The organism is Sphingobium salicis subsp. salicis (assembly GCF_049472635.1).
GTDB lineage: Bacteria > Pseudomonadota > Alphaproteobacteria > Sphingomonadales > Sphingomonadaceae > Sphingobium > Sphingobium yanoikuyae_A.
Genome location: NZ_JAYRCS010000001.1, coordinates 3,124,479 through 3,239,821 on the forward strand (window position 1 = coordinate 3,124,479; position 115,343 = coordinate 3,239,821).

General features: G+C 64.5%; 101 protein-coding genes and 2 tRNA genes (2 of these 103 cut by a window edge). 46 read left to right on the forward strand and 57 right to left on the reverse strand.

Translation table 11 applies throughout. The annotated features are described in order from the left end of the window. The 9 genes from VHN57_RS15270 to VHN57_RS15310 form a co-directional block, all read right to left on the reverse strand. Nucleotides 1-210 carry the 5' end (the start) of a hypothetical protein gene (locus VHN57_RS15270; protein ID WP_169859995.1) on the reverse strand. 1,176 nt of this gene lie to the left of the window's left edge, so the window shows 210 of its 1,386 coding nt (coding positions 1-210); the start codon lies at nt 208-210; its stop codon lies off the left edge, out of view. 466 nt (nt 211-676) lie between these two features. Then, nucleotides 677-2,200 carry a DUF6538 domain-containing protein gene (locus tag VHN57_RS15275; RefSeq protein ID WP_423284382.1) on the reverse strand — a complete coding sequence of 508 codons (1,524 nt, stop codon included), beginning with the start codon at nt 2,198-2,200 and terminating at the stop codon, nt 677-679. A gap of 74 nt (nt 2,201-2,274) precedes the next feature. Then, a tRNA-Gly gene (locus VHN57_RS15280) sits at nt 2,275-2,348 on the reverse strand. A 192-nt stretch (nt 2,349-2,540) separates the two neighbouring features. Further along, complete coding sequence (locus tag VHN57_RS15285) at nt 2,541-3,782, reverse strand: TolC family protein (protein WP_423284384.1); 1,242 nt, start codon at nt 3,780-3,782, stop codon at nt 2,541-2,543. Continuing rightward, nucleotides 3,779-4,078, reverse strand: a complete 300-nt coding sequence (locus VHN57_RS15290) for a DUF3240 family protein (RefSeq protein ID WP_278988545.1) — start codon at nt 4,076-4,078, stop codon at nt 3,779-3,781. The genes VHN57_RS15285 and VHN57_RS15290 overlap by 4 nt, the downstream gene beginning before the upstream one ends. Next, nucleotides 4,075-7,146, reverse strand: a complete 3,072-nt coding sequence (locus tag VHN57_RS15295; RefSeq protein ID WP_423284386.1) for an efflux RND transporter permease subunit — start codon at nt 7,144-7,146, stop codon at nt 4,075-4,077. Before VHN57_RS15295 ends, VHN57_RS15290 begins: the two co-directional genes overlap by 4 nt. Nucleotides 7,147-7,152: 6 nt before the next feature. Beyond that, on the reverse strand, nt 7,153-8,253 hold the full coding sequence (locus tag VHN57_RS15300; protein WP_278988002.1) for an efflux RND transporter periplasmic adaptor subunit: 1,101 nt from the start codon (nt 8,251-8,253) through the stop codon (nt 7,153-7,155). A 55-nt stretch (nt 8,254-8,308) separates the two neighbouring features. Further along, nucleotides 8,309-9,328 carry a sensor histidine kinase gene (locus VHN57_RS15305; protein WP_097384297.1) on the reverse strand — a complete coding sequence of 340 codons (1,020 nt, stop codon included), beginning with the start codon at nt 9,326-9,328 and terminating at the stop codon, nt 8,309-8,311. Further along, nucleotides 9,325-10,002: a winged helix-turn-helix domain-containing protein gene (locus VHN57_RS15310; protein ID WP_278988001.1), complete on the reverse strand. Its 678-nt coding sequence runs from the start codon at nt 10,000-10,002 to the stop codon at nt 9,325-9,327. The genes VHN57_RS15305 and VHN57_RS15310 overlap by 4 nt, the downstream gene beginning before the upstream one ends. 127 nt (nt 10,003-10,129) lie before the next feature. On the opposite strand from VHN57_RS15310, the gene VHN57_RS15315 reads away from it, so the two are divergent. The 4 genes from VHN57_RS15315 to VHN57_RS15330 all read left to right on the forward strand — a co-directional run bounded on the left by VHN57_RS15315 (nt 10,130) and on the right by VHN57_RS15330 (nt 15,791). Continuing rightward, nucleotides 10,130-11,119 carry a LysR substrate-binding domain-containing protein gene (locus VHN57_RS15315; RefSeq protein ID WP_423284389.1) on the forward strand — a complete coding sequence of 330 codons (990 nt, stop codon included), beginning with the start codon at nt 10,130-10,132 and terminating at the stop codon, nt 11,117-11,119. 200 nt (nt 11,120-11,319) lie between these two features. Further along, nucleotides 11,320-13,491 carry a TonB-dependent receptor gene (locus VHN57_RS15320; RefSeq protein ID WP_278986635.1) on the forward strand — a complete coding sequence of 724 codons (2,172 nt, stop codon included), beginning with the start codon at nt 11,320-11,322 and terminating at the stop codon, nt 13,489-13,491. 164 nt (nt 13,492-13,655) lie between these two features. Next, a complete protein-coding gene (locus tag VHN57_RS15325; protein WP_004208255.1) occupies nt 13,656-14,774 on the forward strand; it encodes a DUF47 family protein in 1,119 nt (372 codons plus the stop codon). Nucleotides 14,775-14,789: 15 nt separating this feature from the next. Beyond that, complete coding sequence (locus tag VHN57_RS15330) at nt 14,790-15,791, forward strand: inorganic phosphate transporter (protein WP_004208257.1); 1,002 nt, start codon at nt 14,790-14,792, stop codon at nt 15,789-15,791. A gap of 73 nt (nt 15,792-15,864) precedes the next feature. Here VHN57_RS15330 and VHN57_RS15335 read toward each other — a convergent pair whose 3' ends face one another. Continuing rightward, nucleotides 15,865-16,038 carry a hypothetical protein gene (locus VHN57_RS15335; protein WP_017500419.1) on the reverse strand — a complete coding sequence of 58 codons (174 nt, stop codon included), beginning with the start codon at nt 16,036-16,038 and terminating at the stop codon, nt 15,865-15,867. 140 nt (nt 16,039-16,178) lie between these two features. On the opposite strand from VHN57_RS15335, the gene VHN57_RS15340 reads away from it, so the two are divergent. After that, nucleotides 16,179-17,594, forward strand: coding sequence for a helix-turn-helix domain-containing protein (locus VHN57_RS15340; protein ID WP_278986633.1), 1,416 nt, complete (start codon nt 16,179-16,181; stop codon nt 17,592-17,594). Between the two features lie 90 nt (nt 17,595-17,684). Here the strand turns inward: VHN57_RS15340 and VHN57_RS15345 are convergent, their stop codons facing one another. From VHN57_RS15345 to VHN57_RS15360, 4 genes are all read right to left on the reverse strand, one after another. Then, nucleotides 17,685-19,133, reverse strand: coding sequence for a hypothetical protein (locus VHN57_RS15345; RefSeq protein WP_010338328.1), 1,449 nt, complete (start codon nt 19,131-19,133; stop codon nt 17,685-17,687). 33 nt (nt 19,134-19,166) lie between these two features. After that, a complete protein-coding gene (locus tag VHN57_RS15350) occupies nt 19,167-19,487 on the reverse strand; it encodes a hypothetical protein (RefSeq protein WP_278986631.1) in 321 nt (106 codons plus the stop codon). Between the two features lie 215 nt (nt 19,488-19,702). Continuing rightward, nucleotides 19,703-22,111, reverse strand: a complete 2,409-nt coding sequence (locus VHN57_RS15355; RefSeq protein WP_278986630.1) for a TonB-dependent receptor — start codon at nt 22,109-22,111, stop codon at nt 19,703-19,705. 383 nt (nt 22,112-22,494) lie between these two features. Beyond that, nucleotides 22,495-23,316, reverse strand: coding sequence for a cold-shock protein (locus VHN57_RS15360; protein ID WP_423284394.1), 822 nt, complete (start codon nt 23,314-23,316; stop codon nt 22,495-22,497). A gap of 234 nt (nt 23,317-23,550) precedes the next feature. Between VHN57_RS15360 and VHN57_RS15365 the strand changes: the two genes are divergently transcribed. From VHN57_RS15365 to VHN57_RS15375, 3 genes are read left to right on the forward strand one after another with little or no spacing between them, the layout of a single operon-like run. Continuing rightward, nucleotides 23,551-24,168, forward strand: a complete 618-nt coding sequence (locus VHN57_RS15365; protein ID WP_278988492.1) for a ribonuclease D — start codon at nt 23,551-23,553, stop codon at nt 24,166-24,168. A gap of 21 nt (nt 24,169-24,189) precedes the next feature. Next, on the forward strand, nt 24,190-24,837 hold the full coding sequence (locus tag VHN57_RS15370; RefSeq protein ID WP_004208264.1) for a hypothetical protein: 648 nt from the start codon (nt 24,190-24,192) through the stop codon (nt 24,835-24,837). After that, nucleotides 24,837-25,394 carry an LptA/OstA family protein gene (locus VHN57_RS15375; protein ID WP_004208265.1) on the forward strand — a complete coding sequence of 186 codons (558 nt, stop codon included), beginning with the start codon at nt 24,837-24,839 and terminating at the stop codon, nt 25,392-25,394. Before VHN57_RS15370 ends, VHN57_RS15375 begins: the two co-directional genes overlap by 1 nt. Before the next feature lie 375 nt (nt 25,395-25,769). On the opposite strand, the gene VHN57_RS15380 is transcribed toward VHN57_RS15375, so the two are convergent. The 5 genes from VHN57_RS15380 to VHN57_RS15400 form a co-directional block, all read right to left on the reverse strand. Beyond that, nucleotides 25,770-26,624, reverse strand: a complete 855-nt coding sequence (locus VHN57_RS15380; RefSeq protein ID WP_185704260.1) for a hypothetical protein — start codon at nt 26,622-26,624, stop codon at nt 25,770-25,772. A 105-nt stretch (nt 26,625-26,729) separates the two neighbouring features. Beyond that, nucleotides 26,730-27,323: a histidine phosphatase family protein gene (locus VHN57_RS15385; RefSeq protein ID WP_278985762.1), complete on the reverse strand. Its 594-nt coding sequence runs from the start codon at nt 27,321-27,323 to the stop codon at nt 26,730-26,732. Then, entirely contained in the window at nt 27,320-28,120 is an 801-nt protein-coding gene (kdsB, locus tag VHN57_RS15390; RefSeq protein WP_278985765.1) for a 3-deoxy-manno-octulosonate cytidylyltransferase, read from the reverse strand. The genes VHN57_RS15385 and kdsB overlap by 4 nt, the downstream gene beginning before the upstream one ends. 8 nt (nt 28,121-28,128) lie before the next feature. After that, entirely contained in the window at nt 28,129-29,136 is a 1,008-nt protein-coding gene (locus VHN57_RS15395) for a KpsF/GutQ family sugar-phosphate isomerase (RefSeq protein WP_037507643.1), read from the reverse strand. Nucleotides 29,137-29,434: 298 nt separating this feature from the next. After that, nucleotides 29,435-30,433, reverse strand: coding sequence for an NAD-dependent epimerase/dehydratase family protein (locus VHN57_RS15400; RefSeq protein ID WP_097385717.1), 999 nt, complete (start codon nt 30,431-30,433; stop codon nt 29,435-29,437). A gap of 172 nt (nt 30,434-30,605) precedes the next feature. Between VHN57_RS15400 and VHN57_RS15405 the strand changes: the two genes are divergently transcribed. Next, a complete protein-coding gene (locus tag VHN57_RS15405) occupies nt 30,606-31,742 on the forward strand; it encodes a GNAT family N-acetyltransferase (RefSeq protein WP_423284399.1) in 1,137 nt (378 codons plus the stop codon). Then, on the forward strand, nt 31,739-32,611 hold the full coding sequence (locus VHN57_RS15410; RefSeq protein ID WP_278985759.1) for a cupin domain-containing protein: 873 nt from the start codon (nt 31,739-31,741) through the stop codon (nt 32,609-32,611). Before VHN57_RS15405 ends, VHN57_RS15410 begins: the two co-directional genes overlap by 4 nt. On the opposite strand, the gene VHN57_RS15415 is transcribed toward VHN57_RS15410, so the two are convergent. From VHN57_RS15415 to bla, 3 genes are all read right to left on the reverse strand, one after another. After that, nucleotides 32,589-33,659, reverse strand: a complete 1,071-nt coding sequence (locus tag VHN57_RS15415) for a GNAT family N-acetyltransferase (RefSeq protein WP_278985758.1) — start codon at nt 33,657-33,659, stop codon at nt 32,589-32,591. The two genes, VHN57_RS15410 and VHN57_RS15415, sit on opposite strands and share 23 nt — an antisense overlap. A gap of 148 nt (nt 33,660-33,807) precedes the next feature. After that, the gene (locus VHN57_RS15420; protein ID WP_017498987.1) at nt 33,808-34,173 is read right to left on the reverse strand and encodes a DUF962 domain-containing protein; all 366 of its coding nucleotides are present in this window, start codon (nt 34,171-34,173) and stop codon (nt 33,808-33,810) included. A gap of 31 nt (nt 34,174-34,204) precedes the next feature. Then, nucleotides 34,205-35,272: a class A beta-lactamase gene (gene bla / locus VHN57_RS15425; protein WP_010338315.1), complete on the reverse strand. Its 1,068-nt coding sequence runs from the start codon at nt 35,270-35,272 to the stop codon at nt 34,205-34,207. Between the two features lie 96 nt (nt 35,273-35,368). On the opposite strand from bla, the gene ung reads away from it, so the two are divergent. Next, nucleotides 35,369-36,061: a uracil-DNA glycosylase gene (ung, locus tag VHN57_RS15430; RefSeq protein ID WP_159366987.1), complete on the forward strand. Its 693-nt coding sequence runs from the start codon at nt 35,369-35,371 to the stop codon at nt 36,059-36,061. Continuing rightward, a complete protein-coding gene (locus VHN57_RS15435; protein WP_278985756.1) occupies nt 36,058-37,134 on the forward strand; it encodes a D-alanine--D-alanine ligase family protein in 1,077 nt (358 codons plus the stop codon). Before ung ends, VHN57_RS15435 begins: the two co-directional genes overlap by 4 nt. A 91-nt stretch (nt 37,135-37,225) precedes the next feature. On the opposite strand, the gene rpoZ is transcribed toward VHN57_RS15435, so the two are convergent. After that, nucleotides 37,226-37,570 carry a DNA-directed RNA polymerase subunit omega gene (rpoZ, locus tag VHN57_RS15440; RefSeq protein WP_004208279.1) on the reverse strand — a complete coding sequence of 115 codons (345 nt, stop codon included), beginning with the start codon at nt 37,568-37,570 and terminating at the stop codon, nt 37,226-37,228. Nucleotides 37,571-37,657: 87 nt separating this feature from the next. Here rpoZ and VHN57_RS15445 point away from each other — a divergent pair, with 87 nt between their 5' ends. Continuing rightward, complete coding sequence (locus VHN57_RS15445) at nt 37,658-38,887, forward strand: phospholipase D-like domain-containing protein (RefSeq protein ID WP_423284405.1); 1,230 nt, start codon at nt 37,658-37,660, stop codon at nt 38,885-38,887. Here the strand turns inward: VHN57_RS15445 and VHN57_RS15450 are convergent. Beyond that, entirely contained in the window at nt 38,847-40,898 is a 2,052-nt protein-coding gene (locus VHN57_RS15450; protein WP_278985754.1) for an FUSC family protein, read from the reverse strand. The two genes, VHN57_RS15445 and VHN57_RS15450, sit on opposite strands and share 41 nt — an antisense overlap. Before the next feature lie 355 nt (nt 40,899-41,253). On the opposite strand from VHN57_RS15450, the gene VHN57_RS15455 reads away from it, so the two are divergent. Then, complete coding sequence (locus VHN57_RS15455) at nt 41,254-42,687, forward strand: M20/M25/M40 family metallo-hydrolase (RefSeq protein ID WP_278985753.1); 1,434 nt, start codon at nt 41,254-41,256, stop codon at nt 42,685-42,687. A 63-nt stretch (nt 42,688-42,750) separates the two neighbouring features. Here VHN57_RS15455 and VHN57_RS15460 read toward each other — a convergent pair whose 3' ends face one another. The 6 genes from VHN57_RS15460 to ald all read right to left on the reverse strand — a co-directional run bounded on the left by VHN57_RS15460 (nt 42,751) and on the right by ald (nt 48,327). Then, nucleotides 42,751-43,143: a hypothetical protein gene (locus VHN57_RS15460; protein ID WP_004208283.1), complete on the reverse strand. Its 393-nt coding sequence runs from the start codon at nt 43,141-43,143 to the stop codon at nt 42,751-42,753. A 175-nt stretch (nt 43,144-43,318) separates the two neighbouring features. Continuing rightward, nucleotides 43,319-43,882: a hypothetical protein gene (locus VHN57_RS15465; RefSeq protein ID WP_278985752.1), complete on the reverse strand. Its 564-nt coding sequence runs from the start codon at nt 43,880-43,882 to the stop codon at nt 43,319-43,321. Further along, on the reverse strand, nt 43,875-45,227 hold the full coding sequence (locus tag VHN57_RS15470) for a sensor histidine kinase (RefSeq protein ID WP_423284409.1): 1,353 nt from the start codon (nt 45,225-45,227) through the stop codon (nt 43,875-43,877). The genes VHN57_RS15465 and VHN57_RS15470 overlap by 8 nt, the downstream gene beginning before the upstream one ends. Beyond that, nucleotides 45,220-45,918 (reverse strand): response regulator transcription factor, encoded by a 699-nt coding sequence (locus VHN57_RS15475; protein ID WP_278987969.1) that lies wholly within the window; start codon nt 45,916-45,918, stop codon nt 45,220-45,222. The genes VHN57_RS15470 and VHN57_RS15475 overlap by 8 nt, the downstream gene beginning before the upstream one ends. A 102-nt stretch (nt 45,919-46,020) precedes the next feature. Next, on the reverse strand, nt 46,021-46,851 hold the full coding sequence (locus VHN57_RS15480; protein WP_004208288.1) for a sulfite exporter TauE/SafE family protein: 831 nt from the start codon (nt 46,849-46,851) through the stop codon (nt 46,021-46,023). A gap of 360 nt (nt 46,852-47,211) precedes the next feature. Further along, nucleotides 47,212-48,327 (reverse strand): alanine dehydrogenase, encoded by a 1,116-nt coding sequence (gene ald / locus VHN57_RS15485; protein ID WP_017498976.1) that lies wholly within the window; start codon nt 48,325-48,327, stop codon nt 47,212-47,214. Nucleotides 48,328-48,502: 175 nt separating this feature from the next. Between ald and VHN57_RS15490 the strand changes: the two genes are divergently transcribed. Further along, nucleotides 48,503-48,970: an Lrp/AsnC family transcriptional regulator gene (locus VHN57_RS15490; protein ID WP_069338080.1), complete on the forward strand. Its 468-nt coding sequence runs from the start codon at nt 48,503-48,505 to the stop codon at nt 48,968-48,970. Here the strand turns inward: VHN57_RS15490 and VHN57_RS15495 are convergent. Next, nucleotides 48,967-49,869, reverse strand: coding sequence for a peptidylprolyl isomerase (locus tag VHN57_RS15495; RefSeq protein WP_278987966.1), 903 nt, complete (start codon nt 49,867-49,869; stop codon nt 48,967-48,969). The two genes, VHN57_RS15490 and VHN57_RS15495, sit on opposite strands and share 4 nt — an antisense overlap. Before the next feature lie 137 nt (nt 49,870-50,006). On the opposite strand from VHN57_RS15495, the gene VHN57_RS15500 reads away from it, so the two are divergent. The 4 genes from VHN57_RS15500 to VHN57_RS15515 all read left to right on the forward strand — a co-directional run bounded on the left by VHN57_RS15500 (nt 50,007) and on the right by VHN57_RS15515 (nt 53,290). Beyond that, a tRNA-Ser gene (locus VHN57_RS15500) sits at nt 50,007-50,097 on the forward strand. Nucleotides 50,098-50,503: 406 nt separating this feature from the next. Next, complete coding sequence (locus VHN57_RS15505; protein WP_423284414.1) at nt 50,504-51,508, forward strand: DGQHR domain-containing protein; 1,005 nt, start codon at nt 50,504-50,506, stop codon at nt 51,506-51,508. Nucleotides 51,509-51,510: 2 nt separating this feature from the next. Further along, entirely contained in the window at nt 51,511-52,443 is a 933-nt protein-coding gene (locus tag VHN57_RS15510) for a hypothetical protein (RefSeq protein ID WP_423284416.1), read from the forward strand. 172 nt (nt 52,444-52,615) lie between these two features. Next, nucleotides 52,616-53,290: a GIY-YIG nuclease family protein gene (locus VHN57_RS15515; protein WP_423284418.1), complete on the forward strand. Its 675-nt coding sequence runs from the start codon at nt 52,616-52,618 to the stop codon at nt 53,288-53,290. Here the strand turns inward: VHN57_RS15515 and VHN57_RS15520 are convergent. Then, nucleotides 53,269-53,916, reverse strand: coding sequence for a recombinase family protein (locus tag VHN57_RS15520; RefSeq protein WP_423284420.1), 648 nt, complete (start codon nt 53,914-53,916; stop codon nt 53,269-53,271). The two genes, VHN57_RS15515 and VHN57_RS15520, sit on opposite strands and share 22 nt — an antisense overlap. 212 nt (nt 53,917-54,128) lie before the next feature. Beyond that, nucleotides 54,129-54,889 (reverse strand): IS5 family transposase gene (locus VHN57_RS15525; RefSeq protein WP_086027969.1). Its coding sequence is split into 2 segments (ribosomal slippage): nt 54,129-54,553 and nt 54,553-54,889, totalling 762 coding nucleotides; the frame shifts between segments, so codons are not numbered across the junction. A 276-nt stretch (nt 54,890-55,165) separates the two neighbouring features. On the opposite strand from VHN57_RS15525, the gene VHN57_RS15530 reads away from it, so the two are divergent. The 6 genes from VHN57_RS15530 (at nt 55,166) to VHN57_RS15555 (ending at nt 59,074) form a co-directional block, all read left to right on the forward strand. Beyond that, a complete protein-coding gene (locus VHN57_RS15530) occupies nt 55,166-55,639 on the forward strand; it encodes a Ros/MucR family transcriptional regulator (RefSeq protein WP_423284422.1) in 474 nt (157 codons plus the stop codon). Nucleotides 55,640-55,730: 91 nt separating this feature from the next. Next, nucleotides 55,731-56,390: a hypothetical protein gene (locus VHN57_RS15535; protein WP_423284424.1), complete on the forward strand. Its 660-nt coding sequence runs from the start codon at nt 55,731-55,733 to the stop codon at nt 56,388-56,390. 1,074 nt (nt 56,391-57,464) lie between these two features. Beyond that, complete coding sequence (locus VHN57_RS15540; RefSeq protein WP_423284426.1) at nt 57,465-57,857, forward strand: hypothetical protein; 393 nt, start codon at nt 57,465-57,467, stop codon at nt 57,855-57,857. Between the two features lie 172 nt (nt 57,858-58,029). Beyond that, on the forward strand, nt 58,030-58,377 hold the full coding sequence (locus tag VHN57_RS15545) for a hypothetical protein (RefSeq protein ID WP_423284428.1): 348 nt from the start codon (nt 58,030-58,032) through the stop codon (nt 58,375-58,377). A gap of 14 nt (nt 58,378-58,391) precedes the next feature. Next, complete coding sequence (locus VHN57_RS15550; protein WP_423284430.1) at nt 58,392-58,736, forward strand: hypothetical protein; 345 nt, start codon at nt 58,392-58,394, stop codon at nt 58,734-58,736. Beyond that, nucleotides 58,733-59,074 carry a hypothetical protein gene (locus VHN57_RS15555; RefSeq protein ID WP_423284433.1) on the forward strand — a complete coding sequence of 114 codons (342 nt, stop codon included), beginning with the start codon at nt 58,733-58,735 and terminating at the stop codon, nt 59,072-59,074. Before VHN57_RS15550 ends, VHN57_RS15555 begins: the two co-directional genes overlap by 4 nt. Before the next feature lie 933 nt (nt 59,075-60,007). On the opposite strand, the gene VHN57_RS15560 is transcribed toward VHN57_RS15555, so the two are convergent. The 5 genes from VHN57_RS15560 to VHN57_RS15580 all read right to left on the reverse strand — a co-directional run bounded on the left by VHN57_RS15560 (nt 60,008) and on the right by VHN57_RS15580 (nt 65,934). Then, nucleotides 60,008-60,304, reverse strand: coding sequence for a helix-turn-helix transcriptional regulator (locus tag VHN57_RS15560; protein ID WP_159366999.1), 297 nt, complete (start codon nt 60,302-60,304; stop codon nt 60,008-60,010). Between the two features lie 137 nt (nt 60,305-60,441). Then, entirely contained in the window at nt 60,442-61,626 is a 1,185-nt protein-coding gene (locus tag VHN57_RS15565; protein ID WP_423284436.1) for a tyrosine-type recombinase/integrase, read from the reverse strand. A gap of 227 nt (nt 61,627-61,853) precedes the next feature. Further along, entirely contained in the window at nt 61,854-62,783 is a 930-nt protein-coding gene (locus VHN57_RS15570; RefSeq protein ID WP_278986468.1) for a diguanylate cyclase, read from the reverse strand. Continuing rightward, a complete protein-coding gene (locus tag VHN57_RS15575) occupies nt 62,780-65,617 on the reverse strand; it encodes a response regulator (protein ID WP_278986466.1) in 2,838 nt (945 codons plus the stop codon). Before VHN57_RS15575 ends, VHN57_RS15570 begins: the two co-directional genes overlap by 4 nt. Beyond that, nucleotides 65,614-65,934: a hypothetical protein gene (locus VHN57_RS15580; protein WP_010338507.1), complete on the reverse strand. Its 321-nt coding sequence runs from the start codon at nt 65,932-65,934 to the stop codon at nt 65,614-65,616. Before VHN57_RS15580 ends, VHN57_RS15575 begins: the two co-directional genes overlap by 4 nt. 513 nt (nt 65,935-66,447) lie before the next feature. Between VHN57_RS15580 and VHN57_RS15585 the strand changes: the two genes are divergently transcribed. From VHN57_RS15585 to VHN57_RS15595, 3 genes are read left to right on the forward strand one after another with little or no spacing between them, the layout of a single operon-like run. Further along, nucleotides 66,448-67,977 (forward strand): Wadjet anti-phage system protein JetA family protein, encoded by a 1,530-nt coding sequence (locus tag VHN57_RS15585; protein ID WP_278986465.1) that lies wholly within the window; start codon nt 66,448-66,450, stop codon nt 67,975-67,977. After that, on the forward strand, nt 67,967-68,635 hold the full coding sequence (locus VHN57_RS15590; RefSeq protein WP_037520296.1) for a DUF4194 domain-containing protein: 669 nt from the start codon (nt 67,967-67,969) through the stop codon (nt 68,633-68,635). Before VHN57_RS15585 ends, VHN57_RS15590 begins: the two co-directional genes overlap by 11 nt. Further along, a complete protein-coding gene (locus VHN57_RS15595; protein ID WP_423284439.1) occupies nt 68,632-72,075 on the forward strand; it encodes an SbcC/MukB-like Walker B domain-containing protein in 3,444 nt (1,147 codons plus the stop codon). Before VHN57_RS15590 ends, VHN57_RS15595 begins: the two co-directional genes overlap by 4 nt. Before the next feature lie 51 nt (nt 72,076-72,126). Here the strand turns inward: VHN57_RS15595 and VHN57_RS15600 are convergent, their stop codons facing one another. The 3 genes from VHN57_RS15600 to VHN57_RS15610 form a co-directional block, all read right to left on the reverse strand. Further along, nucleotides 72,127-73,551, reverse strand: coding sequence for a CapA family protein (locus VHN57_RS15600; protein WP_423284441.1), 1,425 nt, complete (start codon nt 73,549-73,551; stop codon nt 72,127-72,129). A gap of 92 nt (nt 73,552-73,643) precedes the next feature. Continuing rightward, nucleotides 73,644-75,134, reverse strand: a complete 1,491-nt coding sequence (locus VHN57_RS15605; RefSeq protein ID WP_278988362.1) for a sensor histidine kinase — start codon at nt 75,132-75,134, stop codon at nt 73,644-73,646. A 27-nt stretch (nt 75,135-75,161) separates the two neighbouring features. Beyond that, on the reverse strand, nt 75,162-75,827 hold the full coding sequence (locus tag VHN57_RS15610) for a response regulator (RefSeq protein WP_004208320.1): 666 nt from the start codon (nt 75,825-75,827) through the stop codon (nt 75,162-75,164). Nucleotides 75,828-76,123: 296 nt separating this feature from the next. Between VHN57_RS15610 and VHN57_RS15615 the strand changes: the two genes are divergently transcribed. From VHN57_RS15615 to VHN57_RS15640, 6 genes are all read left to right on the forward strand, one after another. Further along, on the forward strand, nt 76,124-77,758 hold the full coding sequence (locus tag VHN57_RS15615; protein WP_423284444.1) for a serine hydrolase domain-containing protein: 1,635 nt from the start codon (nt 76,124-76,126) through the stop codon (nt 77,756-77,758). 73 nt (nt 77,759-77,831) lie between these two features. Continuing rightward, nucleotides 77,832-80,525, forward strand: a complete 2,694-nt coding sequence (locus VHN57_RS15620; protein ID WP_278986708.1) for a TonB-dependent receptor domain-containing protein — start codon at nt 77,832-77,834, stop codon at nt 80,523-80,525. A gap of 158 nt (nt 80,526-80,683) precedes the next feature. After that, on the forward strand, nt 80,684-81,589 hold the full coding sequence (locus tag VHN57_RS15625) for a LysR family transcriptional regulator (protein WP_010338498.1): 906 nt from the start codon (nt 80,684-80,686) through the stop codon (nt 81,587-81,589). Between the two features lie 151 nt (nt 81,590-81,740). Next, on the forward strand, nt 81,741-83,096 hold the full coding sequence (locus VHN57_RS15630; protein ID WP_278986709.1) for an MFS transporter: 1,356 nt from the start codon (nt 81,741-81,743) through the stop codon (nt 83,094-83,096). Nucleotides 83,097-83,121: 25 nt separating this feature from the next. Then, nucleotides 83,122-84,018 carry a shikimate dehydrogenase gene (locus tag VHN57_RS15635; protein ID WP_278986711.1) on the forward strand — a complete coding sequence of 299 codons (897 nt, stop codon included), beginning with the start codon at nt 83,122-83,124 and terminating at the stop codon, nt 84,016-84,018. Next, nucleotides 84,015-85,328 (forward strand): carbohydrate porin, encoded by a 1,314-nt coding sequence (locus VHN57_RS15640; RefSeq protein WP_278986713.1) that lies wholly within the window; start codon nt 84,015-84,017, stop codon nt 85,326-85,328. The genes VHN57_RS15635 and VHN57_RS15640 overlap by 4 nt, the downstream gene beginning before the upstream one ends. Before the next feature lie 6 nt (nt 85,329-85,334). On the opposite strand, the gene VHN57_RS15645 is transcribed toward VHN57_RS15640, so the two are convergent. Both VHN57_RS15645 and VHN57_RS15650 read right to left on the reverse strand, forming a co-directional pair. Further along, nucleotides 85,335-87,206 carry a bifunctional sugar phosphate isomerase/epimerase/4-hydroxyphenylpyruvate dioxygenase family protein gene (locus VHN57_RS15645; protein WP_278986715.1) on the reverse strand — a complete coding sequence of 624 codons (1,872 nt, stop codon included), beginning with the start codon at nt 87,204-87,206 and terminating at the stop codon, nt 85,335-85,337. 103 nt (nt 87,207-87,309) lie between these two features. Then, on the reverse strand, nt 87,310-87,789 hold the full coding sequence (locus tag VHN57_RS15650; RefSeq protein WP_423284450.1) for a c-type cytochrome: 480 nt from the start codon (nt 87,787-87,789) through the stop codon (nt 87,310-87,312). 213 nt (nt 87,790-88,002) lie between these two features. Here VHN57_RS15650 and VHN57_RS15655 point away from each other — a divergent pair, with 213 nt between their 5' ends. From VHN57_RS15655 to VHN57_RS15685, 7 genes are all read left to right on the forward strand, one after another. Then, a complete protein-coding gene (locus tag VHN57_RS15655) occupies nt 88,003-88,656 on the forward strand; it encodes a TetR/AcrR family transcriptional regulator (RefSeq protein ID WP_278987240.1) in 654 nt (217 codons plus the stop codon). A 74-nt stretch (nt 88,657-88,730) separates the two neighbouring features. Beyond that, complete coding sequence (locus tag VHN57_RS15660) at nt 88,731-89,912, forward strand: MFS transporter (RefSeq protein WP_278987243.1); 1,182 nt, start codon at nt 88,731-88,733, stop codon at nt 89,910-89,912. Nucleotides 89,913-90,057: 145 nt separating this feature from the next. Beyond that, nucleotides 90,058-91,236, forward strand: a complete 1,179-nt coding sequence (locus tag VHN57_RS15665; protein WP_278987245.1) for an amine dehydrogenase large subunit — start codon at nt 90,058-90,060, stop codon at nt 91,234-91,236. 2 nt (nt 91,237-91,238) lie between these two features. After that, a complete protein-coding gene (locus VHN57_RS15670) occupies nt 91,239-91,772 on the forward strand; it encodes a MauE/DoxX family redox-associated membrane protein (RefSeq protein WP_278987246.1) in 534 nt (177 codons plus the stop codon). A gap of 4 nt (nt 91,773-91,776) precedes the next feature. Next, nucleotides 91,777-92,379 carry a thioredoxin domain-containing protein gene (locus VHN57_RS15675; protein ID WP_278987249.1) on the forward strand — a complete coding sequence of 201 codons (603 nt, stop codon included), beginning with the start codon at nt 91,777-91,779 and terminating at the stop codon, nt 92,377-92,379. 26 nt (nt 92,380-92,405) lie between these two features. Further along, nucleotides 92,406-92,951 carry a methylamine dehydrogenase light chain gene (locus VHN57_RS15680; protein ID WP_017498892.1) on the forward strand — a complete coding sequence of 182 codons (546 nt, stop codon included), beginning with the start codon at nt 92,406-92,408 and terminating at the stop codon, nt 92,949-92,951. A 12-nt stretch (nt 92,952-92,963) separates the two neighbouring features. Then, complete coding sequence (locus tag VHN57_RS15685; RefSeq protein ID WP_010338486.1) at nt 92,964-93,476, forward strand: c-type cytochrome; 513 nt, start codon at nt 92,964-92,966, stop codon at nt 93,474-93,476. A gap of 294 nt (nt 93,477-93,770) precedes the next feature. Here the strand turns inward: VHN57_RS15685 and VHN57_RS15690 are convergent, their stop codons facing one another. From VHN57_RS15690 to VHN57_RS15710, 5 genes are all read right to left on the reverse strand, one after another. Beyond that, complete coding sequence (locus VHN57_RS15690; RefSeq protein WP_278987251.1) at nt 93,771-96,104, reverse strand: TonB-dependent receptor; 2,334 nt, start codon at nt 96,102-96,104, stop codon at nt 93,771-93,773. Nucleotides 96,105-96,188: 84 nt separating this feature from the next. Next, a complete protein-coding gene (gene acs, locus VHN57_RS15695; RefSeq protein ID WP_423284455.1) occupies nt 96,189-98,147 on the reverse strand; it encodes an acetate--CoA ligase in 1,959 nt (652 codons plus the stop codon). Between the two features lie 11 nt (nt 98,148-98,158). Beyond that, on the reverse strand, nt 98,159-100,186 hold the full coding sequence (locus VHN57_RS15700; protein ID WP_423284458.1) for a TonB-dependent receptor: 2,028 nt from the start codon (nt 100,184-100,186) through the stop codon (nt 98,159-98,161). A gap of 104 nt (nt 100,187-100,290) precedes the next feature. Continuing rightward, entirely contained in the window at nt 100,291-101,670 is a 1,380-nt protein-coding gene (locus VHN57_RS15705) for a porin (protein ID WP_159367039.1), read from the reverse strand. A 120-nt stretch (nt 101,671-101,790) separates the two neighbouring features. Beyond that, nucleotides 101,791-102,753, reverse strand: a complete 963-nt coding sequence (locus tag VHN57_RS15710; protein ID WP_278988016.1) for a PQQ-dependent catabolism-associated beta-propeller protein — start codon at nt 102,751-102,753, stop codon at nt 101,791-101,793. 167 nt (nt 102,754-102,920) lie between these two features. Here VHN57_RS15710 and pedF point away from each other — a divergent pair, with 167 nt between their 5' ends. From pedF to VHN57_RS15730, 4 genes are all read left to right on the forward strand, one after another. After that, entirely contained in the window at nt 102,921-103,349 is a 429-nt protein-coding gene (pedF, locus tag VHN57_RS15715; protein ID WP_004208341.1) for a cytochrome c-550 PedF, read from the forward strand. A 5-nt stretch (nt 103,350-103,354) separates the two neighbouring features. Beyond that, nucleotides 103,355-104,218: a substrate-binding periplasmic protein gene (locus tag VHN57_RS15720; RefSeq protein ID WP_278988014.1), complete on the forward strand. Its 864-nt coding sequence runs from the start codon at nt 103,355-103,357 to the stop codon at nt 104,216-104,218. Nucleotides 104,219-104,313: 95 nt separating this feature from the next. Then, nucleotides 104,314-106,068 carry a methanol/ethanol family PQQ-dependent dehydrogenase gene (locus VHN57_RS15725; protein WP_423284461.1) on the forward strand — a complete coding sequence of 585 codons (1,755 nt, stop codon included), beginning with the start codon at nt 104,314-104,316 and terminating at the stop codon, nt 106,066-106,068. Between the two features lie 13 nt (nt 106,069-106,081). Next, a complete protein-coding gene (locus tag VHN57_RS15730; protein ID WP_278988359.1) occupies nt 106,082-106,849 on the forward strand; it encodes a response regulator in 768 nt (255 codons plus the stop codon). Between the two features lie 157 nt (nt 106,850-107,006). Here the strand turns inward: VHN57_RS15730 and VHN57_RS15735 are convergent, their stop codons facing one another. Genes VHN57_RS15735 through VHN57_RS15755 form a run of 5 tightly spaced genes read right to left on the reverse strand, consistent with a single transcriptional unit; the run spans nt 107,007 to nt 109,768 of the window. After that, the gene (locus tag VHN57_RS15735) at nt 107,007-107,624 is read right to left on the reverse strand and encodes a MarC family protein (RefSeq protein ID WP_004208345.1); all 618 of its coding nucleotides are present in this window, start codon (nt 107,622-107,624) and stop codon (nt 107,007-107,009) included. Then, nucleotides 107,621-108,268, reverse strand: a complete 648-nt coding sequence (locus tag VHN57_RS15740) for a Cif family virulence factor (RefSeq protein ID WP_037509060.1) — start codon at nt 108,266-108,268, stop codon at nt 107,621-107,623. Before VHN57_RS15740 ends, VHN57_RS15735 begins: the two co-directional genes overlap by 4 nt. Continuing rightward, nucleotides 108,265-109,158, reverse strand: coding sequence for a bifunctional methylenetetrahydrofolate dehydrogenase/methenyltetrahydrofolate cyclohydrolase FolD (gene folD / locus VHN57_RS15745; RefSeq protein ID WP_423284465.1), 894 nt, complete (start codon nt 109,156-109,158; stop codon nt 108,265-108,267). Before folD ends, VHN57_RS15740 begins: the two co-directional genes overlap by 4 nt. Further along, nucleotides 109,155-109,478, reverse strand: coding sequence for a DUF167 family protein (locus VHN57_RS15750; RefSeq protein WP_029547849.1), 324 nt, complete (start codon nt 109,476-109,478; stop codon nt 109,155-109,157). Before VHN57_RS15750 ends, folD begins: the two co-directional genes overlap by 4 nt. Next, nucleotides 109,475-109,768, reverse strand: coding sequence for a YggT family protein (locus VHN57_RS15755; protein ID WP_136188038.1), 294 nt, complete (start codon nt 109,766-109,768; stop codon nt 109,475-109,477). The genes VHN57_RS15750 and VHN57_RS15755 overlap by 4 nt, the downstream gene beginning before the upstream one ends. Nucleotides 109,769-109,928: 160 nt before the next feature. Here VHN57_RS15755 and VHN57_RS15760 point away from each other — a divergent pair, with 160 nt between their 5' ends. After that, a complete protein-coding gene (locus tag VHN57_RS15760; RefSeq protein WP_423284469.1) occupies nt 109,929-110,450 on the forward strand; it encodes a GNAT family N-acetyltransferase in 522 nt (173 codons plus the stop codon). An 8-nt stretch (nt 110,451-110,458) separates the two neighbouring features. On the opposite strand, the gene argB is transcribed toward VHN57_RS15760, so the two are convergent. The 4 genes from argB to VHN57_RS15780 all read right to left on the reverse strand — a co-directional run. Next, the gene (argB, locus tag VHN57_RS15765) at nt 110,459-111,376 is read right to left on the reverse strand and encodes an acetylglutamate kinase (RefSeq protein WP_004208351.1); all 918 of its coding nucleotides are present in this window, start codon (nt 111,374-111,376) and stop codon (nt 110,459-110,461) included. 25 nt (nt 111,377-111,401) lie between these two features. Next, nucleotides 111,402-112,034 (reverse strand): queuosine precursor transporter, encoded by a 633-nt coding sequence (locus tag VHN57_RS15770; protein WP_010338459.1) that lies wholly within the window; start codon nt 112,032-112,034, stop codon nt 111,402-111,404. A gap of 66 nt (nt 112,035-112,100) precedes the next feature. After that, a complete protein-coding gene (locus VHN57_RS15775; protein ID WP_185704359.1) occupies nt 112,101-114,350 on the reverse strand; it encodes a hybrid sensor histidine kinase/response regulator in 2,250 nt (749 codons plus the stop codon). Next, a protein-coding gene (locus tag VHN57_RS15780; RefSeq protein ID WP_278986158.1) for an FIST N-terminal domain-containing protein crosses the window boundary here: on the reverse strand, nt 114,347-115,343 show its 3' portion. 155 nt of this gene lie beyond the right edge of the window; the window shows 997 of its 1,152 coding nt (coding positions 156-1,152); its start codon lies beyond the right edge, outside the window; the stop codon is at nt 114,347-114,349. Before VHN57_RS15780 ends, VHN57_RS15775 begins: the two co-directional genes overlap by 4 nt.

The window sequence follows — 115,343 nt, forward strand, 5'->3', positions numbered from 1 at the left end:
ATCGTCCGCGCTTCCCCTTTTGAGAACCGCCTCGGTGCGCCATATCCGTCCCTGACCATCTGGCAGGTCATGACGGAAACCGATGGCTTCCCATTCTTCCTCATGCCTAAGCCCACGCATCCGGAGTTCCTCACCGCCTGTTGCAATGAGATAAACGTTCTCACCATCGAGTTCGTGCGCAGAAGAGTCCAGAATAGTGCTTTGACGCATGCCTCTCAGCCAAGCAAAGACCTCGGCTGGGAAAGCGGCTCTGTTATTGGATCGTCTAACGGGAAACTCGGTCGCAAAAGGTAGCATGGTGGCAAATCGCTCCACATCTTATACATGTCACGATGTTCGTAACCGCGCTGGAACACTCTGGATAGATAATTTACGTCAGCGACACGAGATGCGCTATTCAGCGTTTGTCCCGGATGTCGTAGGGTCGGTATCTGACAGCCGTGATGACAATCTGTCATGCAGCAATCCGGCAGTCTCGCGCGCTCGTCGATCTATCTTCGAGGCTCCGGGAATAGCGGATGTCGGTTATGAACCAACCACTCTCGCCGAGAATCGCAATCGACCGCCATGGCCCAGTTCCAGCCTTAATCCGAATGAACGTTTTAAGGTGAGCCAAGACACTTTAGAACGGCTTAGCTGGGGCGCATAGCAGTCTCTGAATGGCCTCCCTCAATGGTCAGCGTTGGAGAAGATGGGTCAAATCCAAACCCGGATACTCGATCTTTGCTATCGCATCGTATAGAACCTGAGGGTGGTAGCCGACCCCATACGCATCTGCCGCTTCGCTCTGCCCTCCCCCCGTTGTCCAGCCTCCCAATCGCAGCACAATATCCCGATCAATGCGGGCATTCCGGGCCGCATCTCGAAACCCGTGACGGAATGAATGATAGCAGGTCTGCGGCGCGCTTGCAGACGAACGGACAAGGAATCGTGCGAACCACCTCGAAAAAGCTACGGAACGGAACCCTTTCGCACCCTCTGGGAGATCATCAAAAAGTTTGAATGCTCCGCTTCTCCTCTTTCGATCAACGAAGTCCATAAAGCCGAGTTGAAGCAAGATCGGATGCAGCGGCACGATGCGAGCGCTTGCCTTGTTTTTTAACGATTTGTCCCTTCCGCCTGTGACGCTTTCTTCAGAAATCACCAGACACGCCACACCTTCTATGAGCCTGATGTCAGCTACATCGAGTTGGCATATTTCATTCAACCTCGCGCCGGATAGCAGACCCAATAGCGCTACCCAATATCGTGCGCCGGTCGCGACGGTCGAACCGGGCAGAGCATAACCGGCCTGCTCATCCTTGCAGCCGGAATATACCGGGGCAGAGAATATCCTTCGAAGTTGCTCAATGGAGAATGGACGCCGCCGATCTAGGGGGTGGACCGTTTCGGCAAGCTGCAAGCCTTTCGACGGATTGCGGCCAATATATTCCTCCGCTACCGCCCAGTTCAGCAGACTGCCAAAACGCGCCATGTAGGCGTTTAGATTGGTCGGGTTGATGGTTCTGACTTTCTGGTCGGATTTTCCCATGGCTGCCGCGTCTCGTGCGGAAACATTGCTATATTTCTTGTTGTAGTTGACCGGCAGCGATCGGAGCACCTCGAACAGATCGCGGCATGTCTCGCGGGTGATGTCAGCGATCGGCGTCGCACCGCCGATGATATCCTCGACGACCCGGCGTGTTGTTACATGGGCCAGCATCGTTCGCGCGCACCTCCGACGGGTCGGATCATCAAGATATCGCTGGTAGATTGCCGAAAGTGTCAGCGCATCAGGCCGGTTTTCGGTTTCTCTCGATGGTGAAAGGACACGATCATCACAGACGATCGCAATGGATGATCGTCTGGCCGTCGACGCAACGCCGACATTATCATTCGACGCAAGAAGCCTTTCTTCAAATGCCAGCCCAGCCACGCGACGACGCTCCTCAAACATAATGTCGATTTCCGCAGCCGCCTGCCGCCCCAATCGCATCGCCAGTGATGGACTGTCCGTGCGCAACGATCGCTTTACATGGCTGCACCCGAAATCTGCTCGAAGATCAGCCGGGACCCGCACCCGGAACTGGAAGGTCGATCCTCGTAACGAAAGTCCGCGCGGCCATCGTTTGTGACCCACAGTTGTGACCCACGATGGCGGGGAGTATTTCGTTTGTTTTGATGGCGTTAGGTCAATTTTTGATGGGTCATTGTGACCCACCTTTGTGTCCCGGACGCACGACGTGACCCGCTTTTGAGCAGGTTTCCGTTGATTTTCAGGGGTTTGACGAGGCGTGGAGCGGGTAGCGGGGATCGAACCCGCATCACAAGCTTGGAAGGCTAGTGCTCTACCATTGAGCTATACCCGCAACCCATTGAGGAAGTTCAGAATTTATCGGCTTTTCCAGGGCCATTCCGACTTCTTGCCGTCGGCGTTCCGACAGGCTGCTGGACGGGCGGATAATGCAGCATGATCCACCCGTCAACCTTGTTACAGGGGCCATGTTACAGGGGGCAGTATTACAGGGGTCGTGACAAATCGGCGCCCTACGCTGCCTCCCTTAATCCTCATGCCCTTCCTGCGAGGTCCAGACCTCATGCGCGTCGATCTGGATGCGCAGGATGGCGCGCAGCAGTGTGGCGCGTGCATCGATTTCCTGGCGCCGGGTCTCGTTCGCCTGACGGCGGGCGAGCAGCGTATCGGCAAGGTCGATCTGGCCCAGTTCATAGCCTCGCTTCGTCCGGGTCGCGGCGGCGGCGGCGCTGGCGGCAGCGCTTTCCATGCTGCGCCAGACCGCTTCGCGGGCGCGGACATTGCTGAGATCGGCGGCGGCGGTCGCCTCTTTCTCGCGCCGCACGCGGGCGAGTTCCAGTTCGGCCGCGCTGGCATCCGCCGTCGCCTGGTCATGAGCAGCGCGGCGATAGCCACCGCCCAGCGGAATCGAGCCGACCAGACCGACGCCCTTTTCCAGCCCGCCCCGTTCGCTGAAGACCCGCACGCCGAGGGAGGGGTCGGCAATGCGATCGGCCGCGGCGCGGCGCGCCATCATCGCCAGCCGCTGTGCCTCTCGCTCCGACGCGCGGATTTCATGGCTGCGCTCGATCACCAGATTGCGCAGATCCTCCAGTGCCGTGGCGGGCATGGCCGGATCAGCAAGCAAGGGCGCCTCTTCAGGCAGAGCGAGGCCGGGGAAACCGGCGGCGAGCTTCACCCGCGCCTCATCCCGCGCCGCGCGGGAGGTCGCGGCCTGCGCTTGCGCCTGGGCCAGCGCGGCTTCAGCCTGGTCGACGTCCAGTAACGACGCGTCACGCAACTGGGCACGGCGGCGCACGGCTGCCATGTCCTGCGTCAGGCTGGCAGCGGAATCGAGGTCGGTGCGATGCTGGGCACTGGCGACCAGCCAGTCATGCCAGAGATCGGAAAAGGCGAGCGCGGTCTGATGCCGCACATCCTCCATCAGATTATGCGCCACCTCGACGCCCAGTTCGCCGGCCTTGCGATCCAATGTCGCCTTGCCGGGCAGGCGGAACGGGCGGGTGAGGTTGACGTCATATTCGCCATAATCGCCCTCCCCCTCGGCCGAGCGGCGGGAGACCGTGCCCTGGAAAGTAAATTCATGGGCACCCCGGCGGAGCATGGCGGCGCCGGCCTCGGCCGAGCGCACGCGCGCTTGTGCCGCAGCCACGGCGGGATGGCTATCAAGCGCTTCGACCACCAAGGGTTCGGGCGGCAGGTCGGTGCGCTGGGCCCAGGCGGGCGTGGTAATGAGGGCGGTGGCCGACAGGAGAAGCGCACGGATCATGCGATGCGCCCCCGTGCCGCGACCGGGCAGGCGTGCCAGCGGACCGGATGGCCCCGCCGCGCATCGGTGACGGCGGCGACCAGCGGGGCGACATCGTCCGCCGGCACGATCAGGTCGATCGCCGCCCGGCGCAGCGTGCCGCGCACCTGCTCGCCTGCGCCGGCATCGGCGAAATCGCGGCCCAGCACCTGCTCGTCGCGCAGATGGAGCGGCGCCTGGGTGTGGCCGCGCAGCGCGTCGGCCACGCCGTCGCGGTCGATCGCGGCGCAATAGAAGGTCAGCAACATGTCGGTCATGATCGGGCTTCCGTGGCGCCTTCACCGAAGCGCTCGAACAGGATGGGCAGAAGGATGAGGGTGAGCAGGGTCGAACTGACCAGCCCGCCGATCACCACGATGGCGAGCGGCTTCTGGATTTCCGACCCTGGCCCGGTCGCGAACATCAGCGGGACAAGGCCGAAGGCCGTGATGCTGGCGGTCATCAGCACCGGGCGCAGCCGGCGTTCGGCGCCCAGTCGCACGGCCTGGGCCATGCTCTGCCCTTCTTCGCGCAACTGGCGGAAATAGGCGACGAGGACGAGGCCGTTCAGCACCGCGATGCCGAGCAGGGCGATGAAACCGACCGAGGCAGGCACGGAGAGATATTGGCCCGATACCCAGAGCGAGATGATGCCGCCGACCATGGCGAAGGGGATGTTGGCGAGGATCAGCAGCGACGCGCGCATCGAGCGCAGGGTCATGAGCAGCACCAGCAGGATCAGCAGCAGCGCGACCGGGATGACCAGCATCAGCCGGGCGGAGGCGCGCTGCTGATTTTCGAACTGGCCGCCCCAGACCATGCGATAGCCGGCCGGCATCTTGATCTCGCGATCGACGGTGGCGCGCGCCTCATCGACATAGCCGACCAGATCGCGGCCCGAGACGAACGCCTGGACCAGTGCGTAGCGCGAGCCATTTTCATGGTCGAGCTTGACCGGCCCCTCGGTGCGTTCGACCCGCGCCATGTCGCTGACCCGCGCGACGGTGCCGTCGGGGGTACGCAGCGGCAGGTCGGCAAAGCGGGTCGCGTCGCTGCGGATCGTCTCGTCGCCCTTGACCAGGATCGGTACGCGCTTCTGCCCGTCGGCGACGACGCCGGCATGCACGCCCTCGATCTGGGCACGCAGCGTGTCCTGCATCTGGTCGATCGGCATGCCGAAACGGCCGGCGGCGGCGCGATCGATATCGAGCTGGAGATAGTCGACATGGTCGTTGGCGACGGTCATCACCTCCGAAGCGCCGCGCGTCTTCGACAATATCTTCTGCACCTGTCCGGCAAGGTCGGACAGGGTGGCGAGGTCCGGGCCGAAAATCTTGACGGCAAGGTCGCCGCGCGATCCGGTCAGCATTTCCGAGACGCGCATCTCGATCGGCTGGGTGAAGGTCGGCTCGATGCCGGGCAGCTTGTCGAGCGACTTGCGGATTTCATCGACGACAAATGCCTTGTCGCCGCGCCATTCTTGCTGGGGTTTCAGCACCACGAAACTGTCGGTCTCGTTCGGGCTCATCGGATCGAGACCGATCTCGTCGGTGCCGACGCGGGCGATGATCTGGGCGATTTCGGGCACATCCTTCATCAGCGACCGCTGCACCGCCGTGTCGCCCAGCACAGACTGGTCGAGATTGATGGTCGGCAGCTTGGCGGTCTGCACGATCACCGAGCCTTCATCCATCGACGGCATGAAAGTCTTGCCGACCGCGCCATAGGCCAGGCCCGCCAGCACCAGGCCGAGCGCAGCCAGGCCATAGACCAGCCGTTTGCGGCCAAAGGCACCGTCGAGCAGCGCCCGATAGCGCGGCGTCAGCTTGCGCATGATCCAGGGTTCGCCATGATGGCCGGCCTTGAGGCCGAGCGAGGCGAGCACCGGGACCAGGGTCAGCGCGATCAGCAGCGATCCCGCCAGCGCGAAGATGATGGTGAGCGCGACCGGGGCGAACAGCTTGCCCTCCAGCCCTTCGAGCGAGAGCAGGGGCAGGAAGACGAGCGCGATGATGACGATGCCGGCTGACACCGGCACCACGACTTCGCCGGTGGCGCGATAGACATTGTGCAGCCGGGGCGGGCCGTCATCCTTCGCATGATTGAGCCGTTCGACGATATTTTCGACCACCACGACCGCGCCGTCGACCAGCATGCCGATGGCGATGGCCAGGCCGCCCAGGCTCATGAGGTTGGCCGACAGGCCCATGCCGCGCATCATCAGGAAGGTGACGAGCGCCGACATCGGCAAAGTGGCGGCCACGATCGCTGCCGCGCGCCAGTCGCCCAGGAACAGGATCAGCAGGATGATGACCAGGATGGTCGCCTCGATCAGCGCCTTTTCGACCGTGCCGACGGCGCGGCCGATCAGATCGGAGCGATCGTAGAAGACGGCGATCGTGGTGCCCTGTGGCAAGGTCTTTTCCAGTTCGGCGACGCGCGCCTTGACGCTATCGACCACGGCGCGGGCATCGGCACCGCGCAGCGCGATCACCAGCCCCTGCACTGCCTCCCCCTTGCCGTTGGCGGTGACCGCGCCATAGCGGGTCAGGCTGCCGGTGCCGACGGTCGCGACATCGCCCATGCGAACGATGCGGCCATTGCGCGTGGCGATCACCATCGACTGGAGATCCGCTTCCGACCGGATCGCACCGACCGCCCGGACGATCAGCGATTCCTCGCCCTGCGCCAGGCGGCCGGCGCCGTCATTGCGGTTACCGCGCTCGATCGCTTCCTGAAGATCGGCGATGCCGAGGCCCGCGCTGGCGAGCGCGATCGGATCGGGCCGCACCTCGAAGGTGCGAACGAAACCGCCCAGCGCATTGACGTCGGCGACGCCCGGCACGGTGCGCAGTGCCGGCCGGATCGTCCAGTCGAGAAGGGTGCGCTTCTCCTCCAGGCTCAAAGGCCCTTCGATCGTGAACATGAAGATGTCGGACAAGGGCGTCGAGATCGGTGCCATGCCGCCCGATACCGCGGGTGGCAGGTCGCCCATCACGCCCGACAGGCGTTCGGCGACCTGTTGGCGCGCCCAGTAGATGTCGGTGCCGTCGACGAAATCGATGGTGATGTCGGCGATCGCATATTTGGCCGAGGAACGCAGGATCGCCTGCCCCGGAATGCCCAGCATCTCCATCTCGATCGGGGTGATCACGCGGCTTTCCACCTCCTCCGGCGTCATGCCGGGGGCCTTCAGGATCACCTTCACCTGGGTCTGGGCGATGTTGGGATAGGCATCGACCGGCAGGTTGACGAAGGCCCAGGCACCCAGCACGGCGGTCAGCAGGGCGAGCGCGATGACGATCAGGCGATAGGAGAGCGCCCAGGCAGCCAGCGATTTGAGCATCCGGCCTTACTCGCCCATCGCCAGCGGCTTGAGCGCACTGGTGCCGGCGACGACCACCTGCTCGCCCGGCTTCACGCCGGAGAGGATCAGGACATGATCGCCATCCTTGCCGCCGGTCCTGACCGGGCGCGCGACGACGCCGGCGCGGGTGCGCACGAACAGCATGTCGCCGCCGGGCAGCGTCGTGACGGCGGCGGCGGGCACCATGGCGGCACCAGCCGGTGCCGGACCGAAGATCGACAGGCTGGTGGCGCGGCCGGCCATGGCACCGGGGCCGGCCGGCAGCCTGGCCTTCAATGTCACCGATCGGGTGGCCGGATCGATGGTCGATCCGACCGCCGTCACCGTGCCGCGCAGATCATCGCCCAGCGCCACCGTCATGCCGGGCTTCACCTGGCCCGCCAGCCGCTCGGGCAATTGCGCCTGCGCCTCATATTGGCCGGCCGCATCGATCACATAGGGCGCGGTGGTGCCGTCGACGACGCTGCCGGCATGGATCGCGGCGCTGGTCACGCGGCCGGCGATCGGTGCGGTCAGCGTGTAGGTGCCACTGGCGCCCGATCCGTTCACCATCGTCAGGATGCGGCTCTTTTCCGACACATCGGCGCGGGCCTCGCCCAGCACGGCGCGGGCCTCGTCCGCGCGGGCGCCGGCGATGATGCCTTCGCGTTCCAGTTGCGACAGGCGGCTGGCGCTCGACTGCGCCACGCCCAGCCGTGCGCTCGCGCGATTGAGGTCCGCGCCCATGGACAGGACATCACGGCTGGAGACGATCGCCAGCGGCTGGCCGCGCCGCACTTCCTCGCCCTCGACCACCAGGATGCGGGTGACGACGCCGGGGAAGGTGGCGGCGACGGCGACACGGGCATTGGGCGGCGGCGCGATCAGCGCGGGCACGATGGCGATCGGCGCTTCGGTGGCAGCGACGGCCGCGCCGAACTTCAGCCCCAGTCGGGCGATATTGTCCGCCGTCAGCGGGATCGATCCGTCCGCCGGCTGCGCCGCAGCGCTGTCATTGGCGGGCGCGGCCTGCTCCCCCGAACAGGCGGCGAGCGACAGGAGAGCGAGGGCGCCGGGCAGGCGCACGAATCGGAATAGCGGGACCATGGCCCTGCCCTATGGGATCAAACTGACGAGACCCTGACGAGGGGTTTTCGGACGATCAACGTGGCGGCGCGAAATCCAGCACCAGTTCCTGTGCATCGGCCACGCTGGAGAGGGTGCCGCCATGCGCGGCCATGATGCGGGCGACGATCGCCAGCCCCAGCCCGGCGCCTTCGCTGCTGGCATGATCCGCGCGGCGATGGCGCTGGACCAGTTCGGCCAGCCGCTCGGGCGTCAACCCAGCGCCGCCGTCCTTCACCCGCAGCCGGGGGCCGGGACCGGCGATCACGGTGACGGCGCCACCCGCCGGCGTCACCCGCAGCGCATTTTCGACGAGGTTGCGCAGTGCCGCCGCGACCGTCTCGCGCTGCCCCATGATCGGCGCAACATCGCCGACGCGGGTCAGCGACAGGCTCTTGTCGGCCGCAATCGCGCCGGGCGCCATCAGGCTGACGATGTCGGCGCTCACATCCTCCAGCCGGACGCTGTCGCGGATCGACTGGGCCACGCTCTGCGCCTCGACTCGCGCGAGCAGCATCAACTGGTCGATCAGCCGGCGCATCGCGATCACCTCGGCGCGCAGACGCGGCGCGTCGGGATGGTCGAGCCCGTCCAGTTCCAGCGCCAGCACGGCGAGCGGCGTGCGCAGTTCATGCGCGACATCGGCGGCGAACGCCTCATGGTCACGCGCTGCCTGGTCGAGCTGGCCGAGCAGGCGATTGACCGCCTGGGCGAAGGGCACGGCCTCGGTCGGGAAGGCGGCATGATCGATCAGCACGCCGCGCTGGTGGCGCTCGGCCACCTGCAACTGGGCGACCGCCTCCCCCAATGGCGCCAGCGCCTTTCGGATCACGATCAGGCTGGCCATGCCCATCGGGATGATCAGCACCAGGATCGGCAGGATCACATGCTCGAACAATTCGCGAAAGGCATGGCGGGCGGCCGCCGGGTCGCCCAGCGCGGTGAAGCTTTGCCGATGTTCGTTGATGATGAAGACGAGCAGCAGCGTGGTGCCGATGAAGCCCACGATCGACAGGCCTATGAAGAGGCGACGGGCAATCGAGCGACGCTGGCTCATGCCGCCGGCTCCCGCAGCATGTAGCCGACGCCGCGCACGGTATGGAGCATGCCGCGTGCGCCAGCCTCCTCCAGCTTGCGGCGCAGGCGCGACACCGTGGCCTCGACCGCATTGGGGGTAACCGGCTCAGCAAAGGAATAGAGCGCGCTTTCGATGCTCTCGCGCCGGACCACGGCGCCGGCCTGGCGCAGCAGCAGTTCCAGCAGGTCGGTCTCGCGGCGGGACAGATCGATCGTCTGCCCGGCGCACAGTGTCATGCGCCGCGCCGAATCGACCAGCAGCGGACCGAAGCGCAATTCGGTCTGGGCACGCGGCCCCGGACGACGCATCAGCGCACGGATGCGGGCAGCGATCTCGTCCACATCGGCGGGCTTCACCACATAATCGTCGGCGCCGGCATCGAGGCCTGTGACGCGGTCCTCCAGCGCGTCGCGCGCCGTCAGGACCAGCGCAGGCTGCATATGCCCCTGCCGCCTGATGTCGCGCAGCCAGGCAATGCCGTCGCCATCGGGCAGGCCGCGATCGACGATCAGCACATCATGGACCTGCGCGGCGATTGCCTCGCTCGCCATGGCCAGGCTGGCGGCATGATCGCAACTGAAGCCGCGCCGGCCAAGGCCAGCCACCAGCAGGTCGGCCAGACGGCCATTATCTTCCACCAGCAAGAGACGCATGCGCAGCTACATCCATGGCCGGACGATCGCGATCAACTTCTTTGTGCAGCACCCCCGCCGGCCCATTGATGGTAAATGCGTGAGAACGCCTCTTAACCCGGCCTCGTCTTTGTTCTATCGCTCGGCCATGACCAACCCGTCCCTGCGCCAACTCGACATTTTCGCGCAGATGGTGGCCGCGGGCAGCCTGTCGCGCTGTGCCCAGACGCTGGGCGTTTCATCCGCCGTGATCGAGCGCGACATGGCGTCGCTGGAAATGCGGCTGGGCTATCGCCTGTTCGACGATATTCGCGGCGCGGCGCGGCTGACCCCCGCGGGACGACGCACGGCGCAGGCGATGACCCTGCTGGCACAGGACGACCCCGAGGATTGGGCCGAGGAAGCCGCGCCCGCCCCTACCCCGCAACCTGATCCATCGCCGGCCCCGCCGCCCGCGCTGCCGGAATTGCTGCTGGATGCGGATGCGCAATTGCCGTCGCTGCCGGCCGCGCTGCCGCCCGCCAATCGCGCCATCATCCTGGCGACGCCGGCGCCGGTGTTCGGCCATTTCCAGGATGCACTGACCGCGTTCGAGGCGGCCAATGACGATATCGCCATCACCCTGGACCTGAGCGTCCAGTCGGCGGTCGAGGCGGCGCGGGCGATCGAATCGCTGCGCGCCGACATCGCCTATTTCTATGCGCTGGAGGAGCCGGCCGGCCTGCCGTCGCGCTATGGCTGGTCGGAACAGGTCAATCTCTATGCCGGGTCCGACCATCCGCTGGCGCGCGCGGGCAGCGTGTCGCGCGGCGACCTGACCATCACCCCGCAACTGGCGGTCGATCCGCGCAACGGGCTGCGCCCGATCATCGACGCGGCGCTGGCGCGCGGCAACGCGCGGCTCGGCCCGGTGATGCTGGAAACCGACAATATGTTCGACATCATCACCGCCCTGCGCGAAGGCGCTGGATGTTTCGCCGCCTTTGGCCCGATGGCGCGCGACCTGGGGCGGATGAGCGGCATTCGCCGGCTGGCGCTGGACGTGCCATTGCCCGCGATCGAGGTGCGCCAGACCGTCAACGAACGATCGCTGTCGCGCCCCGGCGTGCAGGCGCTGGCGGATTTCCTCTTCCTCTGACCAGTAAATGATAGCGGAATTGTGCGGCTGATCCGTCTTGGCGGCGGGCACTATGCTGCGCGCCATGCCGTGCAAAAATGCAACAGTTGGTGGTGAATGCGGCAGAAACGGCCTTCATTTCGCCGATCGTATATTGATATGATGTATCATGACCGATACGCGGAGGCCGACCCACATACTCTGCAAGGATAAAAAGCCTGATGCTTCGTTCCCCGTCGCTGCGCGCCGGCTGTGCCCTCACGGCCCTTTGCCTGGCCTGGCCCGCCGCCGCCCAGACCGCAGCCCCCGCCGACACCCAGGCCGATGGCAGCTATCATGACCCGCGCAGCGACATCGTCGTCACCGCCCTGATCCCCCGCAGCCAGGGCGACATTTTGTCCGGCACTTCGATCGTCACCGGCGAGGAACTGACCCGCAGCCTGCGCCCGACCATCGGCGAGACGCTGGCGCGCCAGCCCGGCGTATCGGCCACATCCTTTGGCCCCAACGCATCGCGCCCGATCCTGCGCGGCTTCCAGGGCGAGCGCGTGCGCATCCTGACCGACGGCATCGGCAGCTTCGACGTGTCCAACACCTCGGTCGACCATGCCGTCGCGATCAACCCGCTGACCGCCGACCGGATCGAGGTGCTGCGCGGCCCGTCCGCCCTGCTCTATGGATCGTCGGCGATCGGCGGCGTGGTCAATGTGATCGACAGCCGCATCCCGCGCCGCGTGCCGGACGAGGCGATCCATATCGACGCGATCGGCACCTATGGCAGCGCCGCCAACGAACGCAGCGGTTCAGGCGAGATCGAGGTGCCGCTGACCGAGAATTTCGTCGTCCATGTCGATGGCAGCTACAGCAAGACCGACAATCTGCGCACCGGCGGCTATATCCTGTCCAAGGCGATGCGCGAGATCGCCGCCGCCTCCGACGAGGAGGAAATCCAGGACAATGCGCGGCTGAAGGGCAAGCTGGCCAATACCGCGGCGGAAGTGTGGGAAGTGGCCGGCGGCTTTGCCTATATCGGCGATGGCGGCAATCTGGGCATGTCGATCTCGCACAGCGAGAACACTTATGGCGTGCCGTCGCGCCTGGAAGTGGCCGAGGAACATGACCATGATCATGATCATGATCATGACCACGATCATGAGGAAGAGGGGCACAGCCACGAGAATGTGACGCTGGCGATGAAGCAGACCCGCGCCGACCTGCGCGGCGAGGTCGCGGTCAATGGCGGGTTCCTCGACAGCATCCGCCTGCGCGCGGGCTGGGCCGATTACCAGCATCAGGAAATCGAACCGTCGGGCGAGGTCGGCACCACCTTCAAGAACCAGTCGATGGAAAGCCGGCTGGAATTCGTCCAGGCCGACCGCAATGGCTGGCAGGGCGCATCGGGCGCGCAGTTCTTTACCCGTCGTTTCCAGGCCGATGGCGAAGAGAAGTTCCTGCCCAAGAACCAGACCGACCAGTTCGGCCTGTTCACGCTGCAGTCGCTGGACCTGGGCGACACGCGCCTGGAAGCGGGCGCGCGCTATGAACATACCAAGCTGCAGTCGGACCCGGATGCCGACCTGTTTGCCGAGGCCAGCCAGCGCAGCTTCAACGCCCTGTCCGGATCGCTGGGCATCAGCCAGGCGATCATGCCGGGCTGGCGCGTGGGCCTGAACCTGTCGCGCAGCGAGCGTGCGCCGTCGGCCGAGGAACTGTTCGCGCGTGGCAATCATGCCGGCACCCAGGCGTTCGAGCTGGGCAATCCCGATTTCGGCAAGGAAAAGAGCTGGGGCGTGGAAGGCACGCTGCGCGGATCGGGCAATGGCTACAGCTTCAGCCTGGCCGCCTATCATAACTGGTTCAGCGGCTTCATCTATGAAAGCGTGGCCGACGACAGCGTCTGCGAGGCGGTGAATGGCGGGGCCGAGATGGAATTCCCCTGCTATGCCTATGCCCAGGCCGATGCGCGTTACTATGGCTTCGAAGCCGAAGCGTCGGTGAAGCTGGCGCAGGTCGGCAGCTATGCGATCAACATCGACGGTGTCGCCGATTATGTCCGCGCCACGATCAAGGGCAATGGCCCGGCGCCGCGCATTCCCCCGCTCCGCCTGCTGGGCGGGATCGAGGCGCAGGGCGCACGGCTGAGCGCCCGCGCCGAGCTGGAACATGTGTTCGAGCAGGATCGGGTGACCGATTTCGAGACGCCGACCGATGGCTTCACCATGGTCAACGCATCGATCTCGTTCAAGCCGCTGGCCGGCAATGACCGCACCACGCTGATGCTGTCGGCCAACAATATCTTCGACGTGGAAGCGCGGCGCCATGCCAGCTTCCTGAAGGATTTCGCCCCGCTCGCCGGGCGCGACATTCGCCTGACGGCGCGCATCTCGATCTGATCCGCCTCCCGGCCTCGCCCAGCGGGGCGCCGGTCGCTCCCTTCGCCTGCCCCTCTGGGCGAAGGGAGCGATTGCAAAAAATGACATTTTCGTTACATAGCGCCGATGGAACGCGCTGCGGCAGAGCATGAGGATTCGGGCAGGTCGCCCGTAAGCCGCCGATAATGCGCCAGATTGCCGCTCTCCCCTATACCAGCGACCCGATCGACGGGTCGATGCAGATCCTGCTGATCACGTCGCGTGACACCGGGCGCTGGGTGATTCCCAAGGGCAATCGCATCAAGGGGCTGGCCGGCCATCGCGCGGCGGAAGTCGAGGCGTTCGAGGAAGCGGGCATCCATGGCATCGCCTGTCCCGCGCCGATCGGCCGATACAGCTATGACAAGCGCAAGCGCAGCGGCAAGTCGCGCGAGGCGAATGTCGAGGTTTTTCCGCTTGCCGTGACCGGCCATCTGACGCAATGGCCCGAAAAAGGGCAGCGCGAGCTGCGCTGGTTTTCCGTCGCCGAAGCCGCAAAGGCCGTCGACGAACCCGAACTGCAATCGATCATCGCGGCTTTCCGCGAACCGCCCGCCGATCCGGGCTGGTTCCTCCGGTTGCTGCTGTCGATCCGCGAGAAGCAAAGTGAAAGGACTGGAATGCTGCGCTGGTTTCACGCGCTGATGCCCAAGCAGGGGCGTTTCTTCGAGCAATTCGAAGACCATGCCGCGACCCTGGTCGCCGGCGCCGACGCCCTGGCCAAGCTGCTCAAGGGCGGCCCGGACATGGACGCGCATATCAAGGAGATTTCGGACCGCGAGCATGAGGCGGACGACATCATCCGCGAAGTGCTGCAGGACGTCCGCCGCATCTTCGTCACCCCGTTCGACCGTAGTGCCATCACTGGCCTGATCGGCGTGATGGACGACGCGATCGACCAGATGAACCAGACCGCCAAGGCGATCGCGCTCTATGAGGTCAAGGATTTCGCGCCGCAGATGCAGGACATGAGCGCGCTGATCGTCGAATGCGCGCGGATCACGGCGGAGGCGATGCCGCTGCTGCGCTCGCTCAACATCAATTCCGCGCGCCTGCACGAGCTGACCGAACGGCTGGTGAAGCTGGAAGGCCATGCCGACATATTGCATGAGGCGGGGCTCAAGGCCCTCTACCAGCAAGCCCGCGCCGGCAATCCGATGGATTTCATCGTCGGCAACGAAATCTACAGCCATCTGGAAAAGGTGACGGACCGGTTCGAGGACGTCGCCAACGAGATTTCCGGCCTGGTCATCGACCACGCCTGACAGGCCTGACTGGATATGGAAGCCCATCTCGCCTTCCCGCTGCTGATCGCACTGATCGGCGTTGCGCTGCTGTTCGATTTCCTGAACGGCCTGCACGACGCCGCCAACTCGATCGCGACCATCGTGTCGACGCGGGTGCTGAAACCCCAATATGCGGTCGCCTGGGCCGCTTTCTTCAACTTCATCGCCTTCCTCTTCTTTGGCCTGCATGTCGCCGAGACGGTGGGCAAGGGCATCGTCAGCGCCGACATCATCGATGCGTCGGTGATCTTCGGCGCACTGATGGGGGCGATCGCCTGGAACCTCATCACCTGGGGTCTGGGCATTCCGTCCTCCTCCAGCCATGCGCTGGTCGGCGGCCTGCTGGGCGCGGGCACGGCCAAGTCCGGCCTGTCGGCGATCGTGTGGAGCGGCGTGTTCAAGACCAGCGCGGCGATCGTGATATCCCCCGCCGTCGGCCTGTTCCTGGCGCTGATGCTGGTGCTGGCGATCAGCTGGATCTTCCGCAAGTTCACGCCGCAGGGCGCGGACCGGGTGTTCCGCAAGCTGCAGCTGGTTTCCGCCTCGCTCTATTCGCTGGGCCATGGCGGCAATGACGCGCAGAAGACGATGGGCATCATCGCGGTGCTGCTCTATTCGCAGGGGCTGCTGACCGGAGGTTTCCATGTGCCGATGTGGGTGGTGCTGAGCTGCCAGGCGGCGATGGGCCTGGGCACCTTGCTGGGCGGCTGGAAGATCGTCCACACCATGGGATCGAAGATCACCCGCCTGACCCCGGCGCAGGGCTTCTGCGCGGAAACGGGCGGCGCGATCACCCTGTTCATGGCCACCCATCTGGGCGTGCCGGTATCGACGACCCACACCATCACTGGCGCCATCGTCGGCGTGGGCGCGTCGCGCCGGCTGTCAGCGGTGCGCTGGAACGTCGCGTCGAGCATCATCGTCGCCTGGGTCGTGACCCTGCCGGCGGCGGCCGCGATCGGCGCGCTGTTTTATGGCCTGACGCGTTTGTTCTGATCGGAACAGGCCGAGACAAGAAAAAGGGCGCGGGAGTGATCCCGCGCCCTTTCTCGTTCAGGCACTCCGCCGGTCAGGCAACGCGGCCGAGGCGGTGGTAGAGATTGGCATATTTGACCGATTCCGGCTGGTCCTGAACCTCGCGCAGATAATGGGCGATGGCGGTGCGGATCAGGCCGAAATCCTCCTGGCTGAAGACCGCGCGCGAACGGGCGGGCTGGGGCGCTTCCATCGTATCGGTCGTCATCTTCCTGTCCTTCCTGCCTTGTGGCTGTGCTGGTTGATGACAGCGATATTGACAGGTCGAAGGCAAAGCGGAAGGGCGATGAGTGGCCGCAAGTCACGCCGCGACTTGTTCATATTGTCAAATCATGACAATATGACCTTATGGCAGATGTGACCGACCGGAAGCTCTATCTCGGCCCCAAGCTCCGCGTGCTGCGCCGCGAACTGGGGCTGAACCAGACGCGCATGGCCGAGGAACTGGGCGTGTCGCCCAGCTATCTCAACCATCTGGAGCGCAACCAGCGGCCGCTGACGGCGCAGATGCTGCTGCGGCTGGCCAATACCTATGACATCGACATTCGCGACTTCACCGCCAGCAGCCAGGATGGCGCGGCGAGCGACCTGGCCGAGATATTGTCCGACGCGCTGGTGCGCGACATCGGCATCGCGCGCGACGAAGTGCTGGAGGTCGCGGAAAATTACCCTGGCGTCAGCGAGGCGATCGGCCGCTTCTATCGCGCGCTGGCCGACCTGCGCCGCCTGCCCGAGCAGATGCAGGCGAGCGGGCGCGGCGCCGCCCCTGCCCCGCTGGTCGCGCCGGTCGACTGGTGGCGAGAGACGGTGGCCAAGGCCGGCAATCATTTCGCCGAAGTCGATGCGGCGGCCGAAGGGATCGCCGCGGAATTGGAGGAAGATCCGGCGCTGTTGCAGGCCGGGCTGCGCGCGCGGCTGAAGGAACGGCACGGCATGGCGGTGCAGATGGTGCGTGCCGATGTGCTGGCCGGGACGGTGCGCCATTATGACATGCACCGGCGGCGGCTGATGCTGAGCGAGCGGCTGCCGGCTTCGGGGCGGCTGTTCGCCATGGCCTATCAGCTCTGCGCGCAGGAAATGGCCGACCTGATCGCGGCACAGGTGACGCGCACGGCGCCGCCGGACGAGGACAGCCGGCGGCTCGCCGTCATTGCGCTGACCAACTATGCCGCCGCGGCGCTCATCATGCCCTATGACCGGTTCCGCCAGGCGGCGGAGGCGAGCCGGCATGACCTTCCCCTGCTGCGCGCCCGCTTCGGCGTGTCGACCGAGCAGCTGGCGCACCGGCTGACCAGCCTCAACCGCACCGGCGCGCGCGGCATCCCCTTCTTCATGGTGCGGATCGACTGGGCGGGGATCGTGTCCAAGCGCTTCGATGGCGAGGCCTATCCCTTTGCCCGCTATGGCGGCACCTGTCCGCGCTGGGACGTGCATGCGGCCGACGCGCCCGACATCGTGCTGCCGCAGCTGATCGAGACGCTGGACGAGCGGCGCTTCCTGACCCTGGCGATCGCCCTGCCCCGCGGCGATGGCGCGCGCGGGCGGCAGGTGATTGCGCTGGGATGCGAGGCGAAACATGCCGGGCGGATCATCCATGCCGATGGCATCGATACCGAGCGCGACGATGCGGTGACGGTGGGGCCGACCTGTCATCTGTGCGAGCGGCGCGACTGCCCGGACCGGGCACTGCCGCCGGTGACGCGCGCGCTGGACCTGCACAGCTATGAGCGGACCGCCAGCCCCTTCCCGTTCCGGCGGGTATGATAGGCGCTCCGCCCCGCCCCCGTCACTGAGAGGGGGCCCCGACCGTCGCCGGGATGAAGGGGGCGGAAACGGAGCGCCTGCCGCCAACCCTCAGGCTGCTACGGGTCTGGGTTGGGGCGATCGGGCGGAGCGGTTCTTCACGCGGCGCATCGGCAGGTTGCGGCAATGGCGCTTGAAATAGACGATCTCCAGCAGGGTCGGCCAGATTTCGAGTGAGGAGCGGATCAGCCCGACCTCGTCATCGACCATGCGGCTGACATTCTGCTGGAAGAAATCCGGCTCGAAATCATAGAAGGTGCGTGACAGGCCGGCGGCAAAATGGCCCAGCGCATCGCGCCGCTCGGTCGTGCGCGCGTCGGCCATGCTCTTGAGCACCCGGTCATGCAAAGCGCGGGCGCTGTCCAATATCTCTTCGCTGTCCTGAAGGCTGACCGCGCCATCATAGTCGAAGGCGATCGACCATTCGTCGGTGCGCTTGAGGCTGGTGCGGATCTTGCGCTTGAGCAGGCCGCAGATCGCCTCGTTGAACACCTCCGACGCCAATGGATTGCGCATATAGCTGTTCTTGATGTGGGTCTGGGCGGAATCGACATGGGCCGAGACCATGTTCGACTGCTGAATCCACAGGCGATAGATATAGTCCTCGAACCGCAAGCGCGTCGGGAAGAAGGGCGGCAGGCCGGTGCGATTGTCATAGCCCGCGACGCCGCAGTCCATTCGCCAGTTGAGATTGGTGAGGCAGGGGCGGAAATTGACCAGCACATAGGTGTCGTTGAGCCGTTCGGCATCGACCTCGTCCGGATCGTCAAGGAACATGTCGACGAAATCGACCGCGTCGATATCGTTGGTGCCGGTGCGGAAGGTCTGCGCCATCTTCACCACCGCAGATCGGGGCAAGCGCCCTTCCTGCAGGGTCAGGCTGTTTTCCCGCGCGAAGCCGAGCGAATTGTTGGATTCCAGATCCATGGCGCTGTCGATCACCAGTTCGCCCTGGTCATAATTGGCCGGCGCGTCGGCCACCGTCTTGCCCAATATGTCGCGGAAGGACTGGAGGATATCATAGGATTTGCGGCAATGGCCATTGGCGCCGCGCGGGATGGTCTTGCCCCGGCTGATTTCCCGTTCGCCCAGCGTTTCCGGGCTGTCCTCGATCAGGGCATAGGGGCGCATGTCATCGTCGGCGCTGACCATCAGGTCGCCCAGCGTATACATCAGGGTGAAGTTGCGGTTGCCGCCATAGCTGGGGCGGAAGAGGTTGCGGACCAGCACGTCGAGCTTGCGGTCGCGCAGCCGCTTGCAGATGTAGGAGACGAACTGCTCCTTTTCGGCCGGGCCGACATACCAGAGGTCGTTGACCGTCTTGGTCGCCTCCAGCGCGCCGAAATATTTGTCATGATTGGCGACCGAGGAATCATCGAAGACGATGATCGGCGCGGTCTGGCCGCTGCGGGCGAAATTCTCGTCATAGGCCTCGACGGTCGCGCCGACGTCGCGCAGGCGATAGGTCGGGATCACGAAATGCAGGTCGCGTTCGCTCACAAATTTGTCCTTTGGGGATATGGGAAATGGGGGTCAGTCGCGCCGGGCGCGGGCGGCCAGAAAGGCCGCGAGCGGGGCGCGATCTTCTGTCAGGATCAGGGGATCGCGATGGCCGTCGCGCTGCGCCTGGCGCCGGTCGAGGTCGCGGCGCCAGCCATCGCGCAGGCGCACGCCGTGGCAGAGCAGCAATATGCCGAGGCTGGCGAAGCTGAAGCTGGCGAGGGCCAGCGCCATTTCGAGCGGCGCCGATGCCGGGCCGTCCAGGGTCAGGGCGCGATGCAGCAGCGAACTGCCGGCCGCCGCGCCGACGAGCAGCAGGCCAAGGCCGCGCCAGGCGAGATCGCGCCGGGTCATGATGCCCGGCTCCGTTGCCATGCCGGAGGAGCCAGGGTGGCGCGCGGCCGGATCGACAGGCGTCCGGTGAGCCGTGGCCGATCGCTGCGCCGCCCGGCATCGGCCGGGGTGGGAGGAGGAGGTCGGTGGGTCATGGGACAAGGGACTTAATGGCCCCCGTCGGTCAAATTCCAGCCGACCTCCGGCCCGTTTTCATAGTATTTGCATAGGGATGATCAGCGGCCGCCCAGCAGACCGCTCTTCACCGTCAGTTGCAGCATCACCGCGCGCGGGGCGCCGAGCGAACCCAATATGTCGCCTTCGCGCACGGCGTTGGTGCCGGTGCCGGCCGCGCTCGCGCCCACCACCGATCCGCCGACGATGATCAGCTTGTTGGTGAGATTGCGGCCGATCAACGACAATTCCCAGGGCTTGCCCGCGCCGCCATTGATCGAGAGGGCGGCGTTGAGCTGGACATAATCATCCTGCAGCGTCCTGGGGTTGCCCTCCGTCTGGGTGACATAGGCGCTGCTGTAATTGAAATCGACCGACAGCGATCCGCCCAGCCGGTCGGCAAAACTATGGTCATAGGTGAAGCCGCCGGTGATCGCGATTTCGGGCGCGCGGAACAGACGTTGGCCGGTCTGGTCCTGATTCTGATAGGGATTGGCCGCCGTGCCCCAGGTCGATTGCGGCAGATTGGGGTTGAGCGGATTGAGATTGCAGCCCTGCGCGATCGACTGGCCCGCATAGCAGCCACCGATGAAATCGGTGTAGCGGGCGTTGTTGTAGGCGATCGCCGTGTTGAACGTCAGGCCCGCCAGCGTGCGCGGCCGGATGGTGAGGCTGAGTTCCGCGCCCTTGATCTCCGCCCCGCCCGCATTCTGGGTCAGCTGGGTGAAGGAGGCATTGTCGTATCGCGACAGCTGAAGCCCGCTATATTTATAATAATAGCCGACCAGATCGTAGAGGATCTGCCGATCGGCGACATAGCCCTTGGTGCCGATCTCGCCGCCCTTCGCGGTCATCTGGTCATAGGACAGGTCGATCGCGGCGCGGCTCTGGTCCGCATCGGTGCGCAGCCGCGTCGGCACGGTGTTGAAGCCACCCGAGGTGAAGCCCTCGCGATAGGCGGCGTAGACGGTGCGATCGCTGTCCGGGCGCCAGGTGAGCGTCACGTCGGGCGAGAAATCGGTATAATTCTGCTTGGGGCCGAGAATCTGGATCGGGCTGCCGAGCGAGGTGCCGGTCAGCGACTTGTCTTCCCAGCTATAACGGCCGCCAACGGCCAGTTCGAGCGGATCGGCGATCTTGTAGCGCAACTGGCCGAAGACCGAGGTCGCCTTGGTATGGACGTCATAATAGGTCGATCCGACCACGAAGGGCGTGCCGAAATTGGTGGTGAAGGCCTGACGCGTGAGGAAATGGGCGTCCTGGAAGAAACCGCCGACGAGGAAGTTCAATGGCCCGTCATAGTCGGACGCGAGGCGCAGTTCCTGGCTGAAGCCCTTGGCGGTGATGTCGTTGGACGCGCCGAAATAGGGATTATTGGAGAAGGTGAAGCTGTCGACCGAGCGTTCGCGCAGACGGTAATAGCCGGTGACCGAGGACAGGGTATAGGCGTCGCCCAGATCCTGGTCGATGCTGAGCGAGGCGAGGAACTGCTTCGACTTCATGAAGGGCACGCCATCGCCATAGCTGGGATCGCTGGCGGCGGTCGCCGGCGCGAGGATGGCGTCGTAGAAATTGCGGTTGAGCGTGCAGTCGGTCGAGCCATAGCGGCTGACGCCGGCGGGGCAATAGATGATCTGGCTGAGGCCGGTGGGGCCGACGCCGTCCCGTTCGCGCTGGCCATAATTGACCTTCGCCTTGATCCGGGTCGATCCGCCCGCATCATAGGCGAGCGTGCCGCGGACGAAGACATCTTCGGAATTGAGGCTGTCGGCGCCGCGCCCCGGCGTGATGCCGGCGATCGGCACGGCCACGTTGCGGAACCAGCCATCCTCCTTGGAATAGTAGCCGACGACGCGGGCGGCGAGACCGTCGGTCAGCGGCACCGAGGCGCTGGCCTCGACAAAGCGCTGGTCGGCCATGAATTCATAGCCGGTGCGCAACTTCGCCTCGAAATCCTTGCCCGGATCCTGGGAGATGAGCGAGACGATGCCGCCTGGGCTGTTCTTGCCATAGAAGAGCGCCTGCGGCCCCTTGAGCACCTCGACCCGGCCAAGGTCGATCTGGCCGAGGCGGATGGCATTGCCATAGCTGATCGGCACGCCATCGAAATTCAGGGTCACGGCGGTTTCGGTCGAGGGGTTGGAGATGCCGGCGCCGATACCGCGCAGGTTGATCGAGCCGCCGACCTGATTCTGCGATTCGGCGATGACCAGTTGCGGCACCTGCTGGCTGATCGCCTGGAAGCTGGTGGTGGCATAGCGTTCGATCTGGTCGGCCGAGAGGGCCGAGACGGCAACCGGCACGTCGATCAGCCGCTCGTCACGCTTGCGGGCGGTGACGATGATCTCCCCTGCCCCGGCGTCAGCCTGGGGCGCGGGTGCGGCGGCGTCCTGCGCCTGTGCGGTTGCGAGCATCAGGGCCGGGCCGGCAGCGACAGTCGCCAGCAGACGGCCGATCAGGGCCTGCTTCATATCATCCTCCCATCGGGTCAGGCCTTGTCGACAATGCCGCAAGGCTCATTCCATTCGGGACGATTATGATCCGAGGCTAATGGTCAGGCAAATTCGCCAAATTGATCGAACTGGCCAATAATTATCAGTAAAACATGCAGATCAACATGTTGATCAATTGCGCATAAGCGCCGAATTTACGGCAATTTTGATCCGAATATCATCGGACATTTCTGTCGACATTCACGATTCATGCACCACATCAACGCGCATCGCTTTGACGATATATGGCGACATGTCGGCTGATCGAGATGAACGGCAGAAACGAAAAAGGGGCCGCCGGGCAGGCGACCCCCTTCGATATTCCTGTCACGTCGCCCGTACGGCGAACGGGCGACGGCCGATCAGTCGGCCTTGGACTGGAGATTGACGGCCGCGTACTTGCCGCGACGATCGACTTCCAGTTCGAAGTCCAGACGGTCACCCTCGTTCAGGGCGCCCATGCCGGCGCGTTCGACAGCGCTGATGTGGACGAAAGCGTCCGGCTGGCCGTCATCACGCTGGATGAAGCCGAAGCCCTTCATGGCGTTGAAGAACTTGACCGTGCCGCTGGCGCGTTCGCCGGTCAGCTGACGCTGCGGGCCACGCTCTGCACCACCGAAACCACCGGCGCGGGGTTCGCGCGGTTCACGCGGCGGCGCACGATCGGTCACGGGGAGCGGTTCGCCGTCGATGACCAGATCGGTCGCCGACACCTTGCCACCACGATCCACCAGGGTGAAGCCGAGCGGCTGACCTTCGGCCAGACCGGTCAGGCCGGCCTGCTCGACCGCGCTGATGTGAACGAACACGTCTTCGCCGCCATCGTCACGAACGATGAAGCCGAAACCCTTCTGGCCGTTGAAGAACTTGACGACACCCTTGCCTTCGCCAACGACCTGGGCCGGCATGCCGCGACCACCGCCGCCGCCGCCGCCAAAGCCGCCACCGCCGCCGCCGAAGCCACCGCGGCCACCGCCGCCGAAACCACCGCCGCCGCCGAAGCCACCGCGATCACCACCGCCGAAGCCACCACGACCACGATCACCACCGCCGAAGCCGCCGCGGTCACCAAAGCCACCGCCGCCGAAGCCGCCGCCGCTGCCCTGGTCGTAGAAATTGTCGTCGCCGAAACCGTCGCGCTTGTCCTTGCCGCGCCCGCCGCGGCGCCCTCTGTCAAAACTCATGCCCTGTTAGTCACTTTCGCTTCGCCCCAAGACACATTGGACAAACATGTCGGGCGAATGACATGCACAATCCACCGCAAAGTCGCGGTTTGGGAATCACTATATCAAGTTTTCCGGGCAGCGCGAATGATTTCGCATATCGGGCAAAAAGAGCGCCCGCAGCGCCGATTTACAGGCCCTATCTGCCAAAGCCTTGATTGCGATATGGCCCGTTTCCCCATAGAGGGAAAAGTCATGACCGTCCATTTCCATGAAGAAGATCTGCCCGAGGGCGTCCTTGCCCCCGGCCCGATCGCCGTCGATACCGAAACCATGGGGCTCATCACCCCGCGCGATCGCCTGTGCGTCGTCCAGATCAGCGACGGCAAGGGCGATGAGCATCTGGTCCGCTTCAACCCCGGCAGCGATTATGCCGCGCCGAATCTGAAGGCGGTGCTGGCCGATCCGGAGCGGATCAAAATCTATCATTTCGGCCGATTCGATATCGCCGCGATCCAGCATTATCTGGGCGTGGTGGCAGCGCCCGTCTATTGCACCAAGATCGCGTCGAAGCTGGTGCGCACCTATACCGACCGCCACGGCCTGAAGGAGCTGGTCCGCGAACTGCTGGGCCAGGACATCAGCAAGCAGCAGCAGTCGAGCGACTGGGGCGGCCCGAACCTGTCCGAGGCGCAGAAGGATTATGCCGCGTCCGACGTGCGCTTCCTGCACCAGCTGAAGACCGAACTGGACAAGCGCCTGACCCGCGAAGGACGGATGGAACTGGCCCAGGCCTGTTTCGACTTCCTGCCCCATCGCGCAGCGCTGGACCTTGCGGGCTGGCCCGAGAACGACATCTTCTCGCACATGTAAGCGACAGGGCGGCAGGCAGACATGTCCATCCAGGCCGAGCAACAGCGCAACGTCCGCCGCCATTGGGCCCGGCCGGGCGGCAGCCATGACAAGCTGGTGCGCCTGCTCAAAAATTATCTGCCGGTGGCGGTCGGCGTGCTGACCGCCCTGCTGGCCATGGCCCCTTTCACTGGCGGCGACAAGGTCAGCTTCGTGCTCGACAAGAACAAGGTCGAGGTGGCGAAGGAGCGGATGCGCGTGTCCGAGGCGCTCTATCGCGGGCAGGACAGCAAGGGCCAGCCCTTCTCGCTGCGGGCCGGTTCGGCCGTGCAGAAAAGCTCGCGCGAGCCGATCGTTGACCTGAACGACATGGCCGCGCGCATCCTGCTGCCCGAAGGGCCGGCGGTGCTGAACGCGCAGAAGGGCCGTTACGACATGGAGACCGAGCGAGTCGCGATCGTCGGCCCGGTCCAGTTCGAGGCGGCCGGCGGATATCGCCTGGTCACCCGCGACGTCGGCATCGATTTGCAGACGCGGCGGATGAAGAGCGCAGGCCGGGTCGACGGGCGCATCCCGATCGGCACGTTCAGCGGCGACCATCTGGAAGCGGACATGAATGCACGCACGGTCACGCTCAACGGCCGGGCGACCTTGCGCATCGAACAAAATGGCCTCAAAGGGCAAAAGTGATGAAACGCACCCTCATCCTGCTGTCGACCGTTGCGCTGGGCGCGACCGGCCTCCTCTACGCCGGCGCCGATGCGCAGGTGTTCAAGAATCATGACAGCAATGCGCCGGTGAACTTCACCGCCGACCGGATCGAGGTGCAGGACCGCGCCGACCGGGTGGTGGTATCGGGCAATGTCGAGGTGACGCAGGCCGGCATGACGCTGAACGCCGCCCGCATGACCGTCGCCTACAAGCAGCAGCCCAATGGCGCGGCCAACACCGGCAATGGCGTCGAAATCCAGCGCATCGACGCGTCGGGCAATGTCGTCATCACCAAGGCCGACCAGACCGCGCGCGGCAATGTCGCCATCTATGACCTCAATGCCAAGCTGATCACCATGGTCGGCAATGTTTCGCTGACCCAGGGCGTCAACCGCCTGACCGGCGGACGGCTGGTGATGGACCTCAACAGCGGCCGCACCACGGTCGACGGCCGCTCGACCGGCGGCGCCGGCACATCGACCAGCCCCAGCGGCCGCGTGTCGGGCACCTTCACGGTGCCGCAGCGCAAGAACTGATCCGGGAGCAGCAAGGCCGGGCGACGCGTTTCAGACGGTCCAACGGCTGTCGATTTGCGTCATTGATGCCGGGCTTTGGCGGCTAACGACCAGAAGCGGACGTTTCCTACTCCCCTCCCTTCCAGGGAGGGGCCGGGGGTGGGTGCGCCGCGTAGCGGCGGTCTACGGTCGATAGGGCAGAAGCTCGCTGCGCTCGCAACCCACCCCAACCCCTCCCTGGAAGGGAGGGGCTATGTCTTGTTTCCACCCATCCTGGCCATTTAGCTGGCATCGCGTCGCAGCCGCCCGATATCCGGGGCAGTCGCCCCATGGCTCCGGATGTTGCTTGCTCCGCTCCAGGGACGCTGACCTTCGCCCTCGCGACCGCGGAATCCGCTATTTCTTCGGGAACAGCAGGGTGAAGATCATGCGGATGCCCCATTCGGGGCCGCCGTCGGGCGAGACGGCATAATATTTGCCGCCAAGGCCCACCTGCACCGCCTGGTCGCCGACCTTGGTCAGTTGCGTGACGGTGAGATTGACCGGGATCAGCCAGTCCTTGCCCTTCCAGTCATAGGCGGCTTCGGCATTGATGCCATAGGTGGTGGCGTGGGACGTGGTGTGGCTGAAGAAGGGTTGCATGAAGCTGGCGCTGACGTCGGAACGGTCGTCCTTGCCGGCGATCGACCAGATATGGTTGCCGAGGAAACCGACCGTGTTCTGGCCCATCTGCTTGAGCAGCACGACGGTCGGGCCAGCGCCCCACTTGTCCCCGCCCAGATAGCGATCGGTTGCCGAGGGATAGAGGATGGCGGGGCCCACGCCCCAGATTATGCCCTTATTCTCCTTGGGCGAGAAGAAGAAGCTCTGGGTGATATCGCCAAGGCCGAAGGCATCCGTGCCCGGCCCCTGATAGCTATTCTGCGCGACAACCGGCACGATGGTGCGCACGATCATGTTCCAGTCCTTGCCGACGCTGATCGGCACCACCGGCTGGATGTTGAGCGTCGACTTGATGCCATCATCCCCGGCACCGAAGTCGAGATTTTCCTGGAACGGCACGCTGATCAGCGAGGCGACCGGGTTGGACAATTGCAGCGCCAGATCCTGGTCGCTGCCGCCCGCCGGCGGTGGCCCGGAGGTGATGGCAGGCGCTGCCGACGATCCCGCATCCTGCGCAATCGCCGGCAGCGGCGCCATGGCGACCAGGCCCGCGAGCCAGGCGATCTTGCGATGATATCCGGTCTGCATGGCCAAGCGCCCTTCCCCTTTCGAACATTCTGCGCGGGGACAGAATGGCCCGAACGAGAGCGAGGGCCAATCGCGGGCTTTGCGGAGATCGGCCGGGAATAATCCCTAGGGGCGCTCGTCCCAGCGCAGCAGCCGCACCTGGCCCGGCGCATCGACGATCAGTTCGCCAAAGGCCCCGGTGCGCAGCTTGAGCTGGCCATGGGCGAGGCCCAGCGCCAGCAGGGCGAAGCGGGCGGCGCCGTTGCTGGTGACCAGCAATTCCGTCCCCTCCCCTTCTGCGGCGAACCAGGTGCGCCAGGCGGCGATGCGCGCGGGGGCGTCTACGGTCCAGCCATCGGGCACGATCCCGTCCCGGTCCCAGGCGGCGATCGCCGCTTCGCCAAGGCGCGCCACCACGGCCGCCTCCGGCTGCCCCTCGTCCGGGCCATGGTCGATCTCGTCGAGCCAGGGCAGGATGGCGTCGACCGGATGGTCGAGCGCGGCCGCGATCGGCGCCGCGGTCTGGCGCGCGCGCTGCAACGGGCCGCTGTAGAGGCGCACGGTGCCGAGCGACCGGGCCGCGAAATAGCTGGCGAGATGCTGGGCCTGGGCCATGCCGCTGTCGACCAGCGGAATGTCGGTGCCGGCCCCGACCCGGCGCGCATCGGCGCCAGAGGCGAAGGTGTTGCCGTGGCGGATGACGAAGATGCGCCGGCTCATGACAGGGCCGGCGTCGGGTCTCCATGGGCGGCGATCAGCGCCTCGACCCGCTGGATGTCGGCCTCGGTATCGATGCCGCTGCTGTCAAAGACGGGCGGATCGACCGGGACGGTCATGATATCGATGCCCAGTTCCAGCAGCCGCAACTGCTCCAGCCCTTCCAGATTTTCGAGCGCCGTGGGCGGCGATGCCTCGAACCGGGCGAGCGCATCATAGGCATAGCCATAAAGGCCGACATGGCGCCAGACGGGGGATATGGGACCGGCTGCGCGGAGTTGGTCCTCGTCGCGGATGGCGGGAATGATCGTCTTGGAGAACCAGAGCGCCCGACCATCCGCACCGCGCGCGCAGGTGGTGCCGCTGAAGGGCGAGCGTTGCTTATGCTCGCGCAGCGCATCGAGCGCGGCCCAGTCGAGCCCGATCACCGGGGTCGCGACCTGCGCGCCGGCATCCAGCGCCTCGATCACCGCGCCCAGCGCCCCTTCGGGCTGGAAGGGCGAATCCCCCTGGAGATTGACGACGAAGTCGGGCTGGGTGGCCTGCGCGCGGGCGGCGGCGAGCGCGCGGCCGGAGCCGGTGGCGATCGCGCTGTCGGTCATCACCGCGTCGCAGCCGGCGGCCTGCGCATGGGCCGCAATCTCGTCATCATCGGTGGCGACGACCAGAGCGACGCCGGCGCGCGCGCCGATCGCCGCGCGCGCCATGGCGATCGTGCGATGCAGCAGGCTGCGCCCCGCAATGAGGCGCAGCGGCTTGCGCGGCAGGCGGGACGACCCCGCCCGCGCCGGAATGACCACCAATATGGTCAGGCGACCCCGGCGTGCAGCAGATCATGCATGTGAAGCGCGCCGACCAGATCGCCATCCTCGCACACGAACAGCAGGGTGATGTTGCGATCGTGCATGATGCGCAGCGCTTCCGACGCCAGTTCGTCGGGACCGATCGACTGCGGCGTCACGGTCATGAAACGGCCGACCGCATCGGTCAGATTCTGCTTGCCGGTCACGGCCCGGCGCAGATCGCCATCGGTGAAGGCGCCGATCAGCTGGCCACGCTGGTCGACGATGGCCGTGCCGCCAAGGCGCGCACGGGTCATCTCGATCGTGGCGTCGAGCAGCGAGGAATCCTCGCACACCCGCGGCACGTCGCTGCCCGCCGACATCAGTTCGCGCACCTTGACGAGTTGCGCCCCAAGACGGCCATTGGGGTGGAATTTGTAGAAATCGTCGGCCGAAAAGCCGCGCATTTCCATCAGCGACATCGCCAGTGCGTCACCAAAGGCCATCTGCAAGGTGGTCGAAGTGGTGGGCGCCAGCATGTTCGGGCAGGCTTCGCGCACCGCCGGCATCAGCATGCAGACATCGGCAGCCTCGGCCACGGTGCTCTGCGCCTGCGCCGTCATCGCCAGCAGCGGGACGCCGAAGCGCTTGCAATAATGGATGATCGGCCCGAGTTCGGTGGATTCACCCGAATGGGACAGCATCAACACGACATCGTCCGGCGTCACCATGCCCAGATCGCCATGGCCGGCGTCGGCCGGATGCAGGAACAGCGCCGGCGTGCCGGTGGAGGTGAGCGTCGCCGTCATCTTGCGCGCGACGATGCCGCTCTTGCCGATGCCGGTGACGATCACCCGTCCCCGGACATTGATGATGATACCGACGAGCCGCAGGAAGGCGGCGGAAAATTCCCGGTCGGAAAATTTGGCTTCGAGTGTATTGAGCCCCCTGGCTGCCAGGGCGAGACTGCTGCACGCCGTCTCCACAATATGCGCACCCGAGCCGAAAGGAACGATCTTCGAAACTGTCGACACGCTTCTTGCCCTTTTTTCCGCGTATCGCCGCCGACATGCTCCGGCTGACGCCCGCGGTGTCGATGCGCCTTGCCAGCGCAGCGTCCATCCCTTGTTCCGCGACCCCAGGCCGATTTTGCAATCAGCACCCTGCAACTGTCTACGCCGTTTCAGGCACTTATGGCAATCCATTTCGCAAGTGCGGCAAGGGGCACTGAAGTCCGAAGGCAGGGGGAATGGGGCAGAAATACAAGATGAAATGAGCTAAATCATCGACAAGCCGAGGAACTTTTCGACGGCTCGACATATGTCGCAACACTCACAGGCGATGATAGTCGCGATACCAGTTGACGAATCGGGGCACGCCCGACTCGATCCCGGTGGTGGGCGCAAAGCCGATATCCTGGGCGATCGCACTGATGTCGGCGAAGGTCGCCGGCACGTCGCCCGGCTGCATCGGCTGGAAGTCCAGCTGCGCCTTGCGCCCCACAGCCTCCTCCAGCACGGCGATCAGGTGCATCAGTTCCTCGGGCCGATTATTGCCGATATTGTAGAGCCGATGCGGCGCCCGGCTGCCGCCCGCCTTGAGCGCGCCGTCATCGCCCGGCGGGGAATCAAGGCAGCCGATCACCCCGGCGACGATATCGTCGATATAGGTGAAGTCGCGCTGCATCCGGCCATGGTTGAAGACCGGGATCGGTTCGCCGGCAAGGATCTTCTGGGTGAAGATCCACATCGCCATGTCGGGCCGGCCCCAGGGACCATAGACGGTGAAGAAGCGCAGCCCCGTCATCGGCACGCGGAACAGATGGGCATAGGTCTCGCTCATCAGCTCGTCCGCCCGCTTGGTCGCGGCATAGAGGGAAACCGGATGATCGGTGCGATCCTCGACCCGGAAGGGCAAGCTCTCGTTGCCGCCATAGACGGACGAGGAAGAGGCATAGACCAGGTGACGCACCCGCCGTTCCCGCGCCAGTTCGAGCATGTTCACATGGCCGGCGAGATTGGAGCGGACATAGGCATGGGGATTGATCAGCGAATAGCGCACGCCGGCCTGAGCGCCGAGATGGACGATCGCCTCGATCGGATGATCGGCGAGCAGCGCCTGAAGTGCGGGCATGTCGGCGAAGTCCAGTTCGGCGAAGGTGAACAGCTTGCCATGGCGCTGTTCGAGCGCCGCGATCCGGTCGCGCTTGAGCGAAACCTGATAATAGTCGTTGAGATTGTCGATGCCGATCACGGCACGCCCGTCGGCCAGCAGCCGGTCCGCCACCGCCATGCCGATGAAGCCGGCCGCGCCGGTTACCAGGATCGTCAAAGCGTCATCCTCCTTGATCGGGCCGACAGGCGGGTCGCCGCCAGAGCCATGGCGGTTCACAGACAATCCGACGCGCGATGTAAAGCCCTTTCCCTCATAAGCCGTTCGATACAGGCTTCCATGCGGCGGAATACTTAGGCATTCCCTAATCTTTCCCGGCTAAGGCGAGGCGATGGACATGGCAGCGCACCCATCTCCCCCCTTGCCATCCGACAGCCTGGCGCTGACGGACCCGCGCGCGCGCTGGGCGGCGCTGGCGGAGGGTGCGGCCGAACCCAATGCCTTCTACGCGCCCGACCTGCTGGCGGCGGCGATCGACCATCTGGCCGGCAATGGTGACGTGCGCCTGATCGAGGCGCAGGCGGATGGCGAGCTGATCGGCCTGTTGCCGGTGACGGTGCAGGCGCGCCACGGCCGCTTGCCGATCGGCTGCGTCGCCAACTGGATGCACGACCATTGTTTCTTCGGCGCGCCGCTGATCCGGCGCGGCCAGGAGATGGCGGCGTGGCGCAGCCTGCTGGCGCAACTGGATGCGGCCGAATGGGCGCCCCATTTCCTGCACCTGCGCGCACTGGACGCGGCCGGCGCCAATGCCGCCGCGCTGGAGGCGCTGTGCGTCGAACAAGGGCGCGGCCGGCGCGAGGTGCATCGCCATGACCGGGCAATGCTGCGATCCGACCTGTCGGCCGACGCCTATTGGGAAACCCATGTCCGCGCCAAGAAGCGCAAGGAAATCCGCCGCCTGCAGAAGCGACTGGCGGAATTGGGGACGGTCGAGCAGCGATTGCTGGACGATGGCGCCGACCTGCCGCGCTGGTGTGGCGATTTCCTGGCGCTGGAGGCGTCCGGGTGGAAAGGGCGAGAGGGCAGCGCACTGGCGAGCAGGCCGGATGACATCGCCTTCTTCCGCGCCGCCTGCGCCGCCGCCTTTGCGGCGGGTCGGCTGCATTTCCTGCGCATCGACCTGGATGGCCGGGCGATCGCGATGCTGGTCAATTTCCGCCATGGCGACGGCGCCTTTTCCTTCAAGATCGCCTTTGATGAGGAGATGGGCCGCTTTTCACCCGGCGTACTGATCGAGATCGCCAATCTGCACGCGGCGCAGGATGATCCGGCGATCGGCTGGATGGACAGTTGCGCCGCCGCCGATCATCCGATGATCGACAGCCTGTGGGCCGAACGCCGCAGCATCGTGCAATATCGTATCGCCCTGCAGGGCAAGGGCGCGACGCGCCTGCGCCGGGCAGCGGCCTTTGCATTGGCCGGCGGGGTCGAACGGATCGCCAGCCGCATGAAAGGACAGGAATGACCGTGCATAGCCCGATGGCGCCCGCCACCGACGCGCCGCATTTTTCGGACAGCGCGCGCGCCGCCTTTGCCGCCGCCTATCCCGACCAGCCAACCAAGCTGACGCATCAACTGGTCGGGCATGAGTTGCTGACGCTGGATGCGCTCGCGACGCTGGCCGAGCGGATGCCGGCGAGCGCGGTCGAATATAATCTCGGCAAGCTGCCGCTGGGCGTGCGGCCGGAGGATACGCCGTCCAACGGGCTGAGCCTGGGCGAGACGATCCGCACGATCGAGAGCAATGGCAGCTGGGCGGTGCTGAAGAATGTCGAGCGCGACCCGGCCTATGGCGCGTTGCTGGATGCGGCGCTGGCGGAGCTGGAGCCGATCGTCGCGCGCAGCACCGGGCCGATGCTGCACCGCGAGGCCTTCATCTTCCTGACCTCCCCCGGCAGCGTCACCCCGTTCCACATGGACCCGGAGCATAATATCCTGCTGCAGATCATGGGGACCAAGGTGATGACCGTGTTCCCGGCGCGCGACGAGGAACTGGTGCCGGCGCGCAAGAGCGAGGAATTTCACAATGGCGGCCATCGCAACCTGATCTGGCAGGACGGGTTCAAGGCGCGCGGCACCCCCTTCCCGCTTGCCCCCGGCGAGGCCGTGCATGTGCCGGTCAAGGCGCCGCATTTCGTGGAAAATGGCCCAGCCGTATCAATCAGCCTGTCGATCACCTGGCGGTCCGAACGCAGCGTGGCGGAGGGCGAACTGCACAGTTTCAACGCCCTGCTGCGCAAGCGTGGCTTGCCGACCGGCGCGGTGAGCGAACGCCCCGAACAACAGGGCATTCGCCGCTTCGTCTATCGCGTCATGCGGAAGCTGGGCGTTTAAGCAGCTTGCGCGCCAGCGCCTCGGCCTCCAGCCGGGGACTGAAACGCTCCACATGCCACCATTCCAGCGCTTCCTCGCGCGTGGAGAGGCTCTGCTTGTAGCGATCCTTGCCGGCGAGCAGCGAATAGAGCCGGAAATCCTGCGCGGCATAATGGCCGACGGCGGCGGCGTGACAGAGCAGGCCCGGCTTGTCCTTGGCCGTGCGCGGCTGGGCAAAGGCGGACTGATAGTTCATCGCCTGCCCGTCCTGCACGAAATTGACCAGCAGGCCGACCGCGCCGCCGGCATCGGCAAAGCGCAGCAGTTCGACCGCGCCCGAGGGCAGGCCCCGCGCCGCGATGGTGGCGACGAACTGGCGAAAGCCCTGATCATCCCAGGCATTGTCGACATGGCGCCCCATGTTGAGCGCGGCCATCTCGTCCAGCCAGGGGGCGATGTCATCCAGCGTGCCGACCGTGACGTCGGGCAGCGGCCCGCCATGATCCTTCATCGCGCGGCGGATCTGGCTGCGCGTATTGCTGCTGAGCAGCGAGAGATAATCGCCGCCGGCGGCGCGCACGGCATCGAGATCGACCTGGTAGACGGGCGAGGCATCGACCCGCAGTTTGCGGCGAGCAGGCAGGCCCAGCAGCGGCGAATCCGGGGCGATACCGCTCAGCCGCAGCACGCGCCAGTCACGGCGCCGGGCGATGGCGTCGATCGCGGTAGCGACGGCCGCCACCTCCTGCCCGCGCGTGGCGAGCAGGCCATTATATTCGACATAGGGCCGATCCACCGCCGGATCGCCCGACTGGTTGAGGCTGAGCGTCGCCACCGGCCCCAGCAGGCGCGGGCGCATGACATGGCCGACCAGCGCCAGCGCGACATCCTGTCCGCTTTCATCGGTGACGGCGAGCAGTTCGGGCCGGACGCCATAGCTGTCGAGCCAGGCGCCCACCCAGGTCCAGCGCAGGAAGAAGGACGCATCGCTGCGCGCCTCCAGCGCCTGCCAGCGGGCGGCCAGCGCCGACCGGTCGGTCGGCAGGGAGAATGTCGCGGTGAGCCCCATCGCGCCCCTCTTGTGACAGAGCGGCGGCGGGAATCAAGCGCTTGCGATGGCTAAAGCCTGTTCCCCCGCCCAACCACCCGATCCAGTATCATCCTGTCGGGTGGCTGGGCGGGGGACCGGGCTGGAACCGGCCTTCTCAAACGGACTCTCACCCTCGAATGCGGCGCTGCGGATCGACCGTGCCGTCGGCGCGGATGCCGGCACGGGCCAGATCGCGGCGCATATGGCCGGTCAGGAAGCGCTGGAGCATCACGAAATCGGCGCGCAGCGACCAGAGCGGATAGCGGAAGGTGGCGGGGCGATTGCGCTCGATCAGCATATGGCTGACCCAGGCGAAGCCATAGCCGGCGACCGGCAGGGCGGCGGCCAGCCACCATCGACCCGTAATAGCCGCCGTGGCCGCGATGCCGACCACCAGGCTGGTCCCGGCATAATGCATGGCCCGCGTCGCGGGCCGGGCATGTTCCTGCAGATAATAGGGCCAGAAGTCCCGGAACCGGGTGATCTGGGTCATAAGGGGCATCCTCTCTGTTATGCCCCATCTTTTATACGTGGACGTTCAACTTGTTAAGCGCCACGCGCCGCTTGGGCGCAAAGAGGAAATAATCATAGGCCGCGCGGGCGGCCTGGGCCATGATCTGGTCGCGCGAGACATGACCCCGGCTGTCCTTCATCACGAAGACGGTGATGGCGAAGCGGCGGCCATCGGGCAGGCCGATGATGCCGACATCATTGCCGACGCCGTTGAGCGAACCCGTCTTGTGCGCGACCGGGGTGCCGGGCGGCAACATGCCCGACAGGCGCAGCTTGCCGGTCTGGCAATGGCCCATGATGGTGAAGAGCAGTTGCGTGCTTTCCGGCTTCAATGCCTTGCCCGATTCATAGGCGACCAGCAGCTGGTTCATCGCCAGCGGCGTCGCCGTGTCGCGCGGATCGAGCATGAAGTCCATGTTCGGCAGGTCGCGCACGTCACGCCGCTGGATCATCGGATCGGCGCGGCGGGCGGCGCCGGCATTCTGCTGGAAGGTGCCGGACTGGGGATTGATGCCCATGGCGCGGTAGAGAAGATGCGCGGTATCGCTGTCGACGCGCAGGCCATGGATGCCAAGGCCGGCAACGAAATCGCTGACCGCCTTCGGCCCGCCGGCGCGGGCGACCAGCACGTCGGTCGCATTATTGTCGCTGCGCGTCAGCATGAGGTCGAGCAACTGGCTGACCGGCAGGGTCGCGCCGGGGCGCGAGAACATCCAGGCGATGCCACCCTCGCTCGCCAGCGCGGGATCGAGCGCGAGCCGGTCGTCGAGCTTCAGGCTGCCGGCATCGACCAGCGAGAGGATACGGCCCGCGACCGCGACCTTGTAGGCGCTGGCCATGGGGAAGAGCGTGTCGCCATTACGCGACTGGATCTCGCCGGTCTGCAGATCCTGCACCGCGACGCCGACCGTGCCGTCCGACAAAGCGGCGAAGCGGTCAAACTCGGCCAGGAGATGCGCCTCCGCCGTCAGCAGCACCTGTGGCCGGGGCGGCGGACCAAAGGCATCGGCGCTCGGCAAGGGCGCAAAGAACAGGCCAAGGGCGGCGCAGCTGGCGCCAATTTGACGGAGAGACGGCATGGCCCGTCTGTCGCCCATCATGGGTCGGGTGGCAAGATATTTGATCGGCTTTTCCCGCGGTTGACGCAGGCATGCCGGGGGTTCATCACGCCGGCCATGAACGACACCATCAAGCTGCACGAAAGCTGGCGCGCGCCGCTGCGCGACCAGTTCGCCAGCCCCCATATGCAGGGCCTGAAACAGTTCATCGAAGCGGAAAAGGCGGCGGGCAAGCGCATCTTCCCCAAGGGGAATGAATATTTCCGCGCGCTGGACCTGACGCCGCTGGACCAGGTGAAGGTGGTGGTGCTGGGGCAAGACCCCTATCATGGCGAGGGCCAGGCGCATGGCCTGTGCTTTTCGGTCCAGCCCGGCGTGCGGACGCCGCCCTCGCTGGTCAATATCTACAAGGAGCTGGAAAGCGACCTTGGCCTGCCGCGCGCGCGACACGGCTTCCTGGAGCATTGGGCGCGGCAGGGCGTGCTGCTGCTCAACAGCGTGCTGACGGTCGAGATGGGCCGGGCCGCGTCGCACCAGGGCAAGGGCTGGGAGACATTCACCGACGCGATCGTCCGGCTGGTGGCGCAGAAGGAGGAGCCGGTCGTGTTCCTGCTGTGGGGCGCCTATGCCCAGCGCAAGGCCGGCTTCGTCGATTCCGGGCGCCATCTGGTGCTGAAGGCTGCCCATCCTTCGCCGCTGTCGGCGCATAACGGCTTTCTGGGCTGCCGCCATTTCTCGCAGGCCAATGACTTTCTGGAGGCCAAGGGGCGCGGCGCGATCGACTGGCGCCTGCCGGAGTTGGTGGCATGAGCGGGCCGGCGGTCGCCCTGCTCTATCAGGCGCTGCCGCCGCCGGTGATCGACGGGCTGCGCAAGGATGCCAAGCCCGGCGGCTATTCCGATGGCGGGGCCGATATCGGCTTTGCATTGAAGGGCTTAGGCCGCACGGTGGTAACACCGGTGCCCGCGCCCGATCCGGCGCAGGCGATGCAATGGGTATTCCCCGACACGGCCGACGGGATAGCAGCCGCGATCGCGGCGGGCGCCGACACGATCTGGGCCAATAGCGTGCTGTTCGAGGGGCATCCGATCGAGGCCGTGATGGGCCAGGTCGCGATCGTCGGCCAGACCCCGGCCGCCACGCAGAAATATGACGACAAGTTCGCCACCAACCGGATGCTGGAACAGGCCGGCTTGCCGGTGGCGCGCGGCTTTTTGCTGGCTGATCGGCCGAGCGAAGGCGTGCATGCGCTGGCCGATGTCGGGCAGGTTCTGAACGATCTGGCCATCCCCTTCCCGCTGATCGTGAAGCCCGTGCGTGGCCGGGGCAGCCAGGGCGTGACGCTGGTGCGCGATGGTGATGCGCTGAACGCCGCGGCCCGCAGCCTGATCGACGAGGGCAAGTTCGGCACGCTGCTGATGGTCGAGGAATTTCTGGACGGCGAGGAAATGACCATCACCGTCCTGCCGCCCACCGCGCCGCGCCCGTCAGGCGAAAGGGGCGACCGCCATTTCGCGCTGCGCCCGGTGCTGCGCTTCGACCAGAAGGACGGTGTCGCCCCCTATAATGGCGATATCGCGGTGACGCAGAACAGCGTCGCGATCGGACCGGAGCGGATGCAGGAAGCCCCGGTCATGGCGATGCTGGATGCCTGTGTGCAGGCGGCGGAGCTGGTGGAATCGCGCGCGGTGATCCGCATCGACTGCCGCGCCAATGCCAGCGGCCAGTTCAAGCTGTTCGACCTTAACATGAAGCCGAACATGACCGGTGCGGGCCGGCCGGGCCGCGCAGACCAGGATTGCCTGTCGGCGATCGCCGCGCGGGCCGATGGCTGGTCCTATGCCCAGATGCTCGACGCGATGCTGGCGACGGCCTGGAAATAACGCCCCTAAATCCAGTGCCCAGAATCATTGAGGCCCGGTCCCGCTTGCGCGGGCCGGACCCCTTCCCTCTCCAAACCGGAAAGTGGAAAAATCAGCCGTCGTAATCGCCGCCGATATTCTGGTTGCGCGGCGGAGCCGCTGCGGTCAGGCGCAGGGCCTCCGCCGACTGGGCGATCGAACCGATTTCATCGGGCGTATCGTCGTCGTCAATCTGGACCTTCTGCAGCGACGCAACGACCGAATCATGCAGGTCGGCGGGCAGAATGGTTTCCTCGGCGATCTCGCGCAGGGCGACGACCGGATTCTTGTCGCGGTCACGCTCAAGCGTCAGCTCGGCGCCACCGGAAATTTCACGCGCGCGCTGGGCGGCGAGCAGGACGAGATCGAAACGGTTGGTAACCTTGTCGACGCAATCTTCGACGGTGACGCGGGCCAATCGGGCCTCCTGAAAAATCAATAGGGAATCTTGAACTTGGCGCCTAGCAGTGGCGGCCTGTCGAGTCAATGAAAAGCCCATAAAGCCATGGCGCGCCGCGGCAAAGCGGCGCATGAAGGGGCCATGGCGTCGCGACAACAGCAAGCCCCGACCAGCCCGATCAGCGTCACGCTGAGCGGCAACCGACTGACCGTCATCGAAGAAGGCGCGGCGCTGCGCGATGCGCTGGTCAGACTGATCGACGGCGCGCGCACGAGCCTGAAACTCTATTATTATATCTTCGCCGACGATGGCAGCGGCCGGCTGATCTGCGAGCGGCTGGTGGCGGCGCGGGCGCGCGGCGTGGCCGTGACGCTGATGATCGACGGTTTCGGATCGTCCGATACGCCCGACAGCCTGTTCGCCCCGCTGATCGCGGCGGGCGCCCATTTCGGCCGGTTCGGGACGCGCCGGTCGACCCGCTATCTGATCCGCAACCATCAGAAGATCGCCCTGGCCGACGACAAAAGGCTGATGATCGGGGGCTTCAATGTCGAGGATGGCTATTTCGGCATTCCCGCCGACGATTGCTGGCGCGACCTGGGGCTGCTGCTGGAAGGGCCGCAGGCCGAGGCGATGGCGCGCTGGTATGGCCAGCTATGGCGCTGGGTCACGAGCAAGGGGCAAAGGTTCCGCACGTTGCGGGCGATGGTGCGGCACTGGCACCCATCGCTGCATCATGATCCGGCCGATCCGTTCCGCTGGCTGATCGGCGGGCCGACCCGGCGGCTGAGCCCCTGGGCGCAGGTGGTGAAGCATGACATGGACCGGGCGCAGCGGCTGGACATGGTCGAGGCCTATTTCTCGCCCGGCCGCGGCATGATGAAGCGGATCGCTCGCGCCGCCCGGCGCAAGGGCGCGCGCCTGATCCTGCCGGCCCTGTCGGACAATGGCGCGACGATCGCGGCGGCACGGCTGCTCTATGGTCCGCTGCTGCGCCGCGGGGTCGAGATATATGAATATCAGCCCTGCAAGCTGCACATGAAGCTGATCGTGATCGACGATGCGGTCTATATCGGATCGGCCAATTTCGACATGCGCAGCCTGTTCCTCAACCTGGAGTTGATGCTGCGGGTGGAGGATGCCGGCTTTGCCGAAGCGATGCGTGGCTTCATCACCCAGCGGACGGGCGAGAGCCGGCAGATTTCGCTGGAAACCTATCGCGCCAGCCGCACCGGCCTGACGCTGATCAAGCAGTGGATCAGCTATCTGCTGGTCGGCGTGCTGGACTATACCGTCACGCGGCGGCTGAATTTTCGCGATCCCGACGCGGACTGAGCGGAATATCGGGCGCGATGTTGCGGCGCAGGCTGGTGAGCGCCAGCAGCGCCAGCCGCCGATCATCGACCGCGCCGTTCCGGCCGATGGTAGCGAGCGCGGTGTCGATGGCCCGCACCAGCGCAGGATCGGGATCGCCCTGGCCCCTGGCGCCAAGCCGATCGAAATGCTGGCGCACGCGCCCCAGCACGACGTCGAGCAGCCGGTCGTCGCGGGCATGGGCGCGCACCCGGAAGCGGTGGAGATCGTCGAGCGACATGCCGACGCGCGTGTCGCGCAGGATATCGAGCAAGGGCGCGGTGGTGTCGCTGCCCAGTTCGGCAAGGCGCGGGGTCAGCAGGCCGATGCGGTCGAGCATGGTGTTGATCCATTTGACTGTATCGGGCTGCTGGCGCGGATCGGTGCGCAGGGCAAGATCGCGCCAGCCCGCCCGGAGCAGGCGCAGCGCGGATTGCTCGGCGCCCACGGTGCGGACCATCTTGAGCGCCCAGACCGCGAGCAAGGCGCCCAGCATCTGGGCGATGGCGGCATTGGCGAAACTGTCGAACTGCCCGGTATAATAGCCATCGAGGCCCATCAGGCCGGGCAGCGAAAGGATCATGCCAATCGCCATCGCCGCCAGCCGCCGCCGCACCATCATCGCGCCGACCAGCAGGAAGGCTGGCGCCAGCACCGCGACCAGCACCGGGAAGTCGGACACGCGCGGCAGGATGGCAAAGACATAGGGCGCGGCCACCAGCACCGCGCAGCAGGTGCCCTGCCACACTTTCCAGGCGGCGGGCGCGGGATCGTCCATATTGCTGAACAGGGCGCAGATGATGCTGGCGATGACGACCGCCCCTGCCCCGGCCGGCCAGGCCGACAATATCCAGAGCAGGCAGCCGATCAGCACGGTGAGGCTGGTCGCCAGCGCACCGCGCAGCGCCAAGCCATAATCGCGGTGCAGGACGCGGCGGCGGGCGTTGCGGATCGCTTCCCGCGCGGGCGGTGACAGGGGGATGCGGTCGGCGCCCATCGCCGCCTGCAACTCGCGGCAGATGGCATGGACGGCGACCAGTTCGGCCAGCCGGTCGAGCATGCTCAGTTGCAGCGCCGCATGCCAGGCGAAGGGCAAGCGGCAATCGGGCTCGCAGGCACGGGCGCGGGCGCGCAGCGCTTCAGGCGAGCCCCCCTTCCCGTCCGGCGCGCCCAGCCAGGCGACGACATCGTCCAGCAGGACATGGACGGCCGGCGGCAAAGCATTGGCGCGCTGCAACTGGCGACAGCGATCCTCGACCGCGCTGGCCAGCGGCAGCAGCAGGCAAAGCTGCGTCTCCAGCGCGCGCAGCACCCCGGCCTTCAGCCGCAGCGCGCTGCTTTCGAACGGCAAATGGGTGGCAAGCTGGTGCAGTTCGTGGATGTCGGTCGCCAATTGCCGGCGGTCGCGGGTCACGACTGCATCGCCATGGCCGACCCGCAGGGAATCGCGCGACCAGCGTTCGGCGTCGATCATGATCGCATCGATCCGCGCCTGAAGGCGAGCCGACACGGTGCGCGGGAAGACGAGGCTGTGGACCAGCGTGGCCGAGGCGATGCCGATGCCGATTTCCTGCGCGCGCAGGCTGGCGGCGGTGAAGATCGTCGCCTGCGCCTCGACCGCCGGGAAGGCCACGATGCCGGCGGTATAGCCCGCCAGCAGGAAGGTATAGGCGCGCGGCGTCCGGTCGAGCAGCGCGACGAAGGTGCAAAGCCCAAGCCACAGCGCCAGCGCGAGCGAGAGAAGTTCGGGGGCATTGCCGAGCAACGGCACCAGCAGGATCGCCACGCCCGCGCCGATGACGGTGCCGAGCAGGCGGAACATCGCCTTGGACGACACCGCGCCGGCGAGCGGCTGGGCAACGATATAGGCGGTGATGATCGCCCAATAGGGCCGGTCCAGCCCGATCCGCAGCGCGACATAATAGGCCAGCATCGCCGCGAGAAAGGCCTTGAGCGTGAACAGCGCGTCATGGCCGCCGTAGCGATCGGCCATCCAGCGCGCTTGAGGCAAGGCAGGCGTCACGCGGCACATCCAGCATCATCGGGCGGGGCCAGGCAGGGCGGCGACGCCGGTCGGGAGAATGAAAGCCGGACGCGTCGGCTCGCCACGCCGGATCGGGCGCGCATTGCTGGAGCTTCAGGCAAACCCTCTATGCGCCTGTCCATGTGGCGAAACAATATGAGCCCAAGGCACAGCCATTGTGCATGATATGCACAACCAAACAGGGCCAGCAGACATCAATCATCCCCTTGCCGCCGCCCCCGGCTTTCTGCACAGTCGCGCCGCCCAGCCGGGCCAGGGAGACGCATTTCCAAGCGTCGCACAATCAGAACAAGGACATCGCCCCATGCCATCCCGTCGCTTAGTTGCCGCCTTGCCCGCCGCCGCGCTGCTGGCCGCCAGCCTCAGCCCGCTGCACGCCGCCACCGCGGCCGATACGCAGGCCCGCGCCGGCGAGGCCGCCTTCCGCACCCTCTACAAGGAACTGGTGGAGACCGATTCGAGCTGGCCCAATGGCAGCTGCACGCTCGCCGCCGAACAGATTGCGACGCGGCTGAAGGCGGCGGGCTATGCTGATGGCGACCTCAATGTCGTGGTCGATCCGGCCCATCCCAAGGAAGGCAATCTGACCGCCGTGCTGCGCGGTTCCGATGCCAAGCTGCCCGCGCTGCTGCTGCTCGCCCATATCGACGTGGTCGCGGCCAAGCGCGCCGACTGGACCCGCGATCCCTTCACCCTGATCGAGGAAGGCGGCTATTTCTATGGCCGGGGCACGTCGGACGACAAGGCGATGGCGGCGAGCTTCGCCGACGCCATGATCCGCTTCAAGCAGGAAGGCTATAAGCCCAAGCGCACGATCAAGATGGCGCTGACCTGTGGCGAAGAGACGGAGAAGGCGCTCAACGGCGTCGAATATCTGCTGAAGAACAAGCCCGACGCGATGGCGGCCGGATGGGCGCTCAACGAAGGCGGCGGCGGGTCGCTGGACGAAAATGGCAAGCCGGTCAGCCATGGCGTGCAGGCGGGCGAGAAGGTCTATCAGGACTTCACCTTCACCGCGACCGCGCCGGGCGGCCACAGTTCGCGCCAGGAACCGCATTTCAACGCGATCGGCTGGATGGCGCAGGCGCTGGCCAATGTGAACGCCTATGATTTCCCGGTGAACCTGACCCCGGCGGCCAAGGCCTATTTCGGTGCATCGGCGCCGCTCTATCCCAAGCTGTCGCAGCCGATGGCCGCGGTCGGCGCGGGCAAGGCGACCGAGGCGGACTATGCCGCGATCTCGGCCGCCAATCCGAGCTGGAACGCCACCCTGCGCACCACCTGCATCCCGACGCTGATCAATGGCGGCCATGCCCCCAATGCCCAGCCCCAGTCGGTGACCGCGAACGTCAATTGCCGCATCATTCCGGGCGAGGATGTCGAGGCGGTGCGCGCGAAGCTGGCGCAGGTGGGCGGCGACGAGAAGGTCAAGGTGACGCTGGCCGATCCGCCGCAGCCCAAATCGTCGGCGCCGCAGCTGACGCCGCAGATCATGGAGCCGATCGAGGCGCTGACCAAGGAGATGTGGCCGGGCGTGCCGGTGATCCCGCGGCTTGCCACCGGGGCGACCGACGGGCGCTTTACCAATGCGGCGGGCATCCCTACCTATGGCGTGTCGGGGATGTTCGCCGATCCCGATGGCCAGGGGGTCCATGGCCTCAATGAGCGCATCCGGGTCAAGTCGCTGCTCGACGGCCGCGCCTTCCTCTATCGCCTGACCAAGGCCTATACCCAGTAATGCGCAAAGGGCTGGCCCGGATGACCGGACCAGCCCTTTTTATTTGGGTCAGCGCCGCACGGATCAGCGGCCGCTGCTGCCCAGCACCCGGACTTCGCCGACCGGATAGCCCTTCTCGGCCATTTCCTTGGCATAGTCGCCACGGGCATCGGCCAGTTCGGTGCGATATTCCTCCCAGGCGTCGCGATTATCCTCCGCATCGCTGGAATGGCGCAGATCCTTGGTCAGTTCCTTGCGCGCCTCGGCCAGGTCGGTCTGGTAATTGAACCAATAGTTGTTCTCCACGCCGGCGATCGGCGCTTCATAGACAAGCTGGTCCTCGACCGACGCCAGCTGTTCCTCATAGCTCACCGGGCCTTCCCCCGGAGCCGGGCCACGCGCCTGGGGCTGGGCCATGGCGGCGATCGGGGTCATGCCGACCATGGCGATGGCGGTCAGAAGCATCGAACGGTTCATGACGTTTCTCCTCTTTCCTCATCGAACCTGCGGCAATAACGCACCGGGACCGGCATTTTGCGCCTGAACGGATGTGCAGAATGGACGAAGCGAGGCGCGGCGGCGGTGGGCCGCAGCGCCCAAAAGGGCCTAATATCGGGCTTTTCCGCCCTGTTTTCAGGTGATTGGGATCAGATCAGCGGATCACCAGATAGAAGGTTGCCGGCGCGCTGCCGCCATTTTCTATCTCGATCGCATAGCGTTCGGTGAACAGCGGCAGCCAGGCGCAATCGGCCTGCGGCGCGGCGACCGGCTTGGCGCACAGCGTGCCGCCATCGGCATTGCGCACCCGGATCGACAGGGAGGCGGCCATGCCGGTGGCGCGCGCCACCGAAATCTGCGCGCGCTGGCCGGCAAGGAACAGCTGGCGCAGCGTCACCCGCCCGCCGGCCGCCAGAGACCCGCGGCGATAGGCGGGGCCAAGCGCGCGACCGCGATAGACCGGCCCGGCATGGACGGCGCCGCCAGCCTGCGCCTGCTGCGACCAGAGGGTGGACAGGTCATCCTGCCCCTCGGCCGGGCGCGCGCCGAGCAGCTTGAGAGTGTCGGCCGCCGCCGCGAGTGCGGCTTGATCGCCGCGCGCCTGCGCCAGATCACCCTCCGCCAGGGTGCGCATCAGCGCATCGGTCGGCATCGGCTCCTCGACCACCGCGACCGGGCCGACGCCCAGCATCAGCAGGGGCAGGAAGAGCCTAATCATCCGCCATCTCCGGCTGCACGACGAAGCGGGCGCCGGGCGCGGCATCCTCGACATGGATGGTCAGGCCATGGCGTTCGGCAATCGCACGGGCCAGCGCCAGACCCAGACCATGGCCGCTGCCGGGCGACGGATCGAGCCGGACATAGCGGTCGAAGACCAGTTCGCGCGCATCGGCCGGTATGCCCCGGCCATTATCCTGCACGATGATCAGCGGCCCCGGCGCCAGGCTGAGCAGCACGCTGCCGCCGCGCGGCACATATTTAAACGCATTGTCGAGCAGGTTGGACAGCAGCCGGGTGATCTGCATCGGATCGGCGCGGAAGGATATGCCCGGCGCCACCATCGCATTGAAGGCGATGCCCAGATCCTCCGCACTGGCGCCATAAAGGTCCGCCAGATTGTCGGCGATCTCGCTGAGATCGACATCGGCAAGGCCCCGGCGATCGCCGCGCAATGCCTGGGTGCCGGCAATGTCGAGCAGGGAATCGAGCAGCCGGACGACACTGCGTATCTCGTCGCGCGACCGACCCAGGGTGCGCAACAGCCCCTCATCCCCGGTCCGCTCCATCGCTTTCAGGATACGCGTGTCGAGATGCATCAGTGGGGTGCGGATCTCGTGCGCGGTCTGATCCGACACGGAGCGCTGGGCCTCCATCAGCCGCTGCACCTGATCCAGCATCGCATTGGTGTTGGCGGCCAGTTCGGCCAGTTCGTCGCTCGCGCCGGTGGCGCGGGCGCGTGCACCGATGTCGCCGGCGCGCACCGCGTCGAAGACATGGTTGATCCGTTCGACCCGGCGGCGCAGGCGGCGCGCGGCGAAATGGCCGGCGGCAAGGCTGAGCAGGGCAACGATGGCCCCGGCAATGCCAAAGGCGATGGCGAGCCGGGTCTGCAGCGCCCGCGCCCGAATATTGCTGCGCCCGACGATCAGCCGGGTGTCGGGGCCAAGCAGCGTCGCCCGCGCGAACATGCGGTCCCCGCCGGGCAGGCGGATCAGCCGGGCTTCGGATACTTCGGACGCCAGGGCGGGCCAGTGATCGATATTGCCCGCCACCCGGCGCCCGGCCGCATCGGCGAGCAGATAATAGGCCTTTTCGCTATCGCCGCGCTCCATCGCCAGGCGATCGGCGATGCGCGCCCTCAGTTCCGCCTCGCCACTGCTGACATAGATGTCGGCCAGGCCCGCCAGATCGGTATCGACCTCTCGCCCCAGCATCAAGCGCCCGTCGGTCTCGACGATCTTTTCGACCACCATGAACAGCACCAGCGTGGATGCCAGGCTGACCAGCAGGGCCGACAGCGTGACCCGGCCGAAGACCGAGCGCAGCAGGCCGAACCTAGCCATGGGCAGCGATCAACCGATAGCCGGTGCCCCAGACCGTCTCCAGCACGGCGCTGTCGAACCCTTCCTCCAGCTTGCGGCGCAGGCGGCCGACATTGACGTCGACGACATTGGTCTGGGGATCGAAGCTGAGTTTCCACACATGGCGCAGCAGCATTTCGCGCGTGACCACTTCGCCGGCATGTTCCATGAGGTAGCGGAACAGCGCAAATTCCTTGGGCGACAGCGGCACATGGCGGCCCGCGCGATGGGCGGTGCGCGCCTTCACATGGCATTCCAGATCGCCGAACAGCAGCACCGAATCATGCTGCAACCGCCCCGCCCGGCGCCACAAAGCGCGCACGCGGGCGACCAGTTCGTCCGGCTCGAAGGGCTTGGCCATATAGTCATCGACGCCGCTTTCCAGCCCCTCGACCCGATGCTCGCTGCGGCCGAGCGCGGACAGCATCAGCACCGGCGCCTCGATCCCGGCGACGCGCATGCGCGTCACCACGTCGATGCCCGAAAGATGCGGCAGGGTGCGATCGAGGATGATGACATGATAGCGGCCCGATGCGGCGCGCTTGAGCCCTTCGGCGCCATCCTCGGCCAGGTCGACGACCATGCCGGCGCGGACGAGGATTTCGGCGATATTGGCGCGGGCCGCCGGGTCATCTTCCACCAGCAGCACGGAAATCGGGTCGGTTTGCGCCATCTTCACCGCCTGTCAGATAGCGCGAACGGCCGCCAGTGACAAAGCCTGTTAAGGCGGTCACTGGCGGCCGTTAAGAAATACAGCCAGATTATCAGATCATTATCAGATCTTGAGCCCCGCGCGCAGCATCAGCGCACCGATGATCAGCAGATAGACGCCGAAAATCTTCTTCAGCGGCCCGGCGGGCAGGCTGTGGGCGGCGGCCACGCCCAGCGGCGCGGTCAGCATCGACATCGATGCGATCGCTATCGTCGCGGGGATGTTGATATAGCCCAGCGAACCCCAGGGGAGGCCGCCTTCGCGGAAGCCGATGATGGCAAAGCCGATGGTGGTCGGGATGGCGATCAGCGTGCCGATGCCCGATGCGGTGGCGATGGCGCGGTGGATGGTGCGGCCGCACAGCGTCATCGTCATGATGGCAATGGTGCCGCCGCCGATGCCCAGCAGCGAGGAAAAGGTGCCCAACCCGCCTGCAATGCCGATGCGCGCCAGCCCCGACGGCATCTGGTCGCTGATCACCTTGCCGTTCAGCACCGGGATCAGGAAGTTGAGCGACATCAGGATGACGCCTGCGCCAAAGATCATCTTGAGCGTGCGGCCATCGACATGGCCCGCCAGCACGACGCCTGCGCCGCAGCCCAATATGATCCAGGGCGCCCATGTCTTGAGGACGTCAAACTCCACCGCCCCGCGCTTGGAATGCGCCAGCAGCGATCGGATGGAGGTCAGGATGATCGTCGCAGCCGACGTGCCGATCGCGACATGGGCGATGCCGTCCTTCGTCCCGCCCAGCAGCGGCAGCACGACCAGCAGCGCCGGCACGACGACGAAGCCGCCGCCGATGCCGAAGATGCCGGCGGCAAAGCCGGCGAGCAGGCCGGCGGCCAGCATGGCAACCAGCGGCACGAGCCAGGTCATGATATCACCGGACATCAGCACGCCCCTTTCTGCAGTGCGCGACCGGCGCGCATGATGGAGCGATCGCCTTTTTGGATCAAGGCGGCGAATGTGGGGAAATCGACCATGATGTTAAACCATGCCTCTCTTCGGCGGAACCAGGATGCATGGGGGGCATGTGGTCATGTCCCCCTGCCCGACTAGACGAACGAGATCTTGGAACCCGCAAGAGAATCCATGGCGTTTATTTGACAATCGGGAAACAAAGCCCGGCGACGCGACGTCGCGCCAGACGAAAAACGGGGCAAAATAAAAGGACGCCAGCCCCGCAAGGGAGGGCTGGCGTCCTTTTGCCCGGCGCCTGTCGGGGACGCCGGGAAACAGGGGGCGGCGCGATCAGGCGATCGCGTCTTCCGCCGGGGTGTAGGGCAGGCCCAGATCGTCAGCGACGGCCTTGTAGGTGACCTTGCCGTCCCAGACATTGAGGCCCGCGAGCAGGTGAGGATCGCGGCGCAGCGCGTCCTTCCAGCCCAGTTCGGCGATGCGCAGCGCATGCGGCAGGGTCACGTTATTGAGCGCATAGGTGCTGGTGCGGGCGACCGCGCCGGGCATGTTGGCGACGCAATAATGGACGATGCCGTCGATGATGTAGGTCGGGTCGGCATGGGTGGTGGCATGGCTGGTTTCGAAGCAGCCGCCCTGGTCGATCGCGACGTCGACCAGCACCGCGCCCTTCTTCATGGTCTTGAGCATGTCGGCGCTGACCAGCTTGGGCGCGGCGGCGCCCGGAATCAGCACCGCACCGATCACCAGATCCGCCTCGGCCACGCATTCGGCCAGGTTCGCGCGGTTCGAGAAACGGGTCTTGGCCCGCGCCTCGAAATACATGCCGAGCTTTTCGAGCACTTCGGGATTGCGGTCGAGAATGGTGACGTCGGCGCCAAGGCCGGCCGCCATCTGCGCCGCGTTGAAGCCGACGACGCCGCCGCCGATCACGACGACCTTGGCCGGCAGCACGCCCGGCACGCCGCCCAGCAGCACGCCGCGGCCCCCATGCGCCTTTTCAAGGGCTGTGGCACCGGCCTGGATCGACATGCGGCCAGCGACCTGGCTCATGGGCTTCAGCAGCGGCAGGCCGCCGCTGGCGTCGGTCACGGTTTCATAGGCGATGCAGGTCGCACCTGAGGCGATCAGGTCGCGGGTCTGCTCCGGATCGGGCGCGAGGTGGAGATAGGTGTAGAGGATCTGGCCGGGGCGCAACATCGCGCGCTCGACAGCCTGCGGCTCCTTCACCTTGACGATCATCTCGGCGCGCGCGAACACTTCGGCGGCGGTGGCGATGATGGTGGCGCCGGCCCGTTCATAGAGCGCGTCATGCGCGCCGATGCCCTCACCCGCGCCGGTCTCGACCAGAACCTCATGGCCATGGGCCGTCAGTTCATGGACGCTCTCGGGGGTCAGGCCGACGCGATATTCGTGATTCTTGATTTCCTTGACGGTGCCGACGATCATGAGACGCTCTCCATTTTGCAGCGGGATGGCCCATCCTGAAAGGACAACGCAGCCCCGCCGGTTGTGGCCCCATCATATCGCCAAGCGGGTGGCGATTGTTCCCTGATTTGCGCTTGCGATCGCCCGCATGCAGGACGATATATCGAGAAATCTTATTTCATCGGGATGACATTGCATGGATCGGTTCGACATCGCGTTGCTGGAGGCGCTGCAAAGCGATTCCCGCCGGTCGATGAACGAGCTGGGCGAGCAGATCGGCCTCTCCTCCTCCGCCTGCCATCGCCGCATCCGCGCGCTGGAGGATGCCGGCATGATCGAGGGCTATGCCGCCCGGCTCGATCCGGCGGCGCTGGGCCTGACGCTCCAGGCCTTTGTCGAAATTTCGCTGACCAGCCAGAGCCGCGAGGCGATGGAACGGTTCGAGACCGCGGTCGCGGGCTTCCCGGAAATATTGGAATGCCATCTGATGGCGGGCCAGGCCGACTATCTGCTGCGGGTCGCCGCCGCCGACCTCAAGGGCTTCGACGCGGTCCATCGCGACTGCCTTGCCCGCCTGCCCGGCGTGTCGGCGATCCGCACCAGCTTCGCCATCCGCCGCATCCGCGACTGGCGCGGCTATCGGCTGCGCGATCTTCCTCTTTAAGGCGCCAATCGCACCGGCACCGGCGCATTGCACAGATCGACGCCACCCGCCGGCCGGTCGTAGAAATCATCCTTCCGGTTGGCGCGCAGGCGCAGATAGTCGGCGAAGCTGGCCGAGCCGGTATCCATCACCTCGACATGCGGCTGCTCCGCCTGCGGCAGATCGCTTGACAGCCGCACCGAGACGATCGGCAGCTTGCGCTCGGCATCGGTATAGAAGCCCAGATCACCACTGCCACGCGGCAGGCTGGTGAGCGCGGTCATCCCCTCGACGATGCGACCGACCACGGCGATGTTGCGATCGAGCTGGCGCGGCGCCTGACCGATCACGGTATAGAGTTCCGCCCCCGTGCCGGCATCGGGCGACATGTTGCGGCCGACGCCGATCATGCCATAGCAGTGCGGCAGCCAGGCGGCGTCCCCGTCGATCGCCACCGGCCAGCCATCGATGAAGCCGGTCGCGCGCGCATAGGGATCAGGATAGGGCAGCGGCGTCAGCTTCGCCTTCATGCCCCCAAGCGGCTGGACATAGTCGGCCGGACTGGTCGGCGCGAGGCCGGTAGGCAGCGGCTTCTTCTCGGTCGCGTCGCCCCATTGGACGACATAATTGTCCTGCACCCGGTTGATGCTGGTGCCGTCCCACCAATGGGCGGTGGCGAGCGCGCGGATATTGGCGACATGGCGCGGACCGAATTGCAGCGCCAGCTGGATCAGCACGCGCTTGCCGCCCTCGATCGTCATCACCAGCAGATCCTGCGCCGGGACGGTGCGCCAGGCACTGGCCGGCGCCTGCGCCACGACTGCGCTGGGCGTGGCCGGCGGATCGGCCGCATCGGCAGCGGCAAGGGGCAGGATGGCGATGAAGGGCGCGAGCAGCGCGGCACGGCGGCGAAGGGTCATGACGCGATCAAACAATTGCTGCGCAAGAAAGTAAAGCACCCCTTGCCTAGTGCGTTGTCGCGCGATAGGGAGCCGCCTCCAGTGCGATGGAATATGAACCCGATTCACGCCGCTTACAGCGACGATGGGGTTCCTGCGGAGCGGTGGCCGAGTGGTCGAAGGCGCTCGCCTGGAAAGTGAGTATACGTCAAAAGCGTATCGAGGGTTCGAATCCCTCCCGCTCCGCCATTTCATCTAACAAGTCATTGATTCTAAACGATTTTTTAGATTTAATAGATTTTCAACCCACATATTACCCCACATACTTGTTGGGAACGATTGGGAACCGCTGGCACGACAAGGCTCGTCAGGAATCAGAACTAGCCTCATCGGAGGCCTGCCAATCCTAAAGCGACATCGGAAGACCACGGCGGCAAGTGCTGGAGCCAACGTCCAAGAAAGCTTACAGCTTAGGGTGATGCGCCCCGCCACTTATCGGTTGTTTTAGATAGCGGGGTTCCAGAATCGCAAAGGGTAGCTCTCTGCCGCTTTGTAACCCTCCCATTAAATGCAACCACATTGGGCGCTCTCCTGAACAGGTTGAATGCCGCCCCCGGCTTGTGCCAATAGGAGGGCAAGCGACGAGGGGTAAAAAATGACGGAAGCAGCAACCGCCGATAAGGCGGAACTCGACAATTCTGAACGCTTACGCTTCAGCGTTAGTCGGGTAAGTCAGGGCAAGCACGTCTTCTACACCCTTACAGTTCCCAGCGAAGTGCTGAGCAGAACCTGTATGGTATCAACTCGAAAAGAAGACCCGAAGCAGGGATTCCAGAGAGAGTTGGATGAAAAGCGTGCCGAAGAGATCGCTCGATATATCGATAGCGAGGTCGGAACCATCCCAAATTCTATAGTTTTATCCGCCCAACCGGAAGCCGATTTAAAGGTTGTAGGCAAAGGTAAAACTCTAGAGTTTTCTGATAATCCTCGCGCTTTCCTTATTTTAGACGGCCAGCATCGCGTCTTCGGGTTCTCTAAAGCTAAAACGGTTCTCCGCGTCCCTGTAGTTATATATAATGGCCTGTCTCGCACCGATGAAACGCGCCTGTTTATTGATATTAACACCAAGCAGCGGCCAGTCCCTCCTCAACTTCTCCTCGATATCAAACGGCTGGCCGCAATTGAAGGTGAATCCGAATCGATTTTGAGAGATGTTTTCGACTTATTCAACGAAAGCGTTGGTAGCGCTCTTGGAGGAAGCATGTCACCTTCCGAGTCAGCAAGGAATAAGATCACTAGAGTAACCTTCAATCATGCTATTAAGCCATTGCTTGAAATGTTCAGTGGCAGAGAGTCATTCGAGATTTATGCTATTCTTAATGCATATTTATCTGCCCTAAACTTAGAGTTGACGAAGAAGACGCCCAACCCACTGTTGTCAAAGCCCGTAGTGTTCAGGGCTTTTATGGGAATCTTTCCTGCCGTAGCACAGAGAGTATTAGATAAGTTTGGATCGACTTATACCGCCGAAAATTTTCTAATGATTTTGTCGCCTATCTTTCCCAATATTCCGATGAAGCGCTTGGAGCAGCCGGGAACAAGCTGGACAACTTTACGGGACTATCTTGACGGACGAATGCGGAGCAAATTGACGCTCTAAAGATGGCTGATCTAGCGCCTAGCCTAACATCGATCCTTTTACCCCGATTAGGCCAAGAGGCTTCGGTCGCGGGAGGAATCCGCCAATGGCTCATCAGCGAGCCTTACACCGCTTCGATATCAGGCGTATCAAACGTTATCACATTGCACGGCATCAATCTTGCGAAACTCATCAAATACATCGCATTCGATTATGAGAGATTTTCTTTATCAAGTCGAGAAAGCTTTAGTATAAGCATATTAGAGAGCCAGCATCATAATTTAATAAGCTGGCCAATGATCAAAGTTTACTACGCAGCTTTCTTCGCAGCACACGCTATCATGCGGGCTTCCGGTGCAGGGATTGTCAAGGTCGAACGACAGCAGGCCTTAATGATAGATCAGGTTGTTAGCGCTGCCTCAGGCGCACCTGCTAATTTCTCCGCAGGCATGTATCAATACTCGATTATAGAGAACGTGGCGGGCCAGATTGAAATAGAACTAAAAACTCATAATAGTGGCACTGGGGTTCATGACGGTTTTTGGCGATCTTTTCTGACCTTTCTGGATGAGAGAGCTTCTAATGCCGTATCTACTGGCGCTGCGGGAGCTTCTGATTTTGTAGCTGGCGCTTCCGAACTTCGGCCCGCTCTGCAAGGATGGCTTTCAGCGCGTAGAAACGACATAAACTATCAGCACGCCTTTGGCGTCTGGTTCCCAGTGGTCAAATCAAAGAAGTCGAATCATTATGTGCGCAGCTTGGTTTTCAAGCCTTCTAGGTCTATTGATGTTACTATTGGCGCGTCAGAGGTCGAATCTTTTCTAAACGTCTCTCAGTTTCTGTCCTGCCTCAATTGTGAGATTGGGGAGTTTCTATCGGCTCGGTCACCCGGACGGGCATCTTTCGGTGCCAAATGGAGGAAGTTCGGAAATCTTTACCCGCACTCTGTATTGTAATTGTTCGGCCTGAATGCAGCCCAAAAGCCGTATCGAAGATCAGCCTTTCTGCATTTCGATGCAGGCTCAGAGGCGAGCCTCCTTTCTGAGACGAACTGCGCCCTACGCCTTGATCCCTGCTGCGATACCAAACATAGGAGTTTGCCAGCGATCTTTGGCGGCAAGGGGCGACATGCAAGACCATCAGAACTCCATTGGCCACGAACCTGCTGGGGGCATCATCTATGTTCTTACCAATGATGCCATGCCGGGCATGGTCAAGATCGGCCGAACATCAGGCGAAGGCGTAGAGCGCAGGGTCGCCGAACTCAGCCGTGCTACAGGCGTCCCGTTGCCCTTTAAGGTGGCGGTCGCCCGAACGGTTCATGATGCCCACAAGGTCGAGAAAGCTCTCCACATTGCCTTCGGCCCGGACCGTGTGAATCCTTCGCGGGAATTCTTCTCTATCGCCGAACATCGAGCCGTCGCGATCATCAACGCCTTCCCCGGCGAAGACCTTACCCCGCAAACTGAACGCGCAGTCGAACGAGAAGTGGAGGCGGCGGAGCCGGGCACCATGGCAGCGGCTAAAACCTTCGAGAAGAAGCGCCGCCCTCCCCTAAACTTTGAAGAGATGGGTGTGCCGTTAGGTTCGACACTGGTCCACGTAGCGAGCGGAGAAACCGTTGAGGTGGTAGAGGCCAAGAAGGTGCTTCTACGGGGGGAAATGGTTTCCCTGACTATGGCACAAAGGATTGTGTCCGGCGCACCGTATGCGGTTCAGCCGGGCCGACACTGGTTGTTCAATGGCACCAGTATCGGCGACCTATACGAGGCGACCTACCCTCATGAAGGTGGAGAGGAATAGCTGGCCTCGCCCGATTGATCGCTACTCTCACCTCCATCAAATATGGCGTCGATTTCCTTTTCGGTAACACCGGCAGGGACATTCTCGTTCAAAGCCCGATAGACGCTGCCACGCCCTATCTTAAGCTGCTTGGCAATGTCGGTCGGACGGACACCTTCTGCATGAAGGCGGCGGACCTCATTCATAGGAACGGATGGTTTACGGCCTTTGTAGACCCCTTGGGCCTTAGCCTTTGCTATCCCCTCCATCTGCCGCTCCCGGCGTATGGCAGTCTCAAACTGCGCGAACACGCCTAGCATCTGTAGGAAGGCCATGCCCGCAGGGGTCGAGGTATCCACCGCTTGTTCCGTGGCGCGAAGGAAAGCGCCCTTCGCCTTAAGCGTCTCTACGATCTTCTCTAGATCAGCAACCGACCGTGCAAGCCGGTCAATTCGAGTCACCATTAACGTGTCCCCGGCGCGGAGGAAGGCAAGGATAGTATCAAGCTCTTGCCTGCCTGTTACGGTAGTGCCGCTCTTCTTCTCCGACCGGATGATAGTGCAACCTGCTTCGCGCAGTGCCGCCTCTTGGATGCTGCAATTTTGATCTTCTGAGCTGACTCTTGCGTATCCGATGATGTTCGACATGCGATATGTCCTAATAGACTCTAGACCTTCCAAACCTTAGTGTCCGAAATTGTGGAGTCAATGCTATTGGGACACTTATTCTGTTCCACCGGATTGTTCCCGATGGCTATACCGATATCGAACAACGCGGTGGTGCATATGATTGCTTCGGCGCTAGCGGCTGGTCCAGATTAGGAGGTGGCGTCTTACTGGCTAGGCTCAGGACTCACTGATCAGAGCCAAAAGATGACGGTGGCAGCGAGGGCGATGGCCGAGAAGAAGGCGTTGGGGCACCGGTCGTAGCGCGTCGCGACCCGCCGCCAGTCCTTCAGGCGGCCGAACATGATCTCGATCCGGTTGCGGCGCTTGTAGCGACGTTTGTCGTATTTGACGGCCTTGTTCCGGGATTTCCGGCCCGGGATGCAGGGGGTGATGCCCTTTTCCTGCAAGGCGTCTCGGAACCAGTCGGCATCATAGCCACGATCGGCGAGCAGCCATTGGGCTTTGGGTAGTTCGTCCAGCAAGGCCGCCGCGCCAATATAATCGCTGACCTGACCTGCGGTCATGAAGAAGCTGATCGGCCGACCATTGGTATCCGTCACGGCATGAAGCTTGGTGTTCATGCCGCCTTTCGTGCGGCCAATCAGGCGGCCCGCATCCCCTTTTTTACCGCAAGGCTCGATGCCGTGCGGTGCGCTTTGAGATAGGTCGCGTCGATCATCACCGTCTTGCGTTCGGATGCCTGGGGCGCAGCCAGACCTTCCATTATCCGCAGGAATACGCCTTTATCGCCCCACCGCTTCCAACGATTGTACAGCGTCTTGTGTGGCCCATAGTCTTTCGGTGCATCGCGCCAGCGCAGCCCATTGCGGTTCACAAAAATGATCCCGCTCAACACCCGGCGATCGTCAACCCGAGGCTTGCCGTGGCTCTTCGGGAAATACGGCTCAAGCCGTGCCATCTGCTCGTCCGTCAGCCAATATAGGTCGCTCAAATCCAGTCTCCTCACGGAGCCTGAATCACACAAACCTAATCATATCAATGGGTCCTGACCCTAAAGAGTATATGGTAAGTCGGGCGGCGATACAGAGGGTGGAGAAGCGGGTAGGATGATCGGGTAAGAATATACGGTAGGTCGAAGTCTTAGAAATTCGCCCTACTAACCATGCGATCCCATTCACAGATTTATGCCGAAATTTAATGATCCTCACAGGGTGATTTGAGATCATCTTCCGCTATATGTGCGATACCAACCATAAAAGGATCGCATATGGACGCCGAAGAAAACAACAATGCCAATGAAATGCTGGTGACGCTGACCGCAGATATCGTTGCCGCCCATGTTTCTAATAACAGTGTCGGGGTTAGCGATGTCGCTACCCTCATCGCTAACGTTCATAGCGCCCTGACCGGTCTTTCAACGCCTGTAGAAGCTCCTGTAGAGAAGCAAGAGCCTGCCGTTTCTATCCGTTCGTCGGTGAAGCCGGATTATATCGTCTGCCTCGAAGACGGTAAGAAGCTTAAGATGCTCAAGCGTTACCTAATGACCAGATACCAGATGACGCCTGACGAATACCGCACCAAGTGGGGCCTTTCAGCTGATTACCCCATGACCGCGCCTAACTATGCGCAGCAGCGTAAGGAGTTGGCGGTTAAGATTGGGTTGGGGAAGGCTGGTAAGGGGCGGAAGACTGCTACGCCGAAGGCACCGGTCAAGAAGGCAGCTAAGGCCGCTGCTGAATAATGGAACAGCGCCATGTCGCTTGGGGTGCAGCGGCCATGCTCCTTAAGCGACATGGCGATCATGCGCCGGTCACCGATCTATGGATGGTTACATGAACGATGAAACTCACGGGAAGGGCGACGATTTAGCCTCAACGGACTGGTCGGCAATCCTGAATGCCTCTGACGATCACAGTCCTTGGATATGCCTCACCCCGGAGCGTGTTGCTTGCCTTAGCTTAGAAGACTGTTTGTATCAGATTGATAGGGCTGTAGTTGACGTTGACCGGTTGGCGCTTGCAGCTAAGGCCGCACATTTGTCCCTTCAGGCTGCTCTAACCGCCGCTCTCTCCGGGTCGGCTAGCATCGGCGCATATCCAGCTAAACTACGCGACGAATATCTCCAGTTTTTCGAGGATAGTCGTTTTGCATCAATAGAGCGCCCATTGAGTGACCGGGTTATGGGATTTTGCGACTTGCTTGAAACCGCGATCAGGGAGCCATTACCGTGGACGCAGACGCCGTTGGAGGTGAATGAAGGCGAACGCGAATTGCTCGACCGGCTCACTGTGGTTCGCCATGCTGTCGAGCATCCCAAACAATCGCGACACTCGATTGAGCCAGCGTATATCGCGAAGGGGCTCCCGGTCGCAGCCCGCTTAACTACCGAATTGCTTGCTTCTGTATCCCATCACCTCGAGCCAGGATGCCTTGCTAGCGTCAAGCTGGTGGCAGGGCGCATATTCGACATGTCCTCTAGATACTCAGTTTAGGCTGAACCTGTGGCTTTACGGTCTGACTAATTGGATAGCTGCATTTGGGTCATGAAACCAGAAGTGATCCGGTCGCTAGCCACTCAAGTTGGATAAAAATGCCCTTCGGCGATACCCAATAAAAAGATGGGGTGGCGAGGCGCATGCAATACGTGATTTTGAGCGATTTAAGGCGCCATAGGGCGTTGATATCGCAAAATATCTAGTTAGGTAGCCAAAATAGGCGTTGCCCCTGTAATGAGCTTGAAATCGATTATTTGGCATAACTCGATTTAGTAGTGCTATCTAATACTTAAAGTCATATCTAATAATGCAGCTTTACACCATAATATATTTATAAATCTGGAAACAGCGGCATAGGTAGAGGAACGGCTGGCTTTGCAACATTTGGGTCATAGGCTGATACGGCCGCCCATTCGATGCCCCGCCATTCTACAACGGCTCCGCCCTTCTCGATCCTCACCAGCCCAGCGCCATAGCGGGCGACATCGAACTGGCATCGTAGGTCTTCGTCATAGCTGCCTATGAGCAAGGTGCCGTCTGATAGCCCGATCATGAACCTATCGTCATCCTCGTAGGGAACGGCGATCACGGTTTCTATGTCGCCCGATATCCGAAGCCGAACGCTTTCGGGAACGGACTCAACTCTGACACCCATAGCCTAAGCCTCTTTCCTACACCGACTCAAAAGGAACATATGGAGAACATAAGTCGGAACGAAGGAGGCTGACAATGGTCAATATCGATGCATCCACCCTCATGGGCTTAGCCGCTGTCTTGAACGCGGTTGCTGCGGTCATTGGGGCCATAAAGGGCTGGCGGCGATGATCTGTCAGTGACGCAGATACGCGATGGACTAAACACATAACCCTTCGTAAAGACGTCTTGCTGACTCGATCTTAGTCGTGAGGGTCAGCCCGCATTCGCGCGGTGAACACAGGCACTCGGCCATTAGGTCGGGCGGCCTGCTGAATATAATACCTTCGGGGAATACGCAGGGCGCGGTTCCCTGTGTTCACGCGCGACTAACCGTCCCGGCTGGCGGGGTGGTGCGGAGGGGCACAGGATGAACATATGCGTTCGAGCTTGATGATAGCTGCTGCGTTGACGATGGCTTGTTCCAGTCATGCACTGGCTAGACCGATGACGCTTGCAGAGCAGCTAGCAGTAGAAAACGCTGTTAAGCAGAGGCTAAAAGACCCGGAATCCGCTCGCTTTCGACACCCTAAAATCAATGTTCCTGCCGGGGATGCAGGTGTATTTTACTGCGGCTTCGTGAACTCGAAGAATAGCTACGGCGGTTACGCCGGGGATGCGGAATTTGCTGTAGGCTTCGCGACTGAGATTAAGAACGGTAAGCCCGACACATTAGCCAATGTGATCGAAATTGGCGATGCTGATCCAGATAGCGAAGACTCACAAGTGATGAGGAAACTTTGCGCGCGATTCCCTAATCTGCATTCGTGAGGGCAGGATGAAAGCCATTATGCTTACGGCAGGGGCCGCGATCCTTCCGCTAGGGTTGGCCGCCTGTTCCAGCCCAGCCCCCCAGCCGAAGCAGGAGGAAGCCAGACCGTCAGCAGCAGACCTTACGAGGGCCGATGCCGATATAGGCGTTAAGCCGGTCAAGACAGAGCCTGTGGCACCCATCGACGCAAAGGCAGCCATCTCAGTCTGTAAGGCTGGAATCGCCCAGCTATTCGGTCATTCCCCGAAGATCATGAAGGCTGTGCCACTCGGGGGCGGGATCGTTCGCATCTCCTACAAGCGACCGGATGACGGTAAGCCGTTCAAGAACGACTGCCAGCTACAGGGCAGCCGTATCATGTGGCGCGGGGTCGATATCAGCCCCAGTTCCGGCCCCGGTCGTTGGCGCAACCACCCTGACGACGAGATTCTGACCTTCAAGGCCAAAGGCAAGTCGGTCGAACTCACCACCACCTATTCGGACGGCTCCAGCGCCACCGAAACGCAACCCTTGCTATGACCGGAGTAGCAATCATGCGAACATTGATGTGGATAATAATGGGCGTAGGTATAGCCACCCCTGCCTGCGCCCAAGTAACCTTCTTTGAGAAGCAGGAGGTTTTTGCCGACTGTATGAAAAGCAGATTCCCTGGAGTAGCCCCAACCTATCAACAGGCGATGGCAGAACGCGATGTTTGTAACCGTGTGGTAGATGAGAAGTTTGCGGGGATGGTAGAAATACCCAGAACACCGTCCGTCCCTACCGCAGGAAGCCGCGATTATGAAGTCGAAGCTTTCCTACTAAGGGAGCAACTCAACAGCGACCTAGAGGCTGCGAACCGCGAATACCGGCTGCGCCGTTCGGGGCTGCTGCCATGATCCGCTTCCCCATACTGGCCATCATCACGGCAACGGCTGGCCTTGCGTCTGCTCCCGCCAGTGGAGCGCCTTCCATCAGCATCCCGGCTGACGGTAAAAAGCATAAGCTTTCCTACCAAGGTGATACCTTCAAAGTCCGATGGAAGGGCGACCAGATATCGGTCGATCGGATGGAAAAGTTCGGGAAGAACAACACCAGCCCGCAGGTTCGTGAATCGATGCGCGAGGTTGCCCGGCAGGTGACAGGTTGCGGGCTTAAGGATGAGTTCTACACGTTCATGACTTTCCGGCTGGAGGCGACATTGGTGTGCAGCGTCGGCGATCAAGGCACGAACTAGTTGCCGATATGTCCATGTTTAGAGATATTTAGGTAAATTTAGCTCCGACATTAATATCCGGGTTAAATCATCATCTTTCCACATAAAGTGTTATATTGCATTAACACACTAGCTATACCGGATGCCCGATTTCCCGGCGCGGGTATAGCAAATCGGTAGGTTGGTCGGACTGTTGGATCGGAAAAGCTGCCTTCAAAGCTAAATCCTCACCCCGCTCGAACATAGGGATTGAATTTTCCTGAGCTATTTGATAGAATTTACCTAAATGACGAAAATTAACTTGGCTAGATCGTCTAAACTTCCAAGCCAAATGCCACCTGCAAGGCTCATTAGTTGCAGAGCTTCAAATATTATTAGCAACCTCTCTTGCGAAGGTTAGTAGATATAATGCTATTATCTGATGTGCAGTAGGCCTACTGTCTTTGATGCTATTACCCGTAATCCTTGTAGCGGGTAACAAGTTACATTCTTTGGGGAACTTAGAGGCCGTAAGGCTGACCTCCTACCCTCCTGCGAGTAGATATAGCTCAACGGAACAACTCAAACATTTATGGGCTGATGCAATTGTGCTAGTGCATTCACTAGACATCAACACGGTGTGGCTACCGTCGCTTCTCTGTCAACGAGAACCGCAACAAGCATTTGAGCTATATAAGAACGTGTAAAAATTATATCGGGTTTAAGATTCCGCGTGAGTATGTCTTATTAAAGGTTATTGGTCATAATATAATCAATAACCTTCAACAGGCATCAACCCTAGCGGAGGATGAGTTGTATTCATTTACAATGAAAGGGGCGCACCTTTCGATGCACCCCTATTGAAATTTACATTAATAGTCGCTACCTATGAGCTTCTTTAGCTCACCTATGGTAGTATATATTTCCGCCTTCACCGGAGAAGATAGATCATTATCGAACACAAGGTAGATAAGTCTATCGATGATATGAGAGATGCTCATGTTCAATGTGGTTTGATCGTGCATGATGATAGATTCCTTTTTTTAGATAGTCAGATAGATGGGCCACTATCTTGTATAATCGCCCTCTGACTGCCTTAGGACGCAGATCAAGCCACTCTCGCACTTCCGAAAACTTCCAGCCTATCGCCTGTCTGCCGATACGATATCGGGGCGCAAAATCACCTTCCGACATAAGGCGGTAGATCGTGCTGCGCGACAATCCGGTCATCACCTCCACTTCGGGGCGACGCAAAAAGCGATCTTCAATCATGGTATTCCTCGCCGCTGTGGACGAGCACAGATATGCGGCGCCAATCGAGTCGCGTCAACGCATATTTTCCTGTGATATCAATTTCTTATTTAATGTCAAACCTAAAAAGCGAATTTTTCGAGTGGCATTAATAACCACTAATTTCGACCGATGTAGGCCGCCCAATCATCCATCAATGCGCGGCGCTTATCGAACAGATCGGAGCGGGCGTAAGCCGCCTCCGCCTTGTCTTTAATGCGATGCGCCATCGCCAACTCGATGACCTCTCTAGGATGGGCGGTAGCTTCGCCAGCCCAATCCCGAAACGAAGAACGGAAGCCGTGGGGGACGGCTGGTATCTCCAACTCCTTCATGAGCTTTGAAAGCGTCATATCCGAAAGAGGCCTGTCCTCTTTCATCCCCGGAAAGATCAGGTCCGACTTCGCCTGATTGAAGGGGGCAGCGGCATTCAGGATTGCGAGAGAGCGCTCGGTAAGGGGGACACGATGCTCTTTCTTCGCTTTCATGCGGCTGGCTGGTATCGTCCAGACCTTCTTGTCGAGATCGACCTCGCTCCATCGGGCTTCGCGTGTTTCAACCGATCGCGTAGCTGTAAGGACCAAGAATTCAAAAGCTAGCTTCGTAACCATGCCTGCATCGCTGGACCGCACTATCTCTATAGCATCAGCTACCTTGTCGTAGGGCAGCGCCTTACGATGCTGCACCTTGGAGCGGTCATGTTTGGACAGCCCTTGCGCGACCGCATCAGCAGGATTGTCTGTGCGCCAGCCCTTTGCCATCGTCCATTTCATAACAGTGCCGATACGCTGCTTTACGCGCCGGGCTGTTTCGGGGTGAGTGTTCCAGATCGGGGAAAGCACATGCAAAATGTCAGCACTGGTGATCGTGCTGACACGCTTGTTACCAATGAACGGGAAGGCGAATTTATTGAGGGTATTAAGCCACTGGTCGCCATGCTTCTCGTTGCGCCATGTCGGCTTATTGAGCGCATGGACAGCCTCTGCCGCCTCTTTAAAGGTTAGGATGGCCTGTGAGAGCTTCTTGGCTGCTAGAGGGTCTTCGCCTGCCCTAGCCGCCTTTCGGTGCTGTAGGGCCGTTTCTCGGGCTTCTACAAGTGAGACTAGGCTAGCAGACCCCAGACCTATGTCGCGCCGCTTTCCATTTACGACGATGCGCTGAACCCAACGTTTAGCTCCACTGGCATCTACTTTCAGGTAAAGGCCGTTACCATCCGCATGCATCCCAACTTTGGTGAGCGCACGGATGGTCGCAGCCGTTAGCCGCTTCTCCCTATGTGCCCCCGCAGGTTTAAATCCGGCCATAGCCCAACATCCCGTCCAACATTCGAAACCCACATATCAACCCACATAATTTTTGGGAATAGGCGGGATTGGATGAGAACGGGTTAGAACGCCTATCAAATAAGCTATTATTATATAACAATTTTAGGAATGCGTGGGAATAGGTGAGAATGGCGGACCACGGACTCCCGCTCCGCCAGCCCCCTCTCTCTAGAGGAGGCATGATCGACAAGGTCGCAATCCCCCATTCAGGAGCGGCAATATTCCGCCGGCTGATCAAATTGCGTCGTCGTGATGCAATCGCGGCCGCGCTGCTTGCTGGCGTAAAGCTGGCGATCGGCTTCCGCCATCCACAGCTCGGCGGGCAGGTCGGCATGGCAGCGGGCACTGGCGACGCCGATGCTGACGGTGATGAAGGGACTGACCTGCGACTGGGCATGGGGAATGTTGAGCGACTGGATCTGCAGCCGGATTTCCTGCGCAACCAGTTCTGCCCCCTGGGGGTCCGCGCCGGGCAGGATGCAGGCAAATTCCTCGCCGCCATAGCGCGCCGGCAGGTCGGTCGCGCGCTTGACCGCGCGGGTCAGTGCGGCGCCGACCATCGCGATGCAGCGATCCCCGGCGGGATGGCCATAGGTGTCGTTGAACTGCTTGAAGAAATCGATGTCGAGCATGATGACCGACATCCATTCCCCGGTCCGGGTCAGCCGTGCGCTTTCCGCCTGCAGCGACCGTTCCATGTGGCGACGATTACTCAGGCCCGTCAGCGCATCGGTGACGGCCAGCGTCGCGAGCTGATCGCGCAGGCGCTTGAGTTCGACATGGTTGCCGACCCGCGCGCGCAATATCGCCGGCTGGATCGGCTTGGTCACATAGTCGATCGCGCCCAGCGACAGGCCGCGCATCTCATCTTCCGTATCGCCAAGGCCGGTGGTGAAGATGATCGGTATGTCGACCAGCATGATGTCCGCCTTGATCTGGCGACAGACTTCGAACCCGTCGATGCCCGGCATGAGGACATCCAGCAGGATCAGGTCGGGCTGCACCGTGCGCGCAATGTCCAGCGCCTGCTGGCCCGACGTGGCGAAGCAGATCTCATAATCATCCTCCAGCACGGCGTTCATGATTTCGATGTTCGAAATCTCGTCATCGACGATCAGGATGGTGGCCTTGCTCATGGAGTCGCTCCTGCCCGATCGATCGACCGGCCTGCTGTGCCCGCACCCGGCGCATCGATCAGCGCGAGGGCGGTTTCATAATCCAGTTGCTCCAGCGCCCGCCGAACGGGATGGCCGGCGCGCTGATCGGGCGTCAGCCCCATCGCCTGCGCCAGCCGCTCGAACCCGGTGCGGGCACTGAGGCTCCGGCGCGCGAGCAGCCCGCGCAATTCGGTGCGCGCCTGTTCGACCGCATCATCATCCTGGACGGTGACGATCGCAACGTCCGATGCCTCTGCCCCCGCCGTCAGGCTGCGCGCGGCGGCGATCGCTGGTGCTATCGCCACCTCCAGATCGACGATCGCGGCCAGCGCCGGCCCAGTTTCATCCGCCGCCAGCATCCGTTCGATGTCCGACGCGATCTGCTGGACGCCGGGCAGTTCCAGCGATCCGGCTACGCCCTTCAGGCTATGGGCCAGGCGCCGCGCATCGGGCAGCAACCCTGCCGCCAAATGCGCCCGCAAATCCCGGCCGACATGATCATAGCTGTCACCGAAAGTGACGATCAGCTTGCGCAGCAGCCCGGTCTTGCCATTGACCCGCGCCAGTGCGGCGGGCAGGTCGAAGGGCGGCAGTCGATCGGGCAGCGACGAACCGGCAACCGTCGGCACGACCGGCGACGGCAGCGGCGTGGTCACTCGCCCCGCCTTCAGCCAGCGATCCAGCACCCGGACCAGCACCGGCGGCTCGACCGGCTTGGCAATATGATCGTTCATGCCCGCGGCCTTGCAGCGCTGCTTTTCCTCCTCATAGGCATGGGCCGTCATGGCGATGATCGGCAGATCCTCGGCGCTCCACTGCTCGCGGATGATGCGGGTGGCGCTGATGCCGTCCATTTCGGGCATCTGCACGTCCATCAGCACGGCGGCATAACCCGCCCCCTTCTCGCGCACCATGTCGCAGGCGATGCGGCCATTTTCGGCGAAATCCACCTTCAACCCGGCATCGTCCAACAGTTCGGCCGCGATCTCGCGATTGATCTCATTATCCTCGACCAGCAGCACGCGCAGCCCGCGCAGCGCTTCGGCCACCATCGGCAGGGCGGGCGTGGCCGGCGCGGCGACATGGACGACGGGCGCATGTTCTTCGGCAAAAATCTCGGTGATCGTATCCAGCAATATCTTGGGCACGACCGGCTTGGTCAGAAAGGCGGCAACCTTGTCGGTATCGACACCCTGCAACAGATCGTCGGCGCCATAGGCGGTGATGATCAATGCCTTGGGCTGGGGATGGCGCAGCGCCCTGCCGCGCAGCGCATCGACCGTCTCCATCCCGTCCAGGCCGGGCATCTTCCAGTCGAGCAGGGCCAGGTCATAGGGCTCGCCCCGTTCGTCGGCATGTTCGATCGCGGCGATCGCCTCGCCGCCCGACGCCACCAGGTCCACCGCCATGCCCCAGCCGGCAAAGACGTCATGGATGATCTGGCGCGACGCCGGATTGTCGTCGGCGGCCAGTACCCGCAGCCGGCGGACATGCGCCGACATCGGCATTTCCAGCCCCATCGCCCGGTCGTCCGCATCCATCAGCATGTGGCAGATGAAGCTGCTGCCCTGTCCGGGTGCGCTCTCGACCGCGATGTCGCCGCCCATCTGCTCCACGATCTGGCGACAGATCGCGAGGCCAAGGCCGGTGCCACCGAACCGCCGCGTGGTGGAACTGTCCGCCTGGGTGAAGGAATGGAACAGCGACTTCTGCTGCTCGGGCGTCATGCCGATGCCGGTGTCGCGCACCGTCAGCTTCAGCCGCACCCGGCCATTCTGCTCGGTCGCCGACAGGCCGATGGTGACGGTGCCTTCCTCGGAAAATTTGACGGCATTGCTCATCAGGTTGAGCACCACCTGACAGAAGCGCATTTCGTCGCCGATCAGCCGCTCGGGCACATCGGCGTCGACCCGCGAGACGACCCTGACCTGCTTCGCCTCGGCATTGGCCGCGACCAGCTGGATCTGGTTCTCGATCGCGCTGCGCAGGGTGAAGGGATGCGCCTCCAACGTCAGCTTGCCCGCTTCATTCTTCGAGAAATCGAGGATGTCGTTGATCAGCCGCAGCAACGATACGCCGGCCTGGTTGATCTTGCCGATATAATCCTGCTGCTTGGGGTCGAGGTCGGTCCGGGCGACCAGATGGCAGAAGCCCAATATGGCATTCATCGGCGTGCGGATTTCATGGCTCATATTGGCCAGGAACAGGCTCTTCGCGCGATTGGCCTCCTCCGCCTCGCGGGTCCGCGCCTCCAGCGCCTGGTTCTTGGCCAATATCTCCTCGCCCATCTTCTGGTTGCGCTGGAAACTCTCGACCAGCTTGTCGCTCAGCCAGACCAGCACTGCCGTCTGGAAGGCGACGATGCCGGCATGCAGCAGCACCCGTTCCAGATTGCCCTGCCCCGGAAACACCGCATAGGGCAGAAGATAGAGCAGCAGCAGATGATGCAGCGCCGTCGCCGTCGCCGCCGCCAGGATGGCGCGCTTGTCGCACCAGGCGATGGTCAGCGCCAGCATGGCGAAGAAATACATGTGCATGTCCATCTGCCAGGCATGGCCGCGCAGCAGGAACAGCAGGATCGCCGGCTCGCCCATCAGTGCGACGGCGGACAGATAGCGGGTCGCAGGGGCGATCCCCTGGCGCCACCAGGTCAGATGATAGGCCCCCGCCAGCAATGTGCCGCCCAGCGCCGCCGCGATCGGCGAATGGCCCGTGAGCAGGGCCACCGTCGCCAGCAACGGCACATGCGCCCAGAAGAGCGGCACGAGGAAGCGACCGAAATGGAAACGCAGCTTGTCCAGCTCGATAATCATGATGTCTGCCCCCCCGGCAATGGTTCGCCGCATTCGATCCGCGACGGCGTCGCGATCACGCCCCAGGCCCCCGCCCTGCGCAACGCCGCCGCGAAATCCGGCCGGTTCGACCCGGCAATGATGATGTTGGACAGGCGCCCCATGCCGACCAGCCCCCCGTCGGCCGCCCGCACCAGGTTGATCGCCTCGGCCCGCGACGCGCCCCAGGGCGCGATCACCAGATAGCGTCCCGAGCCGCTGCCGCTCATGATCCAGGCGGCAGCCAGCCCGACCAGCCCCGCCAGCAACAGCAAAGCCGCAGGCAAATAGGCGGACATGGCGCAGGACGCGTCCATGCTGCCCGCGCGCGCGGGACGGTTCAACCCCTTGAGCAACCCTGCCTCATCCATCGCATTATTAGGCCATGGAAGCATTTTACAATGGTTAAGAGGCCTTTGCCCGTTCTGTTCGCAAAATGATCGCCTGCCTTTCTCGACATGGCCAATATTTACATATGAAATTACAGAAAACGGGCTTGGATTGGCGGCATAATTTACAAGTTATACGTCAACCGCGCGCTCTTTTCTGCAATTCCGACATCGGCTTGCCCGGCTCGCCCGAACATGGCATCTGCGCCGGCCGAACCCATATTTTTGCCGGACGAGCCCCTGTCTATGGTCGTGCGCAACACTGCGCCCGGCCCTTGGAGGCGCTTCTCCGGCATCGCCGAGGACAATGCGCCTGCCTGCCCGTCATCCGTCCCTGTCTGCCCCTCAGCGCACCGGCGATGTCTCCATCGTCGCGGCTACGCCGGATCGCGCGTCCCGTCCGGCCGCGCGTGGTGCCGCCTGATGCTGTTCGGCCAACTCCATTCCGATATTTTCGCGCTGTTCGCCGGGTCGAACCGCTTTCTCTACGAGCGCGTGCTGATCGGCCTCTATGAAGGCTTCTACCGTTCCGACCTGCATTTCCCGACCCAGGGTGAGGTCGTCCAGCTGATCTACACGCTGCTGGGCGACAATGCGGAGCTGTGGCGCGAGGATGAAAGCCCGGTGGTGCTGGACAAGCTGGCCGCGCGCCCCGGCCGCCGCGTGCGCCGGCGCAAGCTGGAAGCCGCCGACGCACAGGCCACCAGCGCGGCGATGATGCGCGCCCGGCATATCTACAACCGGCTTCAGGCTACCGGCTGGATCGAGGAAAGCCGCTATGGCCTGAAGGTCACGGTCGACATGCCCGCTGGCGCCATGCGCCTGGCCGAATTTCTCTGCAGCCTGCGCGAAGGCCTGTCCGACCAGCTTGGCGGCCTTGTCATCCAAGTGAAGAACGAGCTGGAAGCGCTGCAGCGCAACGCGCGGGAAAATGCCCCCGGCCTGCACAAGGCGGCGCGCGACGCAGCCAGCTTCGGCCGCTATCTGCGCAGCGTGCTGAGCGCGCTGCGCGACATCGACAAGCGGGTAGTGGAAAGCGACAGCGTCGGCCGCCGGCTGCGCCATTATTTCGAGGATTTCGTCGAGAAGCTGTTGCTGCAGGATTATGCGGCCATCTCGACCACCTCCCACCCCTATCGCTTCCGCCATCGCATCTTCACCGCGCTGGACGCGATCGAGGATTCGATCGCCGACGTCGCCGCCATCGCCGAAGCCTATCATGAGGCCCGGCTGGCGCCCGATCCGTCCGCCGCCCGCGATCTGGTCTATGACGATCTGCACAAGGTGCGGCGCGTGTTCGACCAGATAGAGGAGGCTTTCGAGCGCATCCAGCAGCATCGCAGCCGGCTGGAGACGCGGCTGCGCAACACCGTTCGCTATGCCGGACGCCGCGGCAACAGCTTCCTCCAGCGCAGCGAACCGATGCTGATGCAACTCGACAGGCTGCTCGCGCGCACGGATGGGCAGGATATGGCGCCGTCCATGTCCGGCCTGCTGGAGCCGCGCCGGTCCTACTGGTCCCCCGCCCTGCTCGCCCGGCCGCGCACCTATCGTTCGACGGTTTCGGGCGGGCTGCTGGTCCTGCCGCCGCCCGATCCCCTGCGCGAATGGCGCAAGCGGCTGGACCGGGACTATCTGGCCCGCCTGGCCGTCACGCCCGAACAGGTCAGCCGATTCCTCGAACGGCGCGTGGCGCCCTTCGGATCGGGCGAGGCCAGCCGCTTTCCGATCGAGACGGTCGATGATTTCCTGACGCTCGAAGCCCTGCGCCTGTCGGTGCTGGCCGCCGATGCCGACGGCCGGGGCAATGCCATCGCCAACCATCTGGCGCCCCATTTCCGCTTCTCGGTCGATACCGGATCGACCATCGACAATGACTGGCTGCACTGCGCGGGCTTCACCGTCTCGCGCATCGGCGACGCCGTGACCCCAGAGATACAAGATGCTCAGTGAATTTCAGACCCTGGAGGCGCGCGATCCGCGCCGGATGCACCGCGTGACCCAGGCGATCAGCCAGTTGCTGCGCCATCAGTTCCTGCATGTGCAGGATCGCGGCTCATCGGCCCTGCTCGAAGTCCTGCTCCGCCCCGATGTCGAGCGGCTGGTGGCGGATTATTTCGAAGTCGCCGGCTATCGGCTGGTGGTGCGCGAAAGCGAGGGCTGGGCCGGCATCCTGCCCGACACCGAACAGATCGGCCATCCGCGCATGCGGATCGACGAGACGCTGGTGCTGCTGCTGTTCCGCCGATTGTGGGAAGAAGGCATCCAGGAAGGCGATGTCGAACGCTATGGCAGCGTGATGGTGACGCTCAACGCCGCCTATGACGCCTATCAGGACATGGTCGCCCGCGCACGCCGCGCGACGCTGGGCATCAACGAATTCAAGGCGCTGGTCACCGCGCTCGACCGCCGGGCGATCGTCCATATGGGCGACATCGACGAAGAGCTGGAGGACATGCCGATCACCATCCGCGCGCTGATCGCCACCGTCGCGGGCGAGGAGTTCATGGCCCATCTCGAACAATTGCTGGCCGGCGGCGACTATCAGGAAAGCGAGACGGAGGAGCCCGTCATCGATCTGGATGACGCCGACGAGGAGGAGGTCGCATGATGCAGCTTGCCCATATCGCACTGGTGCAATGGCATCTGTTCGGTCGCGAAGACCTGGCCGTTGGCGGCGACACCGCCGTGCTGGGCCAGAACCGATCCGGCAAGTCGACGCTGATCGACCTCATCCAGGCGGTGATGACCGGCGGCTCGCGGCGCTGGTATCAGTTCAATCGTTCCGCCGGCGAAACCGGCAGCCGCAAGTCGGAACGCACGCTACGCGGCTATTGCCTCGGCCAGCTCAACGAACATGAATTTCTGCGCCAGGAATCCGTCACCCACATCGTGCTGACGTTCGACGATCCCGATGGCGTGCGCCCGCCGGTGAGCGTGGGCCTGTGCGTCGAGGCATCCGCGATCGAGGATGCACAGGTGGTCGGCCGCTATATCGCGCCCGGCGTGCGGGTGGATACCGACCTGCTGATCGAAAATCTGGACGGCGGCCAGCAGCGCTCGGCGCCCTGGAATTTGGTGCGCGAACGGCTGGAACAGGCGTGCGAGGCAGCCGGCACCCAGCTCATTCGTCCCGACGGCCCGCGCAACCATATCCGCGAATATATGCGCCAGTTGTTCACCGGCCGGCGCCACAGCGATCCGGATCGCTTCATCCGCGCCTTCGTCATGGCCCTGTCGTTCGAGGATATGCGTTCGGTCGAGGGCTTCGTGCATAATTTCCTGCTCGCCCGGAACGACATCGACATCGGCGAACTACGCGAGGGCATCCAGCGCTATCGCGACATCCAGAAGGATGTGCATGAACTGGAACGGCGGCTCGACGCGCTGCGGGCGCTGGCCGAACTCGTGTCCCGCTTCGTCACCTTGCTGGAACGGGAGGATGTCGCCCGTGGCACCGCCCGCCTCGCCGCCATGATCGAGGCGGGCGCCGCGCTGATCGCCAATCTGCGCGAACGGCGTGACACGCTGGCGGAACTGGACGACATTCAGCACGACATCGGCCGCTGCGATGCGGAGATCGCGGCACTGGGCGATCGGCAGGACAGCCTGCTCGCCCAGTCCGTGGCGGAGGGTGCTGCCGGCAAGCGTGCCGTGGTCGCCAGCGAACTCAAGGCCGTGGACCTGGCCCGCACCAGCGTGGTGCAACGGCTCGAAGCCCGCTTCCGTGCGGCCGCGCTCGGCGCCAGCCTGCTCGACCATCGCGAGCGGCTCGCGCCCCTGAAGCTCGGCGCCCTGTTCCAGGCGCTGGAGGCGCTGCGGCAGCAGAGCGACGGGCTGGAGCCGCCGACATGGCCGCGCGATCCGCTGGCGATGGAGGATCTGATCGCCACCGCCCGCCACAGCGCCATCGATAGCGTCGCCAAGATCCAGGAACGACGCGACCAGGCGATCGCCCAGAGGCGCGGTCTGCAGGACGAACTGGCCGATCTGGTCGCGCGCCGCGACAAGGCGCGCGCCGGCCAGGTGAGCCTGGACGATCGCACCATCCGCCTGATGGCTGCGCTGGAACGGGAGAATATGCGTCCGCGCACGCTCTGCCAGGTGGCCGAAATCGTCGATCCGCAATGGCGCGAAGCGGCCGAGGCCCTGCTTGGGCGCGACCGAGAGGCGATCCTGGTCGATCCCGAACATGCGTCCCGCGCGGTCGAGATCGTGCGCGCCAACCGCGACGGCTTCCGCGGATGCCGGGTCATCAACAGCCGCCGCCTCGCCGAACAGCCGCCCGGCTTCGACACCGATTCCCTCGCCACCGTCTTTGCCAGCGACGATCCGCTGGCGATCGCCTTCCTGCGCTTCCGCACCGGCCAGGTGCGCCTCGCCGGCACCCAGGCGGAATTGCTGGCCGGCGGCCGCGCGATCATGCGCGATGGCGCCTATAATAGCGGCATCGTGGTTGAGGTGCTGCGCACCCGCGACCTCAAGATCGGCCGGGCCGCAGCCCCGCTGATGGAGGCCGAACTGCTCGCCCGGATCGAGGATCGGCAGGCGCTGATCGCCGTCCATGCCGAAACCGAGCGGTTCCACGACGATATTCATCGCAAGCTGCTGCCGCTGATGGCCGATGTCGATCCGGCCGACCGGCTCGACCTGCTGGTCGCCGCGATCGACCAGCATGAGGAAAGCCGCACCGAATTGCAGCACCGGATCGACAAGATCGCGATGACGGTCGATCCGGCAATCCAGCACAATCTAGACAAGGTGAAGCTGCAACTGCGCAGCGCTACCGAGGAAAAGGAAGAGCTGATCGGCCGGCGCGGCGAGCTTGGCCAGGCCAGGATCGAAATCCAGCGGCGGCTGGATGCGGGCGATGCCCAGCCCGGCTCCTGGCTCTGCCTGCGCTCGCGGCGCGCCCTGTTCAAGGATCGGGTGCGCTCATCGGCCAGCCTCTCGATCCTGCGCGAGGCCTATCGCCAGCAGCGCGGACGTCCCCTGCCCCGACTGGTGCAGGAGATGATGAAGCGCGCGGACGAGGCCCGCGACGCCTATCAGGCGTTGCAGGGCGAAATTCGCGAGACGCTGGGCCATTACCGCGCCGATTTCGACAATAGCGCCCCCATTGCCCTGCCCGGCGCGATCGCGACCGAGGTGAAGCCCTGGCTCGCCGCCAATATCGCGGCGCTGGAGGAAAATGAGCTGATCCAGTATCGGCGCCAGGCCGACGAAGCCGCCGAACAGATCGGCCAGCTGTTCCGTACCGCCTTCATCCATGAGCTGAACGCCCGCTTCAACGATCTGCGTTCGGAGCTGGACAACCTCACCCGCGCGCTGCGGATGCGGCCGCTCCATGGCGAGATCTACACGCTCCATGCCCGTCCCAAGGAGGAATTTGCAGCGCTCCACCGGCTGGCGCGCGAGAGCGAGCATGACGAACTGACCTTCGACGCCCTCTTTGGCCGGGCCGCCCCGCGCGACGCCGAACATGCCCAGGCGCTGGCGGAGGTCGAACGGCTGCTGAGCGACGAGTCCCTCGATTTCTCGGCCTACCAGGATTACCGCAACTATTTCACCTTCGACCTGCGCATGGAGGATGTGAACAAGGGCCGCACCACCAGCTATGACAAGCGCAAGGGCACGGCGAGCGGCGCGGAGCGGCAGGTGCCCTATTATGTGGTGATCGGCGCGGCGCTGGCCAGCATCTATCATGGCGCGCGCCGGCAATATGAGCGGGCGGAGCTGGGCCTGGGCCTTGCCGTGTTCGACGAGGCGTTCAGCAAGATGGACGGCCCCAACCAGCGCACCCTGCTCGAATTTTACGACGATATCGGGCTGCAGGTGGTGATCGCCGCGCCATCGGAAAAGCGCGCGGTCGTCTATGAAAATCTCGACAGCGTGATCGACGTGTTTCGCCATGGAGACAATGCCAGCGCCGAAGCCGTCCGTATCAAGCCCCATGCCCGCACCCAGATGCGCGCCGCCAACCCGCAACATTTGGACGATGCCGCGCTGGCCGAACGGCTCGACCTCTTCGCGCTGGACAGCGCGGACTAGGACAGGCCGGCTTCAGGGGCGCCGTCCCGCGCCCCTGAAGCCGCCATTAGATCAGGGACGGGCCGCCGCCACGCGAATCACGCCCACGCCCTTGACCGTCTCGATCTTCGTGCCGAAGGGCGCGGACAGGCGCTGCAGCCGTTCCAGGATGCGCGCGCCGGTGGGGGCATCGGCCAGGTGCGGCACGCCCTTGCCCGCGCCCGTCGCATTGACGCCCAGATCGACGGGATAGAGGCGGATTTCACTCAGCTGCCCATCCTTGTAATGGCTGACCGCAATCACCGTTTCATAGAGGTTGGGATCGCCAAATTCCTTGGCCCCGCGCGCCTGCAACAGTTCGGGCGCGGTGACGCTGCCCGGCGTGATGCCGAACTGGTCGTACATGTCGGCCGGCAGGTCATCCAGGCTGTTGTTCATCATCGCGAAGTTGCCGAGCGAATAGAAGATCGGCTTGCCCTTGTAGATCTCGATCCCGCGCAGCTGGTGCGGGCCATGGCCGACATAGGCATCCGCGCCGGCATCGATCGCCTGATGGGCCAAACCCTGGGCGAAATTGGCGGGCGTCTGGCTGGCATTGCCGGGCTCATGATTATGCAGCGAGAAGACGGCGAAATTGCCATTCTGCTTGGCCTGGCGCACGGCCAGCATGTTGGCGGCGACATCCCTGGCGTTGAGATCATATTCGATCGTCATCGGTGCGGTCGGGGTTGTCGTCGTCCGATATTCGCGGCCCTTCATCTTGACCGGCGCGCCCGCCTTGGTGCCCGCCAGCCGGGCGATCGTCGCCAGATCGGTGTCGGACACCAGGCCGACCTCGATGCTGCGGATGGTGTTGGCGCCACCACGGCCGGGCACCTGGCCCAGCGGATCGGAGGCCGGCGACATCGGCGTGAAGCTGGTGGTGGCCGACACCAGCCCGACGCGGCCATGCGGCCCGTCATAATAGGCCGGGGCACGGGCCGCGGTCATCGAACGGCCGGTGCCGGCATGGACGATATGCGCGCCGTCGAGCAGCGCCAGCGTATCATACAACCCCTCCACACCCCAGTCGGTGGCGTGGTTGTTAGCATGGCCGACAATGTCGATGCCCATCTTCGCCACATCGGCCGGGACGGCGGGGTCGGCCAGCATCCAGGTGCCGCCCGACTCCGCCTGGGGGGAGCCCTTGAAGGTCTTGAGGTCGAGCGCGGTCGTCTCGAAATTGCCGAAGGTCACGTCCGCGCCGCGCAGGATACGCAGCATGTCGGGCGACTGCTGCTCGATCGTCGCCAGCATCGGCCGCAGATAGATGAGGTCACCGACCGCCGCGAAGCTGAAATCACCGGCGATCGGGCTGGTCGGCACGCGGCTGGTCGACAGCTGGCCACCGCTTTCCTCTTCCTCGGCATGGGCCGCGATCGGCGCGGTCAGCATCAGCGCGGCGCCGGCCAGCGACAGGCTGCGGACCGCGCGGCGGCGAAGGATCATGGACAGCATCAACGGACTTCCCCTTTGTAACTTTGTGTCGGGGATAGCCGGCCGGGCTGACATGAACCTGTCGCCGGGACAGGCTTTTCTGTTCGCTGGATCTATTCCGCGCGAAACGCGATGGTGACGCACAGCCCCCGGCCGGTCCGTCCGTCGGCCAGGCTGATCTGCGCGCCCATCCGGTCGGCGAGCGCGCGCGCGATCGGCAGGCCAAGGCCGGTGCCCGGCGTCGCGCTGTTGCCCGGCATGCGGTAGAAACGGTCCCACACCTTCTCGCGCTGGGCCTCCGGAATGCCCGGACCATCATCGTCGATATCGACCATCGCCTGCCCGTCACGGCGATAGAGATGGACCGTCACCGCGCCGCCCGGCCGGTTGTAGCGGATCGCATTGTCGAGCAGATTGCCGATCAGCTCCGCCGCCAGCCCCGGCTGGCCGACCGCCATGGCCGGACCGACCATCGCCTTGTCATAGCCGATCTCGATATCGGCCGGCGCCTGGGCGGCGCGATCGGCAATCACGTCCGCGGCGACTTCGGACAAGTCGAACGGGCCCATGCGCATGTCGCCATCCTCCTCGCTGCGGGCGAGCGCGATCAGCTGGCGCAGCAATTGCTCCAGGCTGTCGATGGCGTGGGGAATATCCTGCAACGCTGCCTTGCCCTGTGGCGAGGCCGCGCCATAGCGATCGAGCACGTCAAGATGGACCCGCGCCACGGCAAGCGGCGTGCGCATCTGGTGCGAGGCGTTGGAGGTGAACTGTCGCAGCGAATTGGTCGCCCGCTCCAGCCGCGCCATCAGCCCGTTGAAGGCCGCGACGAACGGCTTGATCTCGACCGGCGTGGCGTCCGCCATTTCCATGCGGAAAGCCGGCGACGCCTCGCGCCGGGCGGCCTCCACCTGCCCCGTCAGGTCCGACAGCGGCCGCAACCCCCAGCGGATCGCCCACCAGAAGAGCAGCCCGGTGACCAGCAGCACCGCGACGCCGACCAGCAGCACCTGGCGCAGGAACAACCGTTCATAGGCGGACCGATCATCCAGATAGTCGGCAATCTGGATCGCGATCAGCCTGTCATCGCCATAGGCGCGGCGCATCTCGGTCGCGATCCGCACCGGCTTGCCGTGCAGCGTGCCACTACGCAGATAGGCCGCCTGGGTGACATAATGGGCGTCCGCCGGATCGAGATAGCCGCGCACCAGCGGCGTCTTGCGATAGGCATTCTTGAAGGTCGCGGGCGGATGGCGATCGGTCACGCCATCCCAGTCCGCGCGATAGTCGGCAGGCGGCTTCAGGCTGGGATCGCCGGCGACCAGCCTGTCGCCACGATAGACGCTGTAATGGACCACCGGCCGGGCGCGGCGCTGGAGCAGGTGGATGACCAGCGGCACCAGCCGCTTCTGGTCGGCCGGCGGGCTGTTATAGGCAAGGCTGAGCGTGCGGACCGACCCCACCAGCACGCGGTCGACCGTGTCCGCCTCCGTATTGTGATTGACCAGTGCGGTGATGACGGAAAAGACCAGCACCAGCGCCGTCAGCGGCATCATCACCGCGCCGGTCAGGCGCAGCCGCAGCGAGGAAGACAATCTGCGCATATGTGTGGCGGTCGATCAGTCCGGCGCTCAGGCCGCTTCGATCATATAGCCCAGGCCGCGGATCGTGCGGATCGACGGGCCGGACGGCTGCAACTTGCGGCGCAGGCGGCCGACATAGACCTCCAGCGCATTGGGCGTGACGGCATCGTCGAAGTTGAACACCTCGGCCGACAGCCTTTCCTTGGCCACCACCTTGCCCGGCCGGCCCATCAGCGTCTCCAGCACCGCCAATTCGCGCCGGCGCAGGTCGATCATGCTGCCTTCCAGATAGACGGTGCGGCTAGACCGGTCGAAGCTCAGCGTGCCGATGCGCAGCACCGGATCGAGCGTGCCCTGGCTGCGCCGCACCAGCGCGCGGACCCGCGATTCCAGCTCGCGCGGATCGAACGGCTTGGCCATATAATCGTCGGCGCCGCGATCCAGACCATTGATCCGGTCGTCGATCATGTCACGTGCGGTCAGGATGATGATCGGCGTCCGCGCGCCGCGCGCGCGCAGCCGGCTCAGCACTTCCAGGCCGTCCAGATCGGGCAGGCCCAGGTCCAGGATGATCGCGCTATAGGGTTCCTGATCGGCCAGCCGCAGCGCATCCTCGCCGCTGGTCAATATGTCGACGGCAAAGCCCGCGCCTTCCAGCGAGGCCATGATCCCCCGCGCCAGACGCTCATCATCTTCAACCAGCAACAAACGCATTACGATACTCCCGCCCGCCTGGGGCGGCACCCCCTCTATCGACATTAAATTGCGATACGCATCCACCGCTAGAATGCAAATATCAAATAAAAAGCCCTTATCTTGCCGTTGATTGCAAGATCGGCCGCCTCGCCCCTCTCTGTGTCAGGTTCGTGACAGCGACTCCGGTTAGGACTCGCCAGGAAAGACGGACGACGACGGATTTTCCGCCGTACGCGCCGCCGGAAAAAAACAGATCGCAGCGCGGCAAGAGCGCTTCGGGCGCACCGTTCGGGCGCAAAAAGGGGAAAATAGATATGACGACCGTTCGGTCCTCGCTCGCGGGGGCGCTCATCTGCATGGCTGCGGCACTGCCCGCCGCCGCCATGGCGCAATCGGCCAGCCCGGCCCCGGCTGATGCCGCATCGCTCGCCCGCCTCGACGCGCTGTTCGCGCGCTGGAACAGCAAGACGGCCCCCGGCTGCGCCGTCGCCGTCTCGCGCAATGGCCAGGCGATCGCCACCCGTGCCTATGGCATGGCCAGCCTGGAACTGGGCGTCCCTCTCACCCCGGACAGCATCTTCGAGGCCGGATCGGACTCGAAGCAGTTCACCGCCGCCGCGACCCTGATGCTGGCACATGCCGGCAAGCTGTCGCTGGACGATGACATCCGCAAGGTCGTGCCGGAAATGCCCGATTACGGCACCCCGGTCACGATCCGCCACCTGCTGCACCACACCAGCGGCCTGCGCGACTGGGGCTCGGTCGCCGCGATCGAGGGCTGGCCGCGCAACAGCCGCACCGCCGACAATCAGGACATGCTGAACATCGTCGCGCGCCAGAAGGAACTGAACTTCGCGCCCGGCAGCCATTATCTCTACAGCAACAGCAATTATAACCTGCTCGCCATCATCGTCGCGCGGGTCAGCGGCCAGTCGCTCGCCGACTTCACCCAGGATCATATCTTCAAGCCGCTGGGCATGACCCACACACGCTGGCGCGACGACCATGGCGATGTCGTGCCCGGCCGCACCGGCGCCTATGAATTCGACGATGGCGTCTATCGCAACGACCAGGTGATCGAGGACGCCTATGGCAATGGCGGCCTGCTGACGACGGTCGGCGATCTGGTGAAGTGGCAGGCGGCGCTCGACGCCGACACGTTCGGCACCGGCTTCACCGCCGAAATGCAGACGCCGACCAAGCTCAATGACGGCACGCCGATCGCTTATGCACTGGCGCTGGTGAATCTCGACCATCATGGCCAGCAGGAAGTCAGCCACAGCGGTTCGACCGGCGGCTATCGCGCCTGGATGGCCCGCTATCCGCAGCAAAAGCTGGCCGTGTCGCTGCTCTGCAATAGCGGCAATGCCGATACGCCGGTGCTGGGCCGCGATGTCGCCGACATCTTCCTGCCCGCCTACAAGGCCAAGGCCTATACCCCCAAGGGGCCGCTGCCCTCGGGCGTCTATGCCGACGGCATGACCGGCTTCCCGGTCCGCTTCGACAGCGACGACAAGGGCAATCTGCGCGCAGACGGCCGGGTGCTGACCCCGGTGGGTCCGGGCCGCTGGGCGCAGCGCGAGGATATCTTCGCCTTTGGCAAGACCGGCCTGACGCTGGAACATCGCGAGGGCGAGAAGATCGCCTATCGCAAGGTCGATGCCGTCACCGCCTTTGACGCCAAGCCCTATGTCGGCCGCTTCTGCGGCGTCGACACCTTCGCCTGCCTCAGCTTCAAGCAGCAGGGCGACACGCTGACCTATAGCGGCCCGCGCTGGTACAACACACCGCTCAGCCCCGCCTATGCCGACGTCTTCACCGGCGAGGCCGCGCCGGGCGCCGGCCGCATCACCGTCAAGTTCGAACGCGACGCATCGGGCGCGGTCACCGCGCTGCGCTTTGGCGAAGGGCGTGCCTACGACGTCGCCTTCCGCCGCGTCGCCGACTGATTTTCAGCCATCACACAAGAGCCGCTCGGGTCGCGGCCACAACATAAGCAAGAGCAAAAGGGGACTATTGGAAATGCGTATTGAAGACACTGGATTTCGCCGCCTGCTGATGGCGGGCAGCGCCGGGGCCGCCCTGGTCCTGTCGCTCGCCACGGCGCAGGTCGCCATGGCACAGGACAGCACGCCCGCCGCTGACGATGACGCCGGTTCGATCGTCGTCACCGGTTCGCGCATCGACCGCAAGGGCTTCGACGCGCCGACCCCGACCACCGTCGTGGGCGAAAGCGAACTGCGCCAGGGCGCCCGTCCCAGCATCGCGCAGGTGCTCAACGACCTGCCGCAGTTCCGCGCGACCCAGTCGCCGGCCAGCACTGTCGCCAACACCAACTCCTCCTCGTCGGCGATGGACCTTCGCGGCCTCGGCGTCACCCGCACCCTGACCCTGCTCAACAACCGCCGCTTCACCGGCTCGTCGGACCTCAACACCGTGCCGCAGGGCCTGGTGAAGCGGGTCGAGATCGTCACCGGCGGCGCCAGCGCAGCCTGGGGCTCGGGCGCGATCGGCGGCGTCGTCAACATCATGCTCGACGATGATCTGGAAGGCCTGACCATCGGCGCGCAGAACGGCGTGTCGTCGCGTGGCGACGGCTATCGCTACAGCTTCGACGGCACCTTCGGCACCCACTTCGCCGACGGTCGCGGCCACTTCATGATCGGTGCAGAATATCAGAATGACGAGGGTATTCTCGACCGCAATTCGCGCAAGAATGTCGGCAGCGCCAACCTCTTCTCGCCCACCACGGGCGACCATGACTATATCCTGGTGCGCGACGTCAACAGCTCGACCACCAGCCTCGGCGGCCTGATCACCTCGGGCACGCTCAAGGGCCAGACCTTCAATTCGGACGGCACGCTGCGCGCCTTCCAGTACGGCAGCCAGATCAGCGGTTCGACCATGGTCGGCGGCGAAGGCGTGGCCACCAACGACGAATATGCGCTGACCAACCCCTATCAGCGCGTCAACAGCTATGCCCGCGCCAGCTTTGAAGTGGGCGACGCCACCTTCTGGGCGGACGGCAGCTACAGCCGCATCTGGGCCAAATATCCCTTCTATGCGGAAAATGGCACCTACACCCTGTCGGCCAGCAATCCCTATCTGTCGCAGTCGATCCGCGATCAGCTCGCCGCCGCCGGCGAGACCAGCATCAAGGTTGGCCGCTTCTTCGAGGATTATGGCTATCGCACCTTCGGCTATTATCGCCAGAATGTGGAAGGCGCGATCGGCGTCGACGGCAGCTTCGCGGACGGCAAATGGCGCTATTCGGCCTATTACAGCCATGGCGAAAACCGCAACATGCAGAGCTATGACAACCAGATCACCGGCGCGAACCTGACCGCCGCGCTGGATGCCGTGACCGACAGCAGCGGCAATATCGTCTGCCGCACCGCGCTCACCGATCCGACGACCGCCTGCCGCCCGCTCAACATCCTGGGCGAAGGCGCCGCCAGCCAGGACGCGATCGACTATGTGTTCGGCAATGTCGCCCGCGTCGTCTACACCACCAAGCTCGACAGCGCCGGCGCCAGCCTGCGCGGCGACCCCTTCTCCACCTGGGCCGGCCCGGTTTCGGTCGCCTTCGGTGCGGAAGCCCGCTGGGAAGAGCAGGTCACCAACAGCCTCGACGCCACCTCGGCCGCCAAGGGCTTCAGCCGCTTCAACTTCTCGCCGCTCGACGGCGGGTTCAACGTCCAGGAAGCGTTCGGCGAAGTCGCCATCCCGCTGCTCGACCAGCCGTTCAGCAAGCTCGATGTCAACGGTGCGGCCCGCTACAGCCGCTACAGCACCAGCGGTGGCATCTGGTCGTGGAAGCTGGGTGTGACCGATCGCATCTTCGACAATCTGCTGCTGCGCGTGTCGCGGTCGCGTGACATCCGCTCCGGCAGCCTGGCGGAACTCTACACCACCACCACGACCAGCTTCACCACGGTCGCGGAAAATGGCAGCACCTACTCGATCACCCGCTATGGCGGCGGCAATGCGAACCTGAAGCCGGAAATCGGCAGCACGCTGACCGCCGGCGCGGTGTTCACGCCGACCTTCCTGCCGGGCTTCAACCTGTCGGTCGACTATTACAACATCAAGCTCAAGGACGCGATCACCTCGCTGGGTGCGCAGGACGTCATCAGCGGTTGCGCCAACGGCAATACCGACCTGTGCACCCAGATCGTGCGTGACACTGCCGGTGCCCCGACCACCATCTACACCACCTATATCAACCTGGCCGAATACAAGACCGCCGGCGTGGATATCGAGGCCAGCTACACCCTGCCGCTGAGCAAGGTGAGCGGCGGCCTGGGCGGCACGATGCGCTTCCGCGGCCTTGCCACCTATGTCGACAAGGTGCTGATCAACGACGGCATGACCAGCGTCGACCGTGCCGGTGACGTGGGCGACAATGTCAGCTTCGGCACCCCGCACTGGCGCGCCACCGGGTCGATCAACTACAGCAGCCAGGACGTCTCGGTCGACGCCCGCGTCCGCTATGTCGGCGGCGGCAAGTTCAACCATGCGCTGGACATCGCCAACAACGACATCGCCGCCCGTGTCTATGTCGACCTCGGCGCCCAGGTGAATGTCGACAAGTTCACCCTGTTCGCCAACGTCAACAACCTGTTCGACCGCGATCCGCCGCTGACCACCTATGGCGCGATCCATTATGACACGATCGGCCGTTACATGACGGTCGGCGCCAAGGTTCGCTTCTGATCCCTGGCTGATCGATGTGCGCGGGCACCCCCTTGCCCCCTGCCCGCGCACATTGAAAACCCGCCTTCGAACGACCGGCACGCACGCGGCGGGCTTTCATGCGCCGCCCCGCTGGGCTAGCACGCGCTATCCATCCGGTGCAGGATCATGGACGTTCGATGCTCACGGTTCGACAGATAGAAATTTTCCGCGCCGTCATGATTACCAAGACGGTCAGCGGCGCCGCGCGGATGCTCGGCACGTCCCAGCCCGGCCTCAGCCGGATGCTCGGCCATATGGAAGACCGGCTGCAGTTCCGCCTGTTCGACCGCACCCGCGGCCGGCTGGTGCCGACCCAGGAAGCCGGCGTGCTGTTCGAGGAAATCGAGCGCATCTACAAGGGCTTCGACGATCTCGCCCATGTCATACGCCGGCTGGCCAAGGGGGAGGACAAGACCTTTCGCGTCGGCGCATCGCCCTCGCTCGGCCATTCGATCCTGCCCCAGATGCTGGCCCGCCTCAGCGCCAATTATCCCGGCCTCACCATCCAGTTCGACATTCTCTCGGTCGAGCAGGCGATCGATTATCTCGCGCTCCAGCGCGGCGAATATGCGCTGACCGTCTTTCCGATCGACCATCCCAACATCCTGTCCAGCCGGATCGGCGCCGGGCGCATGGTCTGCGCCGTGCCCAGCCATCATCCGCTGGCGGATCGCGACCGGATCGGCGTGGCCGACCTTGCCGGCGCACAACTGCAATCCTTCCGCCCCGACACGCCCCATGGCCGGATCATCGCCGACATGTTCGCCCGCGCCGGGCAGGAACCGGACGTTTCCACCTATATACGCTTCGCCGAAACCGCCGTCGCCTTCGTCGCCAACGGCATGGGCGTGGCGCTGGTCGACAGCTTCACCGCGATGCAGCCCCATGCCGACACTGTCCGCTTCCTGGAATTTGAAGACCCCGGCGTGCTTCCGGTCTATATCAACCGCAATATGGAATCGCCGCGCGCCATCATCGGCGAAACCTTCGAGGAGATTGCCCGCAGTGCGATGCTCGCCCTGCCGCGCCCGCCAAAGCCATAACATAGCGATATAGCGAAGCGCATCTGGAGCGGTGGAAATTACCTATTGAATGGATGAGGCATAGCCATCCGCAGAATAGAAGCCGACAGGCCACCGGACAAGCAAGGCAAGGGCGCAGGGCGCCGCGAGAGGATGAAAGGCATTATTCGAAATGGCCAGCTATTCCGCCACCGGCAGCGTGTCCGTGCGGCCCTATGTGACCGTTGACGGCCAGGCTGCGCCCGTCGCATCGGACAGCCTATGGACCGCGCGCCAGATACTGGTCGTCGCCATCTGCTTCATCCTCAACATGCTTGACGGCATGGACGTGCTGATCCTGTCCTATATCGCCCCCGCCCTGTCGACTGACTGGGAGGTGACGCCCGAGCGGCTGGGCGTGGTATTCAGCGCCGGGCTGGCCGGTATGGCCGCCGGCGGCCTGCTGATCGCGCCGATGGCCGACAGGTTCGGCCGCCGCAAGCTGATCCTCGCCTCGCTGGTGATGATGGCCGGCGCCATGTTCGGCTCGGCCATGGCCGCCAATATCGGCGAACTGATCGTCAGCCGCTTCATTGTCGGCATCGGCATCGGCACGGTGCTGGCCAGCATGGCGGCGCTGACCGCCGAATATGCCCCGCCCCGGCATCGCACCTTCGCGGTCGGTTTCCTCCAGGCCGGCTATCCGGTCGGCGCCACCATCACCGGCTTCGTCGTCGCCAACCTGCTGCCCATTTACGGCTGGCAGGCGATGCTGCTGGGCGCGGCGATCCTCTGCACCCTGTCCCTGCCCTTCGTCTGGCTGCTGCTGCCCGAAAGCATCGACTTCCTGCTGACCCGCCAGCCCAAGGGCGCGCTGGAAAAGGCCAACCGCCTGCTCCGCTCGATGGGCCAGCCGGCGGTCGACAGGCTGCCCGCCAAGAAGGTGCATGAAGCCCACAAGGCCGGCGTACGCGGCCTGCTGACCGATGGCCGCGCGACCGGCACCATCCTGCTGTGGATGGCCACCATCTCGGGCTTCATGACGCTCTATTTCGTCATCAGCTGGATTCCCAAGCTGGCGGTCGAGGCCGGCCTGCCGGCCAAGGACGCCATCTATGCCGGCGCCATCTACAATATCGGCGCCTTTGTCGGCGTGACCCTGATCGGCATCGCCGGCACCCATTTCGACCTGCGCCGACTCATCCTGGGCTATATGTCGGCCGCTGCCGTCACGCTGGTCCTGTTCGGATCGGTCGCCATGCCGCTGGTCGCGACGCTCGCCACCGCCTTCCTGATCGGCGTCTTCGTCCAGGGCGGCTTCAACGGCTGCTACCCGCTCGCCGCCAGTCTCTATCCGCCCGAAGCACGCGGCACCGGCATCGGCTGGGCCATGGGCGTCGGCCGGATCGGCGCGGTGATCGGGCCGATGCTGGGCGGCTTCCTGCTCGCGGCGAAAGTCTCACTGCCTGTCATCTTCGGTGTCTTCGCGGTGCCGGCCGTCATCGCGGGCATCTGCGCCGCGATGATCCGCCTGCCCAAGGCCGACTGACCGCCCCTCTTCCAAGGATAATGCCATGTTCCAGTCCCCCGCGCCCGTCGCGGATCGCCCCCGCGCGTCCATTCTCTGCGGCCTGATCGGCCAGGGCATCGCCGGATCGCGCAGCCCGCACATGCACGAGACGGAGGCAAAGGCGCTCGGCCTCACCCTCGTCTACCGCATCCTCGATGCCGATCGGATGGGCTATGGCGCGGACGACCTGCCCCGCCTGCTGCCGATGCTGGGCGCGATGGGCTTTGACGGGATCAACGTCACCCATCCCTTCAAGCAGGCGGTCATCCCCTTGCTCGACGGCCTGTCCGACGCGGCTCGGGCATTGGGCGCGGTCAACACCATATTGTTCCGCAACGGCCAGGCCCATGGCGACAATACGGACTGGTCGGGCTATCGCGCCCATTTCCTCGCCGGCCTTGCCGATCGCCCGCGCGGCCGGATCGCGATGATCGGTGCGGGCGGCGCGGCGGCAGCGGTCGGCTATGCCCATCTCGACCTTGGCGCGACGCATCTTGCGATCGTCGATCCGGTACAGGAGCGCGCGGCGGCGCTGGCCGATCGGCTTGGCGCGCTCTTCCCGGCGGCGCGGGTGCAGGCCATGGCCCATGCGGCCGATGCCATCGCGGACGCCGATGGCGTGGTCCAGACCTCCCCGATCGGCATGCTCAGCCATCCCGGCCTGCCCTTCGATCCCGATCTGCTGACGCCCGATCAATGGGTGTCGGACATCATCTATTTCCCGCTGCACACCCCGTTGCTGGTTGCGGCGCAGGCGAAGGGCTGCGCCATATTGACCGGCGGCGGCATGGCGGTGATGCAGGCGGCCCATGCCTTCGCCCTGTTCACAGGGGTCGCGCCGGACAGCGACCGCATGCTGGCGGACTTCGCCCACGCGACCGATGCGGCTGTCGCCCAATGATCGCCGACAGCCCGCCCGCCATCGTCCTGCCCGTCCAGGTCGCCGAAGCGGTGAAGCCCGCCCCGCAATTACAGGGGCCGCCCGCCGGACCACAGACGCCCCCACCCCCGCCGCCGGCCGCGCCCCAGCCCGGCTGGCGCACACGGCTCAAGGACAGCGGCGTCAACCTCACCTTCTCCTATGTCTCCGAAAGCGCCGCATCGATCAGCGGCGGGCGCGATCAGGGCGCGGCCTATACCCAGCAATTGCTGGCATCGGCGGTCGTCGACACCGGCAAGGCGTTCGGCCTTGCCGGCGGCAAGATCATCGCGACGATCATCCATCGCAAGGGCGAGGATCTGACCGCGACCCGCATCGGCAATCTGTTCGAGGTGCAGGAACTGTTCGGCGGCGGGCAGGATCTGCGGCCGGCGGAACTCAGCTATGAGCAGCAGTTGAATGGTGGCAGGACCGCGCTCAAGATCGGCCTCTATCATACGGGCGACGATTTCGCGACCTTGCCCTCGGGCTGCCAGTTCCAGAATTTCGCCTTCTGCCCGCGCCCGACCACGCTTTTCTACAATAGCGGCTTTTCCGGCTTCCCGATCCCGCGCTGGGGCATTCGCGCGCGACAGGACATCGGCCATGGGCTGAGCATCAGCGTCGCCGCCTTCGAAGTGAACAGCATCCGTGCCCAGACCGGTAATGGCTGGCAACTGGCGCCGCGCTTCGACAGTGTCGTCCTGCCGGTCGAACTGGGCTGGAAATCGGGCCAGGGTGCGGAACAGTTGCCCGGCCTGGTCCGGCTCGGCGGCCTCATCGACACGACCGACAAGCCCGATGTCTATGCCGACGCCAATGGCGATTCCTACGCCCTGTCCGGTCTCGCCCCGGCCACCCGGCACGAACGGTGGAGCGCCTGGGCCATGGCGGAAAAGATGATCGTCCGCTTCGGCCCCGGCGAACGCGGCCTGTCGCTGTTCGGCACCATGACCCTGTCCGATCGGGCAACCGCACGCGTGCCCCTGTTTCTGAGCGGCGGCTTCGTCGCGCGCGGCCTGTGGGACAATCGGCCCAGGGACAATTTCGGCCTCGGCCTCGTCTATGCCAGGGTCAATCCGCGCATCGCCGATCGCCAGCGCGACCAGCAGATGCTGGGCCAGGATGTCGATCCGCAGCGCTGGGAGGCAAGCGGCGAAATCTTCTATGGCTGGCAGGCGACCCGCGCATTGCTGCTGCGCCCCAACCTCCAATATATCCATCGCGTCGGGGCGACGAGCCGCTATCCCGATGCGGTGGTGGCCGGCATGACGATCAAGCTGATCCTCTGATCCCGCTCAATCGACCGGATTCTCGTCGCGGAACCGGTTCTGTGCGGCCAGCCGCACGCCGGCATTGGGTGCGCCATAGCCCGTATAGCCACTATCGCGCTGGACGAACTCGAAGAAGAACAGCTTGTCGAAGGCGCGGCTGTAGAGCTGCCAGAAGCCGTGCCCATCGGCATCCTCGTCATAGAGAATGCCCAGCGCCTGCATCCGCGCCACCAGCGCATCGTCAAAGCCGAAGCGGGCGGCGATGTCCGCATAATAATTGGCCGGGATGGTCAGCACCGCGGCGCCCTCATCGCGCAGTGCCTGCGCGGTCGCGAAGATATCGTCGGTCGCCAGCGCCACATGCTGATAGCCGCCGCCAATCCCCTGATCGAGGAAGCGGGACGACAGCGTCTCGCGCGCGTCCGACGCATTGAGTGTCACGCGGAACGCGCCGTCGGGCGCCTGCAAGGCCTGGCTATGCACCAGTCCCGACGGATCGATCACATCCTGCGCCGCCTTGGCCTCCAGCCCGAACAGGGCACGCCAGTACAGCTGCCAGGACAGGAACTCGTCATTATGAACGACGGCGGCGAGATGATCGAAGCCATGGGCATGGACCGGCGCATCGGGCTCGGCCTCGATCGCCTGGAACTCGCGCGCCCACAGCCCTTCGACCTCATTATCGTCGATCAGATAGACCAGGCTGCCGCCGACCCCGCGCAGCGCCGGCATCGCCATCCGGCCGGGGCGGCCTTCCGCGCTATAGGCCTTGATCCCCAGCGCCGCCGCGCGCGCCTGCACCGCCGCCTTGTCCTTCACCCGCACGCCGATCGCGCAGATGGACGATCCATGCGCCGCACGATAGGCGCTGGCAAAGCCCTTGGGCTCGGCATTGACGACCAGATTGACGCCGTCCTGGCGCCATCGTGTCACCTTCTTCTGGCGATGCTCGCCGGCAAGGCTGAAGCCCAGTGTCGCCAGCGTGCGGCCCAGCCGCGCGGAATCGGCGCTGGCGGTGGTGAATTCCACGAACTCGGCACCCAGCACCGGCTCCGGCGCGGGCATGGTCGACGGGCGCCCCAACTGCCGCAGCGCCGCGTCGCGCACATAGTCGAGCGAACGATGCCCGTCCTCCGCCACCAAAGTCGCCGCGTTGGAGCGGAACCGGTCGTTGAAGATTTCCAGCGACAGTGGTCCGTCATAGCCGGTGGCCAATATTTCCGCGACGAAGCCGGCGACATCCAGCCCGCCCTGCCCCGGCAGGTTGCGGAAATGGCGGCTCCAATAGAGCAGGTCCATGTTGAGCAGCGGCGCATCGGCGAGTTGGACGAAGACGATCTTGTCGCCGCGTATCGCGCGGATGCTGTCGCTCGGAATCTTGCGCGACAGCGAATGGAAGCTGTCGAGGATGATGCCGATATGGGGATGGTCGACCTGCTCGACGATCGACCAGACATCGCGATGATCGAACACATGCCGGCCCCAGGCCAGCGCCTCATAGCCCACCAATAGGCCGCGCCTGGCCGCCCGTTCGCCAAGGTCCCGGAAATCGTCGACGATGCGCTCCCGCTCCCCAAGCGAGGCGGGCGAGCAGTTGGAACAGACAAGGATACGATCGGTGCCCAGTTCACCCATCAGGTCGAACTTGCGCTCGGCCCGGTCGAAGGCGCGCTGGCGCAGCGCGCCGGGCATCCCCTCGAAATCGCGGAAGGGCTGGTAGAGCATGCAGGCCAGGCCCAGGTCGTCCAGCATGCGCCGCACGTCCCGCGGCGCCAGTTCCGACCCGATCAGGTCATTCTCGAATATCTCGACCCCGGCGAAGCCGGCCGCGGCAGCGGCGCGCAATTTCTCTTCAAGCGTGCCGCGCAGCGAGACGGTGGCGATGGCGTTGGACATGGGGGATCTCCTTGAAGCCCCCTTATCCCACAGCCCGGCGCCGCCATTTAACCGCTCAAGACCAACTATCCCATAGCATCGAGTTATAGGATAGCCGCCCGGATCAGGACGGGATCAGTCCCTTGCCCGCCAGCCGGCCACGCTCGGCCGCGACCTGCGCCGCGGTCTGCTTGCCGCCCGCGCGCACCTTGGCGACCTCCGCCGCGGTAAAGGGCGCGGCGGGCTTGGCTGCCTTCTTGAGCGACACGGCGTGGTTCAGCACATCGGCAATATCCTGATCGGACATGGTGCCCATGCCGGGCATCAGGCCGGTGATCTTCCTGTCGTCCACGGTGATCGGGCCATAAATGCCGTAGAGCAGCACCATGGCGAGATAGCGCCGCCCTTCCGGACTGGTCGCGATCTGCGCCACCCGGCCATTGAGGCGCGGGAACTGGCCCGGCAGGCCGGCGCCCGAGGGCTGGTGGCACATGGAACAGCGGTTGGCGAAGGTCTGCGGACCGGTCGCCTGTACAGCCCCCGGCAACCCGATCGCCGCAATCGCCAGCAGAGAGAAAGTGACGCGCTTGATACCCTGAATCATCGCCTGAAATGTCCCCGCACATATGGACGTTTGCCCCGGAAGCCGCCCCCGCCAGGGTGCCGCACCGGATTTCACGCCTCTTCCCAAGATTATGTGGATGCGCAAATACTGGACAGTATTCAAATATTCGTCAAGCCCGCCGTTGCGAGCGATGCGCAAAGGGTGGCGAACCGGGCCGCGCCGTGGTAGGAGGGCCGCCAAGGCAGATGTGATATGATACTCGCTCCCTCACGGCCCGGCATCTATGCCCGCGGGTCCGAAACGGTGGACCAGATCCTCAAGGCAGCACTGGACGTGCTGATCGACGAGGGTGCCGATGCCTTCACCCTGCGCCGCATCGCCGCGCGCTGCGACATGAAGGTCGGCAATGTCAGCTATCATTTCCCGCGCAAGGAAATGCTGATCCAGGTGATGCTGGACGAGATGCTGGAATCCTATGACAAGCTGCTGGAGGAGATGGTGCGCAAGCCCGGCCTCACCGCCGAGGAACGGCTGAAGCTGGTCATCATCCTGTGCCTGGAGGATATCCAGACCAAGCGCACCACCCATTTGTTCACCGAACTCTGGGCGCTCGCCAACCAGAGCGAGTTCGTCGCCGACCGGGTGCGGCTGTTCTACAGCAAGGTGCATGAGGTGATCGGCGAATATGTGGCGCAGATCAATCCGGCCCTGACACCCGATGAGGTGCATAGCGTCGCCCTGTTCATCAGCGCATCGATGGAAGGATCGACGCCGTTCCTGGGGCATCAGAAGCCCTGGGCGACCAAGATGCCGGTCTTTACCGCGCTGGCGGCAATGTCGTTCGTGCATCTTGCCAAGACGGTGACTTCGCGCGATCTTGCAGGGCTGATGACAGAAGCGGCCTGACGCCGCCCCAAGGGGGAGAGATGGTCTGAACGGCAGGGGCGCCACCGGCGCTCGTTCATGCTGTGGGGGCCATCATGACGCAAAGCCGTATATTGCCCGGATGGGCACCGGATCGGACCATCGCCTGCATCACTGCCGCCGCACTCGCGCTGCTGCAGCCCGGCATCGATCCCGTCTTCCTGACCTTGCTGACCGCCGCCACCGAGCTTGATCCGTCCGATCATGGCTGGATCGTCGGCGCGACCCAGGGCGGCATGGCGCTCGGCGCCGTCGCGGTCTGGCGGGGTGGCACCCATTTGCCTGCCGGCACCCCTGCCCTTGCCGCGCTGATCGCACTGGCCGCCAGCCTGATAACACCGGCACTCGACGAACTGGCAACGCTGGTCGTCGCGCGCGGCCTGTTCGGCGTCGGCATGGGTGTCGCCTATACCCATGCGATGAGCGCCGCCGCCTCGCAGCGCCCGACCGGCGCCTATGCCGCCGTCTTCCTGGTCCAGTTGCTGCTGTCCACCCTGGTCGCGCTGGCGCTGCCGGCGATCTGCGACAGCGCCGGGCCGGCCGCTGCGCTGCGCCTGCTGGCGCTCGCACCGATCGGCGTGCTGCTGCTCAGCCTGCTGATGCCGGCCGCCGATCCAGCGCAGACGCCCACCAGCGACGCCGATGAACGCGCGCCCACCCCGCCGCGCGCCTGGGCGCTGGCCGTCGCCCTGTTCTGCTTCATCGCCGCCACCATGATGATCTGGAGCTTTTCCGGCGCGCTGGCGCTGGCCGCCGGCATCGACGACAGCGTGATCGGCGAGGCGGTGGCGATCGGGTCGGTGATCGGCGCGCTGACCGCGATCGCGCTGATGCGCGAACAGAGCATCGTGCCGCTACCGCTGACCGGCCTGCTGTCCGCCTTCTGCCTGCTCGCCCCGCTCGCCCTCACCCGCCCCGGCGCATCGACCCTGTTCATCCTGGCGATCGGCCTGCTCAATATCGGCTCGACTGCGACCATCATCCGCTTTTCCGGCCTTGCCACGGCAGCGGGCGGCGGCAGTCCGCTGTTCCGCCGCTTCGTCGCCTGCGTCCACAGCCTGGGCATGATCGCCGGGCCGGTGGCGGGATCACTGCTGTCCGACGGGTTGGGGCAGCAGGGGCTGGTCGATGGCGCGCTGGTCGCGCTTACCGGCGGCTGCTTCGCGTTGCTGGTGGCAACCGCACCGGACAGGCTGCGCCTGCCCCGGATCGAGGGCGTTCACGAGATTATCGCTTAGCTTTGCTGCGGCGCAAAAATATTTTGCGGGAAGCCTCTCCACCCCCTTGACCAATCCTTGACACTTGTCCAGCCTTCATTCCAGCGGCGAAACGCGGACCAGATGAGTCCAGCGCCGCCGCACCGATCAAGGGGGATCACGCCAGATGTCGAGCGCCGCCGTCAGGGGATTTTTCGCCACCGCCGCCATGGGTTTCGTCCTGTGCGCAGCCATCACCGCCCAAGCCGCGCCCGCCGACACCACGGCCGCGCTGGAGCCGGAAACGTCCGATGTCGTGACGATGGAGCCGCCCAAGCCCAACTGGTTCTTCGTCGACGGCGGATGGGACATGCCGGGCACCAGCATCTTCGACGGCGACAGCGGCAAGATGGTGGGCATGGTCGAAACCCGGCGCCTGGCCGACATGGCGATCGATCCGGCCGGCAAATATTATTATGTCGCCGAAACCATCTGGTCGAAGGGCGATCGCGGCACGCGGCAGGACATGGTGTCGGTCTATGACACGCGCGAATTGAAGCTGGTCACCGAAATCACCATTCCCGACCGCATCCTGATCGGATCGCGCAAGAACAATTTCATCATCAGCGACGATGGCAAGACCGGCTTCGTCTATAATCTCAGCCCCGCTTCCTCGGTGAACATCGTCGATCTGGTGAAGCGCAAGTTCGTCGCCAATGTCGAAGTGCCCGGCTGCGCCAGCATGATGCCCAATCCGGGCGTCGGTTTTTCCGCGCTGTGCGCCGACGGATCACTCGCCACGGTGAAACTGACCGGCAGCAAGGCCGATATCACCCACAGCGCGCCCTTCTTCTCGGCCACCGACGATCCGATCTTCGACAATTTCACTTATGACCGGAAGAAGAAGGAAACGACCTTCCTCAGCTACACCGGCCAGATCTGGACCGCGAAGCTCGGCCCGGCGCCGACCATCTCCGCGCCCTTCTCGATCCAGGCGGCCGCCGGCATCCGCCCCGGCGAAACCAAGCCGCTGGAGCTGAACTGGTATCCGGGCGGGCGCCAGCCGATGGCGCTGCACCGCGCGACCGGCCATCTGTTCGTGCTGATGCACATGGGCGAATATTGGTCGCACAAGGCGTCCGGCACGGAAGTGTGGGAAGTCGATCTCGCCACGCAGAAGGTGGTGAAGCGCCGCCCGCTGGAAGAGCCGATGAACAATATCGAGGTCACCCAGTCGGACAAGCCGCTGCTCATCATGGACGGCGAAAAGGGCACGGCCCTCGTCATCGACCTCGCCACCTGGGAAGAAAAGCACAAGATCGAGAAGGCCGGCGGCAGCACCATCACGGTCGCGGACCCGTCCTGACCATGACACTGGGTCTGGCGATCGCCGCGCTGGCGGCTGCCATCGGGATCGGCCTCATCCTGTTGCAGGCGGGCCTGTCGAAGTTGCGCCATCGCATCCTGCTGCCCGGCGTGATCGCCAATTACCGGCTGCTGCCGCCGGCGCTGGTCGCGCCCGCTGCGATCCTGTTGCCGCTGGCGGAGATCGCCATCGGCGCCACGCTGATCGCCGGCCTGGCTCCGGTGCCGGTGCTGCTCGCCATGCTGCTGCTTAGCCTCTTTGCCGGGGCGATGGCGATCAACATCGCGCGCGGGCGCAGCCATATCGACTGCGGCTGTGGCCGCTCGCAACTGCGCCATCCGATCGGCTGGCCGCTGGTGATCCGTAACCTGCTGCTGGTCGCGCTGGTCGCGCCGCGCCTGCTGCCCGCCCCGCCGCTGTCCGCGCTGGACATCGCCACCGCGGCCGCTGGCGGCATCGCCCTGTTCCTCGCCTTCCATCTGCTCAGCGCCATCCTGGCGCTGATCGCCACGCCCGCCGCCGCCTACCGGAGATAGACCTATGCTGACCTCGCTCATCATCGCGCAGATCCTGTCCTGGGTCGCAATCTTCGCGCTCGGCATCGCCCTGCTGGCGGTCGCGCGGCAGGTCGGCGTGCTGCATATCCGCGTCGCGCCCGCCGGTGCGCTCGCCACCAGCGGCGGCCCGGCGGTGGGCGACGCCATCGTCAAGATCGATACCCGCACCATCGACGGCGCGCCCGTCACGATCGGCGGTCATGCCCATGGCACAGCGCTGCGCCTCTTGATGTTCGTCTCCGCCCAATGCCCGCTGTGCAAGAATATCATCCCGATGGCCAAGTCCTTCGCGCGGGACGAGCGGGTCGCGCTGACCTTCGTGGGCGACGATGATGTCGCCGCCCAGCGCGTGATGATCGCCCAGCATGGGCTGGAGGGCTATGCCTTCGTCAACGGGCCGGAGGCGGGCCAGGCCTATGGCGTCGCCAAGCTGCCCTTCGCCGTGCTGCTCGATGCCGAGGGAGTGATCCTGTCCAAGGGGCTGGTCAACAGCCGCGAGCATCTCGAAAGCCTGGTCGTCGCCCATGAAATGGGGATCGCCACGGTGCAGGATTATATCGGTTCGCTCAAAGCCCAGGCGGCCTGATCGCAAGTTCAAAGGGGGTCCGTGACATGAAGAAGTTCGACGCCGACGCCATGGGGGAAAAGCTGCTGCGGCGCCTCGCCGGGGGGACATCCCGCCGATCGATGCTCTCGCGCCTGGGCGCTGCCCTGGTCGCAGCGCCCGCCTTCCCGCTGCTGCCGGTCAGCCGCGCCGAAGCGGCCAAGCCCGACCGCTCGCCCGAGGCCAAGACCGCCTTCGCCCGCACTGCGCAGAGCAAGGACGAGACCAAGTGCGACTATTGGCGCTATTGCGCGATCGACGGCGCGCTGTGCACCTGCTGCGGCGGCGGCATCCATAGCTGCCCGGCGGGCGCGGAGCCCTCGCCCGTTTCCTGGGTCGGCACCTGCATCAACCCGGACGACGGCAAGGCCTATCTGATCGCCTATCGCGACTGTTGCGGCAAGCCGGCCTGCGGCCAGTGCGGCTGCGACAATACCGACCGTGAGACCCAGCTCTATATGCCCCAGCTCAACAATGACGTGATCTGGTGCTTCGGCACCAGCAGCATGGAATATCATTGTTCGACCGCCGTGCTGGTCGGCGCGGCCAGCTGAGGCCGGCAGAGCATGCGGCATGCGCTGCTGATCGGATCGCTGGCGCTGCTCGGCGCGGTCGGCATCGGCCGCGCCGCTCTGCCGCCCATGGGCCTGTTGCCCAGCGCGATCACTGACCCGGACCTCGCCCGGTCCGACTATGTCGAAAATTGCGGTGGCTGCCACGGGGTCCAGGGCAGCGCCGCGCCTGCGGCCCTGCCCGAACTGCGCGGCCGGGTCGGCTGGTTCCTCTGCACGCCCCAGACCCGCGCCTATCTCATCCGCCTGCCCAATGTCGCGCTCAGCCGTATCAAGGATAATCAGCAACTGGCCGACATGATGAACTTCGTCGTCTTCGGCCTGGGCGGCGGCAGCGTGCCGCAGGGCAGCACGCCCTTCACCGCAGAAGAGGTCGCGCATGAACGACGCTTCGCCCTGTCCGCCGCCTCGCTGACCGCCGAACGCGCCCGCCATGTCGAAACCGCGATCCGCAAATGCCATGCGCCAGCCTCGCTCCGGCAGATGTTTCCGTCGGCGGGGCGATAACGCTGCCACGGGCATCGCTGTCCTACACGCCGCTTTTCTGATCTATCCCTCGCCATGCGACAGAGGCTGTTCCCCCTCGCCCAACCCGGCCGCCCGGCGCGTGGCAGGCGCCTATGTGGCGCGCGGCAAGGGCAAGGGCGACGCGCTTCCATGCCCCTGCCCCCATTACCCCCGGCGCGGCACAGGCGCGTTACCGACGCGTCGCAGGTGCGCGACAGGTGCAAATGGCCCCAATAGGCCGTTTACACTGTGAACTTCGGCAGACGCGCGCCCGATCGCGGGCGCCGCCATGCTTCAGAATGTCGCCTTAACCCCGGCATACCAGCGGCGCGGCGCCCCCGCGCCATAGGTCCTCGGGTCGCTCGCCCCCGGCGCCTCGTCCAGTTCGATCTCGTCCACCTCGGTAAAGGTGCCGAAGGTCGCATAATGGCGGTCGAACAGGTTGCGGACCTCGCCGAACAGGGTGACGCCGGGAATGATGTCGATGCCGGCGCGGATATTGGCGATCAGGTAGCCGGGCACTTTGGCATTCCGGTTGGCCTCGTCGCCGACCAGATATTGGCCCGACCGGGCGATCAGGTCGCCACCGACCGACCAATGGCGCTGACCGCCCAAGGTGCCAGCATAATCCAGCGTCAGGGTCGCACTATGGCGAGGGATACCGGGCAGGCGATCGCCCTTCCCGACGTCGATCGTGCCGTCGTCATTCGCCTCCGGATTGGCCGGGCTGCTCAGCGTCAGGGCGCTGCGATAGGTCGCATCGGTGAAGGCATAGCTCAACCCCGCGCTGAAACCGCCCCGCGCCGCCTTGACCGACGCCTCGACACCCTGGCGCCGGGTCTTGCCGATATTCTGGAAATAGGCCCGGCCGCGAATGTCCGACGCGATATATTGGATGTCGTCATGATTGCCGGTGCGATAGGCAGAGAGCAACCAGTCGGCGGTCCATCCCCCGACGGCGAAGCGACCCGAACCGCCCGCCTCCCAGCTTTTCGCCACCACCTGCTTGAGCGGCGGATCGGCGATGAAGAAATTGGTGAGGCTGCAGGGCGCATTCTCGTCGGCGCAGGACAGTTCGGCTGGGGTCGGCGCGCGGTTGGTCTCGGCATAGCCGGCCCGCAGCGACAGCCCGTCCGAAACCCGATAGTCCAACTCCGCGCCGGGGTTCAGCCGCCGGAAATTGTGCCGCCCGTTCAGCGCCGTGCCGATCTGGTCGACCAGTTCGATCCGCGCATGGTTCCAGCGCAACCCCAGTTCCGCCGTCAGCCCCGGCGCCAGCGGCAACCGGTCCTGCACGAAGGCACCCCAATAATCGGCATGGGCGACCAGTCCGACCGGCGCGATCGCACCATCCGGCTGGACGATGATCGATCCCAGCCCCTCGACGCTGCGCTCGTCCGTCATCGCCCCCAATTCGGTCGATGTGTCGAACCGGGTGCGGCTCGTGTCGTAACTCATGCCGATCGCAAAATGATTGGTGCCGCCCATCAGCGCACGATCGTCGATCAACTGCACCAGCGCGCCCATCGCATCGGTCCGCGTCCGCCCCCGGTTGAGCACGCCATAGCCCTCGCCGCCCAGGCTGTCGGCAATGGCATTGCCGTTCGCGTTGATCAGGACCGCCTGCGCCTCGTCCCCGTCATCATCGCTCCCCACCGTCTCCAGGCAGAGCAGCCCGGCGTCATCCTCATCCTCGCACCCCTCGATATCGGCGGCGTCGCCATTGACGGTACGCAGGGTCAGCCGCTGGGCATAGAGCGTCCCTTCGATCCGGGTCGTGTCGGACAGCGCCACCCAGGGGTGCAGGCTGATCCGGCCATAGCTACTGCGGCTATTGTCCGGCCAGGTGAAGACGGCGCGCCGGTCTGCCGCCAGCAGTTCGACCGGCGACACGCCATTGCCGGTCAGGTCGGTCCTTGCCCCGACCAGCTTCATGTGCAGCCCGCCCTTCTCGCTATCGAAGCCAAGATCGGCATAGCCATTATAAAGATGCGACGGGCTATGATCGCGCCAGCCATCGTCATGGCTATATTGAAACGCGCCGAACGCACTGAAATTGCCGCGCGCAAAGCCGCCGGCGATGCTCGCCTCCGCATAGCCGAAACGGCCGCCGGTCGCGCTCGCCTCCAGCCCCGGATCGCTGCGTCCGTCTTTCGTCTCCAGCAGGATCGCACCGCCCAGCGCATTGAGGCCATAGACCGGGCTGGCATCGAGCAGGCTCAGCTTGCGGATCGCTGCCTCGGGGATCAGGTCGAACTGGACGGTATCGCCGAACGGCTGGTTGAAGCGGGCACCATCCATATAGACGGCCAGCCCCTGCGCCTGCCCCTGCAGCGGCGAGGCGACGAAGCCGCGATAGAGAAGATTGGGCTGCCAGGGATTATTCTGCGCGTCCTGCAGCGTGATGCCGGCAATATTGCGGGTCAGTGCGCCGAGCAGGTCGGGCGTGCCGGTGAGCGAGATATCCCGACTGGAAATGGACAGCGCATCATCGACATCGATCGCCCCGCCCGGCGCCGTCACGATGATCGTCTGCGCAGGCCCAGCCTCCAACTCCTCGGCCTGCGCCAATCCCGGCATCAGCGCCGCGCCTGCCAGACCCGCGTAAAGCCAGCCCCTGCCCCGCATATTCCTCTCCCATCTCTGTTTATGGAAAGGACGCTAGGGAGGGCCGGCCATCGCCTCCATTATACCTTGGGTCGCATGCGAAAATCAGGCGGCAACCCCGGAGCGGCTGCGCACTAGGTCCGCAACCACGCTCGGGTCGGCCAGCGTACTGACATCGCCCAGCGCCTGTGCCGACACCTCCCCCTCGGCGATCTTGCGCAGGATGCGGCGCATGATTTTGCCCGATCGTGTCTTGGGCAGGCCCGGCGCGAACTGGATCACGTCCGGCGTGGCGATCGGCCCGATCTCGCTTCGCACCCATTGGGTCAGGGTGCGGCGCAGATCCTCGCTCGGTTCCTCGCCGACATTCAGCGTGACATAGGCATAGATGCCCTGCCCCTTGATATCGTGCGGCATGCCGACCACCGCCGCCTCCGCCACGGTCGCATGCAGCACCAGCGCGCTCTCGACCTCGGCCGTGCCCATACGATGGCCCGACACGTTGATGACATCGTCGACCCGGCCGGTGATCCAGTAATAGCCGTCCTCGTCGCGCCTAGCGCCGTCGCCGGTGGTATATTTGCCGGGGAAGGTGGTGAAATAGGTCTGGAAGAAACGCTCATGATCGTTCCAGACGGTACGCATCTGGCCGGGCCAACTGCGCGCGATCACCAGATTGCCCTCGCTCGCCCCCTCCTGCACCACGCCATCGCCATCGACGATCTGTGCCTCGACACCGGGCATGGGGAAGGTCGCACTGCCGGGCTTGAGGTCAGTAGCGCCCGGCATCGGCGCAATCATCGCGCCGCCGGTCTCGGTCTGCCACCAGGTGTCGATGATCGGGCAGCGCCCCTCGCCCGCAACGCCATGATACCAGCGCCAGGCCTCCGGATTGATCGGCTCGCCGACGCTGCCCAGCAATTTGAGCGACGTGCGGCTGGTCTTCGCGACATGATGGTCGCCCTCCTTCATCAGCGCGCGCAGCACGGTCGGCGCGGTGAACAGCGTATGGACCTGATGCCGGTCGACCACCTCCCAGATGCGGCTGGGCGTCGGCCAGCTCGGCAGGCCTTCATACATCAGCGTCGTCGCGCCATTGGCCAGCGGACCATAGACGATATAGCTGTGCCCCGTGACCCAGCCGACATCGGCCGCGCACCACCAGATGTCGCCGGGCCGATAATCGAAGCAGAGCGCATGGGTGAGGCTGGCCCAGAGCAGATAACCGCCGCTCGAATGGACCACGCCCTTGGGCTTGCCGGTGGAGCCGGAGGTGTAGAGCAGGAACAGCGGGTCTTCCGCATTCATCACCTCGGCCGGGCAATCGGGCGCGACGCCGGCCATTGCCTCGTCATACCAGCTGTCGCGGCCCGGCTGCATCGCCACCGCCCCGCCGGTCGCGCGCACCACCAATACGCGGCGCACGCTGGTACAATGGTCGAGCGCCAGCGCCGCGTCGACATTCGCCTTGAGCGGCACGCGCTTGCCGCCGCGCCGGCCCTCGTCGGCAGTGACGACGATGCTGGAATCGCAATCGGTGATGCGGCCTGCCAGCGCCTCGGGCGAAAAGCCGCCGAACACGACGCTGTGGATCGCGCCGATCCGGGCGCAGGCGAGCAGCGCCACCGCCGCCTCCGGGATCATCGGCATATAGATGGTGATGCGGTCGCCCCGGCGTGCGCCAGCATCCTTGAGCACATTGGCGAACCGGCAGACCTCGGCATGGAGTTCGCGATAGGTCAGGCTGCGCGGGGCGTCCGATGGATCATCGGGTTCCCAGAGGATCGCGGTGATATCGCCCCGCTCGGCCAGATGCCGGTCGAGACAATTGGCCGACACGTTGAGCGTGCCGTCGGCGAACCACTGGATGCCGAAATCCGCTTCATCGAAACTGCTTTCCGACGCGCGGGTCGGCGGCGTGATCCAGTCCAGCCGCTGCGCCTGCTCCAGCCAATAGGCGTCGCCGTCATCGAGCGAGCGGCGATAATCGGCAGCGCGGGCCGCCTGGTTCATGCGGGCATGAGCCGCCCAGCCGGCAGGTATCGGAAACAGGTCTTCGGACATGATGGCTCCCTTCATTGGCCGAACCGCACGCCGATCCAGAGCGTCCTGGGTGTGCCCAGGTCGATGGACCCACCGGCATTGCGGGTGACGATATCCTCGTCGAACAGATTTTCCCCACGCGCGATCAGGCTGATGCCATGGCCGATCGGCAGCCGGGCAAGGGCGTCCAAGGTCAGCGCATCGGGCAGCACGTCGCTCTGAAGGTCATCCTCATATTGCTTGGCCGTGTAGCGCAGCGTCGCCGACAGCTCCGGTCCGGCCTTTGGCGCCCAGGCCAGCGTCGCGCTGGCGGAGTGACGCGGCACCTGCGCCGGGGCGAAGCCATCGAACGCCATGCCCGGCGCATCGACCTCGCTGTGGCTGTACGCATAGGAGGCGAGCAGCGAGAAATTGGCCGGCAGTTGCGCGCTGGCGGTCAGTTCGACGCCCTTGGCCACGATCGCATTCACATTCTGCCGCTGGCGGGTGTTGGTGGCGATGGTGACGTTCGCGATCGCATCGTCGAGCCGGTTGTAGAAAAGCGTGGCGGACAGCTGCACGCCCGGCGCCGGGGTGAGGTCGATGCCGCCCTCCACGCCTTTCAGCTTCTCGGGTTTCAAGGCAGCATTGGCCTGGGTGGTGATCGGGAAGACGACGAAGGGGCGATACAGCTCATTGAGCGTGGGCAGGCGGAAGCCGCTATAGACCGCCCCGCGCAGCGCCACCGCATCGCTGACATGGTAGAGCGCGCCGGCCCGGCCGGAAAATGCCCAGTCGGAGCGGTTGGCGTAGCTGCTGTCCTGCGTCACCAGGCCGGCCGCACTGACCGCCTTGTAGAAGCCGTTGCGGATCGACCAGCGATCGGCCCGCACCCCCCCGGTCAGCACCAGCTTGCCGATCGTCCAGTCATCTTCGGCAAAGATGCCGCTGCTGATCTGGTCGCCACCGGCATGGCGGCGCGATGTCAGCGGGTTGGTGGCGAGGCCGGCATTATAGGCATCTTCAAACATGTCGCCGGTGGCAAAGCGCGTATCCACGCCGATCCGCAGCACATGATCTGCGCCCACCGGCGGGCGCAGCTCGATCTTGCCGCCGATCCCGGTCGAGGGGGTGTTGCGCTGGTCGAGCGACTTGCGGAAGCTGGTGGAGGAGATGACGATATTCGAGAAATTGCGCGCCTGGAGATAGGCGAGCGCATCGACCTGCCAGCGGCCGCGACTGATATAGCGGATGCTGGCATCCTGGCCCTGGCTCACACTGTCGGCGCCGGCAAAGCGCAGCGTGCGGTTGTCCTGGAACAAGGTGCCGCGAAACTGGATTTCCGAGGTCGCGTCTATCGGCGCGACAGCGCGGAGATTGGTCGACCAGCTGTCATAGGCGGCGGGTACGGTGGCGGCGACGCGCTGGTCGCGGGGTGTGGTCTGGAAACCGTCGCCCCGGTCCCAGCGACCGGACAGCGACACGTAACCGCTGCCGAGATCCGGCGCGATGCTGGCCGACAGCTCGGTCGCGTCCCTGCTGCCGTAGAAGGCGCTGGCGCCGAAGTGCGGCATCTGGTCGCGGGTGGCGCTGGCCAGTTCGATCGTGCCGGCAACCGCGCCCGCCCCGAACGCGCCGCTGCCCCCGCCACGCGTCACCCGGACCAGCGCCAGCCGATCGGGCACCAAAGCCGAGAAGGGTATATAGCCAAAGAAGGGATCGGCGACCGGCACGCCATCGAGCAGCACCAAGGTCCGGCTCGACGCATTGCCGCCCAGCGCGCGCAGCGTGGCGCCCTGATTCGAGGGATTGGACGCCCTGCTGTCGGACCGGCGGAACTGCTGGAAGCCGGCGACATCGGCCAGCACGCTCTCGATCCGACCCGATGCCGCATCCTCCAGCCGATCCCGGTCGATCACCACAGAGCCATAGGCCGGCGTGCCGGGCGGCAGGCTTAGGCCCGTGCCCGTCACCACGATTGACGCGGCGGCCATCACCTCGCCCGCGTCATCGGGCGCTTCCGCCTGCGCCGCAAAGGGCGCCATTGCCATGCCGAGCGCGAGCCATTTTGTTCTGCGCATATATCCTCCCCTGCCGTCCCGTCATGCGAAGGGGCGGCATCCCTTCGATAGGATGCCGCCCCTTGCCGGAACATTGGCCTTTGGGCCGATGGCCCTTCTCCCGCTCAGAAGAAGAGGATGGCGCCGGCGGCGATCGTGTCGCCCTCCGCCTCATTGCCGTTATGCGCCTTGGATGTGCTGTGGATATATTCGCCGATCAGCGTCACCCAGCTGGTCAGGCCATAACGGCCCTGCCCCACCCAGCTGCTATTCTTGCGGATAAGCGTCGGGTTGGCGAGCGCATCGGCGGCATTGGCATAATGGAGATTGCTCTCGCCATAGCTGCCGCCGACCGAGAATTTGCCGAAGGTCGCCAGCCCCTGAAGATAGAAGCCGTCGCTGTCGCGCTTGTTGCCGGCGGCATCGGTGTCGAACAGGTTGAGCGCCGTCGTGCCCAGCCCCGAGCCATTATAATAATAGCCGGTGAGGACGATCGGGCCGTAGCCGATCTTGGCGCCGGTATCGAAACCGCTGCCGGTATAGGAAATGCCGTCGACGCGATTATGCCGCTGGGTGATGCCCGACAGCCAGGCGCGGGCCGAGAAATCGCCGAACTTGCCATCATAGACGATCTTGCCCTGGAAGCCGGGCGACTTGTTGCTTTCACCCGGTCCCGTCAGCGATTCGAGCGGCTGGAAGACGCCGACCGAGACCTGGAAGCCCGAGAGGCTGGGCGAGGTGTAAGTGATCTGCGGCTGGAAGTCGGTATAGATATAGCCGATGCCGATGCGGCCCAGCGAAGTGTTGGACGGCGCGACATTGCCGCCGCTCGACCCGACCGACAGCAAAGTGATGTCGTTCAATATGCCTTCCGAGCCGAACAGGCCGATGTCGCGACCCAGCTTGAACTCGCCCAGGCCGGAACGACCGATGGTCATGTAGGTCTGGCGGAAATCGATGCCGGCGGTCTGCAGCGCGACCGGCCGGCCGCCGGCATTGGCGCCGCCGCCGACCGAATAATCCGCGCTGTTGATACCGGGATACATGCCGAAATGAGCGCCGACGTCCCAGCCGCCCTGATTGGTCGTGACGTCGAACTTCAGGTAGCCGGGCAGCAGGCCGTTGCGGATCGCCGAACTATTGCCGCCAACCGGCACCACGCCGCCGACGACATCGGTATTCGGCCCGGCCGCCTGGCCATTTTCATGGGTGTAGAAACCATTGACCGATCCGGAAATCTTGACCGTGACATCGCCCACCTCAAATCCGACGCCGCTGTCGGCGACGCGCACCACGGGCTTGCCGCCCGAGGCGGCGGGCGCAGCGGCAGCGGCCGGCGCGGCGGCGTCTTCCTTTGCCAGCTGGGCATATTCCTCGTCGGTGAGGATCCCCTTTTCATGCAGCCTTTTCAGCAGCTCCGTCGTCGTCCCGGCGCTCGCCGGCGTTGCCCCTGCGACGAACAGCAACGCCATGGCGGCGCTGCCGAGGAATGTTCCCCGTGCCATCTCATCCTCCCTCTTGTGCGCCGGTCGTGCCGGCTGTCGGGAAGAGTGGGCGGCGGCGATGGCGGCCGAAATTGGACTTTGGTTCTCGTCCTCCTCCCGCGCACCTCGCTATACTTTTGGTCAGGGCGCGACGGCGATGCCCCACGGCCCGGCGCCGACCGCCACCGTGCCGACGACCTTGCCGGCCGCCAGGTCGATCACCGAGACATTGTCCGAAAGGCCATTGGCGGCAAAAGCGCGCGCACCGTCCGGGCTGATGGCGACATGCCAGACCCGCTTGCCGACCGGCACATAGGCCCGGACCTTGCGGGTGGCGACATCGACCAGCGCGATATGATTGGCACGGCCGAGCGCCACGACCGCCGTCTTGCCGTCCGGCGTGAAGCGGATGCCGCAGGGCAGTAGCTGATAATCCTGCACGCCGGGAATGGCGAAATGCAGCGTCTCGACGATCTTGCGCGTGGCCGGATCGGCAATCTGCACCGTGCCGCCCATCTCCGCCGCGATCCACAACTCCTTGCCATCGGCGGTAAATTCCACATGGCGCGGGCGCTGATCAGTCTCGGTCGCATCGACCATCGTCTTGCTCGCCAGGTCGATCCAGTTGACGACGCCGTCATCCTCCGATGTCACCACCACCCATTTGCCGTCCGGGCTCTGCGCCACGCCCTCGGGCTCCTTGCCGACATCGACCTGGAAGGCGACCTTGCGGCTGTCGAGGTCGATCGCGGTCAGCGCGGCATTATCCTCATTGGCGACGAACAAGGTCCGGCCATCGCGCGACAGGAAGAATTGCTCGGGATCCTGGCCTGAAGGCAGGTCGGCGACGACCTTGCCGGTCGCGCGGTCGATCATCTGCACCGCATGGTCGTTGCTGGCGCAGAGCAAGATATATTTGCCGTCCTTGGTGAGGGTGATGCCGCGCGGCCGGCCGCCCACCGGCCAGGTCGCGACCGTCTGCATCGTGGCGGCATCGATGACGCTGATGCTGTTGCCGCGTTCGTTGGAGACATAGAGCGTCTCGGCCCGGACGGACGGGATCGCCACCGCCAGCGCAAGCCCCGCAATCACGCCCCTCATCATGCCCGCATCCTCTCGTTCTTTTGGTTCAATAGCCGATTAGCCCCCGGCCCGTCGCGGCGGGATTGTACCAATGGCCAATGGGGGCCGTCCCCGCCCTCCCCTACAGTCGTCAGCGACAGGGACGACATGCGGCCAGCACAGGCACGCGGCACAGACGAGGGTTTGGGATGAGGAATTACGGACGGATCGCATTGTTCGGCGCGGCCTGCCTGGCGGGCGCATCGATCACATCGGCACTGATGGCGCATGGCAATGTCACGCCGCAGGCGGTCGACACATCGGCCCTGCCGGAAATCGGCGCCGACTGGGTTCAGCACAATCCTTATCGCGGCAATGCCACGGCAGCGAAGATCGGCGAATCCGCCTATGGCCAGAATTGCGCACGCTGCCACGGGCTGGACGCGGAAAGCGGCGGCATCGCGCCGGACCTGCGCTATCTGGAAGTCGGCGACAGCGGCGACGAATGGTTCATCCAGCGTTACCAGCATGGCTCCAGCCATGACGGCAAGGTCTATATGCCGCCCTTCGGCGACGTGCTGGGACAGAAGGCTGGATGGGCGATCCGCGCCTGGCTCGAAACCAAGCATCAGGAGTGACCGCGATGGATCGCCGCGCCTTCTTGAGCAGCGCGGCGGCCGCCGCGCTGGTTGGCTATATTTCGGGCGGGCAGGCCGCAAAGGCCGCGCCGCTCGGCAAGGTCAGGGAATTGGGTGTCCTTCGGGTCGCAGTCTATAAGGACAACCGCCCCTGGTCCTGGCGCAAGGACGGCAAGCTGACCGGGATCGACGTCGACCTGGCCCAGGCGCTGGCCAAGGGGCTGGGCGTGCGCGCCGACATTGCCGAACTGGTCGCGGACGAAAGCGCCGACGACGACCTGCGCAACGGGGTGTGGAAGGGCGGCCTTCTGGGCTTCCAGCCGGCCGACATCATGCTGCATGTGCCGTTCGACCGGACTTTCGCCGCACGCAACGATCAGGTCGCGATCATCGCGCCTTATTATCGCGAGAGCTTCCAGTTTGCGGCGGTGAAGGGCGAGATCGACGTCAACGCGCCGCCGACCCAATATCGCGGCAAGCGGCTGGCGGTCGAGATCGACTCCATTCCCGATTTCTACCTGATCGGCACATTCGGCGGCATATTGGCCAGGGATGTCGTCCATTTCCCCGGCGGGACGGAAGCCGTTACCGCGCTGACCGATGGCCGGGCCGATGGCGCGCTCGCCAGCCGGGCGCAGATCGAGGCAGTGCTGCACGACAGCGGCGCCACCAACATCGTCCGCCGCACCAGCCCCCTGCCCGCCTTCACCTCGGCCGGATGGGACATTGGCATGGCGGTGAAGGAGAATAGCCGGAACCTGGGCGATGCGGTCGAAACGATCCTGGCCGACATGACGAAAACGGGCGCGCTCAAGGCGATCTTCGAAAGCCATGGCGTCGCCTACGCACCCGCCGTCGCGGCGGGCTGAACGGGCGACCCAAGGTCCAATTGGCACGGCCGCCGTGTCCCATAAGGTGCTGCATCGACGGCGTTGATCACGCCGGAAAACAAGGGAGGATGACTATGACGGGACGTTTCACGCGTTCGTTCCTGGGGGCAGCCGCGATCGCGCTGGTGGCTGGGGCCGCGCCGCTACTGGCGGCCGATGCGGCAGGCGGGCCGACCGATGCCGACCTGATGAACGATGCTGCATCGACGGGCGACGTGCTGACCTATGGCATGGGACCGCAGGCGCAGCGTTTCAGCACGCTCAACCAGATCAACACCGACACCGTCAGCAAGCTGGTCCCCGCCTTCGCTTCGTCACTGGGTGGCGAGAAGCAGCGTGGCCAGGAGGCCCAGCCGCTGGTCTATGACGGCACCATCTATGTCACCGGTTCCTATTCGCGGCTCTATGCCTTCGACTCCCGCACCGGCGAGGAGAAATGGGAATATAATGCCCGCCTGCCCGACGACATCATGCCCTGCTGCGACGTCGTCAATCGCGGTGCGGCGATCCATGGCGACAAGATCATCTTCGCCACGCTCGACGCGCGGCTGGTGGCGCTCAATCGCCATACCGGCAAGGTGGTGTGGAACAAGCAGATCGCCGACTACAAGGCCGGCTACAGCGCGACCGCCGCGCCATTGATCGTCAAGGGCATGGTCATCACCGGCAATTCTGGCGGCGAGTTCGGCATCGTCGGCGCGGTCGAGGCCCGCGACGTGGATACCGGCGAGCTGATCTGGCACCGCCCGGTGATCGAAGGAAACATGGGCACCTTGCGCGGCAAGGATAATGGCATCACCGGCAAGCTCAACGCGACCTGGCAGGGCGATCTCTACAAGACCGGCGGCGGCGCGACCTGGCTGGGTGGCACCTATGACCCGGAAACCAATCTTCTCTATTTCGGCACCGGCAACCCGGCCCCCTGGAACAGCCATTTGCGGCCCGGCGACAATCTCTACACCGCGTCCACGCTGGCGATCGATCCCGAAACCGGTGTGATCAAATGGCATTACCAGACCACCCCGCATGACGGCTGGGATTTCGACGGGGTCAACGAGTTCATCCCGTTCGACGCGACGATCAATGGCAAGCCGATGAAGCTGGGCGCCAAGGCGGACCGCAACGGCTATTTCTTCGTGCTCGACCGGACCAACGGCAAGTTCGTCAGCGCCAACCGCTTCGTGATGCAGACCACCTGGGCCAGCGGCTATGACAAGAATGGCAAGCCGATCGTGATCCCGGCCGGTCGCCCCGGCGCGCCGAGCGCGACCGAGAAGGGCAGCACCGTCTTCTCCTCGCCCAGCTTCTTAGGGGGAAAGAACTGGATGCCGATGGCCTATAGCAAGGACACTGGCCTGTTCTACATCCCGTCCAACGACTGGGGCATGGACATCTGGAACGAGCCGATCGCCTACAAGAAAGGCGCCGCCTATCTGGGCGCGGGCTTCACCATCAAGCCGATCGCCGAGGATCATATCGGCGCACTGCGGGCGATGGACCCCAAGACCGGCAAGATCGTCTGGGAATATAAGAACAAGGCGCCGCTGTGGGGCGGCGTGCTGTCCACCGCGGGCAACCTGGTCTTCACCGGCACGCCCGAAGGCTATCTGAAGGCCTTCGACGCCAAGACCGGCAAGGAATTGTGGAAGTTCCAGACCGGGTCGGGCGTGGTCGGATCGCCGGTCACCTGGGAACAGGATGGCGAACAGTTTGTCGCCGTCATGTCCGGCTGGGGCGGCGCGGTGCCGCTGTGGGGCGGCGAAGTGGCCAAGTCCTTCAAGGACATCAATCAGGGCGGTTCGCTCTGGGTGTTCAAGCTGGCCAAATAAGGAGGCGAGGACGATGATCGTCATGGGGCGCGGACAGCATATGCACGGCGGAAATCGCGGGCAATTTTCCGCGCCCCCGCCTATGATCCATCATCATGGCCAGGGGGCGGACATGCAGGTCGAAGACAGTGACGCGATGATGGAAAGGGTGCTGATCGTCGACGACCACCCGCTGGTGCGTGATGGGCTGCGCAGCGTGATCGCCGTCAGTTTCGACGGCTGCGACATTTTCGAGGCGGCCAGCCTGGAGGAAGCGCTGGCGACGCTGGAGAAACAGTCCAATTTCGACCTGGTGCTGCTCGACCTCAATATTCCCGACGTGAAGCGGCTCGATGGCCTAAAACTGCTGCGCAGCCGCCACCCGATCCTGCCGGTGGTGATGGTGTCGGGCGCGTTCGACCGGGGAATCGTGCGCGAGGCGCTGGGCGCCGGCGCGGCCGGATTCATCCCCAAGTCGATGAAGCGCAGCGCCATCGTCGATGCGCTGCACCGGGTGGTGTCAGGCGAAATCTACATGCCCGACGCGATCGACGAGGCGCCGCAGGAAAGCGCCGAGGAAGCCGATATCCTGACCCGGATCGGCAGCCTGACGCCGCAGCAGCGGATCGTGCTGACTCATCTGGTCCATGGCCGGCTGAACAAGCAGATCGCCCATGACCTCAGCGTGTCAATGACGACGGTCAAGGCGCATGTCTCCGCGATCCTGCAGAAGCTCAACGTCTTCAGCCGGACCCAGGCGGTGATCCTGGCCAACCGGGTCCATTTCGACGGCGACAACTGACCGCGGAAAATAGGAAATCCCGCGCTTAACCTCGCATATTTCCCGCACATTTCGACATTTTGATGCCGATGTTGGAAATCATGTTACGCGCCCCATCCCTATCGTCCCCTGTTCCCGACTAGCATGGAACAGGGGCTGTAGGACAGGCAGGGACGGGTCAGAAGCTGGCCTTCAGCCCGTCGATCACGAACTGCGCCGCGAGCGCGGCGAGCAGCACGCCGAGCAGGCGGGTAATCACCGCCTCGATCTTGGTGCCCAGTATTGCCATCAGCGGCCCGGCCGCCAGCAAGGCGCCCAGCATCAGCACCAGCGTCACCGCCACCGCGACCAGCACGACCAGCCGGTCGACCATGCCGTCGGCGCGCGACATCAGCAGCATGACGGTGGCGATCGAGCCCGGCCCGGCGATCATCGGCATCGCCATCGGGAAGACGGAGACATCCTCCACTTCGGGCGTCTCGGCGATCTTCTGCGCCCGGTCCTCGCGCCGCTGGGTGCGCTTTTCGAACACCATGTCCATCGCGATCATGAACAGCATGATGCCGCCGGCGATGCGGAAACTGTCCAGTTCGATGCCGAGCACGCCCAGCAGCTGCTTGCCCCACAGGGCGAAGACCAGCAGGATGGCGGCGGCAATTCCGACCGCGCGGATCGCCATCGACCGGCGCTGGGCGATGCTCGCCCCGCTGGTCAGGCTGGCATAGATGGGCGCGCAGCCCGGCGGATCGATCACCACGAACAGGGTGACGAAAGCGGATATGAACAATTCCATCATGACGGCGCCCCCACCTTGTCGTCGATCACCACATCATAGCCGGTCCCGTTCCACATGCGGACGGTGACCCGGCGGCTGCCATCGGTCGCGACATCGGCGGACCAGATCAGGCTGTCATCCTGCGGCACCGGCGGCGCCTCCCCTTTTGCCGGGGGCGGACCTTCGGGCCGCGCGCCGCGCTTGCAGGTCGCAACCTTGCCGGTCAGAAATTCCGGCGCCTCCCGTTCGGTCGCCAGACGATCGCCATGATCGAGGATCCACTGCCAGCGGCCCTTCTTGTCGCGCCGCCACAGGGTGGTGAAATAGCCGACCGATCCGTCCGGCCGTTTCCAGTTACCGGTGCTGGCGGCGAGCAGACCGTCGCAGGAGACATAGACGATCGAGGGCGACCAGCTGACCGAGGCCGGCGGGTCCGCCTGCTTCTTCAGCCAGTCCTTCGCCACCACCCGCTGCGGCACGAACATCACGGCGTCATCCGCCGCCGTCTCGCGAAAGGCGGTCCATTGTCCCTTTTGCTGGGCAAGCCGGTTGAAGGCGATTTCGGCCGCGATCACCGAGCTGGGATCGGGCTGGTAACGCATCGGCGGCTTGGCCGCGACCAGCATCACCAGGCTGAGGGCGAGGAGCGCGCCGCGCCCCTTCACAGCCCCTCCGGCTTGGCGAGGCCCGCGCGCGCATGGGCGGCGACCAGCGTGTTGCGCAGCAGCACCGCGATCGTCATCGGGCCGACACCGCCGGGGACCGGGGTGATGGCGCGGACATGGGACTGCGCTTCGGCCGTGGCGACGTCGCCGACGATCCGGCCCTTGCCATCTTCGGTATCGACCACGCGGTTGATGCCGACGTCGATCACCGTCGCGCCCGGCTTGATCCATTCGCCCTTCACCATTTCGGCGCGGCCGACGGCGGCAACCACGATGTCGGCGCGGTGGACGATGCTGGCAATGTCGCGGGTGCGGCTATGGGCGATGGTGACGGTGCAATTTTCGGCCAGCAGCAGCGCCGCCATCGGCTTGCCGACGATGTTGGAACGACCGACCACGACCGCCTCCATGCCCGACAGGTCGCCCAGCTCATCCTTCAGCAGCATGATGCAGCCCAGCGGCGTGCAGGGCACCAGCGCGTCCTGCCCGGTGGCGAGGCGCCCTGTATTGACGACATGGAAGCCATCGACATCCTTGGCCGGGTCGATCGCGGCGATCACTGCCGCTTCATCGATATGCCTGGGCAGCGGCAACTGGACCAGGATACCATCGACCCGGTCGTCATGGTTCAGTTCCTCGATCAGGTCGAGCAGGTCGTCCTCGCCGATGCTGTCGGGGCGCTTGAACTCGAAGCTTTCCATGCCGGCGGCGACCGTCATCTTGCCCTTGTTGCGGACATAGACGCTGCTCGCGGGATCTTCGCCCACCAGCACCACGGCCAGACCCGGCTTGCGGCCCGTCTGTTCCACGAAGGCGGCGACGCCATCGGCCACCTTGTCCCGCAGTCCGGCCGCAAAAGCCTTGCCGTCGATAATCTTGCCGATCGTCATGTCGCGTCTATCCATGTCTCGATGATGGCGGTCAGCCGGTCCAACGCCTGCGCCCCGCCCTGTATCCGCAATCGCTTTAGCCGGTTGGTATCACCCGATTCCAGCAAAATCGCGCCCCTGGGCCAATCCAGCCGCTTGGCCAGCAGCGCGATCAGCGCCGCATTGGCCTTTCCCTTTTCCGGCACGGCGCGCACGCGGGCGGACAGCCAGTGCGCGCCATGTTCGTCGGTCCAGCGCCCGCCGACATCCTCGCGCGTGGCGCCGGGCGTCAGGCGGACCGCCAGAATGAGGTCATCCCCGTCCCGGCGCCAGCCGGTCACATCAGGCTGGAGAAGAGCGGCGGCAGGATCGCCTGACGGATGATGAGAATGCCCAGCAGGACAACCATCGGCGTCAGGTCGAGCGCGCCGAGATCCGGCATGATCCGGCGGATCGGATTATAGATGGGCGCCGTCATCCGATCGAGCGCGACCATCACGGTGCGCACGAAATCGCTGCCCATGTTGACGACGTTGAAGGCGATCAGCCAGCTCATGACGGCCTGGATGATGATGATCCACCACAGCACGTCGAGCAGGATGACGATGGTCTGATAGAGGGCGTAGGCCATGCGGTCTCCGAAAGAGCGGTTGGCGCTCGCTCTAGCCGAGGCATGGGGCCGGCCACAAGTCGAGACAGTCCCTTATTCCACCAAAGGACGCCATAGTTCTGCAAAAGCCTGCTCAGCAGGAAGGGGTAGCAGGACCAGCCTGTCGCGCTATAGCTGGGCCATGGATTTTCGTGACGCCTCCCCCGCCGATGCCCCGCTGATCGCCGCCATGCATGTGGAAAGCTGGCGCATCGCCTATGCTCATATCATGGACCCGGCCTATCTGGCGGGCGGGATCGAGGCCGAGCGGCTGGCCACATGGACACAGCGGCTCGAACATCCGGCGCCGGGACAGCGCATCATCATCGCCGAACGGGACGGGCAGCCGATGGGCTTCACCTGCATCATCGGCGGGGCCGATGATCGCTGGGGCACGCTGGTCGATAATCTCCACGCCCTGCCCGCCGCGCGCGGCACGGGCCTTGGCACGGCATTGCTGGCGCGCGGGGAGCAATGGGCGATCGAGGGCTGGCCCAAGACCGGCCTGTTCCTGTGGTGCTACAGCGACAATTTGGCCGCGCGCGGCTTCTATGCCTCGCGCGGCGGGGTCGAGGTCGAGGATTGGGACAAGCCTGGCCCGGATGGCCGGACCCTGCCGGAAAAGCGCATCTACTGGGCTGATCCGGCAATCCTGCTCCGATAAATCCGGACTTATTTGCGGATCAGCGTGCCCGCACCGCGATCGGTGAAGATTTCCAGCAGCATGGCGTGCGGCACCCGGCCATCCAGGATGACGGCGGCATCGACGCCGCTCTCGACCGCCTTGACGCAGGTTTCCAGCTTCGGGATCATGCCGCCGGTGATGGTGCCGTCGACCTGCAGCGCATGGATCGCCGCCGGATCGAGATCGGTCAGCAATTCCTTGTCCTTGTTGAGCACGCCCGGCACGTCGGTCAGCAGGAAGAAGCGCGACGCCTGAAGTTCGGCGGCGATCGCGCCGGCCATGGTGTCGGCATTGACATTATAGGTATGGCCGTCGGCACCGATGCCCACGGGCGCGACCACCGGGATGATGCCGTCCTGGGTCAGCGTGTCGAGGATGCGGCGATCGACCGAGACCGGATCGCCGACGAAGCCCAGATCGACATGGCGCTCGATGCCCGAATTGGGATCGGGCGCGCGGCTGTGGCCGACCTTCTCGCACAGGACGAGGCCGCCATCCTTGCCCGATATGCCGACCGCGCGGCCGCCCGCGCCACTGATCCAGCCGACGATTTCCTTGTTGATGGAGCCGGCCAGCACCATTTCGGCGATCTGGGCGGTTTCCTTGTCGGTGACGCGCAGGCCGTTCACGAACTGCGATTCGACGCCCAGCTTCTTGAGCATCGCGCCAATCTGCGGCCCGCCGCCATGGACGACGACGACATTGATGCCGACCGCCTTCATCAGGACGACGTCCTCGGCGAAGTCGCGTGCAGCCTCCGGATCGCCCATGGCGTGGCCGCCATATTTCACGACGAAGGTCTTGCCCGCATAGCGCTGCATATAGGGCAGCGCCTCGACAAGGGTTTCGGCCTTCGCGAGGAGCGCGGGATCGGGGGCGTAGTTGCTGGTCATGCGCGCGCGCATAAGCCCATATGCGCGCTACGGCAAGTTATCGATCGAGGCGACGGCCCAATGCGACCGCTGCGGAGATGAGCGGCGGCACCAGGATGATCGACAGCAGCACCTTGGTAATCATCTGTCCGACCATCAGGTCCATGATCGGCCGCTCGCCATAGAAGGAGATGGTGATGAACAGCAGGGTGTCGACGATCTGCGACACGACGCTGGCCACCATGCCGCGCAGCCAGACCAGACGGCCCTCGCCCCCGGCCAGGCGCGAGAAGATGAAGACGTTGAGCGTCTGCGACGTGCCATAGGAAATGAGGCCCGCCAGCATCATCCGCGATCCCTGCCCCACGACGATCGGGAAGGCATCGACGGCAGGCGGATACATGCCCGGATCATGCGGCAGGGCGATGACGATATGAATGAGCGCGGCCGACACCAGCAGCGGCACGAAGCCCAGGCGCACCAGCGCGGTCGCAGTCTTTTGCCCGTGCAGTTCCGACACAGCGCTGGAAATGATGACCAGCAGCAGAAAGGCGAAGATGCCGGCCTCCACCGCGAGCGGCCCCAGGGCGACCTGTTTCACCCCCAGCACGCCGGCCATGCACACCATGCCGCCATAGAGGATGGAAAAGACGAAGAGGGAGCGGGTCAGCGGCGCGGGCGATGAAGTCATCGCCAGCCCTTACCGGGATTCGGCCTGCGGGGGAAGATGGCGCGGCACGCCCTGCCCCGTCCCCTTTCAGGCCAGCATGGTGCGCAGCAGCGCGCGCAGTTGCGCGGGCTTTACCGGCTTGTTGAGCAGGGGGATGTTGGCGGCGGCGAGCTGGGTCTTGAGCGGTTCGCCGCGATCGGCCGAGATCATGACGGCGGGGATGCGGACGCCGAAATGATCGTGCAGGCGGGTGATGACCGTGTCGCCGGTTTCTCCGTCCTTGAGATGATAGTCGACCAGGATGATGTCGGGCCGGCGGCCATCGGCGAACAGCGCGGCCGCCTGATCATAGCCGTCGGCTGTGACGACGCTGCATCCCCAGCCGGTGAGCAGGGTGCGCATGCCCGACTGGATCTGCTTTTCATTGTCGACCACCAGCACCGACAGGTCGCGCATCGACCGGTCGCGGGTCGGCTGGCCAGTGTCGCCATCCTCCTCCCGCTGGGGCTGGCCGATGGGCAGGGCGATGGCGAAGGTCGCCCCCTGCCCCGGCTGCGAGCGCAGGCTGATGGGGTGGCCGAGCATGTCGCTGGCCCGCTTGACGATGGCGAGGCCCAGCCCCTTGCCCTGGCTGCGGGTGTCGAGCCGGCGAAATTCCTCGAAGATCAGCGCCTGTTGCTCGGGCGCGATGCCGGGGCCACTGTCGGTCACGCTGATCTCCACCCGGTCGTCATGCTGGATACAGGCGACCGAAACCGTGCCGCGCGGCGTGTAGCGGATGGCGTTGGAGATGAAATTCTGAAGGATGCGGCGCAGCAGGCGCAGGTCGGTCTCGACCCAGAGCGGCTGCGCCTCGATCCGGAAGGCAAGGCCGGCCGACCGGGCCATGGGGGCAAATTCGACATTCAGCGTCTGGAGCAGCCGGTCGATACGGAACGGGCCGATTTCCGGCTGGATCGCGCCGGCATCCAGGCGCGAGATTTCCAGCAGCGCCTCCAGCAGGTCCTCGACCGAGTCGAGCGCGGTCGAGGTCTGGTTGACCAGCGCGCGGGTCGGCAGCGCCAGCCGCCGATCGCCCAGCGCCGCGACGAACAGCCGCGCGGCATTGAGCGGCTGGAGCAGATCATGGCTGGCGGCGGCGAGGAAGCGGGTCTTGGACAGGTTCGCCTTTTCCGCGACGATCTTGGCATCGATCAGCGCCGCCTCGATCGCGCGGCGCTCGGCCACTTCCCCTTCCAGCTTGCGGTTGAGGTCGACCAGTTCGCCGGTGCGTTCTGACACGCGCCGTTCCAGCGTCTCGGCGGTTTCCTGAAGGCTGGCCTGGGCGCGCAGCATGTCGGTGACGTCGGTGAAGCCGAACACCTGGCCACCATCGGCCATGGCGTTGCTGCGCAATTCGAAATGCCGTTCTCCGGCGGTGCAGAGGCAGACCATCGCCTGCTGATCCGCGCCGCCCCCGCGCCAGTCGAGACAGCCCTGATCGTCCATCGCCAGCGTCTCGCGGCACCAGCGCTGCAATTCGGCATGGCTGCCAAGCGCGCCGGCGAAATTTTCCGGCAAAGCGAGCAGCCGGCGCAGCGCGTCGTTCCAGGCGGCCAGCTGCCCACTGCCGTCGAACACGCAGACCCCCTCCGACAGATTGTCGAGCGTGGATTGCAGCACGACATTGCGTTCGGCCAGTTCGCGGGCGCGGGCGCGTGCATCCTCCGCCTTCGCCTCGGTAATGTCGGTATAGATGCCGACGATGCCGCCTTCGCTGGTGCGCAGTTCGTTGATCTGTATCCAGCGACCATCGGCCAGCCGCTGCACCTGGCCGCCATCGGCAATGCCGTGCTTGGCCAGGCGATCCGACACCCAGCGATCGGGCGCGACCTGTGCCCCGGCCGGCCCCTGGCTGTGGGCGGCGATGCGGGCGATGTCGTGGAAAGTCAGATTCTGGTCCAGCCGTTCGGCGACCTGCGGCCAGAAGCCGAGATAGGCTTCATTGTAGAGGATCAGCCGGTCTTCGGCATCGAACAGCACGAAGCCTTCGTTGATCGATTCGATCGCATCGCGCAGGCGCACCTGCGCGGCGTCCGCATCGGCATGGGCCTCGGCCAGATCGGCATTGGCCTTGGCGAGGCGGCCCAGCGCATCCTCCAGCTGGAGCGTCCGGTCGCGCACCTTGGCTTCAAGCGAGATGGCGGTTTCGAACATGGAAAAGGCGTTGGCCGACATGTCGGTCGAACGTTCCACCCGATCCATCAGCGCGCCGTTGATCTTGCGCAGCTTGCGCACCTCCTCGCGCAGGGCATCCAGCTCCGCGTCGGTTTCAAGGGCGGTGCGCAGCTCGCTCATCGGCCAATCGCCAATCCGCTGAAGGTCTGGTTGACGTGCAACGCATGATATTGCTCGCCATAGGTGTTGAAGCCGATCACCCGGTTGCCGGCATAAAGGGCGGAAACATCGCGCGAAATCTGGCGCTGTTCGGCATCGATGCGGTTGAGCACGCAGTCGAAGGCGATGATCCGGTCCACCTCGCCCACGCGGGCGTGCAGGTCGGAGAAGAGCTGGCGCATGCCGGCGATCCGATCCACCGGCTCGCCGATATTGAGGACGATCCCCTCGTCGATCGCGCAATAGAAGGTCAGGCTGCCATCCGCATTGGCGCTCTGGATCGAGCGGACATGATATTCGCCGCCGGCCCGGACCATCGGCGGATGCGCCGCGAAAAATTCCATGCGCAGCTCCTCGCCGGCATGGCCGGCCAGGCGCAGATATTCGGCCGCGGCCGGCTCTGCATTGATCTCGGTCACGATGCGTTCGTGCGGGATCGCGCCGGTAATCACCATCTTGGCCGCGCCAGGCTGATAATGCTGCGCCTTGAAGACGTGCATCGGCCGGGTCGAGGAGAGGATCGCCACCACGGCGGCGCGGGCATGAAAGCGGCCGCCATCGAAGATCGCGGTCTGCCGGAAGGCAAGATCGTCGCCGGACGATCCGCCGATCAGCGGAATGTCGCCCAGCGCATCCTGGATCGTCATGGTCAGCAGCTCCTCCCGATGCGAGAGGCCATCGACCAGGAACAGCGCGACATGATTGACCAGCCCGCCCAGCCGGCGGCTGTCCCGTTCCGCCTGCGCCGCCAGCGCCCGCACGACTTCGCGCGCGGCGACCGGATCGAAATTGTCGATGTCGTCGAAGCAATGGGAGGTCATGCAGAAATCGGCAGCGGGAAAGCCGATCACGGTTAGGCTGTCATGATCATAGCCCGCATCGGTCAGTTCGCCCGAGCTGGTGCAGCCGATCACCGTGGTGCATTCGCTATGCAGGTTGATCGCCCGCGCCAGG

Bases quoted from the DNA above. Each gene is read 5' to 3' on its own strand.
- VHN57_RS15495 (WP_278987966.1), bottom strand. From the start codon at position 49,869: ATGACCCTTCGCCGCCGTGCCGCGCTGCTCGCGCCCTTCATCGCCATC.
- VHN57_RS15375 (WP_004208265.1), top strand. From the start codon at position 24,837: ATGAAACGCACCCTCATCCTGCTGTCGACCGTTGCGCTGGGCGCGACC.
- folD (WP_423284465.1), bottom strand. From the start codon at position 109,158: ATGACGATCGGCAAGATTATCGACGGCAAGGCTTTTGCGGCCGGACTG.
- VHN57_RS15515 (WP_423284418.1), top strand. From the start codon at position 52,616: ATGCAAGACCATCAGAACTCCATTGGCCACGAACCTGCTGGGGGCATC.
- VHN57_RS15710 (WP_278988016.1), bottom strand. From the start codon at position 102,753: ATGATGAGGGGCGTGATTGCGGGGCTTGCGCTGGCGGTGGCGATCCCG.
- VHN57_RS15475 (WP_278987969.1), bottom strand. From the start codon at position 45,918: ATGGCGCAAACCGACCCGATTTCCGTGCTGCTGGTGGAAGATGACCCG.
- VHN57_RS15645 (WP_278986715.1), bottom strand. From the start codon at position 87,206: ATGTCCAACGCCATCGCCACCGTCTCGCTGCGCGGCACGCTTGAAGAG.
- VHN57_RS15300 (WP_278988002.1), bottom strand. From the start codon at position 8,253: ATGGTCCCGCTATTCCGATTCGTGCGCCTGCCCGGCGCCCTCGCTCTC.
- VHN57_RS15315 (WP_423284389.1), top strand. From the start codon at position 10,130: ATGACCAACCCGTCCCTGCGCCAACTCGACATTTTCGCGCAGATGGTG.
- VHN57_RS15665 (WP_278987245.1), top strand. From the start codon at position 90,058: ATGTCGAGCGCCGCCGTCAGGGGATTTTTCGCCACCGCCGCCATGGGT.
- VHN57_RS15735 (WP_004208345.1), bottom strand. From the start codon at position 107,624: ATGATGGAATTGTTCATATCCGCTTTCGTCACCCTGTTCGTGGTGATC.
- VHN57_RS15685 (WP_010338486.1), top strand. From the start codon at position 92,964: ATGCGGCATGCGCTGCTGATCGGATCGCTGGCGCTGCTCGGCGCGGTC.
- VHN57_RS15630 (WP_278986709.1), top strand. From the start codon at position 81,741: ATGGCCAGCTATTCCGCCACCGGCAGCGTGTCCGTGCGGCCCTATGTG.
- VHN57_RS15670 (WP_278987246.1), top strand. From the start codon at position 91,239: ATGACACTGGGTCTGGCGATCGCCGCGCTGGCGGCTGCCATCGGGATC.
- ald (WP_017498976.1), bottom strand. From the start codon at position 48,327: ATGATCGTCGGCACCGTCAAGGAAATCAAGAATCACGAATATCGCGTC.
- VHN57_RS15575 (WP_278986466.1), bottom strand. From the start codon at position 65,617: ATGATTATCGAGCTGGACAAGCTGCGTTTCCATTTCGGTCGCTTCCTC.
- VHN57_RS15365 (WP_278988492.1), top strand. From the start codon at position 23,551: ATGACCGTCCATTTCCATGAAGAAGATCTGCCCGAGGGCGTCCTTGCC.
- VHN57_RS15610 (WP_004208320.1), bottom strand. From the start codon at position 75,827: ATGCGTTTGTTGCTGGTTGAAGATGATGAGCGTCTGGCGCGGGGGATC.
- VHN57_RS15320 (WP_278986635.1), top strand. From the start codon at position 11,320: ATGCTTCGTTCCCCGTCGCTGCGCGCCGGCTGTGCCCTCACGGCCCTT.
- VHN57_RS15445 (WP_423284405.1), top strand. From the start codon at position 37,658: ATGGCGCGCCGCGGCAAAGCGGCGCATGAAGGGGCCATGGCGTCGCGA.
- VHN57_RS15355 (WP_278986630.1), bottom strand. From the start codon at position 22,111: ATGAAGCAGGCCCTGATCGGCCGTCTGCTGGCGACTGTCGCTGCCGGC.
- VHN57_RS15550 (WP_423284430.1), top strand. From the start codon at position 58,392: ATGCGAACATTGATGTGGATAATAATGGGCGTAGGTATAGCCACCCCT.
- VHN57_RS15420 (WP_017498987.1), bottom strand. From the start codon at position 34,173: ATGACCCAGATCACCCGGTTCCGGGACTTCTGGCCCTATTATCTGCAG.
- VHN57_RS15520 (WP_423284420.1), bottom strand. From the start codon at position 53,916: ATGTCGAACATCATCGGATACGCAAGAGTCAGCTCAGAAGATCAAAAT.
- VHN57_RS15650 (WP_423284450.1), bottom strand. From the start codon at position 87,789: ATGATTCAGGGTATCAAGCGCGTCACTTTCTCTCTGCTGGCGATTGCG.
- VHN57_RS15700 (WP_423284458.1), bottom strand. From the start codon at position 100,186: ATGCGCAGAACAAAATGGCTCGCGCTCGGCATGGCAATGGCGCCCTTT.
- VHN57_RS15570 (WP_278986468.1), bottom strand. From the start codon at position 62,783: ATGAGCAAGGCCACCATCCTGATCGTCGATGACGAGATTTCGAACATC.
- VHN57_RS15680 (WP_017498892.1), top strand. From the start codon at position 92,406: ATGAAGAAGTTCGACGCCGACGCCATGGGGGAAAAGCTGCTGCGGCGC.
- VHN57_RS15600 (WP_423284441.1), bottom strand. From the start codon at position 73,551: ATGCTGTCCATGATCCTTCGCCGCCGCGCGGTCCGCAGCCTGTCGCTG.
- VHN57_RS15705 (WP_159367039.1), bottom strand. From the start codon at position 101,670: ATGGCACGGGGAACATTCCTCGGCAGCGCCGCCATGGCGTTGCTGTTC.
- VHN57_RS15655 (WP_278987240.1), top strand. From the start codon at position 88,003: ATGATACTCGCTCCCTCACGGCCCGGCATCTATGCCCGCGGGTCCGAA.
- bla (WP_010338315.1), bottom strand. From the start codon at position 35,272: ATGCCGTCTCTCCGTCAAATTGGCGCCAGCTGCGCCGCCCTTGGCCTG.
- VHN57_RS15310 (WP_278988001.1), bottom strand. From the start codon at position 10,002: ATGCGTCTCTTGCTGGTGGAAGATAATGGCCGTCTGGCCGACCTGCTG.
- VHN57_RS15585 (WP_278986465.1), top strand. From the start codon at position 66,448: ATGCTGTTCGGCCAACTCCATTCCGATATTTTCGCGCTGTTCGCCGGG.
- VHN57_RS15490 (WP_069338080.1), top strand. From the start codon at position 48,503: ATGGATCGGTTCGACATCGCGTTGCTGGAGGCGCTGCAAAGCGATTCC.
- VHN57_RS15730 (WP_278988359.1), top strand. From the start codon at position 106,082: ATGATCGTCATGGGGCGCGGACAGCATATGCACGGCGGAAATCGCGGG.
- VHN57_RS15605 (WP_278988362.1), bottom strand. From the start codon at position 75,134: ATGCGCAGATTGTCTTCCTCGCTGCGGCTGCGCCTGACCGGCGCGGTG.
- VHN57_RS15720 (WP_278988014.1), top strand. From the start codon at position 103,355: ATGGATCGCCGCGCCTTCTTGAGCAGCGCGGCGGCCGCCGCGCTGGTT.
- VHN57_RS15535 (WP_423284424.1), top strand. From the start codon at position 55,731: ATGAACGATGAAACTCACGGGAAGGGCGACGATTTAGCCTCAACGGAC.
- VHN57_RS15760 (WP_423284469.1), top strand. From the start codon at position 109,929: ATGGATTTTCGTGACGCCTCCCCCGCCGATGCCCCGCTGATCGCCGCC.
- VHN57_RS15590 (WP_037520296.1), top strand. From the start codon at position 67,967: ATGCTCAGTGAATTTCAGACCCTGGAGGCGCGCGATCCGCGCCGGATG.
- VHN57_RS15555 (WP_423284433.1), top strand. From the start codon at position 58,733: ATGATCCGCTTCCCCATACTGGCCATCATCACGGCAACGGCTGGCCTT.
- VHN57_RS15415 (WP_278985758.1), bottom strand. From the start codon at position 33,659: ATGGGGCTCACCGCGACATTCTCCCTGCCGACCGACCGGTCGGCGCTG.
- VHN57_RS15510 (WP_423284416.1), top strand. From the start codon at position 51,511: ATGGCTGATCTAGCGCCTAGCCTAACATCGATCCTTTTACCCCGATTA.
- VHN57_RS15540 (WP_423284426.1), top strand. From the start codon at position 57,465: ATGCGTTCGAGCTTGATGATAGCTGCTGCGTTGACGATGGCTTGTTCC.
- VHN57_RS15635 (WP_278986711.1), top strand. From the start codon at position 83,122: ATGTTCCAGTCCCCCGCGCCCGTCGCGGATCGCCCCCGCGCGTCCATT.
- VHN57_RS15435 (WP_278985756.1), top strand. From the start codon at position 36,058: ATGAGCGGGCCGGCGGTCGCCCTGCTCTATCAGGCGCTGCCGCCGCCG.
- VHN57_RS15465 (WP_278985752.1), bottom strand. From the start codon at position 43,882: ATGATTAGGCTCTTCCTGCCCCTGCTGATGCTGGGCGTCGGCCCGGTC.
- pedF (WP_004208341.1), top strand. From the start codon at position 102,921: ATGAGGAATTACGGACGGATCGCATTGTTCGGCGCGGCCTGCCTGGCG.
- VHN57_RS15405 (WP_423284399.1), top strand. From the start codon at position 30,606: ATGGACATGGCAGCGCACCCATCTCCCCCCTTGCCATCCGACAGCCTG.
- VHN57_RS15615 (WP_423284444.1), top strand. From the start codon at position 76,124: ATGACGACCGTTCGGTCCTCGCTCGCGGGGGCGCTCATCTGCATGGCT.
- VHN57_RS15480 (WP_004208288.1), bottom strand. From the start codon at position 46,851: ATGTCCGGTGATATCATGACCTGGCTCGTGCCGCTGGTTGCCATGCTG.
- VHN57_RS15330 (WP_004208257.1), top strand. From the start codon at position 14,790: ATGGAAGCCCATCTCGCCTTCCCGCTGCTGATCGCACTGATCGGCGTT.
- VHN57_RS15755 (WP_136188038.1), bottom strand. From the start codon at position 109,768: ATGGCCTACGCCCTCTATCAGACCATCGTCATCCTGCTCGACGTGCTG.
- VHN57_RS15530 (WP_423284422.1), top strand. From the start codon at position 55,166: ATGGACGCCGAAGAAAACAACAATGCCAATGAAATGCTGGTGACGCTG.
- VHN57_RS15690 (WP_278987251.1), bottom strand. From the start codon at position 96,104: ATGCGGGGCAGGGGCTGGCTTTACGCGGGTCTGGCAGGCGCGGCGCTG.
- VHN57_RS15455 (WP_278985753.1), top strand. From the start codon at position 41,254: ATGCCATCCCGTCGCTTAGTTGCCGCCTTGCCCGCCGCCGCGCTGCTG.
- VHN57_RS15470 (WP_423284409.1), bottom strand. From the start codon at position 45,227: ATGGCTAGGTTCGGCCTGCTGCGCTCGGTCTTCGGCCGGGTCACGCTG.
- VHN57_RS15410 (WP_278985759.1), top strand. From the start codon at position 31,739: ATGACCGTGCATAGCCCGATGGCGCCCGCCACCGACGCGCCGCATTTT.
- acs (WP_423284455.1), bottom strand. From the start codon at position 98,147: ATGTCCGAAGACCTGTTTCCGATACCTGCCGGCTGGGCGGCTCATGCC.
- VHN57_RS15640 (WP_278986713.1), top strand. From the start codon at position 84,015: ATGATCGCCGACAGCCCGCCCGCCATCGTCCTGCCCGTCCAGGTCGCC.
- VHN57_RS15325 (WP_004208255.1), top strand. From the start codon at position 13,656: ATGCGCCAGATTGCCGCTCTCCCCTATACCAGCGACCCGATCGACGGG.
- VHN57_RS15580 (WP_010338507.1), bottom strand. From the start codon at position 65,934: ATGTCCGCCTATTTGCCTGCGGCTTTGCTGTTGCTGGCGGGGCTGGTC.
- VHN57_RS15360 (WP_423284394.1), bottom strand. From the start codon at position 23,316: ATGAGTTTTGACAGAGGGCGCCGCGGCGGGCGCGGCAAGGACAAGCGC.
- VHN57_RS15660 (WP_278987243.1), top strand. From the start codon at position 88,731: ATGACGCAAAGCCGTATATTGCCCGGATGGGCACCGGATCGGACCATC.
- VHN57_RS15285 (WP_423284384.1), bottom strand. From the start codon at position 3,782: ATGATCCGTGCGCTTCTCCTGTCGGCCACCGCCCTCATTACCACGCCC.
- VHN57_RS15625 (WP_010338498.1), top strand. From the start codon at position 80,684: ATGCTCACGGTTCGACAGATAGAAATTTTCCGCGCCGTCATGATTACC.
- VHN57_RS15295 (WP_423284386.1), bottom strand. From the start codon at position 7,146: ATGCTCAAATCGCTGGCTGCCTGGGCGCTCTCCTATCGCCTGATCGTC.
- VHN57_RS15505 (WP_423284414.1), top strand. From the start codon at position 50,504: ATGACGGAAGCAGCAACCGCCGATAAGGCGGAACTCGACAATTCTGAA.
- VHN57_RS15370 (WP_004208264.1), top strand. From the start codon at position 24,190: ATGTCCATCCAGGCCGAGCAACAGCGCAACGTCCGCCGCCATTGGGCC.
- VHN57_RS15385 (WP_278985762.1), bottom strand. From the start codon at position 27,323: ATGAGCCGGCGCATCTTCGTCATCCGCCACGGCAACACCTTCGCCTCT.
- VHN57_RS15305 (WP_097384297.1), bottom strand. From the start codon at position 9,328: ATGAGCCAGCGTCGCTCGATTGCCCGTCGCCTCTTCATAGGCCTGTCG.
- VHN57_RS15775 (WP_185704359.1), bottom strand. From the start codon at position 114,350: ATGAGCGAGCTGCGCACCGCCCTTGAAACCGACGCGGAGCTGGATGCC.
- VHN57_RS15340 (WP_278986633.1), top strand. From the start codon at position 16,179: ATGGCAGATGTGACCGACCGGAAGCTCTATCTCGGCCCCAAGCTCCGC.
- VHN57_RS15335 (WP_017500419.1), bottom strand. From the start codon at position 16,038: ATGACGACCGATACGATGGAAGCGCCCCAGCCCGCCCGTTCGCGCGCG.
- VHN57_RS15350 (WP_278986631.1), bottom strand. From the start codon at position 19,487: ATGACCCGGCGCGATCTCGCCTGGCGCGGCCTTGGCCTGCTGCTCGTC.
- VHN57_RS15380 (WP_185704260.1), bottom strand. From the start codon at position 26,624: ATGCAGACCGGATATCATCGCAAGATCGCCTGGCTCGCGGGCCTGGTC.
- VHN57_RS15725 (WP_423284461.1), top strand. From the start codon at position 104,314: ATGACGGGACGTTTCACGCGTTCGTTCCTGGGGGCAGCCGCGATCGCG.
- VHN57_RS15675 (WP_278987249.1), top strand. From the start codon at position 91,777: ATGCTGACCTCGCTCATCATCGCGCAGATCCTGTCCTGGGTCGCAATC.
- VHN57_RS15620 (WP_278986708.1), top strand. From the start codon at position 77,832: ATGCGTATTGAAGACACTGGATTTCGCCGCCTGCTGATGGCGGGCAGC.
- VHN57_RS15770 (WP_010338459.1), bottom strand. From the start codon at position 112,034: ATGACTTCATCGCCCGCGCCGCTGACCCGCTCCCTCTTCGTCTTTTCC.
- ung (WP_159366987.1), top strand. From the start codon at position 35,369: ATGAACGACACCATCAAGCTGCACGAAAGCTGGCGCGCGCCGCTGCGC.
- VHN57_RS15460 (WP_004208283.1), bottom strand. From the start codon at position 43,143: ATGAACCGTTCGATGCTTCTGACCGCCATCGCCATGGTCGGCATGACC.
- argB (WP_004208351.1), bottom strand. From the start codon at position 111,376: ATGCGCGCGCGCATGACCAGCAACTACGCCCCCGATCCCGCGCTCCTC.
- VHN57_RS15560 (WP_159366999.1), bottom strand. From the start codon at position 60,304: ATGATTGAAGATCGCTTTTTGCGTCGCCCCGAAGTGGAGGTGATGACC.
- VHN57_RS15565 (WP_423284436.1), bottom strand. From the start codon at position 61,626: ATGGCCGGATTTAAACCTGCGGGGGCACATAGGGAGAAGCGGCTAACG.
- VHN57_RS15290 (WP_278988545.1), bottom strand. From the start codon at position 4,078: ATGACCGACATGTTGCTGACCTTCTATTGCGCCGCGATCGACCGCGAC.
- VHN57_RS15450 (WP_278985754.1), bottom strand. From the start codon at position 40,898: ATGGCCGATCGCTACGGCGGCCATGACGCGCTGTTCACGCTCAAGGCC.
- VHN57_RS15595 (WP_423284439.1), top strand. From the start codon at position 68,632: ATGATGCAGCTTGCCCATATCGCACTGGTGCAATGGCATCTGTTCGGT.